This window comes from Vibrio sp. 10N.261.46.A3 (assembly GCF_041472995.1).
GTDB classification, from domain to species: domain Bacteria; phylum Pseudomonadota; class Gammaproteobacteria; order Enterobacterales; family Vibrionaceae; genus Vibrio; species Vibrio coralliirubri.
The window spans coordinates 1-109,899 of record NZ_JBFRRH010000031.1; the positions used below are offsets into that span (position 1 = coordinate 1).

General features: G+C 44.1%; 102 protein-coding genes and 3 pseudogenes. 55 read left to right on the plus strand and 50 right to left on the minus strand.

Annotated features, from left to right (window positions below; translation table 11 throughout):
* Positions 1-459 precede the first annotated feature (459 nt).
* From sbcB to purT, 5 genes are all read left to right on the plus strand, one after another.
* Positions 460-1,884, plus strand: a complete 1,425-nt coding sequence (gene sbcB, locus AB4484_RS08780; protein ID WP_048611480.1) for an exodeoxyribonuclease I — start codon at positions 460-462, stop codon at positions 1,882-1,884.
* Positions 1,885-1,909: 25 nt separating this feature from the next.
* Positions 1,910-2,281 carry a CidA/LrgA family protein gene (locus AB4484_RS08785; RefSeq protein ID WP_004734867.1) on the plus strand — a complete coding sequence of 124 codons (372 nt, stop codon included), beginning with the start codon at positions 1,910-1,912 and terminating at the stop codon, positions 2,279-2,281.
* A gap of 2 nt (positions 2,282-2,283) precedes the next feature.
* On the plus strand, positions 2,284-2,961 hold the full coding sequence (locus AB4484_RS08790) for an LrgB family protein (protein ID WP_017090893.1): 678 nt from the start codon (positions 2,284-2,286) through the stop codon (positions 2,959-2,961).
* Positions 2,962-3,247: 286 nt separating this feature from the next.
* Positions 3,248-4,135, plus strand: a complete 888-nt coding sequence (gene cdd, locus AB4484_RS08795; protein ID WP_048617318.1) for a cytidine deaminase — start codon at positions 3,248-3,250, stop codon at positions 4,133-4,135.
* Between the two features lie 167 nt (positions 4,136-4,302).
* A complete protein-coding gene (purT, locus tag AB4484_RS08800; RefSeq protein ID WP_372077579.1) occupies positions 4,303-5,478 on the plus strand; it encodes a formate-dependent phosphoribosylglycinamide formyltransferase in 1,176 nt (391 codons plus the stop codon).
* A gap of 114 nt (positions 5,479-5,592) precedes the next feature.
* Here purT and AB4484_RS08805 read toward each other — a convergent pair whose 3' ends face one another.
* Positions 5,593-6,246, minus strand: coding sequence for a thiopurine S-methyltransferase (locus tag AB4484_RS08805; protein ID WP_050621500.1), 654 nt, complete (start codon positions 6,244-6,246; stop codon positions 5,593-5,595).
* Between the two features lie 324 nt (positions 6,247-6,570).
* Between AB4484_RS08805 and AB4484_RS08810 the strand changes: the two genes are divergently transcribed.
* On the plus strand, positions 6,571-7,347 hold the full coding sequence (locus tag AB4484_RS08810; RefSeq protein WP_017059130.1) for a RelA/SpoT domain-containing protein: 777 nt from the start codon (positions 6,571-6,573) through the stop codon (positions 7,345-7,347).
* Positions 7,348-7,499: 152 nt separating this feature from the next.
* Here AB4484_RS08810 and AB4484_RS08815 read toward each other — a convergent pair whose 3' ends face one another.
* Genes AB4484_RS08815 through AB4484_RS08830 form a run of 4 tightly spaced genes read right to left on the minus strand, consistent with a single transcriptional unit; the run spans position 7,500 to position 10,037 of the window.
* Entirely contained in the window at positions 7,500-8,009 is a 510-nt protein-coding gene (locus tag AB4484_RS08815) for a cytochrome c (protein ID WP_050650075.1), read from the minus strand.
* Positions 8,006-8,509, minus strand: coding sequence for a hypothetical protein (locus AB4484_RS08820; protein ID WP_050650076.1), 504 nt, complete (start codon positions 8,507-8,509; stop codon positions 8,006-8,008). The genes AB4484_RS08815 and AB4484_RS08820 overlap by 4 nt, the downstream gene beginning before the upstream one ends.
* Positions 8,509-9,735, minus strand: a complete 1,227-nt coding sequence (locus AB4484_RS08825) for a molybdopterin-dependent oxidoreductase (protein ID WP_050650077.1) — start codon at positions 9,733-9,735, stop codon at positions 8,509-8,511. Before AB4484_RS08825 ends, AB4484_RS08820 begins: the two co-directional genes overlap by 1 nt.
* Positions 9,732-10,037 carry a c-type cytochrome gene (locus tag AB4484_RS08830; RefSeq protein WP_004734857.1) on the minus strand — a complete coding sequence of 102 codons (306 nt, stop codon included), beginning with the start codon at positions 10,035-10,037 and terminating at the stop codon, positions 9,732-9,734. Before AB4484_RS08830 ends, AB4484_RS08825 begins: the two co-directional genes overlap by 4 nt.
* 346 nt (positions 10,038-10,383) lie before the next feature.
* Here AB4484_RS08830 and AB4484_RS08835 point away from each other — a divergent pair, with 346 nt between their 5' ends.
* Positions 10,384-11,373: an ABC transporter substrate-binding protein gene (locus tag AB4484_RS08835; protein ID WP_372077582.1), complete on the plus strand. Its 990-nt coding sequence runs from the start codon at positions 10,384-10,386 to the stop codon at positions 11,371-11,373.
* 207 nt (positions 11,374-11,580) lie between these two features.
* Here AB4484_RS08835 and ihfA read toward each other — a convergent pair whose 3' ends face one another.
* Positions 11,581-11,877 (minus strand): integration host factor subunit alpha, encoded by a 297-nt coding sequence (gene ihfA / locus AB4484_RS08840; RefSeq protein WP_004734853.1) that lies wholly within the window; start codon positions 11,875-11,877, stop codon positions 11,581-11,583.
* Between the two features lie 651 nt (positions 11,878-12,528).
* Between ihfA and AB4484_RS08845 the strand changes: the two genes are divergently transcribed.
* The 3 genes from AB4484_RS08845 to AB4484_RS08855 are packed head-to-tail and all read left to right on the plus strand — an operon-like array spanning position 12,529 to position 14,594.
* Entirely contained in the window at positions 12,529-12,984 is a 456-nt protein-coding gene (locus AB4484_RS08845; RefSeq protein ID WP_048611807.1) for a Fur family transcriptional regulator, read from the plus strand.
* A 58-nt stretch (positions 12,985-13,042) separates the two neighbouring features.
* Complete coding sequence (locus tag AB4484_RS08850) at positions 13,043-13,603, plus strand: carbonate dehydratase (protein WP_048611500.1); 561 nt, start codon at positions 13,043-13,045, stop codon at positions 13,601-13,603.
* Positions 13,593-14,594, plus strand: a complete 1,002-nt coding sequence (locus AB4484_RS08855; RefSeq protein WP_372077585.1) for a GTP-binding protein — start codon at positions 13,593-13,595, stop codon at positions 14,592-14,594. The genes AB4484_RS08850 and AB4484_RS08855 overlap by 11 nt, the downstream gene beginning before the upstream one ends.
* Positions 14,595-14,689: 95 nt before the next feature.
* On the opposite strand, the gene AB4484_RS08860 is transcribed toward AB4484_RS08855, so the two are convergent.
* Complete coding sequence (locus AB4484_RS08860) at positions 14,690-15,586, minus strand: EamA family transporter (RefSeq protein ID WP_372077587.1); 897 nt, start codon at positions 15,584-15,586, stop codon at positions 14,690-14,692.
* Positions 15,587-15,689: 103 nt separating this feature from the next.
* Between AB4484_RS08860 and AB4484_RS08865 the strand changes: the two genes are divergently transcribed.
* Positions 15,690-17,072 carry a PLP-dependent aminotransferase family protein gene (locus AB4484_RS08865; protein WP_372077589.1) on the plus strand — a complete coding sequence of 461 codons (1,383 nt, stop codon included), beginning with the start codon at positions 15,690-15,692 and terminating at the stop codon, positions 17,070-17,072.
* A gap of 268 nt (positions 17,073-17,340) precedes the next feature.
* Complete coding sequence (gene cqsA / locus AB4484_RS08870; RefSeq protein ID WP_372077591.1) at positions 17,341-18,522, plus strand: alpha-hydroxyketone-type quorum-sensing autoinducer synthase; 1,182 nt, start codon at positions 17,341-17,343, stop codon at positions 18,520-18,522.
* Between the two features lie 149 nt (positions 18,523-18,671).
* On the opposite strand, the gene AB4484_RS08875 is transcribed toward cqsA, so the two are convergent.
* The 3 genes from AB4484_RS08875 to AB4484_RS08885 all read right to left on the minus strand — a co-directional run bounded on the left by AB4484_RS08875 (position 18,672) and on the right by AB4484_RS08885 (position 22,999).
* Positions 18,672-20,720, minus strand: a complete 2,049-nt coding sequence (locus tag AB4484_RS08875) for a response regulator (protein ID WP_372077592.1) — start codon at positions 20,718-20,720, stop codon at positions 18,672-18,674.
* A 254-nt stretch (positions 20,721-20,974) separates the two neighbouring features.
* On the minus strand, positions 20,975-21,790 hold the full coding sequence (locus AB4484_RS08880; protein ID WP_372077594.1) for a TauD/TfdA dioxygenase family protein: 816 nt from the start codon (positions 21,788-21,790) through the stop codon (positions 20,975-20,977).
* Between the two features lie 309 nt (positions 21,791-22,099).
* Positions 22,100-22,999: a Vmh family MBL fold metallo-hydrolase gene (locus tag AB4484_RS08885; RefSeq protein WP_372077596.1), complete on the minus strand. Its 900-nt coding sequence runs from the start codon at positions 22,997-22,999 to the stop codon at positions 22,100-22,102.
* A gap of 160 nt (positions 23,000-23,159) precedes the next feature.
* Here AB4484_RS08885 and AB4484_RS08890 point away from each other — a divergent pair, with 160 nt between their 5' ends.
* Positions 23,160-24,053, plus strand: a complete 894-nt coding sequence (locus AB4484_RS08890; protein WP_372077598.1) for a LysR family transcriptional regulator — start codon at positions 23,160-23,162, stop codon at positions 24,051-24,053.
* Positions 24,054-24,198: 145 nt separating this feature from the next.
* A complete protein-coding gene (locus AB4484_RS08895) occupies positions 24,199-24,600 on the plus strand; it encodes an ACT domain-containing protein (protein WP_372077600.1) in 402 nt (133 codons plus the stop codon).
* A 106-nt stretch (positions 24,601-24,706) separates the two neighbouring features.
* Here AB4484_RS08895 and AB4484_RS08900 read toward each other — a convergent pair whose 3' ends face one another.
* Both AB4484_RS08900 and AB4484_RS08905 read right to left on the minus strand, forming a co-directional pair.
* Positions 24,707-26,593 (minus strand): methyl-accepting chemotaxis protein, encoded by a 1,887-nt coding sequence (locus AB4484_RS08900; protein WP_372077602.1) that lies wholly within the window; start codon positions 26,591-26,593, stop codon positions 24,707-24,709.
* A 343-nt stretch (positions 26,594-26,936) separates the two neighbouring features.
* The gene (locus tag AB4484_RS08905) at positions 26,937-27,653 is read right to left on the minus strand and encodes a DUF1826 domain-containing protein (RefSeq protein WP_372077604.1); all 717 of its coding nucleotides are present in this window, start codon (positions 27,651-27,653) and stop codon (positions 26,937-26,939) included.
* A gap of 621 nt (positions 27,654-28,274) precedes the next feature.
* Between AB4484_RS08905 and AB4484_RS08910 the strand changes: the two genes are divergently transcribed.
* From AB4484_RS08910 to AB4484_RS08950, 9 genes are all read left to right on the plus strand, one after another.
* On the plus strand, positions 28,275-29,195 hold the full coding sequence (locus AB4484_RS08910) for a LysR family transcriptional regulator (RefSeq protein WP_372077606.1): 921 nt from the start codon (positions 28,275-28,277) through the stop codon (positions 29,193-29,195).
* Positions 29,196-29,358: 163 nt separating this feature from the next.
* The gene (locus AB4484_RS08915; RefSeq protein ID WP_372077608.1) at positions 29,359-31,131 is read left to right on the plus strand and encodes a hypothetical protein; all 1,773 of its coding nucleotides are present in this window, start codon (positions 29,359-29,361) and stop codon (positions 31,129-31,131) included.
* Positions 31,132-31,352: 221 nt separating this feature from the next.
* Positions 31,353-31,925 (plus strand): YceI family protein, encoded by a 573-nt coding sequence (locus tag AB4484_RS08920; protein ID WP_372077610.1) that lies wholly within the window; start codon positions 31,353-31,355, stop codon positions 31,923-31,925.
* Between the two features lie 384 nt (positions 31,926-32,309).
* Positions 32,310-33,488, plus strand: a complete 1,179-nt coding sequence (locus AB4484_RS08925; RefSeq protein ID WP_372077612.1) for a YbfB/YjiJ family MFS transporter — start codon at positions 32,310-32,312, stop codon at positions 33,486-33,488.
* Between the two features lie 62 nt (positions 33,489-33,550).
* Entirely contained in the window at positions 33,551-34,207 is a 657-nt protein-coding gene (locus AB4484_RS08930) for a glutathione S-transferase N-terminal domain-containing protein (protein ID WP_372077614.1), read from the plus strand.
* 172 nt (positions 34,208-34,379) lie between these two features.
* On the plus strand, positions 34,380-35,075 hold the full coding sequence (locus AB4484_RS08935; protein ID WP_372077616.1) for a VC0807 family protein: 696 nt from the start codon (positions 34,380-34,382) through the stop codon (positions 35,073-35,075).
* Between the two features lie 382 nt (positions 35,076-35,457).
* Positions 35,458-35,733 (plus strand): HU family DNA-binding protein, encoded by a 276-nt coding sequence (locus tag AB4484_RS08940; RefSeq protein ID WP_017059113.1) that lies wholly within the window; start codon positions 35,458-35,460, stop codon positions 35,731-35,733.
* 25 nt (positions 35,734-35,758) lie between these two features.
* A complete protein-coding gene (locus AB4484_RS08945) occupies positions 35,759-35,902 on the plus strand; it encodes a hypothetical protein (protein ID WP_017059112.1) in 144 nt (47 codons plus the stop codon).
* Positions 35,903-36,230: 328 nt separating this feature from the next.
* Complete coding sequence (locus tag AB4484_RS08950; RefSeq protein ID WP_372077619.1) at positions 36,231-37,115, plus strand: VirK/YbjX family protein; 885 nt, start codon at positions 36,231-36,233, stop codon at positions 37,113-37,115.
* A 157-nt stretch (positions 37,116-37,272) separates the two neighbouring features.
* Here the strand turns inward: AB4484_RS08950 and AB4484_RS08955 are convergent, their stop codons facing one another.
* From AB4484_RS08955 to pnuC, 3 genes are all read right to left on the minus strand, one after another.
* On the minus strand, positions 37,273-37,953 hold the full coding sequence (locus AB4484_RS08955; protein WP_372077621.1) for a Crp/Fnr family transcriptional regulator: 681 nt from the start codon (positions 37,951-37,953) through the stop codon (positions 37,273-37,275).
* Between the two features lie 128 nt (positions 37,954-38,081).
* Positions 38,082-38,810, minus strand: coding sequence for a nucleoside phosphorylase (locus tag AB4484_RS08960; protein ID WP_050650092.1), 729 nt, complete (start codon positions 38,808-38,810; stop codon positions 38,082-38,084).
* A gap of 8 nt (positions 38,811-38,818) precedes the next feature.
* Positions 38,819-39,553 (minus strand): nicotinamide riboside transporter PnuC, encoded by a 735-nt coding sequence (gene pnuC / locus AB4484_RS08965; RefSeq protein WP_372077623.1) that lies wholly within the window; start codon positions 39,551-39,553, stop codon positions 38,819-38,821.
* A gap of 364 nt (positions 39,554-39,917) precedes the next feature.
* Between pnuC and AB4484_RS08970 the strand changes: the two genes are divergently transcribed.
* Positions 39,918-40,121, plus strand: a complete 204-nt coding sequence (locus AB4484_RS08970; RefSeq protein WP_050645367.1) for a hypothetical protein — start codon at positions 39,918-39,920, stop codon at positions 40,119-40,121.
* Positions 40,122-40,163: 42 nt separating this feature from the next.
* Here the strand turns inward: AB4484_RS08970 and AB4484_RS08975 are convergent, their stop codons facing one another.
* Entirely contained in the window at positions 40,164-41,255 is a 1,092-nt protein-coding gene (locus AB4484_RS08975; protein ID WP_372077625.1) for a transporter substrate-binding domain-containing protein, read from the minus strand.
* 216 nt (positions 41,256-41,471) lie between these two features.
* Positions 41,472-41,909 carry a PaaI family thioesterase gene (locus tag AB4484_RS08980; RefSeq protein WP_372077627.1) on the minus strand — a complete coding sequence of 146 codons (438 nt, stop codon included), beginning with the start codon at positions 41,907-41,909 and terminating at the stop codon, positions 41,472-41,474.
* 35 nt (positions 41,910-41,944) lie between these two features.
* Between AB4484_RS08980 and AB4484_RS08985 the strand changes: the two genes are divergently transcribed.
* Positions 41,945-42,223: a DUF134 domain-containing protein gene (locus AB4484_RS08985; RefSeq protein WP_017057476.1), complete on the plus strand. Its 279-nt coding sequence runs from the start codon at positions 41,945-41,947 to the stop codon at positions 42,221-42,223.
* Here the strand turns inward: AB4484_RS08985 and nqrM are convergent, their stop codons facing one another.
* Together nqrM and AB4484_RS08995 are read right to left on the minus strand one after the other, a co-directional pair.
* Complete coding sequence (gene nqrM, locus AB4484_RS08990; protein ID WP_372077629.1) at positions 42,224-42,457, minus strand: (Na+)-NQR maturation NqrM; 234 nt, start codon at positions 42,455-42,457, stop codon at positions 42,224-42,226.
* Positions 42,454-42,900 (minus strand): NifB/NifX family molybdenum-iron cluster-binding protein, encoded by a 447-nt coding sequence (locus tag AB4484_RS08995; RefSeq protein WP_372077632.1) that lies wholly within the window; start codon positions 42,898-42,900, stop codon positions 42,454-42,456. The genes nqrM and AB4484_RS08995 overlap by 4 nt, the downstream gene beginning before the upstream one ends.
* A 272-nt stretch (positions 42,901-43,172) precedes the next feature.
* On the opposite strand from AB4484_RS08995, the gene AB4484_RS09000 reads away from it, so the two are divergent.
* Positions 43,173-43,610 carry a hypothetical protein gene (locus AB4484_RS09000; protein ID WP_248401392.1) on the plus strand — a complete coding sequence of 146 codons (438 nt, stop codon included), beginning with the start codon at positions 43,173-43,175 and terminating at the stop codon, positions 43,608-43,610.
* Positions 43,611-43,642: 32 nt separating this feature from the next.
* Complete coding sequence (locus tag AB4484_RS09005; RefSeq protein ID WP_048611762.1) at positions 43,643-43,822, plus strand: DUF1289 domain-containing protein; 180 nt, start codon at positions 43,643-43,645, stop codon at positions 43,820-43,822.
* Positions 43,823-43,831: 9 nt separating this feature from the next.
* Here the strand turns inward: AB4484_RS09005 and rcnR are convergent, their stop codons facing one another.
* The gene (gene rcnR / locus AB4484_RS09010; protein WP_017631168.1) at positions 43,832-44,107 is read right to left on the minus strand and encodes a Ni(II)/Co(II)-binding transcriptional repressor RcnR; all 276 of its coding nucleotides are present in this window, start codon (positions 44,105-44,107) and stop codon (positions 43,832-43,834) included.
* Between the two features lie 347 nt (positions 44,108-44,454).
* Here rcnR and AB4484_RS09015 point away from each other — a divergent pair, with 347 nt between their 5' ends.
* Positions 44,455-45,177: a DUF1007 family protein gene (locus tag AB4484_RS09015; RefSeq protein WP_372077635.1), complete on the plus strand. Its 723-nt coding sequence runs from the start codon at positions 44,455-44,457 to the stop codon at positions 45,175-45,177.
* 94 nt (positions 45,178-45,271) lie between these two features.
* A complete protein-coding gene (locus AB4484_RS09020; RefSeq protein WP_372077636.1) occupies positions 45,272-46,366 on the plus strand; it encodes a nickel/cobalt transporter in 1,095 nt (364 codons plus the stop codon).
* A gap of 114 nt (positions 46,367-46,480) precedes the next feature.
* Here AB4484_RS09020 and AB4484_RS09025 read toward each other — a convergent pair whose 3' ends face one another.
* Positions 46,481-46,813, minus strand: coding sequence for a PepSY domain-containing protein (locus AB4484_RS09025; protein ID WP_372077638.1), 333 nt, complete (start codon positions 46,811-46,813; stop codon positions 46,481-46,483).
* A 264-nt stretch (positions 46,814-47,077) separates the two neighbouring features.
* On the opposite strand from AB4484_RS09025, the gene AB4484_RS09030 reads away from it, so the two are divergent.
* The 8 genes from AB4484_RS09030 to AB4484_RS09065 all read left to right on the plus strand — a co-directional run bounded on the left by AB4484_RS09030 (position 47,078) and on the right by AB4484_RS09065 (position 51,799).
* Positions 47,078-47,437, plus strand: coding sequence for a carboxymuconolactone decarboxylase family protein (locus AB4484_RS09030; protein ID WP_048611557.1), 360 nt, complete (start codon positions 47,078-47,080; stop codon positions 47,435-47,437).
* Positions 47,437-47,967 (plus strand): VOC family protein, encoded by a 531-nt coding sequence (locus AB4484_RS09035; RefSeq protein ID WP_372077640.1) that lies wholly within the window; start codon positions 47,437-47,439, stop codon positions 47,965-47,967. Before AB4484_RS09030 ends, AB4484_RS09035 begins: the two co-directional genes overlap by 1 nt.
* Positions 47,964-48,407 carry a DMT family transporter gene (locus AB4484_RS09040; protein ID WP_333913329.1) on the plus strand — a complete coding sequence of 148 codons (444 nt, stop codon included), beginning with the start codon at positions 47,964-47,966 and terminating at the stop codon, positions 48,405-48,407. The genes AB4484_RS09035 and AB4484_RS09040 overlap by 4 nt, the downstream gene beginning before the upstream one ends.
* The gene (locus tag AB4484_RS09045) at positions 48,404-48,922 is read left to right on the plus strand and encodes a DMT family transporter (protein ID WP_052878226.1); all 519 of its coding nucleotides are present in this window, start codon (positions 48,404-48,406) and stop codon (positions 48,920-48,922) included. Before AB4484_RS09040 ends, AB4484_RS09045 begins: the two co-directional genes overlap by 4 nt.
* Positions 48,912-49,235, plus strand: a complete 324-nt coding sequence (locus AB4484_RS09050; protein ID WP_372077643.1) for a hypothetical protein — start codon at positions 48,912-48,914, stop codon at positions 49,233-49,235. Before AB4484_RS09045 ends, AB4484_RS09050 begins: the two co-directional genes overlap by 11 nt.
* 89 nt (positions 49,236-49,324) lie before the next feature.
* A complete protein-coding gene (locus tag AB4484_RS09055; protein WP_372077645.1) occupies positions 49,325-50,263 on the plus strand; it encodes a LysR family transcriptional regulator in 939 nt (312 codons plus the stop codon).
* Between the two features lie 236 nt (positions 50,264-50,499).
* The gene (locus AB4484_RS09060; RefSeq protein WP_299691936.1) at positions 50,500-50,994 is read left to right on the plus strand and encodes a YcxB family protein; all 495 of its coding nucleotides are present in this window, start codon (positions 50,500-50,502) and stop codon (positions 50,992-50,994) included.
* A 79-nt stretch (positions 50,995-51,073) separates the two neighbouring features.
* Positions 51,074-51,799 (plus strand): metallophosphoesterase, encoded by a 726-nt coding sequence (locus AB4484_RS09065; RefSeq protein ID WP_372077648.1) that lies wholly within the window; start codon positions 51,074-51,076, stop codon positions 51,797-51,799.
* A 60-nt stretch (positions 51,800-51,859) separates the two neighbouring features.
* On the opposite strand, the gene AB4484_RS09070 is transcribed toward AB4484_RS09065, so the two are convergent.
* A complete protein-coding gene (locus AB4484_RS09070; protein ID WP_048611740.1) occupies positions 51,860-53,059 on the minus strand; it encodes a hypothetical protein in 1,200 nt (399 codons plus the stop codon).
* A gap of 394 nt (positions 53,060-53,453) precedes the next feature.
* Between AB4484_RS09070 and AB4484_RS09075 the strand changes: the two genes are divergently transcribed.
* From AB4484_RS09075 to AB4484_RS09100, 6 genes are all read left to right on the plus strand, one after another.
* Positions 53,454-55,511 carry an FUSC family protein gene (locus AB4484_RS09075; protein WP_372077650.1) on the plus strand — a complete coding sequence of 686 codons (2,058 nt, stop codon included), beginning with the start codon at positions 53,454-53,456 and terminating at the stop codon, positions 55,509-55,511.
* A gap of 184 nt (positions 55,512-55,695) precedes the next feature.
* Positions 55,696-56,604: a LysR substrate-binding domain-containing protein gene (locus AB4484_RS09080; RefSeq protein WP_372077652.1), complete on the plus strand. Its 909-nt coding sequence runs from the start codon at positions 55,696-55,698 to the stop codon at positions 56,602-56,604.
* Positions 56,605-56,732: 128 nt separating this feature from the next.
* Positions 56,733-57,902, plus strand: coding sequence for an MFS transporter (locus AB4484_RS09085; protein WP_048617394.1), 1,170 nt, complete (start codon positions 56,733-56,735; stop codon positions 57,900-57,902).
* Positions 57,903-58,158: 256 nt separating this feature from the next.
* Positions 58,159-58,536, plus strand: a complete 378-nt coding sequence (locus AB4484_RS09090) for a hypothetical protein (protein ID WP_231625616.1) — start codon at positions 58,159-58,161, stop codon at positions 58,534-58,536.
* Between the two features lie 197 nt (positions 58,537-58,733).
* Complete coding sequence (locus AB4484_RS09095) at positions 58,734-59,876, plus strand: diguanylate cyclase (protein ID WP_372077655.1); 1,143 nt, start codon at positions 58,734-58,736, stop codon at positions 59,874-59,876.
* A gap of 96 nt (positions 59,877-59,972) precedes the next feature.
* Positions 59,973-61,394 carry a hypothetical protein gene (locus AB4484_RS09100; protein WP_372077657.1) on the plus strand — a complete coding sequence of 474 codons (1,422 nt, stop codon included), beginning with the start codon at positions 59,973-59,975 and terminating at the stop codon, positions 61,392-61,394.
* Between the two features lie 158 nt (positions 61,395-61,552).
* Here the strand turns inward: AB4484_RS09100 and AB4484_RS09105 are convergent, their stop codons facing one another.
* Positions 61,553-62,299, minus strand: coding sequence for a nuclear transport factor 2 family protein (locus AB4484_RS09105; RefSeq protein WP_248368117.1), 747 nt, complete (start codon positions 62,297-62,299; stop codon positions 61,553-61,555).
* Between the two features lie 201 nt (positions 62,300-62,500).
* Positions 62,501-63,001 carry a nuclear transport factor 2 family protein gene (locus tag AB4484_RS09110; RefSeq protein ID WP_372077659.1) on the minus strand — a complete coding sequence of 167 codons (501 nt, stop codon included), beginning with the start codon at positions 62,999-63,001 and terminating at the stop codon, positions 62,501-62,503.
* 164 nt (positions 63,002-63,165) lie between these two features.
* On the opposite strand from AB4484_RS09110, the gene AB4484_RS09115 reads away from it, so the two are divergent.
* Entirely contained in the window at positions 63,166-64,050 is an 885-nt protein-coding gene (locus AB4484_RS09115; protein ID WP_372077661.1) for a LysR family transcriptional regulator, read from the plus strand.
* Here the strand turns inward: AB4484_RS09115 and AB4484_RS09120 are convergent.
* A complete protein-coding gene (locus AB4484_RS09120) occupies positions 64,047-65,069 on the minus strand; it encodes a DUF2955 domain-containing protein (RefSeq protein WP_372077663.1) in 1,023 nt (340 codons plus the stop codon). The two genes, AB4484_RS09115 and AB4484_RS09120, sit on opposite strands and share 4 nt — an antisense overlap.
* 12 nt (positions 65,070-65,081) lie before the next feature.
* Positions 65,082-66,131: an HlyD family secretion protein gene (locus tag AB4484_RS09125; RefSeq protein WP_372077665.1), complete on the minus strand. Its 1,050-nt coding sequence runs from the start codon at positions 66,129-66,131 to the stop codon at positions 65,082-65,084.
* Between the two features lie 407 nt (positions 66,132-66,538).
* Here AB4484_RS09125 and AB4484_RS09130 point away from each other — a divergent pair, with 407 nt between their 5' ends.
* Positions 66,539-66,781, plus strand: a complete 243-nt coding sequence (locus AB4484_RS09130; protein WP_048611711.1) for a hypothetical protein — start codon at positions 66,539-66,541, stop codon at positions 66,779-66,781.
* A 152-nt stretch (positions 66,782-66,933) separates the two neighbouring features.
* Here the strand turns inward: AB4484_RS09130 and AB4484_RS09135 are convergent, their stop codons facing one another.
* Positions 66,934-67,554 carry an SGNH/GDSL hydrolase family protein gene (locus tag AB4484_RS09135; RefSeq protein ID WP_372077667.1) on the minus strand — a complete coding sequence of 207 codons (621 nt, stop codon included), beginning with the start codon at positions 67,552-67,554 and terminating at the stop codon, positions 66,934-66,936.
* A 317-nt stretch (positions 67,555-67,871) separates the two neighbouring features.
* Positions 67,872-69,683 carry a PLP-dependent transferase gene (locus tag AB4484_RS09140; protein WP_372077669.1) on the minus strand — a complete coding sequence of 604 codons (1,812 nt, stop codon included), beginning with the start codon at positions 69,681-69,683 and terminating at the stop codon, positions 67,872-67,874.
* Between the two features lie 142 nt (positions 69,684-69,825).
* On the opposite strand from AB4484_RS09140, the gene AB4484_RS09145 reads away from it, so the two are divergent.
* Positions 69,826-70,281: an Lrp/AsnC family transcriptional regulator gene (locus tag AB4484_RS09145; RefSeq protein ID WP_372077671.1), complete on the plus strand. Its 456-nt coding sequence runs from the start codon at positions 69,826-69,828 to the stop codon at positions 70,279-70,281.
* A gap of 11 nt (positions 70,282-70,292) precedes the next feature.
* Here AB4484_RS09145 and AB4484_RS09150 read toward each other — a convergent pair whose 3' ends face one another.
* Positions 70,293-70,919, minus strand: coding sequence for a type II secretion system protein (locus AB4484_RS09150; protein ID WP_372077673.1), 627 nt, complete (start codon positions 70,917-70,919; stop codon positions 70,293-70,295).
* 407 nt (positions 70,920-71,326) lie between these two features.
* On the opposite strand from AB4484_RS09150, the gene AB4484_RS09155 reads away from it, so the two are divergent.
* The 3 genes from AB4484_RS09155 to AB4484_RS09165 all read left to right on the plus strand — a co-directional run bounded on the left by AB4484_RS09155 (position 71,327) and on the right by AB4484_RS09165 (position 74,249).
* On the plus strand, positions 71,327-72,235 hold the full coding sequence (locus tag AB4484_RS09155) for a dienelactone hydrolase family protein (RefSeq protein ID WP_372077675.1): 909 nt from the start codon (positions 71,327-71,329) through the stop codon (positions 72,233-72,235).
* Between the two features lie 332 nt (positions 72,236-72,567).
* The gene (locus AB4484_RS09160; protein ID WP_372077677.1) at positions 72,568-73,371 is read left to right on the plus strand and encodes a MetQ/NlpA family ABC transporter substrate-binding protein; all 804 of its coding nucleotides are present in this window, start codon (positions 72,568-72,570) and stop codon (positions 73,369-73,371) included.
* A 197-nt stretch (positions 73,372-73,568) separates the two neighbouring features.
* Entirely contained in the window at positions 73,569-74,249 is a 681-nt protein-coding gene (locus AB4484_RS09165; RefSeq protein ID WP_372077680.1) for a haloacid dehalogenase type II, read from the plus strand.
* Between the two features lie 167 nt (positions 74,250-74,416).
* Here AB4484_RS09165 and AB4484_RS09170 read toward each other — a convergent pair whose 3' ends face one another.
* Both AB4484_RS09170 and AB4484_RS09175 read right to left on the minus strand, forming a co-directional pair.
* Positions 74,417-74,773: a hypothetical protein gene (locus AB4484_RS09170; protein WP_372077682.1), complete on the minus strand. Its 357-nt coding sequence runs from the start codon at positions 74,771-74,773 to the stop codon at positions 74,417-74,419.
* 27 nt (positions 74,774-74,800) lie between these two features.
* Positions 74,801-75,673: a patatin-like phospholipase family protein gene (locus AB4484_RS09175; RefSeq protein ID WP_372077684.1), complete on the minus strand. Its 873-nt coding sequence runs from the start codon at positions 75,671-75,673 to the stop codon at positions 74,801-74,803.
* Positions 75,674-76,208: 535 nt separating this feature from the next.
* Between AB4484_RS09175 and AB4484_RS09180 the strand changes: the two genes are divergently transcribed.
* Positions 76,209-77,717, plus strand: coding sequence for a DUF3360 domain-containing protein (locus AB4484_RS09180; protein ID WP_050622006.1), 1,509 nt, complete (start codon positions 76,209-76,211; stop codon positions 77,715-77,717).
* Positions 77,718-77,814: 97 nt separating this feature from the next.
* On the opposite strand, the gene AB4484_RS09185 is transcribed toward AB4484_RS09180, so the two are convergent.
* The 4 genes and pseudogenes from AB4484_RS09185 to AB4484_RS09200 all read right to left on the minus strand — a co-directional run bounded on the left by AB4484_RS09185 (position 77,815) and on the right by AB4484_RS09200 (position 82,207).
* Positions 77,815-78,153, minus strand: coding sequence for a hypothetical protein (locus tag AB4484_RS09185; RefSeq protein WP_048617429.1), 339 nt, complete (start codon positions 78,151-78,153; stop codon positions 77,815-77,817).
* Positions 78,154-78,420: 267 nt separating this feature from the next.
* Positions 78,421-79,560, minus strand: a complete 1,140-nt coding sequence (locus tag AB4484_RS09190) for an MFS transporter (RefSeq protein ID WP_372077687.1) — start codon at positions 79,558-79,560, stop codon at positions 78,421-78,423.
* Between the two features lie 551 nt (positions 79,561-80,111).
* Positions 80,112-81,037 (minus strand): annotated as a pseudogene (locus AB4484_RS09195) (hypothetical protein).
* Positions 81,038-81,334: 297 nt separating this feature from the next.
* Positions 81,335-82,207, minus strand: coding sequence for an alpha/beta fold hydrolase (locus AB4484_RS09200; protein ID WP_372077689.1), 873 nt, complete (start codon positions 82,205-82,207; stop codon positions 81,335-81,337).
* A 796-nt stretch (positions 82,208-83,003) separates the two neighbouring features.
* On the opposite strand from AB4484_RS09200, the gene AB4484_RS09205 reads away from it, so the two are divergent.
* Positions 83,004-83,858 carry a hypothetical protein gene (locus AB4484_RS09205; protein ID WP_372077691.1) on the plus strand — a complete coding sequence of 285 codons (855 nt, stop codon included), beginning with the start codon at positions 83,004-83,006 and terminating at the stop codon, positions 83,856-83,858.
* 118 nt (positions 83,859-83,976) lie between these two features.
* Positions 83,977-85,101 (plus strand): HNH endonuclease, encoded by a 1,125-nt coding sequence (locus tag AB4484_RS09210; RefSeq protein WP_372077693.1) that lies wholly within the window; start codon positions 83,977-83,979, stop codon positions 85,099-85,101.
* Between the two features lie 273 nt (positions 85,102-85,374).
* On the opposite strand, the pseudogene AB4484_RS09215 reads toward AB4484_RS09210, so the two are convergent.
* Positions 85,375-85,524: pseudogene (locus tag AB4484_RS09215) on the minus strand (hypothetical protein); the annotation flags it as partial.
* Positions 85,525-85,692: 168 nt separating this feature from the next.
* On the opposite strand from AB4484_RS09215, the gene AB4484_RS09220 reads away from it, so the two are divergent.
* Positions 85,693-86,958 (plus strand): hypothetical protein, encoded by a 1,266-nt coding sequence (locus tag AB4484_RS09220; RefSeq protein ID WP_372077695.1) that lies wholly within the window; start codon positions 85,693-85,695, stop codon positions 86,956-86,958.
* A gap of 91 nt (positions 86,959-87,049) precedes the next feature.
* On the opposite strand, the gene pheT is transcribed toward AB4484_RS09220, so the two are convergent.
* From pheT to AB4484_RS09255, 7 genes are all read right to left on the minus strand, one after another.
* A complete protein-coding gene (gene pheT / locus AB4484_RS09225) occupies positions 87,050-89,437 on the minus strand; it encodes a phenylalanine--tRNA ligase subunit beta (protein ID WP_372077697.1) in 2,388 nt (795 codons plus the stop codon).
* A gap of 18 nt (positions 89,438-89,455) precedes the next feature.
* The gene (pheS, locus tag AB4484_RS09230; RefSeq protein ID WP_004734764.1) at positions 89,456-90,439 is read right to left on the minus strand and encodes a phenylalanine--tRNA ligase subunit alpha; all 984 of its coding nucleotides are present in this window, start codon (positions 90,437-90,439) and stop codon (positions 89,456-89,458) included.
* Between the two features lie 309 nt (positions 90,440-90,748).
* Positions 90,749-91,900 (minus strand): GGDEF domain-containing protein, encoded by a 1,152-nt coding sequence (locus AB4484_RS09235; RefSeq protein WP_372077699.1) that lies wholly within the window; start codon positions 91,898-91,900, stop codon positions 90,749-90,751.
* Between the two features lie 160 nt (positions 91,901-92,060).
* Positions 92,061-93,293, minus strand: coding sequence for a hypothetical protein (locus AB4484_RS09240; RefSeq protein ID WP_372077701.1), 1,233 nt, complete (start codon positions 93,291-93,293; stop codon positions 92,061-92,063).
* Between the two features lie 9 nt (positions 93,294-93,302).
* The gene (locus AB4484_RS09245) at positions 93,303-94,109 is read right to left on the minus strand and encodes an outer membrane lipoprotein-sorting protein (RefSeq protein ID WP_372077704.1); all 807 of its coding nucleotides are present in this window, start codon (positions 94,107-94,109) and stop codon (positions 93,303-93,305) included.
* Positions 94,110-94,153: 44 nt separating this feature from the next.
* Positions 94,154-96,685, minus strand: a complete 2,532-nt coding sequence (locus AB4484_RS09250) for an RND family transporter (protein ID WP_372077706.1) — start codon at positions 96,683-96,685, stop codon at positions 94,154-94,156.
* A gap of 119 nt (positions 96,686-96,804) precedes the next feature.
* Positions 96,805-97,590, minus strand: coding sequence for a TetR/AcrR family transcriptional regulator (locus AB4484_RS09255; RefSeq protein ID WP_052878198.1), 786 nt, complete (start codon positions 97,588-97,590; stop codon positions 96,805-96,807).
* A 360-nt stretch (positions 97,591-97,950) separates the two neighbouring features.
* Between AB4484_RS09255 and AB4484_RS09260 the strand changes: the two genes are divergently transcribed.
* Entirely contained in the window at positions 97,951-98,760 is an 810-nt protein-coding gene (locus tag AB4484_RS09260; protein ID WP_372077709.1) for a hypothetical protein, read from the plus strand.
* Entirely contained in the window at positions 98,681-99,463 is a 783-nt protein-coding gene (locus AB4484_RS09265; protein WP_372077715.1) for a hypothetical protein, read from the plus strand. Before AB4484_RS09260 ends, AB4484_RS09265 begins: the two co-directional genes overlap by 80 nt.
* A gap of 154 nt (positions 99,464-99,617) precedes the next feature.
* On the opposite strand, the gene AB4484_RS09270 is transcribed toward AB4484_RS09265, so the two are convergent.
* The 7 genes and pseudogenes from AB4484_RS09270 to AB4484_RS09300 all read right to left on the minus strand — a co-directional run.
* Positions 99,618-100,112 carry an outer membrane beta-barrel protein gene (locus AB4484_RS09270; RefSeq protein ID WP_017107497.1) on the minus strand — a complete coding sequence of 165 codons (495 nt, stop codon included), beginning with the start codon at positions 100,110-100,112 and terminating at the stop codon, positions 99,618-99,620.
* A gap of 143 nt (positions 100,113-100,255) precedes the next feature.
* Positions 100,256-104,323: an ATP-dependent RNA helicase HrpA gene (hrpA, locus tag AB4484_RS09275; RefSeq protein ID WP_372077711.1), complete on the minus strand. Its 4,068-nt coding sequence runs from the start codon at positions 104,321-104,323 to the stop codon at positions 100,256-100,258.
* A 222-nt stretch (positions 104,324-104,545) separates the two neighbouring features.
* Positions 104,546-106,702: a glycoside hydrolase family 3 N-terminal domain-containing protein gene (locus AB4484_RS09280; RefSeq protein ID WP_372077712.1), complete on the minus strand. Its 2,157-nt coding sequence runs from the start codon at positions 106,700-106,702 to the stop codon at positions 104,546-104,548.
* Between the two features lie 3 nt (positions 106,703-106,705).
* Complete coding sequence (locus AB4484_RS09285) at positions 106,706-107,191, minus strand: hypothetical protein (protein WP_333010478.1); 486 nt, start codon at positions 107,189-107,191, stop codon at positions 106,706-106,708.
* Positions 107,191-108,012: a carbohydrate ABC transporter permease gene (locus AB4484_RS09290; protein WP_008222128.1), complete on the minus strand. Its 822-nt coding sequence runs from the start codon at positions 108,010-108,012 to the stop codon at positions 107,191-107,193. The genes AB4484_RS09285 and AB4484_RS09290 overlap by 1 nt, the downstream gene beginning before the upstream one ends.
* Positions 108,013-108,014: 2 nt before the next feature.
* Positions 108,015-108,890: a sugar ABC transporter permease gene (locus AB4484_RS09295; protein WP_333010474.1), complete on the minus strand. Its 876-nt coding sequence runs from the start codon at positions 108,888-108,890 to the stop codon at positions 108,015-108,017.
* A gap of 22 nt (positions 108,891-108,912) precedes the next feature.
* Positions 108,913-109,869, minus strand: a pseudogene (locus AB4484_RS09300) (extracellular solute-binding protein); the annotation flags it as partial.
* Between the last annotated feature and the right edge of the window lie 30 nt (positions 109,870-109,899).

Consider the following 109,899-nt stretch of genomic DNA (forward strand, 5'->3'; position numbering starts at 1 on the left):
TCAAGTTGATTCGGTATAGACAGGTAAATGAAGCGGTTTAAACATCTGTGCTACGGATTAGACATTTGCGCTGCGGTTTAGACACAAGCACAGCGGATTAGCTACAGGTACAGTAGATTAGCCATCAGTGAAAAAACAACGAGCGTGTTTCTAATCACACAGGTTTACAGTAAAAGACAAACAAACTCATTCGCGGTCAACCTTAAAACCCGACTCATCGCCATACAACGGCTAAGGTGAAAAGATAGGTAAAAAGAGGTAACTAGGCAGAATTACGACTATAGAAAAGCCACAATTGGTTTCAAAACCTTCCCTACTGACTCGATTGAATAGTAAAGCACCGTTTTCCGGCAATTTATTTGTGATCTGGGTTGCACGCGTACCGCATACTATCAGATACTGAACAAAACTAACCTTCAGCCACAGTAAACGTTCCGCGCTTGCTGTTCAGGAAATTCAATGAGTTCAGATAATCAGCCGACCTACTTCTTTTTCGATTACGAAACTTGGGGCGTTAGCCCAGCAAAAGACCGTCCGAGTCAGTTTGCGGGTGTTCGTACCGACCAAGATTTCAATGTTATTGGAGAGCCTCTGGTTATCTATTGCCAACCTCCTGCTGATTACCTCCCTGCACCTGAAGCTGCGTTGATCACCCGCATCACACCACAAAAAGCGGCTTCACAAGGTCTCCCTGAACCGGAGTTTATCGCTAAGATCCATGCTGAGTTAGCGAAACCAAACACCACAAGCCTTGGCTACAACAGTATTCGATTCGATGATGAAGTAACGCGTTACACCTGTTACCGAAACTTCATCGACCCATATGCGTGGAGCTGGCAGAACGGCAACTCTCGTTGGGATCTATTAGATGTAATGCGCGCTGTTCACGCACTGCGTCCTGAAGGCATTGTTTGGCCAGAGAACGAAGAAGGTTACCCAAGCTTCAAACTGGAACACCTATCTGTGGCAAACGGCATTGAACATGAGAACGCGCACGATGCGATGGCAGATGTTATTGCGACCATCGAGTTAGCGAAGAAGCTGAAAGCTGCACAACCTAAGATGTTCGATTACCTTTACAACATGCGTCATAAGCGTAAGCTGAATGACCTGGTTGATATTGTAAACATGACACCATTGATGCACGTTTCAGGCATGTTTGGCCGTGACTGCAACTACACCAGCTGGATTGTGCCTATGGCTTGGCACCCAACCAATCAAAATGCCGTTATCGTGGTTGATTTAGCCAAAGATCCAAGCCCACTGTTAGAACTGGATGCTGATGAACTCAGAGAAAGGCTCTATACCAAACGCAGTGAACTGAGTGAAGACGAACTACCCGTACCCATCAAATTGGTTCAACTGAACAAGTGCCCTATTCTTGCTCCAGCCAAAACGCTGACGGCTGAAAATGCCGAAACCATCGGTATCGATCGCCAACAATGCTTGAAGAACTTGGCACTGCTGCGCGAACATCCAGAGATCCGCGAAAAACTGATCGGCCTGTACTCACAAGAGCGCGAGTACGAAAAGAGTGATGATGTTGATACACACCTTTACGACGGTTTCTTTTCACCTGCTGATAAAACAGCGATGAACATCATTCGTGAAACTGACCCGAACAACTTGGCAGCTTTGGATATCACCTTCAGTGACGAACGTATTAAACCGTTACTGTTCCGTTACCGTGCGCGTAACTTCCCATGGACGCTCGACGAAGCTGAGCAATTGAAATGGGCGAACCATTGTCGTGAGTTTTATGAGTGCCGTTTAGAAGAGTACATGCTCAACCTTGAAAACCTCGCGCACGAACATGAAAGCGACGAGAAGAAAATGGCTATCTTGAAGGCGGTTTATCAATACGTAGAAAAGTTAGCTAGCTAATTCCATTATCAAGAGACGTAACACTTTGAAAGAAAGATTGATCCAACTGGTTTACTGCCTAATCTCCTTCACCTTAATCATAGGTGCACTTACAGCAGGTAACGCGTTACAGCACTTTTTGGATACCTCAATCCCAGGCAGTATTTTTGGCATGTTGATTCTGTTTGCCGCCATGGTGATTGGTATTGTTCCTTCGCACTGGGTACAACCCGGTGCAAGCTTGATTATCCGCCTAATGATCTTACTGTTTGTTCCAATCAGTGTTGGGTTGATGGATCACTTCGACATGCTAATCGCGAACGCATTGCCAATTATGGCGAGCGCCGTTGGTGGCACGTTGTTGGTGTTAGTGTCCTTGTCATGGTTCTTAGACCGCTTGCTTTCGAGAGGTAACTGATCATGTGGATTCTACTCACCATCGTGGTATTCCTATTTGCTCGCTGGGTAAGTCAAAAAGTAAACTCGCCGCTGTGTAACCCCCTGCTTATCAGCATTGGTATCATCATTCCGATTCTCACGTTCTTTAGAGTACCGTTTGAGACTTACTATGCTGACAACACTTGGATTACCTACATGCTGCAGCCTGCGGTTGTTGCACTTGCTTACCCACTTTATGAACAACTACCTCAAATCAGAGCCAACTGGCGCATCATTACCTTTGCTTGCACGCTAGGCAGTGTGATGTCGATGACAACAACGGCATTAATCGCAGTGGCTTTTAAAGCGGACTTAACTTTGATTGCGAGTTTATTAGGTAAATCAGTCACCACGCCAATTGCGATGGAAGTATCGAGCCATTTGGGTGGTGAAGCAGCGATTGCGGCAATACTGGTATTGATTGTTGGTCTGTTTGGGGCAATTTTTGCTTATCCAATCTACAATCTCATTGGTATTAAGAGCCCGATCGCCCGTGGTTTAACCATGGGTACCGTGTCTCACGCTTTAGGCACCGCGACTTGTGCGGAAAAGAATCAGGAAGATGCAGCATTCAGTTCTTTGGCTCTTGTGCTTTGTGGCGTCATTACCTCGATCATCGCACCGAGTATATTTTCGCTCGTGGTTTGGTTCTATTCTTAACCTAAACGATCACTACGCGATCCAGCCCAACCAGAATGCTGTTTATTACAGTGTCTGTTTGGGCTTTTTATTCGCATTTATTTAGCAATAGCAGTCAAGTCACGGTCTTTTACGAGCACTAAGTGCGATATCAGCTGTATAAATGGCTCTTGTAATCGATTTCAAGTGTGACCTCACTCTAATTATGCAAACCAATGTAACAACAACAATCCAATAGCGATCTTTATCACAGAAAATTCCTGAACAATGCATAAACTTAAAGCCTAAGGTCAATTAAGGATTCAACATGAACAGTCGTATTACCCTGGCGCTGGAAAGTGCTCCATCATCAATGAAAGCGCTTTTGAGTGACATCGTATTAGCAGACAACTTTGACGCGACATTGTCTCCAGAACAATTTGCTAGCCTACTGCAAGCAAGTGGTCTAGCGGATGACGAACTACGTATTGCGCTACTTCCTTTTGCCGCAGCGTATTCTTACGCTCCGTTATCTGACTTTTATGTTGGTGCAATCGTGCGTGGTTTGTCTGGTACTCTGTATTTTGGTGCAAACCTTGAAATCGCTGGTGCTCAACTTGGTCAAACCGTTCACGCTGAGCAATCTGCAATCAGCCACGCTTGGATGAAAGGCGAGCAAGGTATCTCAGATATCACCATCAACTTCAGCCCTTGTGGTCACTGTCGTCAATTCATGAACGAACTGACAACAGCAAAAGAACTTAAAGTTCAGCTGCCACAACGTGATGAAATGTCTCTGCAAGAGTACCTACCAGACTCGTTCGGCCCTGCTGATTTAGGTGTGACAACTGGCCTAATGACAAAGCTTGATCATAAGTACACGACCGAAGAAACAACGCCTATTGTTGTAGAAGCGCTAGCAGCACTAAACCGCAGCCATGCTCCTTACACCAAAAACCTAAGTGGTGTTTCACTACAACTGACATCGGGTGAGATTTTCACGGGTGCTTACGCAGAAAATGCAGCGTTCAACCCGAGCCTACCACCTCTGCAAGTCGCGTTAATTCAACTTAAACTGGCTGGCTTCGATTTCGAACAAATTGAAAGTGCTGCTTTGGTTGAAATCGCAGAAGGTAGCATCAGTCACCTAGCGGATACGCAATCTACATTAGAAGCGATTAATCCCGACATTCCAGTGACTTACTTAGCAATCTAAACACACCTTATTAACAAAAATTTAAATAAGCAGCCCTATTTAACAGGGCTGCTTTTTTTATGCCTGTAATTAACGCAACAACTTGCGCAAACGTTTGCTTTTGTCATTGAAATAAGTATGATCACCCCGTTTTCAATCAATCGTTCAAAAGATCGGAAGGAATTTCTATGTTTGGTACTGCTACTCGTGAAAATGCTACTCGTGTACTTCTATTAGGTTCAGGTGAACTCGGCAAAGAAGTTGCTATCGAGTGCCAACGTTTAGGTTTGGAAGTTATTGCTTGTGACCGTTATGCAGACGCACCAGCGATGCAAGTTGCGCATCGTAGCCATGTATTAGACATGTTAGACGGCGATGCACTTCAAGCGATCATTGAACTAGAAAAGCCAGATTATGTGGTTCCTGAAATTGAAGCTATTGCCACCAGCAAGTTGGTAGAGCTAGAAGCGCAAGGCTTAAATGTCGTTCCAACTGCGAATGCGACCAAGCTAACGATGAACCGCGAAGGTATCCGTCGTCTAGCGGCAGAAGAGTTGAAACTGAGCACTTCTCCTTACCGCTTTGCAGACACCTTTGAAGATTTCTCAACCGCTGTTGAATTCGTGGGCATGCCTTGCGTTGTTAAGCCAGTAATGAGCTCTTCAGGTAAAGGTCAAAGCGTTATCAAAACAGAAGAAGACATTCAGAAGTCTTGGGACTACGCACAAGAAGGCGGTCGTACTGGTGCGGGTCGTGTGATCGTTGAAGGCTTCATCGACTTTGATTACGAGATCACGCTTCTAACCGTTCGCGCAGTCGACGGTGTTCACTTCTGTGCACCTATCGGTCACCGCCAAGAAGACGGTGATTACCGTGAATCATGGCAGCCACAAGTGATGTCAGACAACGCACTTAAAGCCGCGCAATACACGGCTGAACAAGTGGTTAACGCACTAGGTGGTCACGGCATCTTTGGTGTCGAGCTGTTTGTTAAAGGCGATCACGTTATCTTCAATGAAGTATCCCCTCGCCCACACGATACTGGCTTAGTGACATTGATGTCTCAAGACTCATCTGAATTCGCACTGCACGTACGTGCCTTTACTGGTATGCCGATCAAATCCATCACGCAATACGGCCCTTGTGCATCAGCGGTTATCCTTGGCCAAGGCACTTCAAACAACATTCGTTTTGAAGGTCTTACAGAGGCGCTAGACGCACCACAAACACAAGTTCGCCTGTTTGGTAAGCCTGATATCGATGGCCGCCGTCGTCTAGGTGTGGCGCTTACTCGTCGTAACAGCACTGAGACAGCGATTGAAGATGCCATTGAGAGCGCGTCAAAAGTAAAAGTGATTTACTAACCTGCTATTCAATTCTGAACAATCACGAGTTCAAATCTGAACAATAAAAAAGACGGGCTATCGAGCCCGTCTTTTTGTTGGTGTTATCTGTTCGCTTAACTAAGCAGACTGAACTTAAGCGTCTGACTCAATCAAATACACTTCTTCACAGAAGCGAGACAAGCCTTTCTTCGCAATCTTCGGATGTTCATCGTCCGCTATATCTTGGTTCAACAATGTGATTTTGTATCCTGAGAACAACTGATCGATCTCTAGTTTAGGCACGCTAAACGGAGGCCCTGCCATCTCGCTTTGGTCGTAATCTAGAGTCACCAGAAGGATCTTACCGCCCGGTTTCAACAGTTGTTTCAAACGCTCTACATACTGCACTCGCATCTCTTCAGGCAATGCGACTAAAGACGCGCGATCATAAATGGTGTCGACAGGCTGGATTGGCGCTGAGAAGTAATCGCCTGTGTAGATGTTCAGTTCATCGAATTGGTAGAGCTCGTGCTGACCGCTAATTTGAGTCACAGTCGGGGTGTAAAGGTGCTCTGCAAAAAATGCGCGAACCGCAATCTGACTTAACTCGACACCTTGAACATCTTCATGCTTTGAAGCTAGCCAAATCAGATCTTCACTTTTGCCACAAAGTGGAACAAACACACTCTTCTCGTAGCTAGGCTCAGTCTTTTCCCAAAATTTAATCAGAAGTGGGTTTACATCTTCGAGGTGGAAACCAATTTGGTTGGCTGCCCATTTATTGTGCCAAAATTCAGGATTATTCATCTTTCGTTCATGTTAAACAGTCATAATGCAAGGGTACAGTATAGAGAGGTAAGAGCAACCTTAGCTTGGTTTAAAGTACCAAATTGCTTTCGATAAAATCAGAAACTGGCTTAGTTCAAAGTTCTGATAATTGCGGAACTAACGCTTGGATTATTTGTCTATATCTTCACATTTTAAAGCAATATTAAACGTTAGAGTTGGTTTCTGTCTTAGCTAGCCCCATTTAATATGTAGTGAGTTTAGTTAAGCTGTTTTTACTCTTGTGCGTTACTGGTTACCCCTTTTGACTACCCGTTTTTTGTAACCTTGTATTTTGGAGTTTGAATGAGTGTATTTCTCCGTACGACGGCCCTAATGCTTCTAGTATTGAGCCGAGCGCCTGCATTCGCAGCAGCACCTGTTTCAACAAGTTCAACTGATCAAACGCGCACTCCTGCGCAAAACCAAGTATCTTCAAACGTATTCCGCCATAGTTTGAGCGGCCTTTACGGCATCAAAGCCTTCGACTCACGCCCGACTCAGCCTTACACCGACTTCGATATTCTGTACAGCAAAGCGCATCAAGGCCAAGCTGAACTAGAAACTATCTGTAAAAGTACTGCCCTACTCACCAATTCTGAAGCACTATTTGCTGGCGTTAAATCTCAAGCTCGTGCAGAAGAAAAAATCGCCCTTGAGCTTGATGGTGATGTGACAAAAATTACCGACTTAGCCCGTGCAACTATCATCGCGAACGATGTCGAGAGCTTGGTTGAAGTTTACGAAGCGTTAAGCCGTGAAGCAGACGTTGTTAAGCTGAAAAACAAGTTTAAATCACCAGCTGACTCTGGCTACCGTGACCTTAACTTGTTGGTTCGTTTACCTAAAACCAACATCATTGCAGAGGTTCAACTCCACTTAAAAGCGATTGCTGATGTGAAAAGTGGCCCTGAGCACGAGCTGTACGAAATTATCCAAGGTATTGAGCGTCACGCAATTGCAGAACATCGCCCAATCAACGATATCGAAGCGGCACAAATTAATAGCCTAAGACGCCAATCTTTAGAGCTTTATCAACAAGCATGGCAACCATACATCACAACGCACATTAAAGCGGCTTAATCACTGACTAAGCAATTATCATAAACAAGAACGACAAAGGGCTGCATAATCGCAGCCCTTTCTTTTATCCATCGTTTTACTTATCGTTATCTACTGTTTTGCCCACCGAACCTCGTAGAGACCAACTTAGCCAGTACCCAGAGAAAGCGCACCTACTGGTGATAATACTCTTTAGTGCGATTGTATAAGTCCAATGGCTTCAACGTACCATAGAATGCGGCTACGTCTTGTAGGTCTTCATCTGAAAGGTGTTTGACCACCGACTGCATGTACAGATCTTGGCGCTCATCACTTTTAAAATCACGCAGCTGTTTAAGAATGTACCCAGCTTTCTGACCTTTGATATTCGGATAAGATTGTACGAAGGGAATAATTTTGTCGCCATGACACTGGCTACATAGATTTTGAACCAACTTCTCACCTGATACTAAGCTAGGTATGTAATCTTTGGTGATTACCTTGCTATCGACAAGCGTTTCAACCTCAGTTTTAGCTTCCGCTTCAAGCTTCGGCGCTGGTTCCGACTCTATTCCTAATGATTCGACTCGCGAGGCAACTTTATCTTCAGTGCTCGGCTGTTCATCAGTACACGCCGACAGCGACAAAACTATTGCTGCCACGGCTATCGCAATAGCTCCATTCACAAGAGAGGTTCTGATCATTGGCTATCTCCCGGCATAGGTGGCATCAAAGCGCTATCAATAGGCTTACGACGATACTTGTTCATATCGATGCCTTTGTCTTGATAATAGGTACTGAGGTAATCCAATACCGGGTCCCAAGTATCAGACAGATCCCACAGCCCTTGAGTGTCGACCATCCACTGAATGGTTTCACGCCATTGCTCTCTGTTGCCGCTATTCTGAGCGACGATTAAGCTGGTATGGCAGGCGTTACATTGCCCTTTCACGGTCTCCCAACCGGGTGCCATGATCAGACCCGACGCTTTATCTACGCCGTAGTACTCTTTTGGGTTCTCTGGAATGTCTTCAGCATTAACGAGCATCGACGTTAATAAGCTACACACCAATGCCGCTCTCATTATGCCTTTACGGTAACTGCGTTTGCTGGCAGGAGTTGAGTCTGCATGAAATGACTGGCCATCAACCAAATTGGTAAGCTTAGAACTGCCATCAATAGGCTTATTGGAAATAGACAGCATTACGACACTCTTACTGCGATACGGTGGCAACCATTAAACAGATAACCTTTAGGATTCCATTGCGGTTGCACGACTGGCTGGCTATCGCCTTCGCTATCGGTCGCCTTCGCCCAGATCTCATAATAGCCTGTCATTGGAAGGTCTAGATCGGCTTCCCATTGTTGCCACGCGCCCTTGTTTACCGGCTTATTCAGCTTTGCATCATGCCAAGTGGTGCCGTAGTCGTAACTCACTTGCAGCTTCTCAACAGTTCTTAACCCAGCCCAAGCATGACCACTGACTTTAACCTTCTTACCGAGGGCAAACTCTGTACCACTTTTTGGAAAAGTAATCAGCGACTTCACAATCATCTCTTCAATGATTCGGAAATCTTTGTTATCCACTTTCTCACCCGGAGCGATTGGGTTCTTAGGCACTTGATAAGCAGGAGCCGCCATCTTGTGCCCATCATGAATCTTGTTTCGAATACTGATGCCTGTTGTGCATTTCTGAGAAACAGAAGCCGGTCGACCGCCAAATACCGTTCGTAGCGGATAACCATGGAGATATGGGATCGGCTCGCCATTCATTTCCCATGCAATCAAGGCGTTATCGTTCATCGCCGCTGCAATAGGAACGCCACGTGAAATTGCCTCACCTTTACCACTCAAGTGCTTATCAAAGCCATGGTTACCGACGTAAACCGCATCATCTTTAATGCCACAGTCTTTAAGCACATCACTCAACAACACACCTGTCCACTGTGAACAATAGACACCAGCATTGTTCCATTGATTGCCTTTAGTGCTCGGATAAAAATTGTTACGGCTGTTACCGCCACACTCCAATACTAGGCTTTGCGTGTGATGTTTAAACTTAGATTTGAGCTCAGCTATCGTGTAGGTTTTACTCTGTTTTACCGATTCACCTTTCACTTCAAAGGTCCAAGTATCTGGGTCCATCTCCGTAAAATCTGGCATCAAACCATTCCAACGAACAAAGGGAACATCTGCAGGAGTCACAGCAGGCGCAAGCATACTTTCTGGCGGATACGCATTTAAAGGGTTGGTATTTAAAACGGTGTAGTAATCCGGTAGATCTTCTGCTTTTGCCCACGTTAATGCATTGATGTCCAGTGCTGCTAAGCCTTCAGGGCGATTCGCGGCAAATACCCACGACACCGGCAATGCAGATACTGCGGTTGCTGAAAGCGCGGCTTTAAGGAACTGTCTTCTATCTAAACTCATTGTGGTGACCCTGTGTTGTTCAGTTGGTAAAAGTAATTAGCTAACTTCTTGATGTCTTCTTCTGACAATAGTTGCGCGACTTTGGACATCGTTTTGTCCTCACGCTTACCACTTTTAAAGTCAGTCAGTTGCTCAGTAAGGTAGACTTGGTTTTGCCACTTAAGGTTGGGGATAGAGGGAAACGAGGTATCGTTGTTACTGCCATGACAAGCAATGCACATATTGGCGAGTTGCTGGTACTCAGCTGCCGAAGCGACAGTCGATAAAAAGAGTAACATCAAAGCTAAAGCGGACTTACGCAAAGCTTCTCCTTAGATTTAGATCAACAAAATAGATTAACTGGCTGTTTATTAAGCACATTACAGCAAATCACTCGGCCGATTTAAATTCAATTAGATTTAACCTCTGTTCAATTTCACTGAACAGATTTAAAAAACCAATAAGATACACTTAATTCATACTCTCTAGCTGTCCATTTTAAATGTATGGTTTATCTTTTATTCCAACTCCTCTCATCTAACTTAGAAACAGACCGATCGTAGTCAGTTCAAATAAGTCACAAATATCTGGGTGATTGCTCTTTATCCCTTTAAGTATTTTTGCTTAGATACAATTTCAACTATCTGACAATTAAAGGGATTTCGTCATATGAAAATCAAAACATCTGCGATTTTCGTGCTCTCCGCTCTAGCGCTACCTTCTAATGCCAATGAATGTGGTGAGTTCACGATAGCCGATATGAACTGGAACTCGGCAAGCCTAATAGCACACGTAGACCAATTTATTCTTAATGAAGGTTATGGCTGCGACGCACAACTTATCCCCGGAGATAGCGTTCCAACGGGTACCTCTATGATCGAAAAAGGTCAGCCAGATGTCGCACCCGAACTTTGGACAAACGGAATCAAAGAAGCACTCGACAAAGGCGTAGCGGATAAACGGTTACGTTATGCAGGTAAGTCGCTGGTTAATGGGGGTGAAGAAGGATTTTGGGTCCCGAACTACCTTGTTGAACAGTATCCGGAGCTCACGACTATCGAAGGTGTGATTAAAAACGCAAAGCTGTTTGAACACCCAGAAGATGATGAGAAATTCGCGTTTTACAGCTGTCCAGCGGGTTGGACTTGTCAGATTACCTCCGGTCACCTGTTCGATGCGCTTAAGTTAGAAGATCACAATTTTGAAATGGTTGATCCCGGCTCAGGCGCCGCTTTGGCAGGTACGATAGCGAAAGCTTACGAACGCAAAAAAGCATGGTTTGGATATTACTGGTCGCCTACGCCTGTGCTAGGTAAGTATGAGATGGTTAAAGTTGATTTTGGTAGCGGTATCGACGTCGAGGAATTTCGAAACTGCACGACTCAACCTGACTGTGAATCACCTAAAGTAACCATGTTCCCACCAGCGCCGGTTCACACGGTAACAACGGAGAGCTTCGCAACTAGCCAGCCTCTTGCCTACGAATACTTCCAGAAACGTGGTTTCACCAATCAAAAAATGAGCCAGATGTTAGCTTGGATGGAAGAAAATCAAGCGGATGCAGAAGAAGCTATGTACTACTTCTTAGAAAGCTCTCCAGAAGTTTGGAAGCCTTGGGTGTCTGAAGAGATCGCAAGTAAGGTTCAACAAGCCCTTTAGAGCGAAGATTCAAAGGCAGAAGCCTAGTCTCTGTTTTAGCATCTAAAGTAAGTTCGTTACGGGGAACAGAAAGAAGATGGAGTTTGAGAGTTTGAGAGTTTGAGAGTTTGAGAGTTTGAGAAAGATTACTCGAAGTTAGAGAAATGCGTTTCGCTTAAACTCTATGCAGATACAAAAAGACCACGCTAGGCGTGGTCTATTGCTTGGCTACTTCTCGATTTTAATATTTTCAACTCGGGCCTTTAGTTTTTGTCCCGGTCTGAAAGTAACAACACGTCGAGCAGAAATTGGAATGTCTTCACCAGTTTTCGGGTTACGACCAGGTCGCTCGTTTTTCTCGCGAAGATCAAAATTACCAAAACCAGACAGTTTTACCTGTTCGCCATTTTCGAGTGCTTTACGAACTTCTTCGAAAAACACCTCAACCGTTTCCTTGGCATCCCGCTTGCTGTATCCGAGTGTCTCAAACAGGTTCTCAGCCAAATCGGCCTTCGTGAGTGCCATAAAACTTTCCTCAAAGCTATGTTAAACATTGCTACTATCGTGAGTAGCGCCAAAGCATTTACCCTATTCAATCAATGAGATAAGGTCATTTACAAGGAAAGTGTATGCCAAGCTTCTGATTTTCGCCAACTTTTTTATCTTAACTATTTAATTATTCTTTCAAATCAGAAAGATAACTCGCTTCAAAATTCACATATATAGCTAAAAACCATCTACTCAACAGCCACCAAATGGAGTTATATTCTATATAAATAACACTTGGTAGAATTTAAAACTTTAGCGATCTAAATAATAATTTTTGAGACTTTTCTCCGATACCCAATAAAATCAGCCACTTGATTTGATATGGGACTCAACAGAGGTTACTAATTAAGCGTTATTAAATATGAGATTTGTATCATTTCAGAATTTAATTCGAATTCACTTATAACAACCCATGCTCTTTTGGGGTTTTAATCAGTAATCCAATCATTATAGGAAAGCTTCTTTGGCACAACATGCAAATGATGGGCAATAAACGGCTATTGTTCATCTACAAAGTAAGCCTCAAAAGAGAGAGCCCTCCTAGAGGTTCTTTAAGTGAAAGTTCGTTCCCTGTAATTAATTGTTATGTTATAACATATCCATACTGTTACTAATTTTGTGGATTGAATGAGAGACATCGAAGCGATCATCGAGCACGTAAAACAAGGCTGTAAAACGAACGGAAAACAGTTTACCGCTAAAAGACTGTTGATACTGCGTGCACTGGTTCATGCCGACAAAGCGCTGTCTGCGTATGAAATCGTTGAATATTGTAAGGAACACTTTGATCAACACGTTCAAGCGATGTCGGTTTATCGAGTGTTGGAGTTCCTTGAAGAGCAGCACTTAGCGCACAAACTGCAAGTCTCTAATAAGTACATACTTTGCGACCATATCCTTTGCGATCATGAGCACGGCATCCCGCAGTTTTTGATTTGCTCTAAGTGCGACAAAATCAGCGAGCAAACCATCGCCCCTTCCATCATTCGCGATCTTCAATCTCACGCAAAGCAAGAAGGCTTTACTGTAACAAGCCCCCAGTTAGAGATTAGCTGCGTATGTGATGAATGCGTCGATACATAAATATTTCGCTCCATCAATGGTGGTAGGCCCTGCGGACTAAAAAAATAAAGAGCTCAATATGTTAAGAAGAAACCCTAGCGGCCATATGCCGAACGTATCGGAAACCGCCTTCATTGACCCGACCGCTATCATCTGCGGGAAAGTCATCATTGAAGATAACGTGTTTATCGGCCCTTACGCCGTCATTCGTGCCGACGAGGTTAACGAACAAGGTGACATGGAAGCAATCGTGATTAAGCGCGATACCAATATTCAAGATGGTGTCGTCATACACTCAAAAGCAGGAGCAGCAGTTACCATAGGAGAACGCTCTTCTATCGCTCACCGCTCTATCATTCATGGGCCTTGTGAAGTTTGTGACGATGTCTTTATTGGCTTCAACTCGGTGGTATTCAATGCTGTGATTGGCAAAGGTTGCGTAATTCGACACAACTGTGTGGTAGATGGCCTCGATTTACCGGAAAACTTCCATGTTCCACCAATGACCAATATAGGCTCTGGGTTTGACTTAAATAGCATCTCCAAAGTACCGCCTGAATACTCTGCATTTTCAGAGTCTGTGGTATCAGCCAACCACACCCTAGTTCAAGGCTACAGGAGAATTGCTAATGAGCTCTGATAAGTCACCTATGTTAGGCATTCCAACTAACATTATTACTGGGTTCCTTGGGGTGGGAAAAACCTCTGCGATTCTCAACCTGATGAAGAACAAACCAGAAAATGAACGCTGGGCTGTGTTAGTGAATGAGTTTGGAGAAATCGGCGTTGATGGTAGCTTGATTCAAGGCAACCAGACCACACAACAAGTGTTCATTCGTGAAGTACCCGGTGGTTGCATGTGTTGTGCAGCAGGTTTACCGATGCAAATCGCGCTCAATCAACTGCTTACCGAAGCCAAACCAGATCGTTTGTTAATCGAACCAACAGGGCTTGGTCACCCTAAAGAAGTGCTGCAAGTTTTGTCCTCTGAACATTACCGTAAAGTACTATCACTGCAGAAAAACGTTACCTTAGTCGATGCACGGAAGCTCTCTGATTCTCGCTATGCAGATCACGATACCTTCAATCAGCAAATCACCATTGCCGATACCGTAGTTGGTAACAAAGTCGACCTATACCAAGATGGCGACGCAGAGAGGCTGGCCGAATACGTTACTGAAATTTGCGACCCGAATACCAAGCTAGTCTTCGCTTACCATGGAAAAATCCCTTTTGAAGAGTTCGAAGGAGATACAAACTTCTTTGGCCAACAAGCGCACCACCATCATCATCACCAGCAAAAAAAGCCGCTCGCTTCAGAAATACCGATGCCAGAAAGCGGCATGATCAAAGCGACTAACCAAGGTGAAGGTTTTGAAAGCGTTGGTTGGCGATTCTCTGCAGAGAAACTGTTTGACCACCAGCGTTTGAGACACTTTTTAGTTGGATTGAAAGCTGAGCGGATAAAAGCGGTATTCATTACTCAAAGTGGTATTTTTTGGTACAACTTAACAGAGGATGGCTTGACGGAATCAGAACTCGATGAGTGTATCGAAACCAGAATAGAAGTGATCGGTCTAGAAATAGACGGCGATCTTGAGAGCCAGTTACTTGAGTGCATGGTCGCTTAAGTCATAGAAAGAAATAAGCCCACTAACCTTGTATACCAAAGCTAGTGGGCTTATTTGTCATTCAAAGCTGCTCATGCAATATCAGTTTTCTTCAATCACTTTTGCTTGGCAAGTGTTTGTGTCGCTTTGGTATTCGTTGTATTCGCAGGTTTAACAATCAAACCAATCCCGATAAGAAACAGTATTGATGCAACAACCTGAGCGACCGACAGCACCTCGTCATACATAAAGTAACCACTGATCAATGCGAAGATAGGCACTAACAAGGTTAACGGCGCGGTCGTGCTTAACGGGTATTGGATTAGCAGCTTATTCCATACCCAATAACCAAATAGTGTGGTTGGGTAAGCTTGAAACAGCACTGCAATCGTCGTGTTCCAATCCCATTGTTCGATGCCCTGCCAGATTATTTGCTCACCGTGTAGCATCACGGCAAATAACACTAGTGGCACCGGAGCAAACAACATCCCCCAGACATTAAACGCAAAGGCTTGAGTGGTTTTCGATGCCTTAACGATCACGCCCATCAAGGTCCAACTGCACGCCGCAATCATAATAAAGATCACGCCATTAACGGTGACATTACCCGTAGCTGCAGATACCAATACCGCCAACGCACACATGGCTAGCATCGCACCCAATAACTTACGAACGGAAGCACTTTCCTTGAATACCCACACGCCAACCGCCATGCCGATTAATACGTTGGTTGAAAGCAAGACCGATGAAAGCCCAGACGACAAACCAGCGGTGATCGACCATGAAGCCATACCCCAGATACCCACACCGAACACAAAGCCATAACTGACTAAGTAGCGCCAAGCGACACTAGGTCTCGCTACAAAAAATATCACCGGAATCACCGCTAGCGAGAAACGCGCGGCGGTTGCTAACAACGGATGAACATTAGTCACACCCATTTTGATCATCGAGAAGTTGAATCCCCAAATCGCCATGACGAATACCGCTAACAACAAATCATTTCTTTTCATACTGACCCCTCCTTTGTTTCGAATTAGTATCCCTTGAACAATAAAACCAGTACAGATACAATTTTTATAATAAAAACAAGTACAGTTAATAACGGTCGTGACAATGAGTATCTACAGAAAGCTAGCCAATCAGTTTATCGATGAGATAGAAACAGGCAAAAGACCGGAAGGCGGACGCATGCCTTCGCTGCGTCAATTGGCCAAGCAACAAGCCATCAGCATGTCGACCGTGGTGAGCTGTTACCAAGAACTGGAATCACAAGGCTGGATACATTCTCGACCGCAAGCGGGGTATTTTGTCTCGCCTCACAAGCCGTCTCACTCAACGCCTGAGTGGGCACAGTTTGAGAGTAAGATATCGAGTGTTAAGCAAACCTCTTCTACCCACAACTCAATCAACGGACCTTTAGGGGTTTCGAGCACCACCAATGATGATCAGTCGATCGTTGAATTGGAACGAAGTTTTCGTCGCGCTATTAAACGGATGGGAAGTAGGCTCAACCATTACCCAGATACACAAGGTGAGCCGATGTTGCGACAGGCATTATCCACTCACTTTGCCAAGCTCGATGTGCACTTTTCACCTGAAGAGATGGTGATCACCGCTGGCTGTATGTCGGCGATTAAAGCTGCACTTGAATCGTGTACCAAAGAAGGCGACACCATTGCGATTAGCTCTCCTTGTTTCAATGGAATTCTAGAGTTGCTCGGAAAGATGTCACGCCAGATCATAGAAATCCCATCGCTCGATGATGGCGTCGACTTGCAACAACTGGAAGCGCATTTGAAGAACAAGCGAGTCGATGCCGCGATCTTTTGTACTTCTCATATGAACCCTCAGGGAATCAATATGTCGGCAAGTCAAAAACAGAAGCTTGCCGAATTGGCGAATCAATATCGAGTCCCGATCATTGAAGATGATGTGTATCTTGAACTGTCCTACTCCTCACACACACCACTTCCCGCGAAATACTATGACAAAGGCGGTTATGTCTTATGGTGTGGATCAGTATCGAAAAGCTTGTCACCGAGTTACCGTTTGGGATGGTGTTTGCCGGGGAGGTTTATCAACGAGTACAAGGCTCAGTTCTCAGTTGCGAGCTACGGCGTTGCCCTGCCTACTCAACTTGCCGTTGCTGACTTTATTGAATCTGGTCAATACGCTAAGCACGTCAGGAGAAGATGCTCTCAGATCTTGTCTTTGCGCCAGAAATACCTAAGTTATTTGTCTCAGCACCTTCCTCAAGATGTGAAGATAAGTAACCCACAAGGTGGCATGGTGCTTTGGCTGCAAATCCCAAGCTTGAACCAGTCAGCCTTTGCTCAGGGCATTACCGAGAAGAACATTGATATTAGGCTTGGACACCTGTTCAGCACTCTCGACCTTTACAGTAATTGCTTACGCATCAATATTGGGTATTCGTTAGAGGGTGAAGCCAAGCAGCAATTGGATGCCTTAATTGAGCTTATCCGCATTCACAGTTAACACCCCCTAACCTTTCAAATCAGCTTTTTTAAAAGCCTTTCGATCGTCGAATTTTAATAGCCTTTTGTCATAAAAAAGAAGGCTATTATTCCTATCTTGATTCGGTTAAAGCCCCGAACCGTAAGGAAACCCACTCGCCTCAAAACCCTTAAATGCTGAGTTTGCAAGCACCCACAAATTTATGCAACTTGGCTAATGACACATCACTTTTTATCGTCAATATACAGCCGTCAGCGCTGGCGTTTTCCTGTATTTGAAGAGAACTATTATGAGTGATAAAACAAAAAACAAACCACTACCTTCCTTTATCGAAGAGCGCTTGAACTTCTATATTCAAGACCTGATTACCCAGAACCAAAGCCAGAAGCATTTGGTATTGGGTAAACGCCCCCAGCGCAATTCCGTTGTGATGCAGAGCAATGATTACCTAGCGCTGTCACACAACAAACAGATTCAACAAGCCCATCAAGCGGCGATCTGTGAGAACGATGACAACGTGGTGATGTCTGCCATTTTCTTACAAGATGATCAGTCTAAACCTGCGTTCGAAACTGAGCTTGCGAACTATGTTGGAATGGAGAGCTGTTTGCTTTCTCAATCGGGCTGGGCGGCCAATATTGGGCTATTGCAAACCATCTGCCCACCGGGCACACCTGTTTATATTGATTTCCTTGCACACATGTCGCTATGGGAAGGGATTCGGGCCGCCGGCGCAGTTGCCCACCCGTTTATGCATAACAATATGAATCACCTACGCAAACAGGTAGAGCGTCACGGCTCAGGCATCATTGTTGTTGACTCTGTTTACAGCACAATCGGAACCATTGCCCCACTACGCGACATCTACGAAATGGCGCAAGAGTTTGATTGTGCGGTCGTCGTTGATGAATCCCATTCACTGGGTACACATGGAGAAAATGGTGCAGGCTTAGTGCAAGCGTTAGGACTCACCAACCAAGTCGACTTCATCACCGTTAGCTTGGCAAAAACCTTTGCTTACCGCGCTGGGGCAATCCTTGGTCCTAAACAACTGTCTAGAACCTTGCCGTTTGTGGCGTACCCTGCGATTTTTAGCTCGACAGTGTTACCACAAGAAGTGGTTCGTTTAGAGAAAACGTTGGAGGTGATCAAAGGTGCGGAAGACAAACGAGAAGCCTTATTCAATCGGGCAAAATCGCTGACTACGGGGCTAAAGCGAATTGGCTTTAATATCCGCAGTGAGTCTCAAATTGTAGCGCTAGAGTGCGGCAATGAAAGAAACACGGAGCGTGTACGTGACTTCCTAGAACAGCGTGATGTGTTCGGTGCGGTTTTCTGCCGCCCTGCGACTGGCAAGAACAAAAACATCATCCGTTTTTCAGTGAATGCCGACATGACGCCAAGAGACATTGACCATGTGCTCACGGTTTGTCACGAAGCGTACCATCACCCCGAGTTAGAGTTCGTGTAACCTTTTCGAACCATATTTATAACCAACACCAACGGCAGGACTGAATGGACGCTATCATGTCGCGATACAAAAAGAGCCCAGCAATTCGCTGAGCTCTTTCTTGTATTTATGTCTACCCAATTCCCGTGAACTTCAGACGATTACACCCGCTAAATCCAGTGAGCAATTTTATCGAACAGTCGGTTTTTATCGGCAGGTTTAACAATAAAGTCCGACATGCCTGACGATTCCATCTTTTCCAAGGTAACGGGAGAACTGTCACCCGTGTGAGCAATAATCGGCACCGAAGAGTATTCTTTGTCGGCACTTCGAATACGGCGAGAAGCTTCAACACCGTCCATAATTGGCATTTCAATATCCATTAAGATCAAGTCGATGTCGTCGGTATCAAGCGCATCTAAGGCTTGTTGGCCGTCTTCTTTCTGCACAACATCAAAGCCCTGTTTTTCCAATAACATTGCAGTAAATCGGCGTAGAGATTCATTGTCATCGACCACCATAATGGTACGTTTAGTGGTGGCCTCTAGCGGTTTTACAGCAACCGATGGCATCACATAGTTGGAGTCAAACAGTAAACGATCAATGGTCGCTTTGGTATTCAGTAGCCAAACTTGCGTTTCCACCCAAATAGGCTCGAAAGAGATGTTACGCACACGCTTGATAGGATGACGTTCATACAAGTAAATGATTCGCGCCTCAGTGAACGAAAGTAACGATTCAATCTTATCGAGGCAATTGGCTCTTAAATCCAAGCTCTCCATATCAACGAAAATCAAGTCGAACTCAAACTGATATTCCTTATTCTGAAGCGCTGACGCCACATCCAAAATCTCGAGGGCAAAACCCATAAAGCGAGATATTTCAGTCATTTTACTGGAAAGCACCGTCTGATCACTGATCATCAGCACCGTCTTGAGTTTAGTCAGTTCGCTCTTGATTTCCTCTACCGAATTGGAAGTCAAAGATGGGAAAATCATCGTGAACTGTGTCCATTGATCCACTTCAGATTGGCATTTAATCTCACCACCAAACGAGCGCATCACCTTCTGACAAAATGGTAAACCTAAACCGTAATTACCCGACTGGCCTGTGGTGTAAAAGTCTTGGAAAATAGAACGAATGATATCGCTCGAAATACCAGAGCCGTTGTCCGTCACCATAATTTGGTTCGTCACTTCATCACTGAACATGGTGACATGAATATGAAAATCTTCAGGGCTACGATGATGGAACGCATTCTTGAACAGGTTATACATGACGTATTTCAGCAAGGTGTCGCTGCCCAAGAACTCAAAGTTACTCTGCACATCCAAGGAGATTGCTGACTTATCAGCAGTGCGCTTGTAATTGAAGCTGTCTATCGCATCCTCAACCACGGCTTGCGCTGAATGCTTCTTAAACGTAGAGCGAGAGACTCGGTTTTCATCAATTGAAGTCAGTAACAGATCAATCGTTTCGTTACCGGAATGAATGATCTCCATCGCTTCATCGCCCACTTCACGCAACTGAATCACTTCTTCATTGCTTAACGCATATTGCCCTTTTTGATCACCACTTTTAGGGTTCGGCAATATAGACTGCATAACATCAATAGAGGTAAGTAATCCGCTTAGAGGGTTTCGCATCTCATGGGCAATACCCGCACCAAAAGACTTCGCCAATGACACCTTGTTTTCATGTTCCACCTGATTGCGGAAGTAGAACAAGTTGCCGAATAAGTAGATAAACAAAAAGATTGGCACATGCGTCCAATCCATTGTGAGTTCGAGGTAGAAGCCTTGTGCAATCCAAGCACACAAGGTAGCAATCCCAATACCGGCAAAGGTTTGTGCAAACATCACTCTCGTCACGTGCACCAATAAAATATGGAGGAAAATAGCCGACATGAATGACATAACCCAAACGTTGGACCAATTATTCATTAGCAGCATGTAGAAGAAGAAACCTGGCAAACAGATAGTTACGGCAACTTGATAATAAGCCGGAAGGTATTTTCGCCATTCAAATGGGACACGATTACGAAATATAATGCCAAAGAACAATACCGAGCAAAACAATCGAAGCGCTAAGTTTTCGTAGGGCTGCGGAAACAAAAACTCCCACACAATGTAGTAAATTGGAAAGCCGACAAAGCCCATCCAACCTACGAGAGTAAGGTTTGGTTCTGCGTACTGGTAAACTTTACGAATCGCGTTCATACGAAATACTTTGTTCTCTAAGCCCTGACGTTTATTAATTCTATGATTTGGTTTTTATACTTATATTTTTGCGCCGATTATATTACACATCACCTCCGAGCAGTGAGGTTTCAATCAAATAACCAACGGATTCATTTTTATTATTGAGCTTAGATGAATAAAGTCTCAGTTTTATACTTTAATTCAGACACTAAACCTGATCTCCTGAGACTTGTCCGCTAGCACTGACACCAACTCCCCCTCCTTACTTACTGCTATGTCACTGTTACTCTATGCATTTTTCTTGGAGTATCACCGTAATCTATCACTGCGTAATGTTGCGTTACCCTGTTATCCCAGATCGCCATTGAGCCGTTGTCCCATTTGAAACGAACTTGAAACTCAGGGCGTCGAGCAATTTCAAACAGATGACAAAGCAGCTCATCACTCTCTTGACGAGGCAGTTCGTTGATATAGCGAGTAAACTGCTCATTGATATACAGCGTTTCCTTACCCGTTTCAGGATGAACTTGAATAACAGAGTGAACCACTGGCGGATTCTCCTGTGCTGTTTTGATTAAGGATTTGTGCCAATCGAGCTCAATGTCTTCTGGCTCTATACCTTCAAAGGCCACCAGCGAATGAGTCGCAGACAACCCTCTCAACTTAGCTTTCATATCTTCATTTAGAGACTCAAAAACCGCCGTCATAGAACACCAGATCGTGTCACCACCGACGCTTGGAATATGTTGAGCATGCAACAGGGAAGCTTTTGATGGCAAGCTGCGCCACGTTAAGTCGGTATGCCAATAACTTTCCATTGGCGCATTGCCACGGGTTATTTCAATCACACTCACCTGAGGCGCACTTTCCACGCGAGGGAAGAAAGGATGTGCAGGTTCTAACGTTCCAAAGCGTTCTGCAATCATCAAGTGTTGTTCTGGAGACAAAGTCTGCCCATCGAGAAAGATCACTTGATGGGTAATAAGCGCTTGATACACCTTATCAAGTTCATCAGCACTGCATGTAGAAAGCTCTAATTCGTGGATACGAGCGCCGATGTGAGGAGTAATGGGTTCTATTTTCAACATACTTTCGCTTATTGGTGATATTGAGTTGCGGGGCGGATCTGGCTACTAGGCTAATCTAGCTACTAACAGTAAACCGGGCAAATGCAGATTTTCTTTCCCACTTGAAATAGAAATCGTCTCTCCGAAACAAAAAAAGAGCCCCTAAACTGGAGCTCTTTTCGTTTTTTGATACTTCCTGTATCCATAGACAAGTCCAATCTGTAGTACTTTCACTGAAAGCCAGATCATCGATATCTCCAGTTGTGTATCACTAATAAATCTAGCATACAATCTTCAGACTGTTCTGCGACACAACCGAGATAATCAACTCTAGTGCCAAACCATCTCGCCACTCAGCACTTTCGCGCCAAGTTCTAAATCGCCTTCCGTAGCCTCAAATTTCGGGTAGGCTTTCTTCATATAATCACTGATCTCAACCGATGTTGGATTACTCTTGCTCGCCAATGCTTTTTCAATATCAGCCACATAATCCTGCGTGAACTGAACTGCATTTATCCCTGTTGGCATTTCACCTAAATAGTGACCCGGAATTACAACCTCTGGCTCAAGTGCTTTCATACGCTCTAACGATTGTGACCACTGGCTACGAATCTCTTTCGATGCGGCATCTGCCATCCATACATGCACACCGCTATACACCGACACGCCACCAAATACAGTCTTTTCAGACGGAACCCAAAGGTAAGCTTGGTGTGTGTTTATCTCTTTCACTTCGATAGTTTCACCTTCGATGCTTAATGTTGAGCCTTTCATCACCGTTGGAACAATCACCTTAGAGGGCGCATTGCCTTCTAATATAGGTCCCCAGTATTCAAGCTTTGCATCTTTGGTGCGTTTGATATGCGCGACAACGGCTTCACTGGCAACGACCTTGACGTTAGGAAATGCCGAAACTATCGGTTCCAAACCAAAGTAGTAATCTGGGTCGCCGCTACTGATGTAAATCATCGATAATTTTTTGCCTGTGGCTTTGATTTGCTCCACTAGCTTTTGCCCATCAGCCACACTGAATTGTGCGTCAAATAAGATCACTTCTTTCTCACCCGAGACCAATACCGAGCTGGCTGGGAATATCGCGTTCTCGCCGGGGTTATAGTGGGTGATGTTCAGATCCGCAGCTAAAGCAACACTTGATGCCATTACGGTTCCTAGGCTTATGGTTCCTAAAAGCATGCTTTTTGATAACAGGTTTTTCGATAATGTATTCATGGCTTTATTCCGGTATTTGGAGTTGAACATCTGCCAACTCGCTGAATGTCCAAATATCTTATTTGATTGTTTTTAGATGAAATAGCTATCAAATTGACTTTAACTGTTGCAGTTTTCGGACATATACTGAGGTCGGTTTAATTCTCTAGGCAATAAAACAATGGATAAACTCGAGGCAATGAATGTCTTTGTCACCATCGTGGAACGTGGCAGTTTGAGCGCAGCGGCAGAGCACCTTGATCTCTCACGAACCAAGGTCACTCGCTATTTGGGTGAGTTAGAAACATGGATGGATACACGCTTGCTTCACAGAACAACACGAAGCTTGAGTTTAACCAATGCAGGCAAGGAAACACTTGAGGTCGCCAGAGAACTTTTGGCACTAGAAGCATCCCTAGCTGGCATCAGAAACCAAAACCGAGAGCATTTAAAAGGTCAGCTGCGTATCACTGCGAGCTACTCAATTGTCGATAGCTTCTTGATGGACGTGATCGGTCGCTTCATCGATAAATGGCCAGAGGTCTCGATTGACATCGTTTCTACCGATCAAACGGTCAATCTTGTTGAGTCACGCATCGATTTAGCCATTCGCATAACCAACGAACTGACGCCCAATATTGTCGCGAAGCAGATCGGTGAATGCCGCTCCGTGATTTGCGCGTCGCCTCAATATCTAAAAGAGAAAGGCACACCCACAGAAGCCCAAGATCTAGCTCACCACAACTGTTTGTCATTCAGTTACTTTGGCAAAACCGCATGGACGTTCAATGGCCCCAATGGGCTCGAATCGGTTCCGATTAAAGGGAATATCAGTGCAAACACCTCGGAAGTATTGCTTTCTGCCACACTCAAAGGCAACGGGATCTGCTTACTGCCCTTTCCTTCAGTGGAAGGCTTAATTCAAAACGGGTTGTTGGTTCCTCTGCTCTCCGAATGGAAACCGAAAACGCTGGGTGTACATGCGATTTATGGAACGCGTAAGCAAATAACTCCGCTGTTAAGAGCCTTTATCGATCACCTATCAAGTGAGATGGAACAGTCGACAAGCTGGTAGAAGTACGATGCCATCAATAAGGAGGAAAACTTGCCATTAGTAAAACTGATACAGAATTAAAATCATTAATTTTACTTAACTGTCAGTTGCTTCTATCGTGACTGCATACATCATCAATTAGCTTATTAACGCAGGGAAACTGACTATGACTGCCATTACCGACCTAGACCTTCTACTGAAATCCATGTCACCAGAATTAATCGACGGGAACTATGTTTTCTGTACTGTCGACGGAGCGCTAGCAGACTATGTTCAGCTCAATCCAATCTCGACTTTTCGTGAAAAAGAAGGTTTAACGCTGGTTCTGAAAGAAGACGTTGCGACCAAAGCTCAGCTAGACTTCGACGCTGTGTTTAGTCTTATCACTTTATCGGTACATTCAAGTCTAGAAGCGGTTGGATTAACGGCTGCGTTTGCGACAAAGCTTGGCTCATACGGCATTAGCGCTAACGTTGTTGCAGGCTACTATCACGACCACATATTTGTGCAAAAAGACAAAGCAGAAGCCGCAATGAGTGCGCTGAAAGAGTTTTCAGAAGTAGATTAGTAAAGAATTCGATTACTCACAAATACAAAAAAAGCGACGTAATCTACGTCGCTTTGGCTTATTGCTTACTGTTCATTCACTGATCAGGCATCAGAAAACGAGACCGTTAAGCAAGCTTAAAAGTGGCCACTTTGTCGCTTAAACCAGCGGCTTGGCTTTTAAGTTCGTTTGACTCAGTTAAGCTGTCCTGTGCGCCCACAACCAAGTGGTCAGTAACATCTTTAATGGTCGTAATGTTTTGGGTAATTTCACCCGTCACGTGTGTTTGCTCTTCAGCAGCCGTCGCGATTTGAGTCGCCATATCACTGATCAAAGCCACCGCCGAGTTGATCTCTTCAAGCGCATGCGAAGCTCTGTCGGCATCTTCTACTGAATGTATCGCCAGTTTAGAACTGCTTTCCATCAGCTCAACCGCCTGAGCTGTCGTGCGCTGTAGGATATCAATCGTTGATTTGATTTCTTCTGTTGAAGAGTGAGTGCGCTGCGAAAGCACACGTACTTCATCAGCAACCACAGCAAAGCCACGACCTTGTTCACCCGCACGTGCCGCTTCAATCGCAGCATTCAAAGCAAGCAAGTTGGTTTGCTCTGCAATGCCTTGAATCGTTGCGAGTACGGTCGAGATCTCTTGAGCATGCTTGTTGAGCTCGCTGATCACGTTACCCGCTTCGTTCACTTCATTGGCTAGGTTATTGATTGAACCTTTGGTATCCACAACCAGAGCGTGACCACTGTTAGTGCTTGTCGCTGAATCTTGCGCCGCTTTTGCTGTTTGCTCGGCATGCGATGCTATCTCTTGCGTGGCGCTCGCCATTTCAGTTACGGCCGTCGCGACCATAGTGATTTCTTGCTGCTGATGATTAAGCTCATCCACCGAACGGTTCGCACGCTGAGCACTTTGCTCTGACTGGCTGTTTAGCTGTTCTGACTGCCCACGGATATGGCCAATCAACTGCTGTAAGCTTCCAACAAAGGTATTGAAGTTATGAGCCAACTCGCCCACTTCATCTTGGTTTTCAACATGAATGCGTTGAGTTAAATCACCACTACCATTCGCGATTTGCGCCAGTGCTTGAGAAACGTGGTTCAACGGGCGGAATAGAATCGTACACAACAGGTTAAACAGTATGGTACATACGATCACCACAAGTAGCGTCACCAACACTTGACCAATCACTGCATCAAATAGTGGCGCAACCAGAGAGTCATGGTTAACAACGCTCACAGTAATCAGGCTCGTTCCATCAATCGCACGTGCGTACAGAACATAGTCGCTGCCGTTCAACTCGATAGAAGTGTCTTTACCGGTAGTCAGCGCCTTTTGTACGTCCGCAAAATCTAACCCAAGTGAGCTGATATTTTTGTTCAGTAACTTGGTGTCAGGGTGCGTATAAACCGTGCCTTTATTGGTCGCGATGAACATGTAACCTTCACCCGGAAGAATCACTTGCTCTAGGCTATTAAGAATGTCGGTAATTTCAACATCCGCGCCTAACACAACCTGTTGACCATGTAATTGCATGGCAGTACCCAGCGACACAACATTCGCCCCAGTTGCAGCTGCAACCGTTGGGTTATCCATGAACACCTTACTAGGGTTTGCTACCGCGTTGGTGTACCAACCCCACAAACGAGGATCATCATTGCCCGGCGGAAGGACAACTCCATTCGCGTTCTTTTGCGAACCGTCAGGAAACGCCAAGAAGACATTATCAAAAGACGCAGAATCACGAACCTGTTTTAAGTGAGTCACCAAGCTTTCTTGTTTGGATTCTTTCGAAAGAGAAGTAAGCGCACGCTCTTTGGATAAGATCCAATCCGATACATATTGATTGTAAGAAGCTGATGCGCCTTCTAAGCGCTGTTCAACTTCTGTATCCAACCTTTGCAGTGAAGCACGAAAAGACAATGCCTCGACCAAAATCCCCCCCAGGATAATGGCCATACTGGCTGAAATCGCCAGTTTATTTTTAAGCGAGAGTTTCTTGAACATAGGAAACCTATAATGTGGAAGTAAAAAACCGTGGCGAACAAATTGGTTGCCAAAGAGGTTTGCAAGCGGGATATATTTTACGCTTTAAAATAAATTAAGAAACCGATGAGGAACTGAAATATTGATATATGTGAGTAAGTGCACGCATCGTAACCCATTGATTTAGAGAATGGTAAACTCTAAATTTTGAATTAATGTGCTAAACAAGGTCAGCTGATGGGTGTCTTTGTTTGGGAATATTAACGGCATAGATCGCGCCATGCCGTTAGCTCATTAGGAAGGTATTTAAATGTGTTGAAGATTTGAAAAAAAATAGGTCGCGGGCTAAATAGTCAAAAGTTGATCAACCAAAGTCCAACGTTAACAGCAATCGTGTCTCGTCAGATGAAGTGACTGGTGAACGATGCACAAGGCCTGCATTTTCGTTGCCACTCCAGCGCTCCCCTTTTAGTAATGCCACATCACCACTCGAAAGTTGTTGGATATCTGACTCATGATTGTATAAGCCAGACTCTGAATCTGGCTGTCCGTTAGCCCCTCGCCCTAACTTAGAACGGTCGACTAAGTCGTTTGGCAACCATTGAGTCGCAACACCATGATAAGTTGTCACCAAGCGACAAGGCACTTGATCAAAATGGAAACGTGGGCACATCGCTTTATTCAGAACGGCTAAACGCAACCCGACTTCTTCAAGCTCAAACAAACAACAGAACATATCCACCAGCTCTGCCATATTTTCTAATAGCGCTTTAGAGGCGGTGCCATCGGTGGCAAATTCCAACTTATCGAAAGCATTATCAGGTGACAGGCTAACAGACTTACTAAAGTTTGGATTCAAGGCGATAAATTCACTGATTGCCGTCGTTAAGCCCTCATCAAACTTTCGCTGCCATACCGCCATATTAATGTCACTTTGGTAGATATCCGCTAATACCGTTGGCTGCTCAGAAGCACTAAAGCTTGGCTTGTGATTTACCTGATCCTGGATAGTCACAACTGAACTAATGTTGAGTGGCTGGTTGCTATTGGTTGCCAAAGGCTTGGTTAACACGGCATTCATTACATCGTCTCCTTGTCAGTGATATTATCTAATTATTTGTTTTTGTTAACTTTAAAATACATCAGCACATGACCTTTCTTAAACGCACTAACAAACTACTACAAAGAAAACAAACACAAGGTTATGTTATAACATAACACTTAGAGCGGCGAAACCTGTAAAATCCTCTGCGACATGAAGGAACATCAGTATTTTCAATTCATAATCGACACCTTAATTAGAGATCTTCCGATAACAGGTAAGAATATCTCGTCTTTTAATTAGCCTACTTATACTTTCTTTATATTAACTCGGAAAGATCAAGTTATAAAAATAACAAAACCAACCGATATCGCATTTTACTATTAGCACAAAAACTCACAGCATTAAGAAACAATTAGAATATAAACGACTCAACATAACTAGTAATTAATTTTCAAAAAATAATTATCACAAGTAGTCCTCTCCCTTTAAAATTAACTAAAACGAGTTAAAAAATGAACAAAAAAGGTGAGTATCGAACAAATTCCGTCCCAAAAAAACCATCAATAAAACATTGTTTTATTGATGGTTTTAAATAGCGTAGAATAATAGATAACTATAAAAATTGTGCCAATGGTACCCTAGTCTTAAAGTCATTTAATGAAAACCACCGACCTTAACCTCATTCCTGTATTTGTCGCGATATTTGAAGAAAGAAACTTATCAAGAGCTGCAAAGCGACTGGATATAACTCAACCTGCCGTAAGTAAAGCACTATCAAGATTAAGAGATGTGTATGAAGATACACTGTTCAATAGAACACGTTCAGGCGTTGAACCAACGAGCTATGCGTCGGCTCTGTATCCTGATATGTCTGCAATCATTAACAATTTCAATGCCACTTTATCGTCAGCACATAACTCTTTTGAACCAGCAACATCTATACGTTCGTTCTCTATTGGCTGTATACATGCGATTGACTTCTACATTCTGCCAGAACTATTTTCTAGAATTCAACAATCCTCCCCTGGTATAACTCTAATCGTTCACCCTATTACTTCTTCTGATTACGAAAACGATCTTAGCTTAGGTAAATACGATCTAATTATTGGCTTACGCCCCATTGGGAATACTCTATTAAAACATAAAGTCATTCTTACCGGAAAAATGAAAGTATGTTGCAGCGCTGATCACCCTAGAATTCAGGAAAACGCAGTTACTAACGAAGAATTCTATGCAGAAAACCATGTTGCGGTAACTCATGAGGTAAACAGAGAGCATGTATTATCTGATGCCGACATTAAAGCACTAAACAAACGAAATGTTGTCTATAACGCTTCTAGTTTTTTTGAAACATTTCCCTTAATAGAAAAAACTGACTGTATAGCCCTTTTACCTTCATTTATGGAAAGTATTTGTAGTGAGAAGTTCTCAATAAAAACTTTTGACCTACCTTTTGACTTCAACGATATAAGCATATCGATGTATTGGCACCCACGTAAAAACGTCGATACAGCACATCAATGGCTCAGAAATCAAGTATGTGCAACAACCACACGTACAAAAAACAAAACTGATTAATATTTAGTCTAAATTGATGTAATTTAATGAAAAAGCCCCTGCTAATTAATCGCTACTACGGTGAGGTAATAATTATTATTTAATATATAACCAATTTTCATATTTCAATTCGTCATAATCCTTGCGCTTTATTGGAGTAACCTCACAAAATCAAGGTATTATAATGAGAAAAATGAACATTGGCTCACTTAAGATGTGCGCTTTGTCAGCAGCAATTTTGGTTGGCATCACTGGGTGTAACGATGATGACGATAGTACAAGCTCTGCACCGATTGAATTCAACAACCCAGTTACGAATATACAAGGCACCTTCGTAGACGCTGCGGTTGATGGCCTTTATTACACAGATAGCAAAGTTAACTCTGGCTTCACTGAAAATGGCGGTCAATATACTGCTTTATCAAATAGTGCAGTAACCTTTTACCTTGGTGGTGAAAATGGACTTAAAGTCGGTGCGGCATCTAACCGTGATGTTTTAAGCCCATTCGAAGCAACAGGTACTTACGAAAGAGCAGTCAACCTCGCGATTCTTCTTCAATCTGTCAATGTTGGCGACGGTGATTCAAACATTGTACTACCCGAAACACTCTCGACGAACATCGATGAAGCAACAATCAGTGCACTACATAAAATCAACCTAGACGACCAAGAGACAGTTATTGACTTCCTAGATGATCATATGGGAATGGATGAGGCTGACATCGTAAGCGAGGATGATGCGATCGCTCACATGAACGATTCTTTAGGCAAGTATGAGCGAGGCGAAGATGCAGTTGTACCAATGTTTCAACGTGACCAAAACAACCTGATCCGTGAAGTTAGCATTAATCAATATCAACTACATGAGTTGAATGACCATGACCCTCTTACTAATCAAAAGCAGTTTTATGTACACGCAGACAAAACTGTTGATCAAGAAACGTTTGATCTAGTTCGTAATTCTGCTCGTTGGGATTACAAACTCTCTGACCTCGAAGTTGTTTTCCCCGCAGGAAACAACGACTCGGGTTTTGGCTCAGCTTGGGGTGCCCAATACTTAAGCTGTGTTACTGCGACTGGTGACTCTAGTAAATTCACTGTTATCAATGAAAATCAAACCAAATGTGACGGCCAAGACGCAACAACTGATGAACGATTCAGTCTTGAAAGCCAATTCTTATACAAGTTTAACAACCCAAATAAGAGTGACCCCGAAGAAAGCATGGGCTATGACGATGAGGAGTTAGAAATCTACATGCCTTATGTTCTCGCTACCTCACAGTCTCAATTGAATTCTATGATTGAGACTGAGTTATATGATGATTCAAATAATAAAGACGGAACAGCGTGGCAATACAACATTTACTCACAGTCTTATGATGCTACTACTGAGGTTTTAACCATTCTAGATAAGAAATTCAACCTCGGTTCGGTACAAGATAAATCAGCCCCATCAGATAGTTCTAAAGGTGGTGTTAGCGAATCTATTCGCTTCATTTACCAGATTGACGATCAAGAAACCGACCGCTACGTTGACTTTGTTGGTACATGGGAACACTTAGAAACTTGTAACAATGGGGAACAAGCACGTTCTGAGTATGTATTTGGTGAAAAGGACATCACCGTATCTGGCCAAGAGTGTTCAGGTTCCACGCCAGTAGAGTTGGATGATGAGGGGCCTTATTCTTATGCCGACTTTTCTAACCTAGACTACTGGTGGTTTAACCAAACGGACCGAGCTTCAAAAGCAACGCTTACCGAGTTAAATACAACTGTTCGCTTCTGTGACTCTAGCGGATACGAAATGGGCAATGAATGTCCGAACGGAAAAGAGTACTTTGTTAAATGGTCATACATGCCAGCAGGTAAAGACTGGGATCAAGGTGTTTTAACTCGTCGTAAAATGCTACCAACTGGCGAGTCAACGAGCGTATCTACATACCAAAAATTAAACTAACCTAATACTTGTGGGGCCATATAGGCCTCACAAGCACAACTCCTGAGTGTTACCTTGGTATCTCATTCAACTAACTGCTCCCTTTATCACATCAAATGCTTGCTTCTTGCGCTTACTTCCAACGATTGACTGCTTCCTAGTGGGTTACGGTAATTCTTTAGATACTGACCTAAGCTTCTAAATACCCTTACCAAAGATACTCATCAATCTGGTGACAACTTATGAAAAAACTAATCTCTACATTCGGCCTCCTATGCACCGTTATCTCCGCTCAATCTTTCGCGGAGTCGGGCTACACATTAGATCCGAAGTTATCGAACATCACATTCGCGACCATTAAAAAGCAGTTTGTGGTTGAGCCCGCATCCATCAAACCTATGTCTGGAGGGCTTACCGAAGAGGGTCAGTTTTCAATAGTATTGGACTTGAAAAGTGTGAGCACCGGTGTCGCTATCCGTGACCAGAGACTCAATGAACTCTATTTCGAATCGATGACCTTTCCTGAAGTGAAGATCTCTGGGAAGGTTGAACCGTCTATGCTATCCGGTGATCCAAAAAGAACAACAGTAGCAGCGGAAGTTACCTTACACGGAGTAACAAAAACGATCGATTTCCCAGTTGTGGTGGTGCCATCCTCAGGTTTTGTCATGGTTAGCTCAGCCTCGACAGTCATAGTCAACGGCGCTGATTTTGGGATATCGACAGAGAATCTAAACAAACTTTCAGCGACCGTGGGTGGATTAGCGATTTCCGACAAAATCCCTTTAAGCTTTAACCTACTTTTCGACCAATAATGGACTTATAACTCTTCCTGTCTATTCTCCCTCATTTCACATTCATCAATCGTTTGAGAGCGGTGAATGTGAGTGAGAGTAACTGGGCATCAATCTTTTCTAAATAACCTAATCATTTAGATCCAACTTTAGTCTAACCATTGATCACTCAATTCTACGATGATTAAAACAATCGCTTATTGCCTTCCCCTTGGCATAGCAACAGATCTCCCTAAGTGTTTAAACATACTGGCAATTTTCCTACCTCGAAACCACCTTTAGATATGCAACTTATATGACTAACAGCCTAGTGATATTGATGGTGAATGATGTCAGTATGCAAAACTAAACAAAGATCTTGTCCTATTGCCAGAGCACCTAATCAAACCGAAAAGAGACCCTTTTATGCTGAATACACACATCGTTAATCGAGACAGCTTGGCTGGAATGGGGGCGACTCTAATAGGCAACGGGATCGGTAGGTTTGCCTATATAGCATTAATGCCGGCTCTCATTCAAAGTGGCTGGTTTAGCGAAAGTGATGCATCTTACCTTGGTGTAGCAACCCTTCTTGGATACATATTGGGTGCACCAGCTGCCAATATACTATTGCGTTACTTTAGTGCTGGGCAGTTAATTCGATTCGCTATGTTGGTGAGCAGTTTTAGCTACTTGGGCTGTGCACTGCAGGATGCGCCCTTGGTATGGTTCTATGTTTGGCGAACTTTGGCTGGAGTTTCAGGTGCTTTGCTCATGGTTGTCGCCCCTCCGGTAATTGTTCGCAAATTTAACCCAGATGTGAAGGCTCGTGTCAGCGGTGTTGTATTTTCAGGCATTGGACTTGGCGCGATGTTATCAGGCACATTAATCCCAGTACTGATCTATTTTAGCGTGGTGTCGGCTTGGATTGGCATGGGAGTCATCGCATTAGTCACAACGATACTGACTTGGAATACATGGCAAACCCAACCTAATACGTCAAAAGCGCCCTATATAAAATCTTCCTTCTCTCAACTATCAAAACCTAAGTTAATCAGCGTAACGCTTATTCTTGTGGCTTATACCTTCGACGCTATCGGCTACCTCCCACACACCTTATTTTGGGTTGATTACATTGTGCGTGAACTGGGCATGTCGTTCACTAGCGGTGGGTTATTCTGGGCAACCTTTGGTATTGGTGCCGCCATTGGCCCATTAATAACAGGTATATTGGGAGACAAGCTAGGGCTAAAGAAATCACTCTGCATAGCATTTAGCTTCAAGGCTCTAGGCGTCGCATTACCCCTTTTTAGCACTCACCCCATAGCGTTACTCATTTCTTCATTACTGGTCGGCATTTTCACTCCGGGGACTGTCACTCTGGTGTCGACTTACACATTGGAGATTGTCGGTTATGAACTGCACACCAAAGCGTGGGCTGGGATGACACTTTCTTTTGCTATATCACAAGGAGTCGTCGGACTTGTGATGGCGTACTACTTAAATCATATGGCGTCATATGATTTGTTGTTCTGCATGAGTGCTGCTGCTTTGATTTTATCTGCGGTGTGCACCTTAATGACCGCGACTCGACCTAAGCGTTAACACTCAATCTAAATCTAAACGCGCTTTTTGGACTCAGTTATCGAATAAAATAAGGGATTAACATGCAACTCTACTTAAATGAAACCTCTCCGTTTTCACGCGTAGTCGCAGCAACAGCACTTCTGTCTCGTTGCTCGCCTTTGTCTTTTGTTTGGGTCGACCCTTGGAGTACGCCGACCAACCTGAAAAACGTCAATCCATTTTGCTTAATTCCGGCATTGGAACTGGAAGATGGAGCTTCACTAACAGAAAGCTTGTGTATCTGCCAATACCTAATTGAAACGTATCAACCTCAAACGCTGCGCCAAGTGACGTTAAGTGATGCCCAACAAATGAAGTATCTAGGAACAGCAAAGACATTAATGGAGATAGCTTTTCGAACCGCAGCACTAACACGCTATACCGACAGTGATAATGTGCTAATCAAGAGAGGACAAGACGGTATCGCTGCCGCGCTAAAGCAACTTGACCAAGAGATAAACACACAAGGGGTAGATTCCCTTCTTACTGATAACTTGGCCACGCTGTATCTCCATGTCGCTTTGGATTACGTCCAATTCCGACATACTGCGCTGTTTGATGAAGCGAACAGCCGAAACATCACCGACTTTTTACACCGTTCTCCATTCGCAGACGTACTGGCACACATAAGCATTGAGAGGTTGGCAAGCAAGCCTGACTATGAAGTGTTATTAAACTCGTTCGGTCATGGGGCTTAAAAATGGCAAGAAACAAAGGCGTGTAAAATCTAGAATTGAGCGTAATATAGGCTCAGAGATGTCGTTGATGTCACATGTCGTTACACAGCATGACGCCTTAAGGCTTTACATCTTGGGCGAGGTAAACAACAATCCCTGAGAATAAATCCATAACATAATGTATTTAGAAATTATGAGTAGTACAGAAAACAAAAAATCGAGTCCTCTTTTCGAAGTCGTGTTTAACGTCTTTCTTCCTTCATTCATCTTAATGAAGTTCAGTGGAGAGGAGCATCTTGGAACAGGTTTAGCACTGCTTGTCGCCCTAGCCTTCCCTATTGCTTACGGTGGCATGGAGTTAATCCGTAATAAGAAGTTCAACTTTATCGCGGCGCTTGGCTTTGTCAGCGTGCTATTAACGGGCGGTATTGGTTTCTTCGAACTAGACACGCGTTGGTTAGCTCTAAAAGAAGCCTTAATCCCTGGCTTAATTGGCCTAGCGGTACTTGGCTCTACCTTTACTCGCTACCCATTCATCCAAAAAGTGATTTTCACGCCTGCATTGCTGAACATTGCTCTAATTGAAGAGCGTTTAAAGCAATTCGGAAACCAAGCTAAGTTTGATCGTTGCCTAATGACATCGAACTACCTGTTTGCGAGCACCTTCGCTTTCTCTTCTGCGATGAACTACTTCCTTGCGACTTGGATTGTGACTAGCCCAGCAGGCACGGTAGCCTTCAATGAAGAACTAGGTAAGCTGACACTATACAGTTACCCTGCAATCGCCATCCCAAGCCTTCTAATGATGCTAGGTATCTTCTACTACATCTGGCGCCAAGTTCGCGACATGACTTCGCTAGAAACAGAACAAATCTTTATTACTAAGTAGTTCTCGTTACGTTAGCTTTAAATACAGAACAGCTTCAAATACTAGATTTTTTTAAACGCCATAAAGCCCAGCCCTGTCGCTGGGCTTTATAGTTTTTGCTGTCTAATTCATGAACTCAATCGGCGTTCCTTTGATTGATTCTCTCAATCAGCCAAGATATTCACAGCCACTTATCCCTCGATAACTCAACCAACTCGCTTTAAATCCATAATAATCAATGAATTCCATTGATTGAGCGGACAGATGCTTTTATAGTCAATTCTGTTGGTTACTTTACAAAGCTCTACCCAACCACTGACAATATTTCAGTTGCCGTTGATAAGATCGCATAAGCTAGGTGCTAAAGGTAGACGCCAGCCGTACTCAATAAGGAATATAGATTATGAACAAATCTCAATTAGTTGAACACATCGCGACTTCTGCAGACATCTCAAAAGACCAAGCAGGCACAGCGCTCAATGCGCTTGTGGAAGGTATCTCGACTTCGCTTGCTAACGGTGATGACGTATCGATCCTTGGATTTGGTAGCTTTAAAGTTAACTCTCGTGCCGCTCGAACTGGTCGCAACCCGCGTACCGGAGAAGAGATTCAGATTGCAGCGTCAAAGACGCCAGCATTTAAAGCAGGCAAAGCACTGAAAGAGACGTGCAACCTGTAATACAAAAAATACAAGGAAGGTTACGATGACGACTAAGGAAAAAGCGAAAACGAGCCGAAGCAAAAAAGCAGGTAAGTCGACTAAAGCACAAGCCGAAACGCCTAAGACTCGTCAACGCATTGAAGAGCTTCTCGAAGAGCGTGAATTGGCCAAACTGTTAGAACTATAGTTTATATAAGAACTAAAGTTTAGGTTTGAGCAAAGTGATAGTTTGTTATCGTTCTAATGCCACTGCAGATTTGTAGTGGCATTTTTGGTTTTAGAAACAGATTTCTAAAGTAAATACCAATCGCTACCTTCGTCTTCTCTCTACTAAGACACAAACACATCTGCCCAAAATCTGAGGACTAAGTAACTGATTAAGTTACATAGCTATACATTCCCATACTTACCCAAATCGCCTTTTTCACTATCATCATTTTCTTGTTATTGGTGAGATTATTGGAAGGGTTCATGACACGACTGTGTTCGAGCAATCCTTCTTTTTTGAGGTGATTATGAATGTCGTTCGCATGGGGATTGAAGCAAATACCCATAAAAATAAGGGTAAATACAAAGCAATAGTTAAGTTTGCTATTCGAGCCCTGTTTTATTATTCAGCCACTCGAAAAATGAGTGATAATTTCAACTCTGAAGAGAGAAAGTTGTTATTTATCAAGCAACCCAACTTCCTTTCTAAATTTGTCACTCCCTACTTATGTACTGGTTTTAGCAATAAAGAAAAAATCGATATCTTATCCAAACACTACGACTGGTGTGAAAACACCTTTGCAACAGAAGCTAGACACCAAATCTATAATGAAAGGCTCAACCTTTTAAAACTTGAGATAGATGACAACGTTTATCTGGTTAATCTCAGCTTCGAAAGGAACGCGAGAAAAGAAGGTGAACTGACAATTTCATTGACCAATTCTAAACTCGAAAAAATGTATTCCATCTCGTTCACGGTTTTCGACAACAGCGTCTACATCGGCGGTATTCAAGGCGGGGCCAATGACAATGGATTTAGCCGCACATTCACAAAAGCTTTCTACGGTTTAAGACCTAAATCCTTCATGGTAGAAACACTAAGACTGTTAGCCATTAACTTAGGTATCAACAATATCTATGCGGTAAAAGAGTCTGGTCATGTTTCGAACTCATTACGCTACGGCAAGAAAAACAAAGACATCAGCCTTAAGTACGATAGTTTGTGGGAGGAGCACGATGGACAGGTGCATAATGACTATTTTTATCGTCTACCAACCAACCCCAACAGGAAAGATCTTGAGGCTCTAAAACGCCAAAAGCGCAAGTTGTATCGGGAGCGTTATGCTTGGCTAGATCAGTATGAACAAGATCTAAAGAACGAAATACGCCACCACATCCACGGTTCCATTTAACTAACAACTGCCTTTAAATCTGTACAGGTTGGCTAATACTTTCTGCTGAGAAAAGCATGAAGCCTCGTAATACGGGGGTTTAGAATCGAGAAGCAGATCCGTAACCACCGTTCTGATCTCACTCAAACTCCCCTTTCAACTTACGCCACCCTTGTTCTTACTCATACGAATCAATAAAGGCTCGGAGTGCTTGCTGGTCGACAATTTCTAACCCTTGATCTCCTTTTCTGATGAAGCCCTTGTCTAATAGGTCTTTAACCGCTCTTCGATACACTCTGCTCGATGTACCAAATCGTTCTGCTTCTTGATTCACTTTATCGAAACCGCCTAACACAGTGTTAGTCTCGCTTTGAACCAATAAATCATACGCAATATTGTAGGTAATTGAGTGTAAAAGACGGTTAGTGTAAATACCCATAGAGTCTTGATAATCTTCCGCCAATGCAGAGGCAAAGAAGAACATCATCTCCGGATTTTCATGTAGTGCTTCTGCTAATCTCTGAATGCAAATAACATCAACTTGCATGTGTTCATCAGCCACTACGTTCCACTGACAAGGGGTCTGCGTGAAAAAATCCATCTCACCAAAGATATGGTAATCGCAATTCACCTCGCCCAATTGAAAACGTCGCCCATTAGCTGCAGAAATACTCATAGAGACTCTTCCAGCGGGCACTACATAAAGGTATTGAAGCTGTTCACCTTGGCGCAGAATTTCATCATTCTTATCAAAATAGCGCGAACTGACTTGGTGTTGGTAAATGAGAGCTTTGAATTCAGAGCTTTTTTGTTCTAGGTAGTTTTTAAAGCGTCCGCTTGAGTATGGTGCAATCTTCATACTAACTGTCTCTCATTACATGAACTGCTGTTGATGTTATTAGCGATTGTAGCGGCTTAAGCCAATGGAGAGAACAATAAAAAAAGCGACGGTCTCCCATCGCTTTTATCGTTCGTTTGTTCAAGCTTCTATTGAGCAATCAAGGCTTCTAACGCCGCTAATGATGCAAGCCGCTCTCCTTGCATCATTGCCTCTGCTTCATCGACATATTGCCCAACGCCCTCTTTTACATCTTGTTCATATAAGACAACATTGTTCAAGATAGAAGCTACATTAAGCCCTCTCAAGCGTCCAACGGTAAACAGCGCGGATGTTTCCATGTCTGCACCTAAAATGCCTTTGCCATTCCAGTACTGACAAAGCGCCTGTTCGTCATCGGTATAAAAGCTATCGTGTGAGCGCACCGTTCCTAAATAGTAAGGTGTTGATTGCTGCTGCAAGAACTTATCTAGCTCTTTGAGCAAGGAGAAGCTTGCATAGGCGGGATACGACGGCTTAACGTAAGCGGTAGATCCCCCCTCATCGCGAACCGCGCCCTCTGCAATAATTAACTCACCAAGCCCGATATGTGACTGCATCGCACCTGCAGACCCTACTCTGACGATATGAGTCACACCACAAAGCTTAAGCTCTTCTACCGCAATGATCATTGAAGGTGCGCCAATGCCCGTGCTACAAACTGATATCGCTTTCCCTTGATATTGACCGGTGAAGATTCGATATTCACGGTTCTCAGAAACCATCTCGGCATCTTCAAGCAAGCTCGCGATTCGATTCGCTCTATCAGGCTCACCACAAACAATAACTAACGGAACAATTTGCGTTTCATCAACGCCAATATGAGGTTGCTTTGCCATCTTAACTCCTAAGAAGCCGTTACTTGAGTGAGTGATTTATCACTATTTCGCTTTGCAGTTCGCGCCCACTCACGAGTACCATTTGCCGCAATAAACATTAAGATTGCGTATTGAACAGACATTGCGTAAACGCCCTGTGTTGCATAAATACCAACGCTGATAATGTTAATCACAATCCACAATATCCAGTTTTCAACGTACTTACGTGTCATAAGAACTTGAGCAACAATAGATAGAATGGTCATCGTTGCATCCCAGAATGGGAACGCATCAGGTTCAAGTACTGGCTCCGCTAAATCCGCACCAAATAGATTCAGGCTATCTACCGCGATGTTTGCTAGCGCAAAGAAGAATGGGTCGATGTACATAGTTAGCAAAGCAATAGAAATCGCACACGCTGCGGCCGTTGCTACTAGTTTATTTTGGTTCAACCAACGAACTTCTAACGTTTCACCTTGCTCATTAGGACGTGTCCATGCGTACCAACCGTAAATGTTGGCGCAAAAGAAAAAGAGTTGTAGAAGTAACAGTCCGTATAACTGAATTTGGAAAAAGATAACCGCGAATAAGGTGACATTCAGCAATCCGAACAGGTAGTTAATGGTTTTTTCTTGGCTTGCAAACCAAATACACAACAAACCAAACACGGTGCCGAATGCTTCAATCCAGCTCATTGCGTAGCCATCCCCTATTGGGATATTGACTAAAGTATTGTTGATATCAAGTAGGGCGAATAGGTCCATAGATGTGTCCTTTATTATTTGTTTTAGTGGCACCTATTTTATTGCTCCTCTCCAAATAAAAAGGAGGACATTTGTCCCCCTTAGATTGCATGCGATCATAAATCAGAATATTAAATCCGGAAAATCAATTTCACGGGAAGATGTCATAGCCCTCCCACAGTCTCGAACTCGAAACTCCAACAGCAGAACAAACCCCTTCCAAAAACGAAATTTTAGCTTACTGGCTTAATGCCGATATCGCGTTGACGATGCCATTTGAGAAGCGCATGATTTTATTTCGAGCAGAATCGTTGTCTGGCGTGTTAACCGTGTAATCGCCCCATAACTCGTTCTGTGCAACGTACTCGATTGAATGGCAGGTCACATGAATAAAGTAATTATGTTAGTAATGGGGCTGCTTTTTACCAGTCGATTGTTTGCCAGTATTGTGCCGCATGTTGGTCAGCTTGAGCATGATGCGCCTATTCTCCTTCGCTCGGCATTGATTGTGGGGGTTGCGGCTTACGCGGTTTGGAGTGCATTCAAATACTTCAAAAAGACCAAGGCCTCAGGTTCAGATCAACTGTAACGGCGACAGTCCAAAAGCTTTTGAATATGCCTCTAATTTCGATTACTGGTCCGCGAAATAATCGACCAAGATTTTACGCCATTTTCGTGACTCACGAATCTTCAACAGTGCGCGGTTAATCTCTTCTTCATACGCGTTATTTTCAGTGATGATAAAGCCATAATTCTGTTTTTCTAGCTGATACGGCAACACCTCTAGATCTTCAAACTGCCCGTTTATTCTGCCGTTACCGATCATATATTTGAGTACCACATCATCGGCAACAATCGCTTCGACTTCACCATCCTCTAAAGCCGCCAGAAGCCTTGGCATATCGACATAACTCTTGTGTCGAATACCGAAGCTTGTGAGCATCAAAGAAGACGTCGTTGCAACCTTTGCACCCACCTCAACATTCGCAAGATCATTCACGCCTTCAATATGGGAAGAGCCTTGGCTGAGAGTCAGTTTGCTGGCTAAAACCGCGGTAATACTGGCGATGAAAAGCATACTAAACACACCAATGAACACCGTCGCAATTCGTCCAGTTAAGCTCTTAAATTCAAAGTAATTGAATGGGCCTCGTGTGATAAAAAGCAAGCCCATGATAAAGCTTTCCAACAAACGTCCCGTTCGGCTTTTCATCGAGTAGAGCTTTTCGTTCTCGCCATGCTCCAATAAGTAGAAAAACGCACCAATTACGCCAGAGATAAAGACGACGGCACCAATGATCAACCACAGCGCGGGATTGAAGAAAATGGCATGTAAAGTTTGAAGGTAGCCTTGCTTTTTAACTGCAATGGCGAGATGAGTTTCGTAAAAAGAGTGAGAAAAGTCGGCAAATAACTCTCGCTCTGGGGTGATTGAAATACAAGATACACCGACATCAATTTGCTCGGTTTCAATCGAATTGAGTAAGTCATCTAAGCGGTGAGTCTCTAGCGTGTACTCAACGCTCATCTCTTTGGCGATCTGCTCCCAGAGCTCGACACTAAGTCCACTCCACTCGCCTTCCATAGAGCTGATGACAAAAGGAGGACATGGATAAACACCGACTTTAAGCGGGACGGAAGAAGCATAGCTACTGAAGAATGGAAAAAGTAAAACGATTGATAGAGCACAATATTGGAATGTCGATTTGAAGAATTTTGGCATCAGCAACCCTCCGAGAAAAGGCAGTGATGAATCGAGTGCGGGGAAACTCGCTCTAATGAACGGATTCAAGCGTGCTCAGGAGCTAAAAGGTGGATATTGAATTCAAGACTGCCCTGCTAGTTTTATTCGTTATTACATTAACTATAGAAAACCTCTATTTATTGTGCAAAACAGCGGAATCAACAAACTAGCACCACCTCGGCTACCGCTTGATAACTAGGGTGATGACATGAACTGGCTTTGCGCCGACGAACATAACTTTCCGCACTGAGTAATTTGGCTTTCTAGGAAGTAGATATTACGTCTGCTTTTTACCCATTGAGCGCAAACTTCCAATTCTTGACCAATCAAAATCGGATGATGAAAACGAGACGTTAAACTCACCGTCATCGCTTTGATACTGTTCTGAAATAGACAATGTAGCATCACGCTGTCATGTAATGTAGTGACTATGCCGCCCTGCATAATGCCATCGTAGCCCTCAGCTTTATCTGTTGGTACAATCTTGGTCCTGGTTTTATATTTAGCTACTGCCTCGTGCTTAATTAAAGTCTCATGCTCGCCAACAGCTTCAAAACAAATGGCGCTGTCGGTGAAAAAGCCTTGGCTGCACACTTGGCAACGCTGATGGTTGTGTGGAATGAAAACCTTCATACTTACCTTTTACCCTTAGATTGCTAGAGATTGATATGGCTCGACCAAAAAAACATCGCCAGTTGTGTACCCGTGCGGCTTACTCTTGTTTCAAGCCTAATGGTGTTCCTATGGACGAGCTTCATAAAGAAGAATTGCTATTGGAAGAACTCGAAGCCTTACGCTTGGCTGATCAAGAAGGCCTGAGCCAGCTTGAAGCCGCTGAACAAATGCAGGTGTCTCGCCAAACGTTCGGCAACATCATCAAGCGTGCACGAGCTAAAGTCGCCAAGTGCATCGTCAATGGTCACGCGTTGGTGATTCAAAGCAGTTAATTAACGTGTTAGCCAGAAGTTATTTAACTCAGCGAGAACTCTTGATGGCTCAGTAATCTGATACAGCTTTCTGCTTTGCCCTTCACACACATCTTTGCAATTGCACTCACGCTCAATATCTAACTGCGCCAATCCTCCACAACTGCCTTTGATTGGCTTGCGCGAAAAAATTACACCTATCACCATCAATGTAACGACTCCGATAAACCCCAATAGCGTCAACAAAAAAGTCATTTTCGGAACCCTCGAATAGCGCCTAACTGATTAGGCTGTGTCATTAGAATCGAAGCTTGTTTTTTGTGCCCTTTCTCGCAACACGTTTTATTGCTACACCCGCTATTTCTCGGCTCGCGACCATAATCGAGATCGGTCACTTCCCGTAGATTGTCGAAATCCAAAGTCCCGATTTCTGCCTTACCTGTCGATGCCAAGACTCGAATATCGTTATTGAACAAGTGCGCCAGCATCTTCTTACCTATATGACGAACCACCACAGGTTTCACATCGTAAGAACGGAGGACAGCGATCCATTGCTTCTTTTTATTGCAAGAGGTGTCGGACTCAATCAGAGGAACAATCTGTTTTATTTGTCGTTGTTCATCGACAATCGCGATCTGTGGGGAACGAGCAAAGTGGTTGCCAACATGAAGGTCGCGACAAGGTACTGCGTATAACATAGTAACTTCCTGTTATTGATGATCAGGGGTTCAGCATACGCCCCATTATTGGCATATGCCAATAATAATCGTATGAAAAATAAGATTTACTGAATCGAAAGGTAAGATCAAAAGCACCCAAACTTACCGTCATCTTCATCCTATCTCGGCTATCTTTCAAATAACCACATATACTAGGGGGTAGTATTTTATACTGGGGAGGGGTATAGTTTTTTGAACGCAATATTATGAGCTTCACCGACCCTATTACCAGATAAGAGAAGAGTTTCTGAATGAAAGACGTTAAGGGTGTATTCCGCAACCTAGAGAAAATGCTGCGCAAAGCGAACTGGTTTGAAGATGGTTGGGAAATTTATAACCGCGGCGAGTACCTTCAGCTATACAAAGAGAATTGGTTTAACCAGAATCAAGGTGGCGTCCACTTTGAAACCTTTATTGAGGGGCCTCAGGTTAAACAAAAAGCCTTTCCTATCTGCATGCACGCGGAAGAGGACTGCCCTGCCCAATCTGAATTTATACGTCAGTTCAAAGAGTTGGAACAAGGCCGAATTGAAAGCTGGAAAGGATACAAAACCCAAGATAACAGTTACGGTATTTGTCAGCGAACACTGCCTTTGAATTTCAAAAACCTTGAACAACGATTGTTTGAAGAATTCAACCGACTACGAGCGCTTGAAGCGAGTGTCGATAAAGTCCTAGACAGACTATAACTAAGACAGGCTTTAATAGGACAGATTCCAAAATGAAAAAGCAAAAAAGCCCGTGTATCGACATGTGTGACTTTTCAAACAGTAAGGGTTGGTGCTTGGGGTGTGGTCGAACTCGAGAAGAGTGTAAGGCTTGGAAAACGATGAAGCCTTACGCCGTTAATGCTTTAAAGAAAGAGCTAGTGAAAAGAAAATCACAAATGAAAGCTCAATAAATCAAACCTTTACTTGATGTAAGAGTCTAGAACTTTAAGTACCACTTCCATATCTTCTTCCCGCTGAACCTTGTCATCTTCTAGTACAACATGTTCTAGGAGATGGCCTTTAATCACTTCTCTCATCAAGCCGTTGACCGCACCACGAATGGCCGCTATCTGTTGTAATACGTCCTGACATTGCTGCTCTTCATCATCCAACATCTTCTTTAGGCCATTAACCTGACCTTGTATTTTGCTGACTCGAGCCTTTAGCTTTTTCTGATCTTTGGCTGTGTGCGACATAGCATTTTTACTCACGTGGCTGAATGAAAAGGGATAAAGCGTAATGTAGCACCTTATTTATACTGGGGGGTAGTTTTTAGCGCCGTTAACGCCTGTTATCACGGGCTAAGCTCAAGCCACCAACAAAAAGGCCTCGTACAACCGAGAGTTTAATCGACTATTCAACGTCACACACTAGTCTGAATAATGTCCAATTGAGCATCAATCAAAGATGTTTATAGGAAAAATCGGGGTAATTGAAAATCAAGAATGACAGTCCGCTTTAAAGTGAACAAGCGGACAATTTGAAGTGAACAATGCAGTAAATTGTTATAATATAACATCACGCTAAATAACCATCATTTCTCATGAAACAGCTATTTATTCTAATCGATGTCATCAATCGCCTCTCCTCACGCTTTGTAAGCCGTTTCGCGACATACTTTCGCTCTCTCAAGGGCTTGACTGTTGGCCTAACATTATTGCTTTTTGCGCCAAATCTATACGCCCACCCTCACTCTTGGATAGAGATGAAAACTCATATTGAGGGAGAGAATGGCATGATCACCGGTCTCTCTATGGAGTGGTCTTTTGATGCAATGACATCCATGTATATTTTGGATGGAGAAGATGTCTCTGCCGATACAGAAGCTGAAACATTCAAAAAACTCGCAGCGTCTGTAATCGAAAACATGATGTACGAGCACTACTTCACGTACTTTTATGATGGTGAAGAGCCCATCAAATATCAGGTGGTTGAGAACGCGAAATTTGAGCGTGATAAAGCCAAGATGGTTCTAACATTTGACCTGCCACTTTCTAAGCCCAAACCAGTGACAAGAGACTCGCTTCGCGTATTGATTTTTGACCCTAGTTACTTTGTCGACATGTCGTGGCTATCCAATAGGGACGTGACATTGTCACCTGAACTAGCGAGACAATGCCAGTTAGAATTAATCGAGCCTAACCCGACGCCAGAACAGATGAGTTATGCGATGTCTCTACCTGTCGATGCAGATCCAGATAACACGCTAGGCCAACTGTTTACACAATCGGTTGAGCTTCATTGCGCTGCGGTTCCCGCTTCTTAGTCTCAGTGGTGCATGTCAGCCATTAAGTAAGCGTCTAGCTGATTAAGCATGGCAACTAATTAACACAAAGATTCCAGATATAGGTTCTTGTTAGATGAAGAAAAATCAATCCAAATTCAATCACTACCTCATTGGTGCTGGGGCGTTAGTGCTTATTGCTATTGGGGCGTATCAACTGTGGTCTATGTGGCCATCGTTAGTTATCTCTAGCATCCAATGGCAAAGAGAAGTCAATTCAGAGCTTGCAGATTTACTCTATGAAGCTAAGTCCAACCCTTGGGGGGCAGGCAGTTACCTTATCGGGTTCAGCTTTATCTATGGCATGCTTCATTCTCTGGGGCCTGGGCACGGCAAAGTTATTGTGTCTACTTACTTAGCCACTCACCCAACCAAAGCAAAAGCGAGTTTAGTGCTCACGGTTGTTTCTGCATTTTTACAAGCATTGGTCGCAATCTTATTAGTAAGCGTGTTGCTATGGGGATTTAGTGCTTCAATGCGAGTGGTGAATGACAAAGCGAATATGTTTGTTTCATTAAGCTTTGCGTTAGTGGCCGTGGTAGGTGCGTTGATTTGCTGGAAAGCTCTGAAAAACATCTACTCAACGATGCGTAAACCGCAACCAACTCTGAGAGTGAAAGCCATCACTCCATTAGCAACAGGCGCAGTTTCGTCAGTGCAAGTTCATACGTCAATGGCGCTTCGTTCATCTGGTTCAATGGTTATGGACGCTACCCATTCATTACAAGCCGCTGACCACACTCATGCAGATCATTCTCATACCGACTGTGGGTGCGGCCACCAGCATGTAGCCGATGCAGACGCAATCAACAAAGCCTCAACGCTCCGAGAATATGCGGGAATCATAGTGACGATTGGCGTAAGACCGTGCACCGGAGCCATCATGGTTCTGCTTTTCGCGAACATGGTTGGCCTATATTGGATGGGCGTATTGAGCGCCTTTGCGATGGCCGTAGGCACAGCATTAACAACCTCATTAATTGCAATGATGACGCTAACAGGCAAGCATCTAGTGAAGCGCTATTTGGCAGCAGGCAATAAGAACAGCAACGCCTCATTGAAAGCCGCAGGTCACTACTTGCAACTCTTTGGCGGCATTTTGCTTGTGTTGATTGGCTTGTTGTTAATGAACGGCCAAGACAGCGGCATGTCCCCGGTATTCACTATGTAGCGCACAACCGGGTAGCAATTAAGCTCAGGGTCTTTTCACTCGTTCCGCATACATCAAGGCCTCGTAAACGCGAGGCCTTAGCTTTATCTTATGAATGTAAATGGTCGACTAGAATCACTTATCCACGTCACCAGTAACGCCTTCATGGGATAATTCTCCGGACAGTTCAGCTTGCACTTCAGCAAGGCTTTCTTCTTCAAGCGCCACAATTTTTGCAGTTAGTGCATCAACTTCGATCTCATAAGCTTTGCCATCACGGGTAACAAACACATCCCATTGATTGTCAGGCTCGTCATGACGAATCCCAAGAACCTCGACATCCAAAGATAATAGCGCTGCATTAATCGCTTGTTCTTTAGTGATTATCTCTGTGCCTTGAGCCGCATAGGTTGAAACACTAAATGTACTAACAGCGGCCAAAGCACCACATAAAATTAACTGTTTCATTGTTTTCTCCTTAGCTTTTATGGCTATTTTCACCATATTGATAATGTGGTGTAGCGCGTGAAAAAAATGTTAGCCATTGTGCAGGTGCCTTTCATTTTCGTTTTTCTCCACTTTCTCGCCTTACCCTCTTTCCATGTTCGCAACCCGTCTGTGCAGATTCCGCATAAGTCCTATTCCATTCCGCTAGTTTTTCAAATTTTATCGCTCTCTATAATCCCCTTCATCCGCTGCGGCGAACCAAATTGATAAGTGAGAAAGTTGAATATGACTAAGAAATATCAGAATGCAGTGCTGGATGATCAAGCACTGATTGAAGGCCTCAAATCAATCAACCCAGTATGGGGCGATATGACCGTACGCGTTGCGGGTGAAGCATGGGGCATGCCGTTAATTGACCAAAAAACCAAAGCGCTCATTAGCATTGCGATTGACCAAATGGCACTCAACGTAACGGGCGAAGGTAATCCATTTGGCGCCCACGTTGATATGGCACTTAAACAAGGGGCGACCTATGCAGAGCTTGAAGAGTTAATCGTATTTGCATCGGCATACACTGGCTTTAACAAAGGGGCGACGACGATGGGCGCACTCAACAAAATTCGTCATGAACGAGGAGATTTCTAATGGCTATTCCAGGGCTAAAAAAACCAGACCATATCGGTTTCACGGTACCGAATTTAGATGAAGCTATCGCTTTCTTCCGAGAGCATTTTGACTTTGAACTGGCGTATGAGTTTGGCCCATTCGCGTCCGATGATGACTGGATGAAAGATCACTTAAACGTTAATCCACGTGCAGAGATCACCAAGATTGCAGTGATGAACGCGAAAGGGATTAACTTAGAGATCTTTGAATACTCAGACGCAGTAAAAAGAAGCAAAACAGCACCAAATAACGCCGACATTGGTGGTCACCACCTTGCTTTCTACGTTGAAGATATGGACGCCGCGGTAGCGTATCTAAAAGACCAAGGCATCACAGTCCTTGGAGATGCAACCACCATGACTGAAGGCCCTACTGCTGGAGAGTCTTGGGTTTACTTCATGGCACCTTGGGGGATGCAATTAGAGCTTGTGTCTTATCCAAACGGCAAAGCTTATGCAAATAAAGCTGATGCAAATCGTGCTTCTGTTGCGTTGTTTGACCCACGATGAACATTATTTTTATCGTGATGACTGTGATCGCGGGTATGGGCTTGTCTTTCGAGGCAGGCTTACTTGGCCCTTTAGGTGAACAAGTCGGCCATTTATGGGCAACCTTGAGCATCTTTGGCGTTGGTACTGCGTTGCTTTGGATGATTCGTCACTTTACACCGAATGGACAATTCAAAGCTTGGAACACCATTCCAAAATGGCAGTTTATCGGTGGTTTACTGGGGCCTATCTACGTGGTCGTTCTTACATTAGCGACGCCAATTTTAGGGGTTGCAATGACGATGGTTTGCGTCCTGTTTGGTCAAATCACTAAGAGTTTTGCGATTGATTACTTCGGCTGGTTTGCAATGCCAAAGCAAGCGACTAACCCACTGCGTTTGCTTGGTTTGGGTTTCATATTCCTCGCTCTCTGTTTTGTCTATTTAGGAGGACAATCATGACGCTGATTATTTTACTTGCCATTGCATCAGGCATGGCATTGAGTGCTCAAGCGGCGATTAATGGTCAACTGGGAGCAAAAGTTGGTGTGATTGAAAGCTCCCTGCTGACCTTTAGCATGGGAACCGTTATCACGGGTTTACTGATTTTCTTCTTTGAACCAAGTTACGACGCAACTCTGTTATCGGTGCCTAAATGGCAACTCGCAGGCGCACTATTTGGCATCTTTTACATGATCGTCATGGTGGCGGCAGTGCCAAAGGTTGGTGTCGCGATTGCCACTGTTGCCACCATTCTTGGCCAGATGATCATGAGCCTGATAATCGATACTCAAGGTTGGCTTGGGAATACGTCCATTGAACTGAATTATTGGCGTATTGCTGCCATGGTCTGCATTGCGTGCGCCTTAGCCTGTATTTATATCGCCAATCGCCAAATACAAACCGAATCAGAAGCACCGTTAGCAAAAGACAATATTACGACTCAACTTACCAAGGAAACATTGCATGTCAGCTAAAACCATCATCGTGTTCTTTAACCTAAAATCAACCACGGATGAAACTCAATATCTTCAATGGGCCAAAGAATCAGATCTACCGACGGTAAACAAACTCAGTAGTGTTTCATCGTTCGAGGTCTTCAAAGGCATCAGCATGTTTGGTCAAGATAAGCCGTTACCCTGGGATTACTTTGAGATTATTCAGATCGATTCTGAAGAGGCATTTCTTAGCGATATTCAAACTCAAGAGATGCAGAAGATTGTCGATCAGTTCCAATCTTTCAGCGAGGATGCACACTTTATTGTTACTGAGAATATCCTCACCGCATAATAAATGAACCTTCAGGCAAGCTAACTATTAGCTTGCCTTTTTTTATGTTTAGACCGTAATCTTTGACTAATGAAAGTAGGAGAAAGCTTGTGAATTACGATGTCTCTTTATTGGAAATAAAACTGTTCTTGATGACCACCCAATTTGGCAACTTTTCTGAGGTGGCACGTCGCCAAGACATGACACCATCGTCGGTGTCTCGCAAAATGGCGCAGCTCGAGGAGAAAGTCGGAACCAAACTTTTACATCGTCATACACGCTCAATTTCTCTTACTGATGAAGGTGTGGCATTCAACAAGCATTGCACCGAAATCATCAATCAGTATGAATCGGTTGTCGAACGCATTGAACAGCGTGCAGACACGCCTCGTGGCACCGTCAGAATAAGTGCACCGGTTGCCTTTGGTCGACTCCACATCGCGCCATATCTCGCGGAACTGTTAGAAAGGTATCCACTTCTCAAGGTGGAAGTCCATCAGACGGATGCATTTGTAAACCCTGCCGCTGAATCTATCGACTTATTGATCCGCATTGGTGTGCCGCAAGATTCTTCATTAAGGATGAAACGTTTTGCTAAGCAGCGCTACGTCATGGCTGCAAGTCCAAACTACCTAAAATCTTATGGCACCTTAACTACGCCAGAAGAACTCAAACAACATAACTGTTTAGTGTTTAAGGGACCAAATGGTCTTCAACGCTGGTTTATTGGTGAAGATAGATTAGAGCCGTATGAAGTTTCAGGATCACTCTACAGCAACAATGCAGAAACGTTGGTCGCGAGCGCGGTCGGTGGCAGTGGAATTGTCGTCTTCCCTACTTGGTTAATTGGGGAAGAATTGAAGAGTGGTCAACTTGTCCCTTTACTAGACGGTTATCAAGTCTCGACCAGTTTAGAGCAACAATCGATCAGTGCCCTTTATCTTGATACTGATAATCTGGCGGCAAAAGTTAGGGTCGTAATTGATTTTCTAGCGGACAAATTCAGCAGCACAAGCGACAAGAACTCATGCTACTGGGATGCTATTTAATCGAGTTTTACCCAATCAATAGCCACCAGCTGCTTAGGTTTTGTCTGCCAATCCTAAAGCATCAAGATATTGTACTAACAAGAGCAAACCCTGACGGTATTATTGATTTACAAAAGAGAAATAAAACCGCTAAAGAAAAGTGCTGAGAAGCGATACAATGCTCGAGTTGCGAGATCGCAGCATGAAATACCAATTCAAAGAAAGCCCATTAACAAGAAGCATTAAAGTAGCCTCACATGTCTAAAGAACCCGGTTTCACTACAGAATACAAACTCGACAAGACGTTTTTCGCGGAGTGTTATGATCAAACTAGCCTTCCGACTCAATTTCCTAAAGCCTATTTAAAGGGAATACTGTTTCTTATTTTTGGTGTGGTTCTACTGGAGTTTGAACTATTACCTAACGGCTATGTTGGCTGGTTCTTTATTGTTTTGAGTGTGATTGAAGCATTCAGTGTGTACTGCAAAAGAACCTGGTGGTTATGGCGACAAAAAATCAGCTCAGGCGCAGGCAGCAAAATCGTCTTTCAAGGTGATGCTAACGGAGTGAGTTACAAAAACCACAAAGCGACCAACACCATCGCGTGGAGTGACATCGACCAGCTTGAGCAGACCGATCTCGGTTTTATCTTGCATATCGGTAAACAGCGCCAATATGTGAGTAAATCTTGTTTAAGCGATGAAGCCATTGCCTTCATGATTGAACACCATGCCGCATCAAAAGCGAAATAACACCAATAAATGCCTGCTGACTTAGCAGGCATTTTTCTATCTCCTTTAATTCTATATATCGAATGACCGGACAATAACAATGAATACCGTGTACCAAATCAGTGATTGTCACCTTTCCGATGAATCCAGCTATGAGAACCTGCGTAGAGATCTGAAATACGTCAGCAAAGACACAGCATGCAAGACAATTTTTCTAACTGGTGATATTTGTTGTAACCCAAAGTCTGGCGACTACGTTCGATTAGAGGCGTTCATTAGGCAACACATTAGCGACCAATCTATTTACGCGATTGCAGGGAATCATGATGACTCTCGCTTAATGCGCACAGAGCTAAAGGGCTCGACGATTTGTGTCACCGACAAAGCCACCATCTGTGAACGAGAGTTTGTGTTCCTAGACTCAAGCTTCAAGCCTCTCGATAAACAACACCCACTTGGTTCAGGGCGTATTGATAACCGCGGCATGGCTCAGCTAAAACAACAATTAAGAAAGGCCAATGATCCTATAGTGGTTGTTCACCACCCTGTCATTCCAGTCGGGGCTGATTGGATGAAAGCGATCCGTCTAGAGAACGATGCTGAAGTGATGAGCGTGCTTCAAAAATATCGCGTTCGTGATGTGATCTGCGGTCATGGCCACGATGGAATAACGGCGACACAGCAAGGCATCACCCAATATATGGCCCCGTCGACAGCCTATGGCTTTGAGCACTTGATCAATGAATACAATCGCAGCGAGAAGGTAGGATTAAGTCGAATCTCGTTGTCGACTGACTCCATCAACTACCAAGCTGTCTACCTTTAAGGATGCAAGCTTTAACCTTGCTGCGCTGCTAACTTAATACTCCGCGAACTTGGTGCTGCGCTACAAATACTCTTTGACTTCTTTGAGCTTGCCTTTCAACTTATCTTTTTTGCTTAGCGCTTTGTCGAACTCATCTTTTGATGTATTGAGGTAACTCACGCCATCTTTAATTTGAGCTAAGTAAGCCACGTAGATGGTGTCCATAGTGACGAATTCTATACCCGACTTAGTGATGTATTTGCGGGCAAACTTTCTGGTTTTTTCGTAAGACTTGTAAATCTTACCTGCAAGTTCACTACCTGGTGCGTAGGTCGCAAACTTATCGGGCTCCTTCTTAAACTTATATTTGAGCTTTCTCATGTGCTTTTTCATGAGTGAACGTTTCTTATAAGCTGGCAGATCCAACACGCCAATGAGCACCTCCTCTTTAGAGCTGACCAGAGGGTGTAGAATCCACATCATCGCAACAACGGGTATATCTTGGATGCTCTTGTTGAAAAACGTACAGCAAGCTAGGCCAGTAATAGTGCTCTTGTTCAGATACATTCTCAGGCATTCTTTTTGGAAAGCTTTGTATCGGGCGATAGTAATCTTTCTGTAAATGTAGTTAACGCACCACTGACAAATCGACTTCGCCGCTCTTGCTATGGCTGTCGCAGGTGAGGCAGTACCCAAAGAAACGATATTGACCACTAACGTTGCGGAATTAAAAGAAAACTCCAATAACCCGTCTTCTAAGGCAGTCGCTTTGATTTTTCTTCTCACCACTCTCAGCGTCATCTGCCCTTGGCTATCCGCTACTGATATCACTTTGGTCGCTTTCTTATAGAGTGAAACGCCCTTCACTCCTTTATATGCGCCTTGAACTATCCCTTTGGTGTCTTTAATGAAAGGAGCAAATTCTTCCCAAACATCGCTGACTAAGTCAAAGATCAAAGGTTTCATCTCGGTGAATACGTTTGAAGGTAATAACTCCAATCCAGGAACGCCTTGAACCGTCCTATTAACCTGAGCGAAGATCTCATTTGACGTGTCACCTACCGCTTGCCCATTATCACTATCATTCGACTTTGAGAGATCCTTCACCTCATTCGTTATTTTTCTGACTTTGTTCAGCACCTTTCTATTTTTTCTAATTTGCTCAGGTGTTTTCACTGTGTCATCGATACTTACTTCACTAAAAAACCTAAGGAAGAAAAGTTGTTTGTCGTCTATCGGGTCACCTGTTATTTCCAAAGAATTGTTCAAAATATCTGGCATGATTCACTGTCCTTGTTCATCCATTTAAGATCGTTTAGCAAGTTGAATATTTACACACAAAAGAGGCTGATATGAAGGATTGTAAAACGAGAAAAGAGCCTCGAAACGTATTGGCGGACTCTTTATCTTTACCTCTCGGGGTGATCAATAATCGCCCACCATATTGTTCGATATCCGTCTTTTCTGTGGCTAAAAAGTTTGAGCTATAAAATCAAATGTAGCTTCTGTTTGAGCATAGAGCCAACTGACTCAGGTAGGAAAAGCTAGGAAGGTGTGGTGAGTCGAATTTCACCTAAAGGTTTGTTGTTCTTTAATTTATCAATCTGTGATTGAAGACAGCGCGGACACAGATTTGGCGTTACACTCATTAAGATCAAACAAATAACGAGGGTCTATGACGTTTTCTCCTGCCATTTTGCGTAAAGTCTGGTACTCCCCTTCTATTAACCTTGGGCTTCGCGCCACCAGTGCCATTGTGCTGTTTCTAGGTTTAGGGGTGCTGTCGAATCAAACCACTATCGCCATGACCGCGCTGATGACCATGCCAGCCGCTCTGATTAGTGGCCTCGACGCAGCTGGGCCAAGGAGATGGACACGTTTTGCGATCACCGCAACTGCTTGGGGCATGACTCTGGCCGTCAGTTACGCTCTTCTGAAAAGCGGACTGCCTTTATGGGTGACTTATGGTGCTATGGGCGCTTTGCTTGCGAGTGCGGCAGTCAATGGCCCATTCTGGGCGAGGCTTGGTATGTCTAGCCTCCTGATTGCTGTCGTCAGTCTGTCGCTTCATAATTCCAACACAGCCTTAAGCTTGTACCCAATGTTGGTGCTTGGGCCCTTTACTTTTTCGCTGTTTAGCTGGCTTTGGTTTGCGCTATGGAAGCACTATGCATTGCGCGTGTGTCTGTCCGCGATTTACGAAACCTTGGCAGACTACATCCAATATCGACAAGCATTCTTGTTAGGTAGCGAAAGTGATGCACCGAAAAGACGCATCAAATACCAACTCATCGAGTTGTTCCAACAGGCTCTTCAATCTGAATCTTTTCGATCTAAACAAGAAGATGCTAACTCGCTTCGACAAGCCTTGTTCCTCGCTCTTGATACGTTTGAAGTGATAATCAGCAGCCACACAACGAATCCCGATCTATTAAGCCAATTTCAGTCCAGTAAGCACAAGCGAGACTTGCTATTGGTATGGAGTCAACATTGCCAGCAAAGGTTAAGACACAAAGCCAAACAGCTTCTGCTTAACACAAACGAAGAGATGAAGCATTTAAGTTCATTACAACAAGAAGCCGACGACTTAATTGAAGCGGTCAAGCTCGAAGACCAACCCCGCTTTCGTTATTGGGCATTCGCCGTGAAGCACATATCTCGCCGTATTGAGCTTAATGAACCCGCTTATGAACGTTCTTTTGAAGTGCAGCCGTTCGAGTTGTCTTTTCGCCTGCCAAGTCGAGGTAACCCCATTTGGCGTCATGTTACCCGTGTCGGTTTAATGTTCGCACTTGGCGCTGGAATTGCGGAATACTTTGAATTGATTCGCCCTGATTGGGTTCTGATTTCGATGCTGATGGTGATTCAACCAAGCTTCTTAGCGACACGCAGTAAAACGTGGCAACGCTGTTTAGGTACGGCGCTTGGTGTGCTGTTCGCGACCTCTTTGATTCACATTGGTGTACCGACGACCGCGATGTATACGCTTATTGTCATCCTCTTGCCTGTCGCGATGCTTAATATTATGCGCCATTACTCGCTAGCCATTGGCTGTATTACGGCGCTATTGATATTGGTGTATCAGACCATGGCGCACCAAGGGCTCGACTTTGCCGCGCCACGCGTTATCGACACCGTGGTCGGTGGTGCGACTGTTCTGCTCGGATATAGCTTGTTATGGCCGCAATGGCGAGGCAAAGAGATCCACACTCAAGCGTTAAAGGCACTTAATAGTTCAAAAAGCTTATTTGTGTATTGCTATGAACAGCTGCAAATTGGTACCGAACAACATGACCATACTGCGCTAACCAAGCAACGTGCCGCTATGCTAACCGCTGAAAGCGACCTTGAGCTGATTTACAACGAGATGCAGCAAGAGCCAAAACACACTCGCGCCGATCCTCACTATTATGAAGATATGCTGAGTCACTATCGATTGTTAAGCCATTACCTCTGCTTACTGATTCCACTGGTCAGAAAAGGCACGCAATACCAAGGCTCGCAACAAGTCGAGAGTTTGATTCATGATGCGATGGATGCATTGATCAATACCATTCGTGATAACCGCGTCCATGAGCTGCCGACACTGGTTAACAAAACAGATGCCGAACATCCAACTTCAACAGCCGGTCAGCAATCAGTAGAAGAGATCATCTGGTTAGCACTGATGACTGTAAAACAAATGCACGACTTAGTTCGGCGCAATCTCGAAAACGAAGAACTCGAAAACTAAAAGTTTGAAAACGAATAAGCTAGAAAGCTGAATACGTGGGATTATCGCCCCGCTCTCACAAGTAACCAAAGCCTTGCAAGCGTTATTATCCTAAGGTTTGCTAGCAAGGTCTTTGTGATTGATAATAAGAGCAATATAGGCGCAGGTTAGCGCTTTTTATCACCTAGGTTTATATTGAGGCTATATGGAAATCAAAGTACTAAAAAGCTTTGTGGCTGTCGCGACACATTGCAGTTTTTCAAAAGCTGCAAAAGAGTTGAATACCGTTCAACCTGCCATTAGCCGCCATATCACAAGCCTTGAACACGAACTTGGAGTGAGCCTATTTTTCCGTACATCTCGCGAAGTCGTCATTAGCGCCGCAGGGCAACACTTACTTAAAGATGCGATTAGACTCATCGAACAAACGGAACAAGCAAAACAGTCCGCGATTCGAGCTTCTTCTGGTTGTATTGGCACTTTAACTATTGGTTATCTTGGAGGCGCAACTCTGAGTTTTCTGCCTCGTTTAGTTCGACAGTATATTGCTGAAAACCCCAATATTGATGTTGATCTTGTTGAGATGACGGCTTCTGAACAGATCGAAGCTCTGGACAAACGAGAGATCGATATTAGCTTCTCTCGCCCACTGCCGAACCTGCTTGTTGATGATTACGCCTCGGTGACGATCTATACAGATAAGCTTGTTGCTGTTTTGCCCGTCACCCACGAGCTGGCTAAATACTCCACCATTCAAATGAAACAACTTCAGCAAGACCCTTTCATCTTATTTGAACGAGAACAAGCGGTAGGATTATTTGACTCCATCATTACTCAATGTGACCTATCTGGCTTCTCTCCAAATATAAAAAAACAACCCAACAACATGCAAACCGTGTTAACCCAAGTCTCTTCTGGCTTAGGTGTCTCTATCGCTCCGCATGCAATTCGTGATTTACGCAGTGAGGGCTGTGTATTTGTTAACCTTGAATCTGTGGATGTAGAGATGCCATTAGTGATGACACACCATTCACACACTCTATCCCCAACGGCCAGAGTATTTGTTGCTGTCGTACAGAGTGAAATTAAGGCGATTCAACAAAACATGGCTTAGAAAGTTATCTATACCAGATTCGTATAGAATTTAAATCAAATGGTTATTTTTGTTATTCAACCGCTAACCTTAGACTTAGCTCATCAAAATCATTCATTAAAACGATGAACCAAAGTTAAGGTGTCACCATGTCAAAATCGACTACAGAAGTGTTGAGCACAGGACGTTTATTACTGATGTCGAGCGCTGTCTCGGCAACTGCTGCGAACCTTTATTATAACCAACCTATCCTCCCTAAGATCGGCGCAGAGCTCGGGTTAACAAGCGAACAGCTAGGCGCAGTGCCAGCTGCCGGTCAGATTGGTTATGCCGTGGCACTGCTGTTCTTATCGCCCTTAGGAGACACGTTACCCCGCAGACGCCTAATAGCGATCTTGTCTGTCATGTTGGTGTTGTCATCTTTTGTCGCGTTTACTGCATCTAGCTTAGTGGCTTTGGTTGTTGCGTGTTTTGCGATTGGTTTGAGTGCCAACATCACGCAGCAGCTGATTCCATTTGCAGCGTCACTAAGTACTCCAGAAACGAAAGGAAAAGTCATTGGCACGTTAATGACTGGCCTAACTGTGGGCATCTTGCTTTCGCGTACACTCAGTGGATTCATCGGTGAGCAATTTGGATGGCGCGCGGTATTTATGATGTCAGCAAGTATTGCGATGGTCTTTGGTGTGTTGCTGTATGCTTTTTTACCGACGAACACACCGACAACTAAAATACCTTACCTTAAACTTGTTGCGAGCATGGCCACGTTAGTTAAGCAGCATGCGACACTGCGTACTTCCGCTTTAACTGGTGCGCTTTGGTTTGCTTCGTTCAATGCGCTGTGGGCGACGTTAGCTCTGCATGTCAGTGAATCTCCGTTTAATTACAATGCACAACAGGCAGGAATGTTTGGTGTTATTGCACTTGCTGGGGTAATTGGTGCCAAAGTTTCAGGGTCACTGGTAAGCAAGTTTGGATCTCGAAATATGATCAGTATGGCGTTAGTTATTATTACTGCTGGTTTTGTTATATCGGGGCTTTTCGCTGACACATTGGTTGGATTGATCGTCGGTATCATTCTCATTGACCTTGGGGTATTCAGCGCTCAAGTATCGAACCAAGTACGCGTATTCTCAATTGACCCACAAGCTCAAAGTCGTATCAACGGAATTTATATGCTTGGCTACTATCTCGGTGGTGCGTTTGGTTCATTTGTGGGAATTCAGGCATTTGAACGTGCGGGTTGGATGGGTGTTGTGGGCTTTAGTATTGCGGTCGTGATATTGAGTTTTATCGCTAACCGTTCAAATAAGCAATAAGTCTTCTCGCCTTGATCTTTAAATTTTAAGTTTTCCAATATACACAACGAATATTCACTCTGAGTTTGATAGCAAATTACCGACCAGTGATTTTCTATCGTTCTAGATCTGATAAGGCAGTAGTAACTCTACTCTCTCAAGTTTTGAATATCATGATTCTCAAACAAGCTTTCCTGCCTAGAAAGCGGTTATGCCTTTGCGAGATGATCTTGGTCTATTCTTATCATTTAGACGACTGAGTTCCGAGGCTTTGAGCATGAATAAACTGTTTTTAATCTTATTAGTTTTTATTTTGTCCGGATGCGGAACAAGTGATAGTGCTTTGATTGAGAGTGGTCACAACACCTCTTACATACAGGGCTTTCACGATGGTAGGCATAGCGGCATGCAAGAAAGCGGCAATAGCTTCGAAAACTACATAAAAGATGGGAAGCGCTTTGAATCAGACAGTGACTACAAACAAGGCTGGATCGCGGGTGAGTCTGAGGGGAAAAAGCTACAAGCGGAAGCAACAGCGATCGGTAAAGGTGCCGCTGCTGGTTATCCACAAAAATCGACAACGACAGATTTAGATGAAGTAGCAAAAGACACCTTAAAAGGCGTCGATACATCGGGCTTAGAGAATTTAAAATAAAAGTATAACAAAGCCAAGGTTGGAGTCTGGAATAACTCGTACCTTGCCCAACGCTTGCCCGACGCTTACAAATGCACCTAAGCAAAAATTGATCTGCATCAGCATATGGTTTAATAATGATTAACTACTAAGCATTCATAATACATATTGCGCAATACTGAATTGAGAGAGTTCATTTTTACGTTGTTGGTGATTTCATGGATGTTCACACCTTAGCTATATATACCTCTTTGTTAGCAGCCACGGTTGCGAGCGCTATGTTGTTAACGCATAAATATATACTCGCAGGCACCACGTTAGGGGTGAATTATATTGCTTATGCTGCTTTGCTGTTAGGAGCCAGTGTTACCCCACTTTCGTTCGGCGTTACTCAATCTTCAGTATCCATCGTTTTTCTTTCCAATGGTGCATACGCAACGGCTTTTGGTTTACTACTCGTCGGCATAACCGTGTTACGAGGAGCAAGTCGATCTTTTCTCGTAATATCAATCATCATTAGCTCCCTTGGCATTAGCTTCTTCCTTTATAGCGCTCTAATTGCGCCTTCTGTTACTTCTAGGATCGAGGCTCGAAGTATTCTCGTTGTGACGATATGTATCTTAGCCCTATGTGCAAACTATTCCGGGGAAAAGCACGATAACAGAGAAGCAAAGTGCCTGCTGAACCTAACCCTGTTTATCAACATTCTCTATATGGCAATTAGGGGCGTACTTGCTCATACCAAAGGAACGAACTCGAACTATTACCTGATATCAGATATTCATAAATTGTCTTTCGTTATCATGACAATCACAATTGTTAGCCTCGCATTTTCAGTGTTTTGGATCTTAACTGAGCGTTTGTTGAAGCAGACCTATCGTTCATCGATCACTGATGAACAAACCGGCCTTTATAACCGTAGAGGCCTAGCAGAACTGATACCCAAGCTTGTTCAACCAGGCCGAGAGAGTGACATTTCTGTGCTGATGGCCGACCTAGATCACTTCAAAAAAATTAATGATACCTATGGTCATGACAAGGGAGATGATGTGATTAAGCACTTTGGTCAAATTCTTGAAGATACATGCCGCACAAGCGATTTCTGTTTTCGCTATGGTGGAGAAGAGTTTGTTGTCATGTTACCTAGAGCGAATAAAGTTCAAGCAATGCAGATAGCTGAAAGAATAAGGAACCACGCAAAACACAACTCCAATCAAGAGCTCTCTTCTGGCACGTATACTGTCAGCATTGGAGTGACTCAGGCTCTCATAAACGATGACTGGATTTCATTAATTAAAAGAGCGGATAACGCCCTATACGACGCAAAATCTCAAGGGCGCGATTGCATTGTTGAGCGTTAAGCCGAGTTGTAAAACAGTGTAAATATTCTTCCATCACAAAACATGTTGGCTAAGATTCAAGAAGTTAAACACACACAACAAGTAAGGTTAGCAAGGATGCGCATTTTTCGGTTTGTTTTAGCGATAGCATTATTGGCGTCGTCGTCCGTAGTGATGGCAAAAGATAGCGACATGATTCGTGATATCACTCGGGAGCAAGTCGATGAAAAAGCGCTTACCGATGCAATCGCTTCAAGAACATTGTCTTGGCTAACGGGAAGCTCATCTAATAATGACTATATGTCTGTTGGTCGCATGGCTAACTACTTTGGTTTTGTTGGCTTGCGCGTGGCAAGTGGACATAGCCTTTCTCGAAGCCAAGTTGCCAAGCAAACTTTATCTGTCCTCAACTCTCAGCAACGAAACACTTTGCTAGCGTTGCTTGAACAACAAAAAACTCCTTTTGAGAAAGTTGCAAAAAGCCGATTTGCCATGAACAGAGCATTAGAAGGGTTATTAATCGGAGAGAGCATCTCTGAAGAAGAATTCCTCGAGCTTGGGCAGCGCTATGGTCAGCATGAAGCCCAGCTAGGCCAAATAATCGCTGAAGCCTTTGGCAAGATTATCCAGACTTTAACGGCAGAACAGAAACAGCAGCTCGACGCTATTCGACATGCTCACCTCAACGGAAAAGGTCAAGAGCTAGCAAAAGGTAACTCTAAGCCAAAGATTAAACTCAATAAAAATGACAAAAAAGAGCTAACCAACCTCGCCGCTCGCTTCTTAAGTTGGTCTACAGGTAGTGAAGCGTTTAATGACTTCGAGGTAGTGGGAAAACCTAGCCAGCACTTTGGTTTTGTAAGCTTAAGAATAGCTTCTAATCACGGAGTTAAAAGAGGCCAAGTATCTAAAGAGGTAATGTCATTACTCACTGCAGATCAACGAAAGGTACTGGAACAGGCTGCCCAAAGTAATATTGATGAGTTTAATCGTTTTATCGAGCAACGCGGAAAGCTAATGCGCAACTTAGAAGTCGCACAAAATGGTCAATCGATTGAGACCGAAAATGTACTCAGATATGGTCGTGAGGTCGGAAAGGTTGAAGCCAGCATGACCTGGAGCCAAGCGATGGCCATGCTCAAAGTACGAGCATCATTAACAGATGAACAGTCTCAATCTCTACTCAGTATTCGCAACAAATATACCGCAGTTGGCGATCAAAACTTACCGAAAAATAGTGTAGATCGAGGTCGCCAGCTTTACTCACAATGTAGCTTGTGTCATTCAGACAGCTCAACCACGGCTCCCAATTTGAATTCAATTGTTGGTCGTAAAGTGGCTTCAGATGACAGTTATAACAATTACTCTAAAGCCATCATCGATTTTTCTGGCAGCCATAAGGTTTGGACGGAATCACTGTTAAAGCAATTTATTGCATCACCTAAGGCTCTAATTCCAGGTACATATATGGGATTCTCAGGCTTGCGAAATACTCAGGACCAACAAGCGTTAGTCGACTATCTAAGTTCGTTAAATTAGCTGTTTGGGGCGAATTCAAAGAGCCAAACTCATTGAAGATCCGATAGCGAATACGCCAAAGTGTGCGGCGTATTCGCTTAACTATTTTGGCGGTAAGTGAAGGTCTTTCACACTCACCTCTCATAAGCCGATAACCGAGCCATCCCCTTAAAGCGACTCTAGAATTTCCCGCCATTTACCCATTCTGCTTTTGGTGGCACGGGTTCTTGGTTTACCCATATCTCTTTAATTTGACCGCCCTCAACTCGGAATAGATCAAAACGCGCAACCTCGAGGCCATGTTCAATAACTCGGCTGTAAGCTGCTACGAAGTTACCTTGACCGACAATCTTAAACACATGGTCATAGCCACCAATATAACTCTCCAAAGGGCTCACATCTGAGGCTTGATAAACGGCTAGCTCCTCGTGCTGGAGGTATTTTGATAGCTTGTCTTTCTGCCCTAGTACCATGACATCACATAAAAAATCACGGATAAGGTTTTTATTCTCTTCTGTTTTATCTAGGTCAGTATGATTGATTGGCCCTTGCAGCCGACCTTCCCCTTCCGTTGGTTGAGCTTCGAAGGCAGAAATTACATCCCAATGTTCAATAATTTTATCGTCATTATCGGTATCGAATAAATCCGTAGTCACCCACTTATATTCGCCATTATTAATATCTTGGAATGCTTGAACAAATACGAATTGGCCATCGACGATTGAGCGTATGATCTTTATGTCTCTAACAGGGCAACGTTTTAAGAAGGGTTCGAAGAACTCGACAAAACCATCAATACCGTTGCGTACCCCAGTGCTATGTTGAGTATAACGTTGACCAGTGTACTTCGTTACCGCCTCTAATGCATGACCATCGCGGATACCTTCCAAATACAGATTAGTCGCATTTGCTAGCTTATTGCTCATAATAGTTGCTCCAAACTTAATAGTGCCAAAGTACGTTATTTGGCTCGTTCGCTGAAAACCCTGATGAAGATAGTTTCAGGTATCCTTTTAACTGCCGGATTGTTGAATCGGCTCGACCATCGCGTCGCTATTCAAAACCAAGTTAAGCTCGATATACCTCTGTAGAATATCGAGCTTTTACAACCTAATTGGTCACTGTGGTTACTGTTTGGCGTGATAAGCTTTAGATACTGCGTAGCTATCCTCAAACCAGTTCCAACTCTTCACTTTGCCATCTTCAACCTGAACTCGAACCGCCCAGCTGAATTTACCCGTGTCTACACCAGATTCATTCGCAATGGCACTCATGCTGCCCATGAATACTGCTTGGTCGCCGTTTACAAAACTATAGTCTGTTGACCAGCTTGTGACTTTCAAACCTGCGCCAAATAGAGGAAAGAAAGTGTTGAGCACTTTTTCTTTTGACTCCCAGTTACCGATCCAAGGGATGTCGGCGTCACCTTCGTTGCGCCAGACAAAATCATCAGCCATCAATGCTTCTAGTTTTTCCATATCACCAGAGCCTGCCGCCCATAAGAATGCTTGAGCTGTTTCTAGTGTCTTTGCTGAATCGACGGCTTTTGTTTCATCTGCAAAGGCTGGAGTGAATTGAAAAAAAGCCAGAAGACTCGCTAGACCGATAAGTAGATTTTTCTTTAACATTTTCTTTCTCCTGATTGTCAATTTTGAAGCTCAATGCGTGGGAGATTAAAAGTGCCATCAGTGCATACTTTGAACTTCAGTTCTGTTTGTTGCCTTGTTGAGATAACTATAGCTGTGCTAAATTTTTGGTAAACTCACTAATTGAACACGTTGGATATGCGCAAATGCACAACATAAGATGGGATGACCTGCAATATGTTCTAACAGTGGCGAATGAAGGATCCCTGTCGGCCGCGGCAAGAGCACTTGGTGTAAACCACAGCACCGTTTTACGTCGTATTGACACCTTTGAGTATCGTCACAAATTACGAATTTTCCATAAACTTCCTACCGGATACAAACTAACGGTTGAAGGGCAAAAGCTTCTGGAGTCAGCTCTCGCTATCGAATCCACAGTAAGAGAATTGGAGCACAAGGTTTTTGGACAGGAATTGAAGCTAGAAGGTACGCTAAGAATAACGACGACCGATGCGTTATCTCGCCTCATTCTGGGTACTCATTTGGCTGCTTTTCATCGGCTTTATCCAAAAATTCAGTTAGAACTCAGCCTCACATCTCGTCAATTGGATATTTCACACCTAGATGCAGATATCGCGATTCGCCCGGCAAATGAGTTGCCAGCCCATTTAGTTGGGACCAAGTTAAGTAAAATTGCCTTTGGTGTTTACGGATCGCCAGAATATATAAATGGCCTTAAGAGTAAGCACCCCTTAAAGTCTGCATCTTGGTTAATGATGCATAGAGGCAGTGCTTCGCTACAGGTTTCTGAACTGATTTCGGAAGACAAAATTGTCATGAAAGCCGACTCTTTTGAGCCCCTGATCATCGCGGCTGAAAATCAGATGGGGTTAGCCTACTTACCCTGCTTTTTAGGTAACAGTAAGGGAACTCTGCACAGAGTAGATGTGGAAGTGATGCACCAAAATACAGACCTATGGATGATGACTCATAAAGATTTAGAAGATTCAGCCAGAGTAAAAGCATTTTTTAATTTTATGAAAGGCGCAATCAAATCAGACCATAATCGGTTGGCCGGATTTGATTATTAGCGAACGAGTGCCGGCTCTTCACCATTAGGCTTACGAACAAAATGACACAAAGCCCACAGCACAAACAAAGTTACAGTGAGCTCCCAAGCGCGTAGGAAGGTACTTTCCAACCCCAAATTGCTACTGGTCATGTACAACTGAATCGGCAGCATGGTCGCCAATAATGCATCGGCATGAACGTCTCTGGCTGAACCTTTCGCTTTGGCCATTGATGCGGTGATCATAAAGGCAAATAAACCCAACACTATGGTGTAGTAACCGAATGTAGATTGATGCCCTGCCATCAACAAGGTGAACACCACGGCTACTGCACAGCCGCCTACTTGAGTTTGAAAACGGCGGTCAACCACGTCAATAAAGCTTTTGTGTGTGGTTTGAGTTGCAGCAGCAATCACTGGAACCATGCAGAACGTTGCTGAGATGATGTCGACAATCATCAAGAATGCCAAACCAAGACCAATCAATGCGAGTGAAATGGCTCTGCTCTCAAATGTGACTGGCTGTTCTTTAAATACAGGAGGCTTGTTTCCTTGCTCAACAGGGAACAGAGCCACCATGGTTTTTGCTACTACCATGGTAATCAACATGGATACTAAAATTTCATGAATGCGCATCGGCATATCCATGGTGGAGTGCTGAGCAAACACCACAATCAAAATCCAGTTGAAGGTTGGCATCAACATTTTACCTTTCTTCGCTGGCGTATTGGCTCGACGACGCATAAAGTCGAAGAAGAACAGGCTAATGGTCCACACCACAAACGGATGCTGTGAAAATACCTCAGTCACCACCAGCGCTGTACTTGCTGCCAATAAAGTCGGTGACAAAGTACGGATCAGGCCAAGCCAAGAATAATCTTTGTTCTTGGTCATGATGATGGTTGGATACAACGCCAGATAAACGGGAGAGTCTAGGTTTAGTAGCTTTCCCAACACCATACAAATCGTCACAGTAAGTGCAACACGCAGCGCTTCATTACGTTGAGATTGACCCTGTGCAGTGTTTTCAAATGTCCACATCGTCATCTCCTACTAGTAGATGTAGCGAAATGTTGAAACCAAGTGAATCCAAGCCGAGCCAATAACGTGCATTATTGGATTGCCGCTTTCAACAATCACACTCGCGCGTGAACCTGAGATCATCGAAGGATCCAGTTCATTAACGCTAATGCGGGTACGTACTTTCTGTTGCTCACGGATCCAACGCGTATCATTGGTCACGCTAGACAACTTGCCATTGGCATTATTGGTGTCGTAAATCGCACGCTCTTGGCTACTCACTTCCCCCGTAAAGACTTGGCCCGGTAGCGCATCAAAAGAGACCAAAACTTCGCGGCCATTAGTTAGCTTATCAATGCCTTTCTCATTGAAGTCCGCACTGATCCACGCATGAGCTTCATCCACCAGCAGCAATGATGAAGTACCTTGAGTGATATAACTGCCCGATTGCAATTGTAAGTTGGTCACGACACCTTCCGTTTGCGCGACGACTTGTGTGTGGCCTAAATCCAGTTCCGCACTGGCAAGTTTTGCTTCTGCTAATTCAATGGCCGCTGTGCGGTCTTGGGTCGATAACTCAACCTCAATGCGTTTCACTTCCGCGTTCGCAGCTTCAACCGCACTACTCGCAACTTGTGTATTGGTGATTGCATCATCAAGATCTTGTTCCGTCGCGAGCCCTTTGTTACGCAGTTTTTGGTTACGTGCGAGTTTCTGTTTCGCATTGTGATATTCAAACTCTCGTTGGCTTTGTGTTTGTTTCGCTGCTGCTAATTGCTGCCATTTCGCTGAGTCAGAATCACGCGCTTGATGCAGTTCGGCTTGCGCTTGTGCCACTTTCAATTGGTAGCTACTGGCATCGATAGCAAATAATGGCTGCCCTTTTTCAACCAACTCGCCATTACTAACCATGACATCGGTAATCACACCGGACACTTCTGGCGCAATGGTCGCTACGTTACGATACAAAGTCGCTTGAGTGGTAAAAGGGGAAACATTATCTGAGGTGACTAAAAAAGCGGAGAACAATGCTGCCGCTGAAAAAACAGTGTAAATTGCGTATCTATAAAAATTTTCGTTCATGCTTGTGCCTAGTTTTCATTCGTTATAAAGCGCCGCGCTCACGGCTTATTCGATTCTCTTGTCTACGAAAACTAGGTTATAACCATTCACAAATGGAAAATAGAGCCAATAAAAGAAGTGAGGATTCCACATTTGGAAAGGTTTATGATTTGTACCGATTTCGCTCAGTGGTTGAGCGAAAAGGTCAGATAAGGGTGTATTGTAACGTTCGCATTCAGTTCCTCCCCTTTCCTTCGCTACGATCAATAGGAGATTGAAGAAGTAAGCCGCACCCAGTTACATTCCATTGGATTGCTTAATTTGAACTAGCTTCTTATGGTTAAAATGCCTATTGTACAAACCATAAAATTATAAAGACTCGCGGCCTTTGCCACAGAGACTCTCCATTTAAAGCGAAAAGACTTACTATGAATTTTGATATCAATGCACTGAAACACCACCAACTGGTCGAAGATGGTCAATTAGAAGGGTGTTACATTCATCAGCCTGTGCAAGGCAGTCAGCCAGATGACAAAGCCGTTTTAGAAGAGCGCCAAGCGCTGGAAAGCCAAGGATATAAGGTGGTTCAGGTTAAAGCGAAAGGCGGAACAACTACGTTTGCCGAGGCTATGCAAGAGCTCGCGAAAAAGACAGGCCACCAGCCTAAATAGTAATCGAACGCTTTATCCACCTCTGAATTACTATTTAGATTCACGAGAGAGTAAACGAACACTCCGTATAAGGATGAACCGTTCCTGTGTTTACTCTCACAACTGAATTAAAGCTAATTACTGAAAGTAGAGAATAACTTAAGCTGCAACCTTTACAATATGGTTGGGATACGTTCAGCTAATATCTCAGCGAATTTCTTATGTTGTTCAATTTGCCAATGTATACCCTCATCTGGGCAAGGTTTAATTTCACTTGCCGCATCGAAGAAGTGGCAGCCAAGCTCTTCAGAACGAAGCTTGAAGTAATAGGCAAGCTCCTTTGATTTAGGCTCCGCGTTCGCAAAACCCTCTTTCAACGGGTTTACTTCAAGAACATGCGTAGGCGACACTAACAAAACTTCGGGCGGCTTCGCCATGAAACTGTGCTGATAGTTTTTTATCAATTGAACAAGTCGAGCTGAACCTTTGGATATATCACTAGCAGTCAAATTAAATCGAGACTTCAAATCATTCGTCCCTAACATCAATACGACTAGGTCTGGATGATGACTTTCGATACACGGTAAAAGGTAATCTAGTCCGTTTTTTCCAGGTTCATAAGGGTCATTTAAAACTGTAGTTCGGCTATTTAGCCCTTCTTCAATTACTACATACCCTTCAGGTAGTTTTTTTTGAAGCAGCATCGTCCAGCGTTCTTCAGAATTATACCTACGTGGTAAATCAGGTGAGCAACCCCAAGTATTAGAGTCCCCAAAACATAGAATTGATTTCATACTCATTCCTGTAGTTTATTGAAATATTAATAGTATTATTATACAAATATTATTAGCGTTACTAGCACTGTGTCATATAACCTTTGCGGTTGGTGCGTGGCTTTGCTTTACCAAAAGTAAATCTACTTAGGCATAATAAGTAAATACCTGCTCATTTTCGTCAGTAAAAACTATCCTTGGATTTGTTCTGGATTGGTTTATGCCGCTACCTAGAACCCAAAAGGCCTCGCACGTGCGAGGCCTTACGTTTTTCATTTAACGTTTACAGCTACCCTACTTCGCTGACTTCTCTTGTTAACTTTCCTTACTGACCTAAGTTACTGACTCAACTGACTGAACTTCGGCAAGCTTTTCACAAACCTCTGGTGTACATCCATATAGGTTTGCATATAGATTTCATCGATATTGTCACCACTCGGGAAGCTGGATGAGAAATCGACGTGCTTACGGTCAATCGATAATTTAGCGGCCTCGACAATATGAGCAATGAACATTCTAGGATCTTCCAACCCGATAGAGATACGCATTGTCGTCGGTTTGATACCGGCTTCATTGAGCGCTTCATCACTGAGTTCTGAATGCGTGGTCAGGGCTGGGCACAAGGCCACGGTGTTGGTTTGCCCTAAGCTCACTTGCATGCCGATAGCGGGCTCAAGCATGTCGAAGAACTGTTTAAACCCATCTCGATTGATTGGCGCACGGTCGCCGTTACCTTCCATATCGATTGTGAAAAGCGCCGCTGGTAGCCCCAAGTACATGTTGTTCTGGCAGTGTTGATAGTTGTCACTGTCTGGCAAAGCAGGACACGAAACATTGATGTCTGGGTGAGCATCAAAGATCTTCGCGAGAGTCAGTGTATTAATGGTTTTCTGCACCACGCGCATCTCATAAGTTTTCATGCCGTTAAGCACTTCAAACGCTTTGTCTGCATCTAAGAATGCGCCTTTAATGTAGTACACATTCCAAAACAGGGTTTCGTTCCATGGGATTTTGGCCTCATCACCGTTGGGCTTGGTGAAAGTGACCTCCTCTCCTTTTGGCACAAACATAGTCTCATTGCGACCAATCACAACCCCGGCAGTTGTGGTGCCAGAACCCGCCAGTTCTTTGGTATAAGAGTGAATCACATAATCAGGTCTTTCCATCGCATCATCACGTTTCAGTACTGGATGTAATAAAGGCGTGCCCACTGTCGAGTCAACAATCACATCCCAACCACGAGAGTGACCAGCTTTACTTATACTCGCAACATCTAGCACGTACCCATGCGGGTTACACGGTGACTCAAGGTAAACATAGATCTTCTTACCCGCGGCGAGGCGGTCTGCGTATTTTTCAGCAACCTCATCAAGTCGAGACGCAAACTCATCTCCGGAGTAACCATCCACCCACTCTACCGCGACATTCAGATTCGAAGGTTTTCCAAACCAATCTTCCAACAGTTGGTAGGAACCGCCGTAAATATTGCGCGAGGCCAACACAATGTCTTCATGCCCAAGTAAATGGCTCAACAACCCATCAATGGCCGCCATCCCCGAGTTAAAGTTCCATGCGAGGTACTCGTTGGCTCTAGAACCAGCCTCAAGGTCAACCATGTGGTTAGCTAATGAAATCGATGTCGGATTAAGCAGGCGAGAATAAATATCGTGCAGCGGCTCTTTACCGTTAAACGCATCTTCAATCCATTCTGTACACGCAAACAAATAGGTCGCGGTACGTGTAATCACAGGGCTTGCAGAAAATATAGCAGCGACATTATCGAAGATAGGATACGCGCCTTTTGAGGCAAAATTACCATTATTGGTGGCAATAGATTGGTAAGTGGCACGCATTGGGTTTTGCAGATTGTCGAGGATCTTCGCGATCTGGAATGACAAAAACCGTTTGGCGTTAAACCAAGCGATTCGGTCACTCTTGTCGAGTTCTGAAAGTCCATCAACGGTCAATGCCCAAAGGTCGTGAGTCTTGGTATTGGCTTGGTACAGTGTCGTCGCCAGTTCAATCAGCGTGACGCCGTAATCACTGTTTGGGTCGATACCAAAATGCTTTGCTTGCTCAATGGCAAGGGCTTCTGCTTGTTCGTGTTTGGTGGTTTTTCGCAGCGGGCTAAGTTGAGTTGATGTATTCATAATTCCTAAGTCATTCCATGCTTGTTGTTCCTCCTTTAATTCTAGTTTTACGCAGATGTTAAAAATTGCTATTTGCGAAGTAAGACATACACTTTGAGCAATAATATTGCCAAATAGACTTGAATATTGATGGGATATACTAATGGACGAGATCGACAAGAAAATACTGGCTGAACTTCAAAACAACGCTCGGCTGTCTAATCAAGAGTTGGCCGATCGTGTGGCACTGTCACCCTCTCCTTGTTTGCGTCGAGTTCGAGCATTAGAGAAACAAGGGATTATTCGCGGCTATCACGCCAGTGTCGACCAAGAAGCATGTGGCCTGCCAGTCAATGTGTTTGTGTTGGTGAAACTTGAAAAGCCCACAGAAGAGAACATGCGCGACTTTGAGCATCACATTGAAGCGATTGATGAGGTGTTAGAGTGCTTTTTGATGACAGGCAATCACGACTACCTATTGCATGTCGTCAGTGAGTCGCTCAAAAGCTACGAGCAGTTCATCCGCAAACAACTAACTCGCCTGCCCAATATTGCCTCTATTGAATCCAGCTTCGCGTTTGGGCAGGTAAAAACGAAAACCAAGCTTCCAGTGAGATAATTAGACACGACTTAATTTTGCTGTGCTGATGGCATTGGATAATCATCTCCAATCATACAGATAAGTGCGCCGCCAAAAGCTTTGTCGTAACGTATTTTTCCTGTCGCATCAGAATTTTCTATGCTCGAACTGCCGTCCACAATCTTATTAATTTCTTGTGCGACTTTTGTTGGTACCAACCAGATACAAGCTGCAACAGAGCAAGTGGATGATGACGATTCGCAACCGGTCTCGGAGCTTCCTCTTACCCAAAGGCTATCCTTTTCCTTAAGCAGTAATTGCGTTGCTATGTAATCTGGATGGTCGATGTACTGATCGCCCCCTATCCATGTATCGTCATAAGGTAGATATGGCCCTTGCCATGTTGATAAGCCCGGATTTTCAATTAAGTGATTGATGTTTAAGTAGCCGAAGTTCGTGTCGGTATCGAAAGTGATTGGAGGCAAAGAGCCATTATCACGAGAATATTGCTCAGCGGCATCCAAAACAGTATTAAGTTGCCCGATTAGAAATTTTGCCTCGTCGACACGGGACATACGGTTCCCGAACTGGTTGTAGATAAAAAAAGCGGCAATGAGCATCAATAAGCCAAACGTTACAAGTTTCCATTTTTCTATCTGACGCAAAAGTTTCAACATCTATTTTTATCTCTCATCAAGAAGGTTCTGATAACGCTAAGGCAATCCCTATGGGAAAGAGTATACCAGAGTAAAATCAAGCGTTTTGCATTGAAACGTACTTGTCCATGTCTGTGGCAAATAAACCTAGTTCTGATGTGCCCAACTTAGCGCTAGAACCTCCCTAAAAACAGATAATCATCACACCCTACTTCACTGACTTAACCCTCAAATCACCTTGTATTGAATTCCTCCGAAAACAAACCAAAGCGATGGGAATCGATTCGAAGTGATCATTTTATCGGACTGTCATCTAATTTTTGTACTTTGATATAACAAATAGCTCAAAAGAAATTGAGCGATCGTTCAATTATATTAAATTTTCCACTATAGTTGATTGGTCAAACAACTCACAACAAGGAAAAGTTATGAATCAAAATACCGAATCTCAATCAGCCCCGACTCGATCTATCCCTCAAGAAGCATTTGATTGGTACGACGAATATGCACATGGTTTGATTGATCGCAGAGAGTTTATGGCTCGTCTATCTGGGCTAGCTGTACTTGGCTTAACCATGACGACGCTAACTTCTGCATTGATTCCTAATTATGCGCAGGCAGAGCAAGTCTCTTTCAATGATCCTTCCATCAAAGCAACTTACGAGAAGTTTCCTTCACCTAAAGGACACGGCGAAGGCTATGGCTACTTGGTGGTACCCAAAGAGTTAGAGGGCAATGCGCCTGTTGTATTGGTCATTCATGAAAATAGAGGCCTCAATCCATACATAAAGGATGTTGCAAGACGACTCGCAGCGGCAGGGTTTATTGCGTTTGCACCTGATGCACTCTATTCGCTTGGTGGGTATCCAGGTAATGATGACGAAGGTAGAGCGATGCAGAAGTCGCTATCAAAAGAGAAAATCGAAGAAGACTTTATCGCAGCGGCAAACTTCTTGAAGTCCCATGAAAAAAGTAACGGCAAGCTAGGCGCAGTCGGTTTCTGCTTCGGTGGCTATATCGTAAATATGTTGGCTGCGGTAATGCCAGAGCAACTCGATGCGGGCGTTCCATTCTATGGTACTCCTGCCGCACCAGATTTAAGAAAGAACGTAAAAGGCCCCTTGCTCATCCAATTCGCAGGAATCGATAAACGCGTAAACGCGACTTGGCCAGACTATGAAGCCGAACTCAAAGAGAACGAAGCAGACTACACCGCTTACATCTATGACGGCGTGAACCATGGCTTTCATAACGATTCAACTGGCCGCTATGCTGAAGAAGAAGCAGAGTTAGCTTGGAAACGTACACTTGAGTTCTTTAACCAAAAGCTTTCTTAATAGTTAGCTTTACTGAACCCGTTTTCTTTAGATTCCGAGTGACTGCCCTATTCCCTACAAAACCCAAAAGGCCTCGCACTCGCGAGGCCTTTGTTGGTCGGTAATCAGGTCCTCCCTTTTCCCATTACCAACAATAGGTTTGAGATGTAAACCAAGGGGGGTTAGAAGGGGGTTGTCGGTCGAGTCTCACGTACAGAAGCCTCGTTGATTCACTGACTTAACCGCTCATCAATGTAACTTCGCTTCAAACAAACCTATTGACCCGATCGCGCAAATAGATAATATAGACAGCTAGACGTCTACATGTCTTTTATTTATTAAATGGAGTTATCATGAACAGCTACAAAAAATTCACAGCATCCCTGTTGGCATTAGCTTTCGTATTCGGTGTAACAGGATGTGGAAAAAAAGACGAGGCTGTCATCAAGATTGGGGCGACAGTTGGCCCACATGCACAAGTTGTACAAGCTGTTGCCAAAGAAGCAGCAAAGCAAGGGGTTAACATTGAACTCGTTGAATTCTCAGACTATATCACCCCTAACGCAGCATTAGATGATGGAAGTATCCAACTGAACAGTTACCAGCATCAGCCATTCCTCGATAACTTTAATGCCAATCACGATAGCCAGTTAGTTTCTATCGGACGTTCAATTTTGATGCGTATGGGCGTTTACTCGAACAAGTACACTTCGCTTGATTCTATTCCCGAAAACGCTCGAATCGCGATTCCAAACGATCCAACCAATGGCGGGCGTGGACTATTACTGCTTGAAGATGCCGGGCTGATTTCATTAAAAGACAACGTTGGTTTCAACGCGTCTTTAAACGATATTGTTAGCAACCCGAAGAACATTCGATTTGTTGAAGCGGATGCCGCGCAGCTACCCCGCTCTCTTGACGATGTAGATGCTGCTGCAATCACCATGAACTATGTGATGTCGGCTGGACTCGATCCTAAGAAACAAGGCATTTACTTAGAGAAAAAAGACGCACCTTTAGCCGTGATGGTTGTAGCGACGCGAGAAGAAGACAAAAATAATGAAACGTATAAAAAGATTATCTCAATTTACCACTCACAAGAGATCAATGACTTTTTAGACAGCACTTTCAAAGGCACCATAGAAGCCGCAAATTAAGCTAAATCGTTTCAGATTTGGCGTTGCATGATACTCATAAAGCAACGCCAGATTTGAGTTGGCGGGTTGTCGTTGACGCATTCCAGCTTCTTTTCAAATTAAAGAGCAAAGCTTTAGTTACTTGAATCGAGGTTGAAAACCATATCGTCAGAGCAGATTATGTAAGCATAAAATTCAATTAAATCTGGGGGCTTTGCATGAAAAAAGAAGTGATACTGTTTGATATAAACGAAACGGTTTTAAATTTGGAGTCATTACAGCCTAAGTTTAAAGCAGTATTTGGCAGCGAGGATGCACTATCGCTTTGGTTTTCAAAGCTTTTACACTCTTCAACAGTTTGCATCGCAACAAACGTAAAATCTACTTTTTCTGAATTAGCGAATGCAGCGCTCAACGCTATTGCACAACGGTACAAGTGTGATTTAACGGCGGAAAATAAAGGTGCCTTGTTAGCTTCTTTTGCCAATCTACCACCGCACACAGATATCAAAGCGTCTTTGCTCAAATTGCGCGAGAACGGGTTTAAAACCGTCGCTTTTTCCAACTCATCCCTCGATCTCATCACTTCTCAAATCAAGAACTCGGGCTTAGAAGATTATTTCGACACCGTCATTTCCGTTGAAGAAACAGGCAGTTTCAAACCCAATTCAGATGTGTATAACTTTGCAGCAGACACTTTAAAAGAGCCTGTCGAAAACCTTCGTCTTGTCGCTACTCATGATTGGGACACTCATGGTGCGCTATCCGCTGGCTTACAAGCAGCCTATATAGACCGAACAGGAGTTGAGTATCATTCCTTGTATTTGAAACCGGAGATTAGCTCAAGGACGATGAATGGTGTGGTGGAACAAATAATTAAGCACAATTTAGACAAGTAAAACCTCAAGAGGCTTTTGCTACTCCTGATTCGATACAACTACCCTACTTCACTAACTTAACCGCTTTGATCAACCTTGTGTTGAACTGTTCTGGTTATAGAGACGCTGTCGGTTACCTAAAAACTGCAGTTACTTAGCGACAAATATAAGCTAGCAACAAATATAAGCTAGAAACTACTGTAAGAATGAGGAACGCGTTTGTCTTCATCCCAGCCTGATAGCTCAATATTGATCAATGATTTGCGCTTCTCATTACACAGTGAAGCGATATTGATGATAGGCAGCTGGCTACGAAACTGCGCGGTGAGTATCACCGTTTTACTTTCACTAAGGCTACTTCGACATTGCGCCAAAATCGCCTCAGTATCTAGCTGGTGTGCGTTCTCGATAATTTTGATATCAGCATTCTCTTGATAGCAATCTATCAGCCAAGATACAGCAGGCACTTCGATGCTGGTAAGCACGATGACATCTTTTGTTGTGACCAGTACTTTGAGTTCAGATAGTTTGAGTTCAGTTTCCATAGTTACCTTCATTCAGCTGCAAATACATTAAAGTCGATTGCCCAGTTTAGCCTGTGCCAAGTGGTAGCCTCTGTCTATCATCTCTTGTGAGCGATCAAACTCTAAAGTGCCACATGCATTGCGTGGGAGCTCAAGCGTAATATCGGCAGGGTAAGCGGCCAGTTTTTGGCGAGCAATGGTCGATTGCATCGCATCAAAGGCTTGGTTAGCAATATCGTAGGCCGCAAAATTGAAGCTCATTTTACTTTTTACGCTGCTACCGAGGTTATCGATAAAGTGAACGACCTTCTCGTGGAGGTTGCTCTCTTTCGTTGGCAGGGAAACCGGTATCACTTCCTGTTGAAGCATTTCAGGTTCACCACCTAAGTTCACAGCTAGTGTAAAGTCTGTGTTGTCACCAAAGGTAGGCGCAATCGGCACGGGATTAAGCACTCCGCCATCAATCAGCTCTTCGCCATTGATGACATGAGGCGTGAAGAACAATGGCAAAGAGATAGAGGCACGAATGGCATCAAACAGAGAGCCTGATTGCAGCCAAACCTCTTTTTCATCGGCGACGTTAGCGGCAACGGCGGTATAAGGGATCGGCAGATCTTCAATTGAAATCTCGCCGATCAGTCCACGCAGTGTGTCGATGATCTTGTCGCCTTTGAACATACCACTCGATTGCCATGAAAAGTCCAACATCATAGCCATATCCGATTGGTCGATACTGGTGACCCACTCTTCAAATTCATCCAACTTGCCCGCAGCGTAGACACCACCGATAAGTGCGCCAATTGAACAGCCAGAGATGGATTTGATCTGATAGCCATGCTCAATTAACCAGCGGATGATTCCTACGTGAACCAAGCCTCTTGCGCCACCACTACCAAGTACCAATGAGATCGTTTTTGCCATCGTATCAATCCTTTAATTCATTAGCTCTTCAAAGCTTTAGGCAAAAATTATATCACCTCGTATAACTGTACGCTGTGTAATGCTTTGAAAAGGCTTAAAGTCGTTGGTGAACATCTTCATTTTGGGATAGTAAAAATTATCTTCTAGCGTATACCTTGGTCTCAGACGACTGAACAACGTTGAAGGGTGTTTCACCATCCACCCTCCAAAACGTCAGAAAGCACTGATTGGTGGACGTTATCTGCCGCTTTAGCACCAAGCATTTCTTGTTGGATATTCGTTTATTACCAATAAAGCTCATCCCCTACCAATAAACTGCCCCACCTAACTTACAGTCTTTCATTCTAGCACCTTCACCCTACGACTAATGTCTAACCGACTGAGTCTATTTGTTTTTTTTGGTTTGGTATAAGGTACTAACAACTAAATGTTAATGAATTTTTAATTATAAGTTGACGCATTGTTTGCACTTCTGCGTGAGTCAACAACGTTTGTTGGAATAACACACCTTAGAGTGTGAACGAAAGGAATCAAAATGAGCACTACTTTAGAGTCCGCACATATACAAACAGAGAAGCCTCAAGCCAATGAGGATGAACTCACCTATGAACAACAACATAAACCAAGCTCAGAGTTTGAATCCCGAGAACAGTATCTAGAGCACGAATTGCAAATCATGTCGCCTAAGCGCTGGCGTCCAAATTTGCCGTTTAAAGATTATCGATTTGAGATAGAAGACACCATCCCAGCGATGGCCGCGACCATTGGCAAAGTGGTTATGGTGGGCGCGATTGCAGCCACCTTTGCGGGGGCTCTCGGGTTAAATGAAGATTTTGTTCTAGAAAACGTCCGTTATGAACTCCTCATCGCCTCTGTTTTCATCATCCTTTTCTCTGGTTTTCTATTGCCGACTGCAAACCTCGCAGGGACACACGGCCCACTTATCCCTTTGATTCCGATTGTGGTTGCAGCAGGTGGCCATCCTATGGCGTTTGGCCTGTTGATTGGCGCTTTTGGCTTACTCTTAGCCATCAGTAAAGGTGGCAGTATGTTAGCCAACCTCACCAGTAAAGGCGTTTGTGGCGGCTTGCTACTCTACCTTGGCTTTGTGGGAACCGCTTCTCAAGTGAAAAAGCTATTCGCTTGGGCTGAAGGAATCGGCATGAGCCACATCGCTTTTGTTGTGATCTTTTGCACCATTATTCTATACGCGCTATTGGAGCACTTCCGTAAGCGTTGGTTAGCGGTACCTCTTAGCTGCTTGCTGGGTGGTACAATTGCATTTGCCATGGGTGCCCCATTCGCTTTCCACACTGAGCCAGGCTTACCTAACATGAACCCTATGTATTGGTGGGGAGAAGATACAGGTTGGATGCTAGGTCTACCGACGATTGAGCACTTCATGGTAGTACTGCCGTTCGCGATTCTTGCGGTTGCGATGTGGTCACCAGACTTCTTAGGGCATCAAGTATTCCAAAAGATCAGCTACCCAGAACGCACCGAAAAAGTACACATGAACATTGATGACACCATGACCACTGCGTCTATTCGTCAAACGTTTGGTTCTCTGCTTGGTGGTACTAACTTTACGTCTTCATGGGGTACTTACATCGTACCAGCAGCGATTGCTAAACGCCCTATTCCTGCGGGCGCTTTGCTAACGGCACTGTTCTGTATCATCGCCGCAGTTTGGGGTTACCCGATGGATTTAGCTATCTGGCAACCTGTACTGTGTGTTGCGCTGATTGTTGGGGTATTTGTACCATTGCTAGAAGCAGGAATGGAAATGACGCGTGAAGGAAAAACCACACAGTCGGCAGCGATTGTTGTATTTTCTTCAGCGCTCGTTAACCCTGCATTTGGCTGGGCTCTCACCATGCTGTTGGACAACTTAGGCTTAGTTGGCTGTAAAGAACGTAGTAGCGAACTGAGCAAGATGAGCCGTTGGGTGCTGCCAGGCATTATGTTTATTGTGCTAACAAGTGTCATGGCGTTGGTTGGCCTTCTACCAGGGATTCCAGCGATTATCCCAAGCTTTCGTTAAGCTAGATTAATCGTTAACTTCGATAGAAATACAAAGGCCTCGTACATGCGAGGCCTTAGTTTTTCTATCAAGGGTTAATAGCCCTACTTCACTGGCTTTAATTCATTCGGGTAATGAAGGTTTGCTCGTCATCGACAAAAGCCACGTAGTCGCCGTGATAAATGAAAACACGCCCTCTGCCCTCAACGATACACGCCAGTTGTGGGTTCAAATCTTCTTCAAGATCCTTACTTTGGTACGTGCCAGTATCAGTGATGACGCCACGAAGTGTCGGCAAAAAACCACAGCTGCGCTTAGCTTGATCAATCAGGCTTAATTCACTGCTAATAGAGAAGTAAGACGGGATAGGACCAGCATCTTCGATAAACATCGGTTTCAGTTCTTCAAAAGCTGTAATCACCAGCCAGTCGATGCCGTTCACATGATGGATAAACATTGTTTATAAATACCTAGATTCTCGATAGTTCTGATGCGGGGATTCTATCACTATCAAGTGTAGAGCGTGGGAGAAATTGAGTTTTGCTCGGAACACAAGAAGGCCCCGCAATCGCGAGACCTCAGTGTTCTAACGAACCGTTACAGCTACCCTTTAACAACGACAGCACCCTACTTCACTGGCTTCAAAGCTTTCACCAGAGTAATGTTGAATTGCTGAGTTGTGCTAACAATGGGAAATGATCAGTGAGATAAATGAGTGTCGCTATTAGTTCTGTAGCCTATCGAATCCATTAATTCGCTGATGAAGCTGTGTGCCCATAGTCAACGACACAAACAGGCTAATCAAAGCAATCACTGCTCCTGTAACAAACACCCATTGATAACCAGACATCCAGATGATTCCCAACAAAAATGGTAAGAACACCGCTGCAATATGGTTGATAGTGAATGACAAACTCGCCGTTGAAGCCACTTCTTCTTCCCTAATTGTCTTTTTAAAGTAGGTGTTTAAAGCTATCGCAAAACTAAAAATGATACTGTCGATAACATACAGTCCTGCTGCCGCATAATGATCATCCACAAATGCGTAAGATAGGAACACCAACACTAACGCGGCATACTCAATGATCAAAGCTAGCCTCTCTCCTACTCGATCGATAAATCTCCCCACATAAGGTAGAGCAAGCATCGCAGCTAAGCTGGAGACCATAAACAGAGCGGCCATCATCGCGATCGTATACTGAAACTTGGTCACCATAAGTAAGCCAGCAAATGCCACAAAGATCTGTCTTCTTGCCCCACTCAAAAAGGTAAGAATGTAATAGGTCGTGTACTCTCGTCGGACAATGAATTTGGTGTGTTGCTTAACCTCTGTGTGAGTATCTTGGAACGTAACCAAATAGACCGCAAGCCAGAAACATATTGCTCCACAACTAAAGAAAATAGCCTTATCTGAAACATCAAACAGATAGCTCGCGACCATAATGCCTAGAAAAGTCACCATCGAGAAAAAAGAGGCGGCAGAGCGGATTTTCCCCATTGATTCACTAAAGTTCTCGGTCTCTAACAATTGTGTTGAGAGTGATTTGTTCACCGCTTCTAAATAATGGAAACCAATAGACATGATCGTCGTGCTGAAATAGAAGCCATAGATCGAAGGCAGATACCCCGTTACTGCAACACCTAGCCCTAATGTTGCAACCGACAATACCGCGACTCTTTGTTCTGACGCGATGAACAACAGAAACAAAACAGTAAATGAAAGCAAGCCTGGGATTTCCCTAACACTTTGCAATACCCCCACATCAGCACCGGTCATACCAACAGTATCGACAGCGAAGTTATTCATCACAACTCGCCATCCAGTATTCGCTATCACTGACGCGATAGCGATGATAACCAACATCGTGAATGAGCTCCGCGATGTTAAAAGCCTAAGCCAGAGAGTCATTTAAGCCGCCTATTCGAAAAGAAAGTCTTGAATATGATCGCGCATGAATGAAGCCGTTATTAGTTTTCCGTTCATATTCAGGTCCTCAAAAATAATGGTATGTTCTGAGCTTGGTAACGATATGCAACTAAGAAAAAGAACACAGAGACAATACAACTCGCTAATGAATTGTTACACGATCGTTTTCAGAATGTTATTTCTTGAGATTGGTAAGTATTCAGAGAGCTTTTACTTATTTGAGAGATTCATTGGAGATTATTATTTGTCGCTGAACATACAGCTACACTGGCAACGATCGGTATTCAGTTCCTCCCCTTTCTCGTTGCCAGCAAGAAGTTGGAGATGTAAACCAAGGGGAGGTTAGGAGGGGATTTTCAGCCGATTCTCAAGTGTATCTACCACTTTGATTCGCTCTACAGAACACAAAAGGCCTCGCGCGCGCGAGGCCTTGTTTTATCTAAGTTTCAACGAACGATCACCGAAGTAATTGGCGATGGTAAACCAAATCAACTCGAGAGCCATTCGTCCAATACTGTGATGAATTTAGGGTTAATGAGATAACCGATGGAAGCGTGCGGATTGCTTTTTCCGTTGGAATATTGAGGTTATAAATCGGGTGGATATCTTTCATTCCGCCGGGTATCAGATCCAGTTTGAGCATATCTTTAAAGTCATTTCTAATTTTGCTGTCATGAGAGATAAAGTCATCTTCTGCCGATATGTTTATCCATTGCTGAATGTTTAAAGGGTACTTCTTCTCATCTTTCAAGCGACTCCCTTTTAGCCTATCTTTTACGTTTTCATCGCCTAACGGTGACCCGAGCGTAAGCAATAAGTTGACCTTCTTGCCTGCACCATAGTCGTGTCTATACTCTCCGTAATGAGACAACTTCCATAACACGTCATAACTGATCATCGACCCGAGACTGTGCGACACAATCATCACATCATCCTGATTATCAAGCGCTTCCTTCAGTTCAACCATGAGCCTATGCCTGACATCGCTGCCAAAATAGGTATCTTCATCCCAATAATGCTCCATATCCGGCGCGACCTTGGTTATGAGTGTCTCAGCCACTCCCAGCTTTCCAAATAGTGACGAAAAAGTATCTGCTAACGCCTCTTTCAGAAAACCAATTTTAGATACCTTGTTATACGTTGTTTTATTGAACTGGCTTGTCTTGTACTTTTTGAGTTCAGACAACGCTTGCTGACGACTTGCAGGGTCTTCCGTTGGTTTGTCTAACAATGTGTTTGATAGTTCACCGTAATAGACAAACCGTTTATCGACATCTTTAAAAGCTTGTAACGAACTTGAGTCTCCACAATCTCGCTGTAAGCCATGTTCTATAGCCTCGTACCAGAGTGCTTGAAGGGAAGCTTTATCGGGCTTTTGAGCGCGACCATGAATGAATATTATTTTCTTAGCCATAGCAGGACGTCCTAAACACATAGTTAAAATTATTATCAGTAGAAAGCACCACTAGATTCGGTCAGCCCTTACTAATAACAGTGGTGCTAATTACGTATCTAAGGGTGGTTGATAGAGCATTTATATAACTATGAGGCCGTCGTTTAAGGACCATAAAAGAATGAACGATGCGAACATTACTCACAAATTGAAATGAATGTATCTAGCAAAGCCTCCAACTAACAAAAAGGCCTCGCAAACGCGAGGCCTTAGTTTTATCTATCACCGATTACATCCATATTTTAACAACTACGGCGCCTACTTCACTGACTTAACCGCATTCATCAACGTTTCGTTGAACTGCTGTGGTTGCTCAAGCATTGGGAAGTGGCCTGAGTCTTCAATGTAGTAAATGCTGTAATCCTTGATGTGTTTCTTGTTCGCTTCTGAATCTGTTGGCCATAGGCGAGCATTGACCAGTATCACTGGCACATTCACGTTCTCATACACGCGGTGTGCTTCGCCTGTCACGTATTGGCCTAGATAATGGCGGAACTGGTTTATTGCGATAGCTGGCGGTGCTGAGGCCATGTCTTGCGTTACCCAGTAAAGTAAATCCGCGTCTACGTCTTTTGGTAGCGAGTCTTTCACGAACATAGTAATGCCCGCTTGGAAGTCTGCTTCAAATGGTTTGGTCATTGCATCTAGGTCGCTTTCTGAAATCGCTAGTGCGACATTTTGCGATGTATCAACACCAATAATGCCCTTCACTCTTTTCGGCATCAGTTTGGCGGCTTCTGCAATAACACCACCTGCCATGGAATGCCCGACTAAGATGACTGAATCGAATTGCTCTTTCTCGATGACGGCTTTGATGTCTTCAGCAAACGCAACCATGGTGTACTCTTCGCGATTAAACGATGAGTTACCGTGCCCTGCTAAGTCCATAGTGATCACTTGGTACTGCTTTGAAAACTCACTCACTTGGTTTTGCCATAGCCTGCTGTCTAAGCTCCAGCCGTGAATGAAGATCAGCGTTGTATCCCCGCTCCCACTTTTGCCATACGCAATTTGCTCACCATCGTGAGATATAGCAATACCATACTTAACCGTTGAATCATGAGCCATGGCATTAAAGCCACCAAGCGTCATGAATACCAAGAGTGTGATGTTTAGAATTAAACGTTTCATAGTGTCTCTCTACTTACTTTAAAGGGAACACAGAAAGCGCCCCTCTCAATCAATATAGTCACTATAAAGTGTGAAGTTTTAGACAGGTCAAGGGTGATTTAGATAAAAAATCTTCTGTTGTTGTGACTCGAGCAACTCATTTTTGCCCCTTTCCTTGCTAACGCATTTGCTCAATAGTAGATTGTGCCGCTGGAAACGAAGTACTTTTCCTCTTGGCTGGCGGTTGAGTGTCAGTGCAAGAAAACCTCCAGTAACAGTGCGATAGTGAGTACTCGTACGCTAATAGATGTTCTTCTTTGACTCCATTAATTTAAATTTCTTAATATGCAATAATGTGTCTATCACATTTCTGGTAATTTACAGGGACTAACTATTGGATACTTCATTCGCTAGCAGCATAACTGCCGATTTGTCTAACGCTTTCTTTTACTGTCCTGAGGATGGAGTTCCATCCATTCAGATAGGTAAGCCCGTGGCTGGAGATATCATTTTCTAGCTTAAATATAATGATGAAGATGTAAACAAATGTGCTAGCAGACTGATTAAAGAGCTAGGCCGTGAATTAGGTGTCAGTAATATCCAGAGTGCAAATGAGATACTTCTAAAGTTCTGCTCATATGCATTTAATATTATTGATGCGGATTTTTTATCGTTAACTAGTCTGGATGAGCCAGTAAGCACCATATTCTCACAACAGCATTGTAATAATCTAAGTGCTTTGTTTGTAGACTACATCGACTCTCAAAAGGCTCTTAAACCGTACGTCTACACTATTCGGTATGCCAATACAGACGGGGTGCATAAGCTCAATAACAACTTATGTATTTATGGCTCAGGTCAAATAGAAAGCCTACTTGGCGATATGAAAGTGCGAACTGGAATAAACTTTCCTTTAGAAGCTCTGGATGATGAAGACTTGCGCCGTGAGCCTATCGGGAGGTACAAGCTACTGTCCGATAGTTCTGCTGTTTTGGTTTATGCACGCTCAATAAATGAAGCTGTCGAAGAGCTAGACAGGTTATTTGGTGCACTATGCGCGACTATCGATACTCCTTTGAGAATCAATCAAGAGACAGTTGATTGTAGAATAAATTCTTTTGATTCTAAGAGTATTACTACTCGCCAAATAAGATCTAACCTACCTTCTGTTTATGAGATAAACCTGAGCGATGAAGTTGCTGGTAATCTACAGAAGATATTTTCTTCTCCACCTAAGAGAATGAACTCTGCGCTATCTTTTATCGCTCATGGTTGGACTCATGATAAACGAGAGAGGTTCCTAAACCAATTTATTGCGTTAGATGCACTGTACGGTACAGACAGAAGTAACAAAGCATCTATAGTTGGTGGGGTGAGTAGAGACGCCAGTGATATCGTAGGTATCGAATCAAAAATAAAAACTATTTACGAATTGAGGAGTAAGTTTGTACATGGGGAGATATCAATATTCTCAAACCATGGTAAATACTCAAAATTTGTTGATGAACACGGTATCGACCCGATTGAATCATTGTTTGAGATCGTAAGAGTATGCGCTATCAACTATCGAGGGGTATACAAGGTAGAACAACCTGATACGGTTAACCTTCGAGTACCCAAAGAGCTAGTTAGAGAGTTTGAGAAGAAGATAAGCGAATATTGCAGAACGTAGAATATTCACAAACAGAACGCATTAATATGACTTGAGTAGCTTACAAGGATGAAGCAGCATAGACGGGAAGCAAAGATGGCAAGATTCCGTCTAGATTCGTCCGACCAATAGGTGGCATATGTTAGATTGTATATATTGTGAACATGAGAAATTTGAATTAGGGAAAGGTTCCAAAGAGCACGCTATTTTGTCTTCACTAGGTGGACGAAAGCTATCTCGAAATGTTTGCTGTGAAAGTTGTAATAATCGCCTAGGTAAAGCTATTGATGACGGGCTATCTTCGAGGCTTAGTATCATTTCTACTTTATTGAATATAAAAACTGGTCGTAACAAGAATGCACCAGTTCAACAGGGTGTAGTTAAACTGGGGGACGAATCTTATAACCTGTTACCCACAGGAGAGATGCTTAGAGGTAAAGTCGAGCAGCAATGGAAAACAGAGCAAGGGAAAACGAAATTTCATGTTGTGGCTAATACTGAAGAGCAAGCGCTAAAAATAATTGAAGGTCAATTAAAGTCTCGTGGTAAATCTCTTGATGACATAGAAATGGGGGTAGTAACCGAAGTTTCTCAATATGGCGCAGAAATTAGTGAAACATTTTCATTTTGTGAAAATGACCTAAGGTCTATAGCAAAAATGGCATTAACAATGCTGGCTACTAAGGTCTCACCTTCAAGGTTACGTGGCTCTGAGTTTATTGATGTCATTCAATATATTAATGGCAGTGACTTAAACGCAGAAGATATTGTATTTTCGGATACCAACACGCTTTTTCCATCTCAATATCAGGTTTCTGATATTAACCACCGTATATTTATATACTCTTCTCAAACTGAAGGTTTAGTTGTCTCTTTAGTCGAATTATATGGTGGATTTAGGTTTAGCGTACTGCTTTCTAGAAATTGGACCGGACCTAGTATTTCGTGTTGTTATGCCATAGACCCTGTGTCACAAGATAAAATCGATTCAGACATAGATGCTAATCTTGAATTACAAGCTATATTAGATAGTAGAGGCTGCGTTCAGTCGAAAGCGATTGAACAACTAAAACCTTTATTTGATTATATTAGTAAGTTAGATGTTCAGCGTGAGGAGCAGCGAATTATTGATACGGCGATGGAAAAGTATGGTGTAGAAGTTCTGGATGAAAATTGTGATGACGTGGTCTTCCAAACGATAGCAAAGAATCTAGCTGATATGTATTTAAGAAGGTCTATTAGGCAGAGTCGAAAATTAGTCTAAAAAATGTGTTGCACGAGCTCGAATCCACTTTATTTAGTAAATTATGTGCTCTCATTTGGTGGGCATATTACCGTGAGACGTTTCTCAAAGTGAACGATGCTGAACTATCTGTGGAACGAGTTTTGCAATACCTGAGGTAATTCATTACTTGCTACATTAGCAAAGTCACTGGCACGCTTCTGTCCAATAATGAGTTTCCCCCTCCTCCTTACCGTAAAAACAAAAAAGGCCTCGCAATGCGAGGCCTTTGATTTTTCTATCTATCAGAAAAGATTAGTCGCGAAGTGCTACGCCGAATTTCTCTGAGATTGAAGCTACGATAGCATTTACTGAACCAGCGATGTCTGCATCTTCTAGTGTGCGCTCTACAGGCTGTAAGCCAAGATCGATTGTTAAGCTCTTCTTAACTTCTTCAACGCCTTGCGAACGTAAATATAACGAACGCCTTACTTCAATTAATGACCACGCATTTGGATAACACTAGATATTATCGTAACGATTAATACTTTTAATTGAAATTGATAACTATATTGTTCATCATTCTCGCCCATTGTAGATTGTTCTTCTACAGATTAATGAGTAAAAAATAGAATGCGAAATATAATTGTAATTTGTTTAGTAATGATTATTACGGGATGCGCAACAAACTATAATATAGATTCTGACACTGAGATTGAAAAAATAAACACTAGAGGTATCAATCTAAATGCTGAGCTTTACAAAAATTCTAACACACATGACTACTATTTTAGAAATATAGAATTTGGCTATGGGTATGGAATTAATGATATCGATTTAAATAATGTATATTCTAGCCAAATTAAATTTGGTGACCGTACTTGTACTAAAGATATCTGGGGGAACAATGATGGTATACCTTGTCCAAAAAGCAATTATTTTCGAAGCAACTATCTAGACCCCATTAGGACTACGATACATATCCCCGTACAGCTATTATCCTCTTTAGGCTTTCGCATATTTGCTCCTCAATATGTGATTTTTTCTAGTTTTAATGATGACAATTTTGTCATGGCATATAATTCCGCCATGTTAGATTTAAAGAGTAAAGGGATTGAAAATAACCTTGAAGACTTGAAGGTTTATATAGAACATCAAGAGTCTGAAATAAGAAAAAAACTCGATCAGATTGACGACAAACCTAAGCTAGTAATTACAGATAAAAGTAAAATATTCTCTGACGAACCTTTAGCCAACAATAGTATCTCGATAGAAAAGAGTTTGGATTATTCAAAACTGCCAAAAGTCAACGATCTAAAATATTCTGATTCTTTAAAAATAATGAAACTTGATTATGATGTTCAGCTTGAAGAACAAAAGGGAGCATTTTTAAAAACTGAGGTTCGATGTAACTTCGATGAATTAAAGAAAAATTGGAACATCACCACAGAGGGATGTTATTCTCAAGACCCTAAATCTACGGTAAAACTTAACATTCTAAGTAAAAAATCAAAATACCACTTGCCAAGTGTTACTCTGTCTAATAAATCGTTAGATGTGGAGTTTCTAAATGGTGATATCAAAATAAACAACAAAACAAATAGTTACATTGATATTAATACCTTAACATTGTATTTTGGTGACGAAGTCGATACCAAAATAGTTGGTGAAATTGAGTTACCCCCAAATTCGATCTACACCGTTGATACTATTAAATCATTTGAGAACTTCTTAGGCAGTTATGAAGTTAATGAAACTCACAAAAATCAAAAACAGACTAAGACAGTAGAATTCGGATTTGCAGTTAAATATAGAAGTGCGGATACAGGGGAGTACACTAGTTTTTATCAATCCAAACCTGTCAAATATATCAAGAATGCGAAATTCAGCACAGAATAGCAATTGCTATCAATAAAACTTGATAGATTTAGTTTACAAACAAAAAGGCCTCGCAATGCGAGGCCTTTGGTTTTCTATCTATCAGAAGATATTAGTCGCGAAGTGCTGCGCCGAATTTCTCTGAGATTGAAGCTACGATAGCATCTACTGAACCAGCGATGTCTGCATCTTCTAGTGTGCGCTCTACAGACTGTAGGCTAAGTGCGATTGCTAGGCTCTTCTTACCTTCTTCAACGCCTTGACCAACGTATACGTCGAACAGTTTAGCGCCAGTTAGGAATTCGCCACCAGCTGCGATACACGCTTCTACGATGTCGCCAGAAGCTACTGCTTCGTCAACAACAACAGCGATATCACGACGGTTTGCAGGGAACTTAGATACGGCTACGGCTTCTGGAAGCACGCGAGTGTTGATAGCTGCCCATTCGATTTCGAATACGATAGTGCGGCCGTTAAGACCAAACTTACGCTCTAGTTCTGGGTGAACAGTACCAATGATACCCACTTCTTTGCCGTCTACTACGATAGCCGCAGTTTGACCTGGGTGAAGTGCTGGGTGCTTCGCTGCTTTGAAGCTGTATGCGATTTCGTTTGCAGAAAGCTCAAGAACGGCTTCTAGGTCACCTTTAAGATCGAAGAAATCTACAGTGTTAGTTGCAATGTCCCAGTGCTCTTCGCCACGAGTACCAGAGATAACGCCCGCAAGCATCATTTCTTGGCGCATGCCGTTTTCAGCCGTTGCTTCAGGGATGAAACGTAGGCCTGATTCGAATAGACGAACGCGAGACTGTTGACGCTTCTGGTTGTGAACAACTGTGTTTAGAAGACCTTGGATTAGGCCAAGACGCATTGCTGACATGCCCGCAGAAATTGGGAATGGCAGGATTAGCGGCTCAACACCAGGTACAACAAGCTTTTGCTGTTCTGGTTCTACGAAGCTGTATGTGATTGCTTCGTGGTAGCCACGGTCTACAAGAAGGTCACGAACGCGCTTAAGCGGTTGGTTAGCTTCTTTGTGGTCATTCATTTTAAGTGCCGCTTTAGGCGCTTGGTTTGGAATGTTATCGTAACCGTAGATACGACCTACTTCTTCAATTAGGTCTTGCTCGATTGCGATATCAAAACGCCAAGATGGAGACGTTGCCGTCCAGCCAGCTTCAGTCGTCTCAACTTCACAACCTAGGCGAGTAAGAATTTCCACTACGTCTGTAGATGGGATTTCGTGACCTAGTAGGCTGTCTAGCTTAGCGCGACGTAGAGCAACTACGTTTGCTTTAGGAAGATCAGCTTCAGATTCGCTGCCGTTTACTGGCGCAACTTCACCACCACAAATTTCAACTAGAAGCTGTGTTGCACGCTCCATTGCTGCTGCTTGTAGCGTTGAATCAACACCACGTTCGAAACGTAGAGAAGAATCTGTGTGAAGACCGTAAGCACGTGCGCGACCACGGATGTGATCCGGTGCGAAGAATGCTGCTTCAAGAAGTACGTCTGTCGTTTCAGTAGTAACACCTGAATCTTGACCGCCAAAGATACCAGCGATTGCTAGTGCTTTGTTGTGGTCAGCGATAACAAGTGTGTTGCTGTTTAGTTCAGCTTCGTTGCCATCTAGAAGTGTTAGCTTTTCGCCCTGCTCTGCTAGACGAACCACGATACCGCCTTCGATCTTAGCTAGATCAAATGCGTGCATTGGTTGGCCTTGCTCTAGCATCACGTAGTTTGTGATGTCTACAACTGGGTCGATTGAACGGATACCACAACGGCGCAGTTTTTCTTGCATCCAGATTGGAGATTCCGCTTTCACGTTTACGTTCTTAACCACACGGCCAAGGTAACGTGGACAAGCATCAGTTGCTTTGATTTCAACAGATACTGTGTCTTCAATGCTTGTTGCAACAGCTTCAACTGTTGGCTCTGTAACGTCTGCGCGGTTTAGTACGCCAACTTCACGAGCAAGGCCACGGATGCTGAAGCAGTCTGCGCGGTTTGCTGTTAGGTCTACGTCGATAGTTACGTCGTTAAGCTCAAGAAGCTCACGTACGTCCATACCTAGCGTTGTGCCTTCAGGCAGCTCAAGGATGCCGTCAGACTCTACGTCGATACCTAGCTCAGAGAAAGAACAAAGCATGCCGTGCGATGGAACGCCACGTAGTTTTGCTTTCTTGATTTTGAAGTCACCAGGAAGTACTGCGCCAACTGTTGCTACTGCTACAGTTAGGCCAAGACGACAGTTAGATGCACCACATACGATGTCTAAAAGTTCTTCTTCGCCAATGTCAATTTTTGTAACTTGTAGTTTGTCTGCGTCTGGGTGCTGACCGCACTCAACCACTTTACCTACTTTAACGCCGGTGAATTCACCAGCAACAGGTTCAACATCGTCAACTTCCAAACCAGCCATAGTGATTTGGTGAGCTAGCTCTTCGCTGTTAATTGCAGGTTTAACCCACTCGCGTAGCCAAGATTCACTGAATTTCATAGTTTTGACTGCCCCGGATTACTTGAATTGTTTAAGGAAACGAAGGTCGTTCTCGAAGAACGCACGAAGGTCATTTACGCCGTAACGAAGCATCGTTAGACGCTCTACACCCATACCGAATGCAAAACCAGAGTATTTCTCAGGGTCGATGCCAACAGAGCGAAGTACGTTAGGGTGAACCATGCCACAACCTAGAACTTCTAGCCATTTGCCATCTTTACGTTTCACGTCAACTTCAGCTGAAGGCTCTGTGAACGGGAAGAATGAAGGACGGAAACGCACTTCAACTTCTTCTTCAAAGAAGTTACAAAGGAAATCGTTAAGAATGCCTTTAAGTTGTGCGAAGTTTACGTTCTCATCAACTAACATACCTTCCACTTGGTGGAACATTGGCGTGTGAGTTTGATCGTAGTCGTTACGGTAAACACGACCCGGAGCAATGAAGCGGAATGGCGGTTTGCCGTTTTCCATCGTACGGATTTGAACACCAGAAGTGTGCGTACGTAGCATTAGATCAGGGTTGAAGAAGAAAGTATCGTGATCAGTACGAGCTGGGTGATCGTCTGCGATGTTTAGTGCATCAAAGTTGTGGAATGCATCTTCGATCTCAGGGCCAGACTCAGTGCTAAAGCCAAGCTCACCAAAGAACTGTTCGATACGCTCAACTGTGCGAGTAACTGGGTGAAGACCACCGTTCTCAATGCGACGACCTGGTAGGCTCACATCGATAGTTTCTTCAGCTAGTTTCGCTTCAAGCTCTGCACGTTGTAGTGCGTCTTTGCGAGCTGCGATCGCTTGTTGAACAGCACCTTTCGCTTTGTTGATCTCTTGACCAGCAGTGCGACGCTCTTCAGGTGGAAGTTTACCTAGGCTTTGTAGTTGAAGAGTTAGTTCACCCTTCTTACCTAAATACTGAACTCGCACTTCATCAAGTGCGACTAACGAATCTGCTGTATCAATAGCAGTCGTTGCATTAGCAATGATCTCTTCTAGATGTTGCATCATTTCCTCATCTACCAGTTGGTAGTGTCCGTATCGGATGATTAGTTTTTTTAGATAGCTACACATAGTAATCAAACACGCAACCAATGCCAAATTGAATCGTTAAAAGAGCAAGTTATTGACTAAAAACACGGCAAATTTAACAGGATATTAATGAGGAGTAAGAGGAAGTGGCACAAATACGAGTGCCACTCCTTTGTTTGGAAGTGAGCGGGGCTCTAGATTTGCAGAGAGCTGAGTTCTAAATCTCAAGTGAACCGAGATCTAAAACTAAAGCGAACTTAGATCTGAACTTGAAATAAACCAGTTTTAAATCTGAATCGAACAAACACTGTTTTTGCCTGCGTTTTTCGCTAAATAGACGGACTCATCGGCGGCTTTAATTAACTCGTTCATTGAGCCGAATTCTTGGGTTATTTCAGCCACACCGACACTAATACTGCCAATCCAAACTTGATGACTGGTTTCAACCTCTAATTCAGACACTTTCTGGCGAGCCGTTTCCGCGATGTGCATGCCACCTTTGAGGTCGGTGTTAGGGCAAATAACCAAGAACTCATCGCCACCTAACCGGCAAACAATATCATCATTACGGAACGTATTTTTCAGTTCACGCGAGAGGGTTTGTAGCACCAAGTCACCTGCATCATGACCACTTGTGTCATTAATGCGCTTGAAGTTGTCGGCATCAATCATAATGCACACTAAAGGCATACCCAGTTCTTTGGAGTCTTGCCAATGTAGCGCTAACTGTTTAAAGGCACTGCGGCGGTTAGGCAAATGAGTGAGTGAGTCTGTTAACGACAGTTCTTCAAGCTTCTTACTCGCTCGTTTCAATTCTGCCGTCCGTTCCTCGACTTTGTCTTCGAGTAACTGATTGAAGCGTAACAACTGTTTGTTTCGTTCAGAGACTTGTTCAAACAGGCCGTTAAGCGCAGCCAACAGCGGGACAGTCGCAGAGTCTTGTTGTTTTTCTTCCGCTTCAAAGGCTTGTAGAGGTGTTGCGCCCTCTTCTATGGCGGTCATTTGTCGCGCCATGTTTTGGTCGATGCCGAGGATGTGGTAAGCAAGCCAATGGATGAGGAAGTCCAATAACTGCCGTGCTGACACCTGATCTTCTTCCAAGATGAAAGCTTGCATACTGTAGATATCTTGCATAAACACACGATGCGCTTTGATGTGTTCTTCAATGTGTAACTCATGTACACCGCAATCTCTCATCAAAGATTCTTCTTCTTTAAAGTGAAATTCGGCATAGCGTGTGAGATCAAGTAAAGCGATGTTAATGTCGTCTATAGAGATTGTATTCTCTGACAAAAGATTTCCGTAGTGGCTGATAAAACCAACAAGGTATTGATGTTGTTCATCTACAACACCAATGCCTGTTTCAAAGTTTTGATCCCAATTAAATAAACTCATAGATCCCTTAGGGCCGATACCACCAGCACAATTCACATGCATATTCGGAGGTTATAGATACTCAAAAAGTATAACCATCTTACCTGTGGGACTATTCGATTATTTGCTCTATTTTATAAAAAGATGACGTTGAACATTATAAATATAGCGCGTCTTAAATCTGAGACGCTCCCTTTAACAAGAACGCCCCACCAAACTAACACTAGAAATAATATTCCAACGCTACCTCAACAAAATCATCCTTACGAGCGAAGAACAGCAAATCCTCTGGGGTTTCGTTCTCAAACAACCAAGCGTTCAATCGCCACTTGAGATTATTGTTGATGCGGCTTGATGCTTCTAGCTTCGCGCTGTAGACATCGCTGTTATCTAAGTCTTGAGTAATGCCTGTAAGCACTTCGGTGCCGTCTTCATCATTCAAGGCAAAACGTGCACCAAGGAACACATCGTTTTGACCGATGGTTTGGGCATTGTTACCTCTGCTGTCATACAAGTATTCAGCAATAAAACCGATGTCCCAATAGGATTCAAGCGCTCCAACCCAAGTGTATTCAAAGCCTGTTGCTACGCCTGTGTGGTTGTCGTAGCTGTCCCGATAAATACTTTCCAGCTTCCATAACCAGTCACCAATAATGCCTTGCACATCGAGTCCGAAGTGCTGCATTTGTGCGTAGTATGGCTTGAGTTGATTGCCTTCCACACGGTAGTAAGGGTCACGGTTCGTACCACCTAAATAACTTAAACCGACATCCCAATCGCCGTACATTTGGCTATAACGCAATGCTACATCGACGTGCTTTTCTTCTCTCGAAGATTCGTAAAGCGCATCGTCCGATACAGGCACAGTTGGCCTTAATCTGCCGTCTTCCCCAGCAAAGGTACGCTCACGAAAATACGGCAGCAACATGGCATCGATAGTTCCCCAGTCTTTGATTGATGTGAAGTGCACCATTGGCTGACCCAGTTTCGATTCACCATCGACCGACTCTATGGCATCGGTTTGGTTTACCACATCCACTAAGTGCGCCGATTCGGTCACGCCCCAAAACACCTTGCCGACACCTGCTCGCAGTTCGTAATCATCCCAATACGTGAGGTACAAAGCCTCACGAACGTCGCCATGGGTACGCTCATCGTCTTCGCTGTCTAACCGATAAAACGGAGTGAAGGTAAAACTGCCGTTGCCCTCTTGTTGTTCCCAATAAAACTCTGGCTGCAAAACCAGTGAGCTTTGCCCTTTATCTTGCCCTTGTAAGCCGTCGCTAAAAAACTGCCTGTGTTCAAGGTTAACCTGCCCTGCGAGCTGTGGGCTAATCTGTTCTACGAACTCAGAGCTAAATCCAGCCGCCACACATGGTAACGACACCTGCATGAGTCCAACTGTCGCTGCCAAGGTTAAAGATAACTGCGTTCCTGTTAACACAATCCTTTTCATATTCTTGCCTTACTTTGCACGTTTCAGTGTGTTTTTCTGGAAATCTTTGTCCTTAAGACCGGTCTGGAACGCTAAATCTGTCGTGGTTAAGACGGTACTTTTTCCTGTTTGATGGTTTTGCATCGACATGGTGTGCGCACGCCAGTATTGGTTTAGGTATTGTTTGTAGTCTTGGAACGACAGGGTTTTCAGCAATGCGCCTTTACGGTCGTAAAACTCCACTTGAACGGGACGGTAATATTGTTGGTCTAGCCATACTTTCTGCATGGTGTAGCCAGAGTTTTTGTCGGTCGGAACTTGCTCCAAAACAAAGGTATCGACGCCTTCGATTTTGGCGTCTTCAATGTAGTTGAAGGTGTACTTTTCTAGCTCAAACGAGCTTAAGTCTTCGTAAGCAAATTCACTGCCCATAAACGGGCCCGATTTGTTACGCGAAGAGATGCGTTTTACACGTTTCAGAGCAGGTAAATACAACCATTGGTCATCCGATTTAGAGATGTGTGAATGGTTTAAGAAAGCCGTGCCTTTTACGTCGCGAGGCTCATCAAAAATGGTTAAGCCTTTGTCGCCATCGTCATCGACTTCTAATGACTTCAATCGCATCAAGCGCGTACTGCTTTCGCCCTGTTTGTTGCGAAGTAGCATTTCCATGGTCGCAACAGAATCGCCCCACCCCATATCGACGGCTTTGCGTTGCTCGGCAATCTCTAAGCCTTTCGCTGGGTCTGCTAATGCTGGGAAAGCGGCGAATGTGCTGATGCTTAACGTGCTCACAGCAAATAATGTGGTAACGAATGATTGTTTAACGCTTTTCATAAATATCCCCTTGAGTCAGCCCACCGTAGCGGGCTGACGATTCCTTATTTGGTTGAAGCAGACAGTTCGCCAGCTGGGTTAGCTTGCGCTGATTTAGATGACTCTGTTTTAGACGGTTGCGATTCGTGCTGAGGTTTATCTGAGTAGTGCGTCTGCTTGTCGAAGATCATCAGCAAGCTTGGTAGCAAGATGAAGTCGACCACCAGTGCAATGAAAATCACAATCGCGCTGAGCAAGCCCATGTCGGAATTGAGTCTGAAGCTCGACATCGCCAATACAGAGAAACCCGCCACAAGCACGACTGTGGTGATCCACAATGCGCGGCCAACGGTGTGGAAAGCGTAACGAACCGCTTCTTCTGCTGATTTTCCTTCCACTCTGGCGCGCTGGTATTTGCTTAAGAAGTGCACCGCATCATCGACCACGATACCCAGTGTGAGCGTGACCACGACTGATAAACCGAGGTTGATCTCACCCGAGATAAGCGCCCATAAACCAAAGCCAATAATCGCAGGCGCAATGTTTGGTACTAGGCTGATCATGCCTAAGCGAACTGAGCGCAATGCAAAGATCATCAGGCCAGAGATAAGCACTAAGGTGATAGGCAGAGTTGATAACATGCTCGCCATGTTGGTTTCGCCAATGTGAGCAAACATCAGTGATGGGCTAGACGCGACCACTTCATACTGAGGTGCATTGGCTGCAAACCATGAGTAAATGCGCTCTTCGAGTTCGACGAGCTCAACGCTGCCGAGGTTATCGACGGTAAGGACCATTTTGATCGATGACTTGTCGACGTTGATCTGATTATTCAAGTCCAAGCCATACGGCAGAGACATCTCATAAAGCAGCAGATATTGCGCGGCAAGTTCACGGTTAAGCGGTAGCTTGTAGTAGCTGTCATCGTCGCCATGCATGTTCTTGTTCAAACGCATGTAAACATCAGAAAGCGTTGCCACGTGGTCAGTCTCTGGTTGAACGCGTAGCCATTCAGTAAAGTCACCAATCGCTTGCAAGAACACAGGATCAGCAATCGCTTGAGACTCGTTGGTTTTCACTGCGATGCTGAGGGTCGTCATGCCACTTACGGTCTCTTCCATGAAGTCGGCTGCTTGTCTGAATTCGCTTGAGGTATCGAAATACTTCACCGACTCATCGTTCACTTTGTTGAGTGGAATTAACGCGGCAGCACCGACAATCACAAGAGTTGAAACAGGCAGCAGTGCTTTGCGGTTAGCAACGACAAAATCACCGAGCTTATCCATGAAAGTGACTTTGCTTTGTGCCGTTTCATTGGCAGGCAAGGTCTTCACTGGCAAGAGTTTTAATAACGCAGGCAACATAGTTACAGATAGGAAGCACGCGATGAGTACGCCTAGTGCCGACAAGTTACCGAAATCACGCAGCACTGGAGAGTCCGACATGTTCATCATCAGGAAACCAATCGCAGTGGTCACCGAGGTAATCAGAATCGGCATCGCATTGAGCTTGATGCTGTATTGAATGGCTTGTGCTTTCTCCATACCGCGCTGCATCGCTTGTCTCATGGTCACAATCACGTGAACACAATCGGCCACCGCCAAAGTTAAAACCAAGGTAGGAACATTTACGGTTGCTGTGCTGAGGAACATCCCAGCCCAACCAGATAAACCCATGGTGGCAACGATTGAAGAGATGATCACAATAAGCGTCGCCACCACACTAAAGAACGAGCGCAACATAAAGGTCAGGAACACCAACACCACCAATAGCATTAATGGTACCAGCGTTGAGCTGTCTTCTTGAGCCGAGGTCATAAAGGCGTTATTCATGGCTATGATACCCGCTTTATGGAATTCGACATTTGGGTACTGAGCTTGGTACTTGCCGACCATGGCGTTGATGGCCGCAATCACCTCTTGCACTTCCGCGGTCTTATCCACTTCTGGCAATTGCACAGTGACGTTCACAATGGTCACATCGCCAGAGGCTGACACCAAGGCATTCTTAAGCAGTGGTTCATTTAGGGCGATCTGTTTAACTTTGGCGATCCGCTCTGGCGTGTGCTCGTATTCTTCGTACAGCAAGTCTTCCACTAAGAGGTCGTCTTCAACGGCTTCGGTATGCTGATAATTGGCAAGCGAATCCACACGGCTTGAGTACGGGATCTGCCACGCATCGACCGTGAGGTTTTGAATTAAGGTGAGGGTTTCAGGGGTGAAGACATTGCCGCCTTCAGGTGCGACAACAATCGCGAGGTTGTCGGTTTTCGCAAACGTAGTTTGGATCTCATCAAATGCCATCAACTGTTTGTTGGTGCCTTCGAAGAAGATGTTGTAGTCCCCTCTAAAGTAGAGGTTCTTTGCCCCTAATGCAGAGAGAATGATGATTGAAAAAACCACCAGCAGAACGATAAACGAACGCTTGGTCGGTATTGAGTGCCAACTGTTATTTAGATCCCCGTTTACGCTATCGACGTTACGGTTATCTCGATTTTGGTGATCGAAAGCTGGCTTCTGGCTGTCATGTTCCATCACAGTCTCCATTTGTGACGATTCGTCATTGTTGTGTCTTAAAAAGCCAGCCGAAGCTGACAAAAACACAATTCTTAGTCATATACTCAAGAAAACCAAAACCACACTAGGCTAAACTTAAGTTTATGACGAATCGTCACTAATGGTTATTAATAAACCCACATGAGTGGGCTTAATGGAAGCTATTGACCTACAGATTCTAAGTAGGCAATCTCTTCACTGAACAGTTCTTGTTCTACACGACGCCAAGTTTTGCGGTAGTCCCAATCAGTAGAAAGAGGCTGCCACTTGAGGCCGTCGAGTAGCATGTTCGCGTTGTATAATACTGAATACGGGTCTTGTAACCGCTTAATACAATGACTGTTCGAAGCATTCTGTGACAAGGCATTTGAACCAAATGCGATTGACCAGTTTGCAAACACGATGGCATCTGAACCCATACCAGAAGGGAACTTTAGGTCACCAGCATCAACTGCTTGGTTAACCATTAAATCGGCTTGTTCAATCACCAATTCTTCCAGTTCATTCATCTCGGCTACGCGTGCACTAGACGCTTTCTCTAGTACCCACGGGCTTTTTGCCATGATCGCACAGGTTGATAGTACCGGCTCCATGCGAACATAGATTCGGTAAGCAACGTGTAATGCAACGACCTTTTCGCGTGTGTTGCCTTCAAACTCTCCAGAACGAGCAAACATTAATGCTTCGGCCTTTAAAGAGTGAATACACAAGGCTAAAACTACGTCTTCTTTGCTGCAAAAGTGATTGTATATTGTACCTTTCGAATAAGAGCTCGCGGCCGTTAGCTTATCCATCGTGAGGTTTCCGAACCCTTGTTCTCGAACCAGATCTTTTGCTAACAACATCAATTCTACTTCTCGGTCTGCGATAGACTGCTGCTTTTTAGACAACACGCCTTTGCAACCAAAGATACCTTGTTTATCGCCTTTACAACCAAAGCCAAACATAATTTCTCAGTCCGTATTTTAGCTTAGCCATTATCTAAGCTTAGCCAGTATTTAAAACACTCCTATCCAATATATTAACACGAATAGTAAATTCATGTAGTTAACCATTTTGTGACGCTTCGTCATTTCTGACTTATCGTCATAATAGCGCAAATATTGATCATATCAAGGTGTTTTATAAATTAAATACAGTTTATGAATAGATTTCCGCAAGTGGCGTGCAGGCTTACTTTTTGGGGCAAACCTCTCCTTATGGTCAATATTTGGCTTACTAATGCCGTTTTCTGTTAAGTTGCTATAAATTCGGTAAGGGGTGACTTACAATAGTGACAACGACTTACCTTATTTGAGAACACGATATTGAGCGCCAAATATTCTTATTTAGCTTGGCAAGTGAATACTTCTAGCCCTGCAGAAAAGCTGGTTTTATTGATGCTTGCAGACGGTGCTGACGAATTCGGCTACACCAATGTGTGCCTACAAACAGCAGGTCAACTTTGTGCTCTCTCTACGTTTGGTTTAGCCGACTGTCTTAAGTGTTTAGTCGACCAAGGTTTTCTCGATAAGGTGAAAGTAGATTATCGAGACAAAAAAGAGATTCACGTTTTCAAGATGCTCATTGAGCAAGAGCAAGCTGCGGCGCACGTTGAGGTTCAACCGACCAATAGTATTCCGGTCTACTCTACTGAACCTGCACCTGCACCTGCACCTGCACCTGCACCTGCACCTGCACCTGCACCTGCACCTAAGTTTCAGCCTGCTCCGGCGCCAATGCAACACATGCAACAGGCCCCTCGCCCACAAAGCCGAGGCTCAATGAACAGCAACACCGTTTCAACGCATGATTTGGATGAAGAGATCATTCCAACATGGGCGGAACGTGCGTTTAAATTCTCCGGCCTTGCTGGTGACCATAGTTTAGTATGGAAAAAATTTGTCCTCTGGTATAAAGCCAAAGCCAATGAACTAATGCCAATATCTCGCATCGAATCTAAGTTGCAGTACTGGTTAGTTAACGAGAAGCAAAATGAAAGACAACAACAGCAGAAGACCTCTCAATATTCAGGAAATGCAGGACAAGCTCAAGGAAATGGGTATCGACAAAAGCTTAGCCCATCTGAACGCTTCAGGCAGCAGCTCATTCAAAAAGGCAAAAAGCCAACCTTCTGAGCCAACTCAACCTGTTGTACCTGACGCTACAGCTCCATTAGTACCTGAAGTAATTGAAGCGCAAAGTACCGAAGTGAAAGTAGCGGCTGCACAAGCGGCGGATTCTGGTGCGTCTCAACAAGTGCCTGTTGTTGATCAAGATCCTACAGAATTAGAATTAACGGATTGGTGTATTCACGTGTTTGGCTCTTTCTTGAGCGTGTACGAAACACAGTGGGAATATCAGTACGGTAGTGAGCCAAGCGGTAAGTTCATCGAGTTTGCTAACTCTGTTGATTCAGACGGCCTTAACCGCGTGCTAATGCACTGTCACGAGCGTATTCAGCTTGGCAACAGTTGGCCGCCGCAAATGGGTGAGCTTTGGATCCTAAAAGATTCTCTAACGGAAGAAGAGTTGCTGGATAGCCGTATCCGTGTGTTGTCGCGCACTGCGGTAAACAAGATTGAAAAGTGGTTAATCCAAAACAAACTGTACGACTTAAAGCGCACCGCGGAAAACAAGTTGGATAGTCTGTTTAAGAAGTACTATTTGGAAGCGAAGCGTTTAGATGAGAAAGGCATGCTAGAAACGGAGTTGCCACAATTCCTGCTTGCCGCTAACTCAGTGAAGAACCTAAACGATTTAAAACGTGAAGAGTACGAAAGCCAACACGGCAAAGCGATTAACCCAAGAATCCAGCGTATTCTGAACAGTAAAAAGTAACCGCCTGCCCTCTACCTGTTAGAAGAAAACAAAGTTGCGATTACCCGGTTAACAGATACAAAAATGCCAGCTATTAAGCTGGCATTTTTTATGAATTCTAACGAACTCTTTAACGACTATCCGACCGTTATTTACGATCAGTTTTACTGATTAATTACAGTAGGTGGATAGTTGCGTTTAGAGAGAAAACGCCCGCGTCGTCATCTTTCATTTTGAAGTTTTGGTAGCTAGCGCCTACAGATAGTGGACCGAAGATGAAGTATTCAGCGCCTACAGCGTACATGATATCAACGTCGTCTTGCTTGAAGTTATCGCCTTTCACTTCGTATGAGTGAAGACCACCCTTCGCGTATACGTGAAGAGGACCGAAGTCGATGCTTGGTTTGATCGCTAGGTAAGCTGTGCTTACGTCAACACCTTGTTTAGCACGGTTGCCGTAGCTAACGTTGTCGAAAGAACCTAGGTCCCAGTAACCCGCTTCAACACCAATTAGTGGAAGGATACCTGTACCTACGTGGATGCCCACCGCATTTTCATCTTCACCAGCGAATGAGTTTTGACCACCCATTACACCGCCGTACAACCAAGAATCAGCCATTGCTGTTGAAGATGCACCTAGTAGTGCTAGTGCCAATAACGTTTTTTTCATATTCGACCTTTTTCGTCCTAGTGGCAGGCCTTGAGTGGTAATAAATTGCCACCAAGTCGCCCTGTATGTAATAACTATTCAATTAGTAATGCAATAAGCAAGATTTATACCCAAACCTTGCCATTGCGTCTAGCTTTATTCCTTTAGCAAGCATCAATCGCGTTTTTAACACGCTTATCTGATACTGGGTAAGGCGTACCGAGCTGCTGTGCGAAGAAGCTTACACGAAGCTCTTCTATCATCCAACGCACCTCTTTTACATTTTCTGGAACCGCGATCCCTTTTGGAATTTTATTCAACAGTTCTTTGTAATCATTCATTACTGACTCAACTTTGATCATATGAAGACGATCTTTGTTCGGGTCAATTGGCAGTTTTTCCATGCGGCGTTCAATCGCTCTCATATAGCGTAGAATATCCGGCAGGCGTTTCCACCCACATTCTGTGGCAAAACCCTTAAAAATCAAACCTTCTACTTGAGCTTTTATGTCAGAAAGTGCGAATGCCATTGAAAGATCCACGCGTCCTTTCAGCTTTTTACTGATGCTGAATGCCGTGGTTAGGATGGTTTCAACCTGTTGAGCAATCTCAACTACGGTATCACCCAGCTCTGCACGTACGTGTTCTTTCAGTGCTTCAAACTGCTCTGGTTCCCAAACCAAACCGCCCTTATCTTCAATCAGCTTATCAATACCACAAGCGATACAGTCATCGATAAGATCGAGTACCTGTCCGTATGGGTTGAAGTACAAGCCAAGTTTCGATTTGTTCGGCAGGTTAGAGTGCAAGTATTTGATCGGTGATGGCACGTTCAACAGGATTAAACGACGCTGACCCGATTTCATTGCCGAGATCTGCTCTTGCTCGGTTTCGAACAGTTTGATCTCTACGCTGTCTTTGGTATCCACCAACGCAGGGAAGGCTTTAACATCGTAGCCGCCGCGTTTCTGTTGGTAGACTTTTGGTAGCTCACCAAAGCTCCACGTGTGCAGGTTCTGCTGCTCGATGTCATCGTCTGCCACTTTAGAAAGCGTTTCTTGAACCTTATCTTTCAGGCTCTCTTTCAGCTCATGCAGATCTTTCTGTTCTTTCAGCTTACGCTTGCGATGATCGACAGCGCGGAATGTTACCTTTAAGTGCTCTGGAATCTGGTCTAACTTCCAGTCATCACGTACCACTTCTACACCCGTCATGCGGCGCAGCTCTTTCTCAAGAGAATCCAATAACGGTGCTTCAAGCGGTGTCACGCGAGCCAAGAATGCATCAGCGTAGTTTGGCGCAGGTACAAAGTTACGGCGTAGCGTTTTAGGTAACGACTTAATTAAGCTAATCACTAACTCTTGGCGTAGACCCGGGATCTGCCAATCAAAACCGTTTTGGTCGATCTGGTTCAAGATAGGCAGCGGAATGTGTACCGTTACACCATCGTTATCGTCGCCCGGCTCAAATTGGTAACTCAGCTTGAGCTTGATACCGTTTTGGTGCCAGAAGTTCGGGTAATCCAGATCGGTAACGTGGCTAGCATCGCCTCGGAACAGCATCGACTTTTCAAAGTTCAGCAGCTCAGGTGTTTTCTGACTGGTCTTCTTCCACCATGTATCAAAGTGACGGCCAGAAACCGCCTCTTCACCCACACGCTGGTCATAGAAATCGAACAGTTCATCATCGTCGATCAAGATGTCACGACGACGCGATTTATGCTCTAGCTCTTCGACTTCTTGTAGAAGCTTACGGTTCTGCTTGAAGAAAGCGTGTTTGGTTTCCCACTCACCTTCTACTAATGCACTGCGTACAAACAACTCACGACTGACGGTGGCATCAATCGCGCCGTAGTTCACAAGGCGCTTAGGTACGATTGGGATTCCGTAAAGCATCACTTTTTCGTGTGCCATTACCGCTGCTTGTTTCTTCGACCAATGTGGTTCGCTGTAGCTACGTTTAATCAAGTGTTTCGCTAGTGGTTCAATCCATTCAGGTTGAATCTTCGCGATAACACGGCCCCAAAGTTTCGAGGTTTCCACCAGCTCAGCAGACATGATCCACTTCGGTTGTTTCTTAAATAAGCCAGACGCAGGGAAGATATGGAAGCGCGCATTACGTGCACCTTGATACTCATTCTTCTCTTGGTCTTTCATACCGATGTGCGAAAGCAGACCTGATAGCAGTGACATGTGAATGCCATCATAGCTGCCCGGTTCTGTATTCAACTTAGTATCCAGTTCACGCATTGCTTGGTGAATTTGGAAGTACACATCTTGCCATTCACGGATACGTAAATAGTTGAGGTAATCTTGCTTACACTGTTTGCGGAACTGGTTACTCGACAGCGCTTTTTGCTGCTGCTTGATGTAATCCCACAAGTTCACAAACGTGATGAAGTCAGACTCTTTATCGAAGAAGCGCTTGTGCTTGTCATCAGACGATTGTTGCTTATCTGATGGACGCTCACGCGGATCTTGAATCGACAACGCAGACGCGATCACCATCACTTCGTGTAGGCATCGGTTACGTGGTGCTTCGATAACCATACGCGCTAAACGTGGATCGATAGGCAGCTTCGCCAGCTTACGACCAATTGCGGTTAGCTTCTTCTTGTCGTCGCCGTGGTTCTTGTTTTTGTTTGCAGCTGGTTCAGCTGTTGCGATCGCACCCAACTCTTCAAGCAGTCTTACACCATCTTGAATGTTGCGCTTATCGGGCGCTTCAACAAATGGGAACGCTTGAATGTCGCCTAGGCCTAGCGCTGTCATCTGAAGGATAACCGACGCTAGGTTAGTACGAAGAATTTCTGGGTCAGTAAACTCTGGACGTGACTCGAAATCTTCCTCAGAGTACAGACGAATACAGATACCTTCCGCAACACGACCACAACGACCCTTACGCTGGTTAGCACTCGCTTGAGATACTGGCTCAATCGGTAGGCGTTGTACTTTAGTACGGTAACTGTAGCGGCTGATACGCGCCGTACCCGGGTCGATAACATACTTGATGCCCGGAACGGTTAACGAGGTTTCTGCCACGTTGGTTGCCAGAACGATGCGTCGACCAGTATGAGACTGGAAGATTCGGTTCTGTTCACCCGCCGATAGACGAGCGTAAAGCGGGACAATTTCAGTATCGCGAAGGTTACGTTTACTTAATGCATCTGCGGTATCACGAATTTCTCGCTCACCGTTCATGAAGATCAATATATCGCCAAGGCCTTCATCACACAGCTCATCAACCGCTTCAAAGATGCCTTCGATTTGGTCGCGGTCTGAATCACTTTCATCACCACCTAATGGGCGGTAACGCGTATCTACTGGGTAAGTACGGCCAGACACTTCAATGATTGGTGCATTGTTAAAGTGCTTCGAGAAACGCTCAGGGTCGATGGTTGCCGACGTGATGATCACTTTCAGATCAGGACGCTTTGGCAGCAACTCTTTCAGGTAACCCATGATGAAATCGATGTTCAGGCTACGTTCGTGCGCTTCATCGATGATGATGGTGTCGTACTGATTTAAGAATCGGTCGTGCTGAATTTCCGCCAGTAGAATACCGTCGGTCATCAATTTGATTTGTGTGTTGTCAGAAATTTGGTCGTTGAATCGAACCTTATAACCAACAAACTCACCCAGCTGCGTTTCCATCTCTTCAGCAATACGGTTCGCAACCGAACGCGCCGCAAGACGACGAGGTTGAGTGTGACCAATTAAGCCAAAGCGGCCGCGGCCAAGCTCAGAACAGATTTTTGGTAACTGAGTGGTTTTACCCGAACCCGTTTCACCCGCCACGATAACCACTTGGTTTTCAGCGATGGCTTTCGCGATGTCTTCGCGTTTTTGGCTAACAGGGAGAATTTCTGGATATTCAATCGTTGGTTTCTGTGCCGCACGCTGAGTTGCCGTCATCATCGACTTAGCAATGTCTAACGCAATCTCATCAAAGACAGCGTGCTTAGCTTGTTCGTTCTTAATTTTGCTCGCACCAGCAATTCGCTTACTCAAACGGAAGCGATCGCGCATCATACATTCGTTGAGCGCTTTACGAAGAGAGGCAGGGCTATTCTGAGATGATTTGTTGTTTGTCGCTGATTGATCAGCTTTTTTGGTATTTGATTGTTCAGCAGACTTTTTCGATGCAGCTTGGTTTGGCTTGGCTTTGCTCTGTGAAGAACTTGGCTGTGCTGCATTCTTGTTGTTATCTGCTTTTTCCGGAGACGAAGTCAAAGCGTGTCCTATTCTTGTACTTATTAAACTCGCGCGATTATATCACAAGTGAGCTAGGCTATAGAACGGAAAGCCACCCTAGCCTGTTGTTTTAATTATTCAGGCACAGTGTTTAAACATGTACAACATTAGTCAGATACACCGCAACGTATAAACAAAAAGAGATTGGTTCTACCCAACCTCTCTTACTTACCTTCGAACAATTTACTTTAAGTGGAATGTTTACCCAAGATGAACAGTTACCGACTCGGTCGCTAAACTGCTTCCACCAACATACACATCCACTTCGCCCTTTTCATACATAAAACACGCTTGGCTGCCGTAGAATTTTAGGTCATCAGCATCAACTTCTAGCCTCACAGTTTTGCGCTCATGTCCTTCTAAATAGCACTTAGCAAAGGCTTTTAGTTCTCTCTGTGGACGAGTCGTCGAAGAGACTTTACGAGAGATATAGCACTGAACGACTTCTTGCCCAGCAATCGCAGAGGTGTTCTCTACTTCAACCTCGACAATTAGGCTCTCGTTCTCTGTAATTTCAGGCGTCACCACCGTCAACTTGCCATATTCAAACTGCGAGTAACTCAAACCGAAACCGAATGGATAAAGCGGTGTATCTTGCTCATTCTTATATGGCATGTACTCTTGATACGCTCGCATTTTACCAATTGGCTTGCGACCGTAATACATCGGAATTTGTCCTGTGCTTCTTGGTACTGTCATCGTGAGCTTGCCACTAGGATTACGATGACCAAACAGTAAGTTACCGACCGCATTTCCTGTCTCTGTGCCGCTTTGCCATGCATAAACCAATGATTGGGCGTATTGCTCAACCTTAGGTGATGGCACGGGTCTGCCAGTACACTGCACCACAATCAAAAGTTTGCCCGTTTTTCCAATGGCTTCAATTAGCTCTTCTTGACCCGGTGGCAACACAAGCTCGGCAATATTGCGCGCTTCTCCAGTGCGACGATGGCTTTCACCAACGCACAGCACGACTACATCACTTCGATGCGCACACTCCATCATGTCATCACTAAATGCGCTTGAATCAGTAATTATGGTGTTCTCTGGCGCTGCTGCTTGGATGCCATCTGCAATCGTTGCAACGTCGTCCGCATTGCCATCTAAACACCAAGAACCAAGGTGCTGTCTCTGTGAATGAGCATGAGGTCCAATCACAGAAATGATTAAGCCTTGCGAGTTCAGCGGGAGCAAGTCACCATCATTTTTAAGCAGCACCATGCTCTCTTCTGCGAGAGCTAGCGCTTTGCCCTTATGTTCTTCTAGGCCCAGCATGCTCTTATGCAGTTCAGGGTCGATATATGGTCGTTCAAACAGACCAGCGCGGAATTTGGTAAGCAGTACGCGGTAAACGGCTTCATCTAGATTTTCTTGTAAAATTGGATTGTTCTTCACCAGCTCTTCAAGGGTGTCTTCATATGCCTCATGAGTCATCGCCATATCAACACCTGCATCCAACGCCTTTAACGCAGCTGTAGATGGGTCTTTCGCAACTTGGAAGTATTCCAGATCGGAAATAGAGCCCCAATCACTGACGACCATGCCATCAAACTTATGCTCGCCTTTGAGCCAGTCTCGAATTAATGGGCGAGATCCGGTTACCGGTGTACCACCAAGATCATTAAATCCAGACATCATGGTTGCAACGCCAGCTTTCACTGCCGCAGCAAAGGGCAGCAAGTGCACATTGTGTAAGGTGTTATCGCTCAATTCCGTGGTATCGTAGTCGCGACCGCCCTCTGACGCTCCGTAACCAACAAAGTGTTTGGCACACGCCACCAGCTTATTTGGTTGTGAAGGGTCATCACCTTGGAAGCCTTTCACGACTGATTTTGCAAACTGACTGGTTAGGTACGGGTCTTCACCCGAACTCTCAATCACTCGGCCCCAACGAGGGTCTCGAACAATGTCGAGCATCGGCGCAAAAGTCCAGTTAATGCCTAGCGATGCCGCTTCTGCCGCGATGCACTCATAAGCTTCTTCAACCAACTTGGGGTTCCAAGAACATGCCTGAGCCAGAGGAATTGGTAGCACCGTCTTTTGGCCGTAAATCACGTCACGCGCGAATATCACTGGAATCCCAAGGCGGCTTTTTTCCATCGCCACTTTTTGGATCTCATTGAGCTGGTTCGGGTCAACCGATTCACCCGGCGCATTACCCGCCCACGCCGTGTCAGCAAGGATGCGCGAGCCATAGGCACCCTGCTCCACTTTCATCAAATACTCTTGCTTATTGTCGTCGTAGTCCAGCATTGGAGATTGGCAAAGCTGACCCACTTTTTCGGCAAGTGTCATATGAGACAATAAGTTTTCCGCTCTGCCTTCGTAAGTTGCGGAGCTGTCTTTGTACAAGGCCATCAATTAAATCTCTTTCATTTTGTAACGTGGGAAAGCTTCGGTTAGAAACTCGGTCATCTCTTGGTATAACGCGTCATTACCAGACTGTTTCGCTAAGCTTCGCAGTTGATCGGCCGCCGTTGGCACATATCGAGAATCAAGCTGAACGTAGATCTCGATGAACTCCATTAACTGCTGTTCGTTAAGTTGCTCAATAATCAATGTGGGCTTTTCTAACGACTGATAGTAAGCGTCTGGCTTAGGCCCAAGCGTTGCGCTTCGCCAAGTTTCAATCACCTGCTGGTAACCACCTAAATACTCATCTTCAATTCTGAGTTCGAGTTTGTTCATCCCTTTTAACGCTGTTACCAGCTCACCTTTTTTGTATTGCTGCTCTGCGTATGCAAAGTAGTTTTCCGATAGTGAGTAAGCTCTCAGCCAAGCGGAGCCATATGCGATAAAGATAACCGAGGCCAACGCTAACAATTTATATCCTGTCGATACTTTCATTACTTAACCCCTACGCCAGTAAATGCCTTGATGAAGTTCTTCTGTAGGCAGAAAAAGACAATCACAACAGGAACCGCAATCATGGTGGTCATCGCCCACAGTTGCTCCAGGTTGGTTCCCGGTACTTCAGTTTTAAAGTTGTACAGCGCAAGCTGCAGCGTCATCAGAGAATCGTCTCGTACGTAAAGTAGTGGCCCCATAAAGTCGTTCCATGCACCCATGAAGGTCAGAATACCGACCGTTGCCAGAGCTGGTCGCATCATAGGCAGAATGATTTTGAAGAAGATACGCATCTCACTCGCACCATCAATACGAGCCGCTTCCAAGTAAGCATTGTCTATCTGCTTCATGAACTGCACCATCAAGAAGATGTTGTATGCACTGATGGCACCCGGAATGATCAGCACGCGGTAGGTGTTAATCCAATTCCACTCATACATCATCATGTAAGTTGGGATGGTAAACAGAATCGCCGGAATCATCATCGAACCCAGAATCACTTTCAGCCAAAACTCGCGGCCAGGTAAGTTGGTTTTAACAATCGAGTACGCAACCATCGATGAAAACAGTGTATTCAGCACCGTGACAGTGACCGAGATGAAGATGGTGTTGAAGAACACTCTTCCCAAGTTCACTGAATCAAATACCTTGATGTAGCCAGCAAACGACCACTCTTTTGGCAAGCTGTTCGGGCTGTGCATAATCTCAGGGCCGGTCTTAAATGAGTTGATCACCATGTAGAAGAACGGATACAACACAATAAGGGTGGCAACCAAAAGTGTGCCGTAAATCAGTAGGTTTTTTTTCTTATCAGCATTCATGATTAGTCTTCCTTACTGGTGATTTTTAACTGCATCATCGTCAGCAGGTAAATTACGCAAGCGAGCATTAAGCCAATGGTTGAAGCTTCACCCATCTTCATCTGCTCAAAACCGGTTTGGTAGAGGTAAAGCACAGGGGTGAGTGCCGATTGATAAGGACCGCCATTTAGGTCGAAGTTCATGAACACTTCGATAAACATCTGCAAGCCATTGATAATGTTCATTGTCATCACAAACACGATCTGCGGCATGATCATCGGCAGAGTAATTTTCTTAGTCTTACGCCACCACGATGCGCCATCAATATCAGCCGCTTCAAACAGAGATTTGTCGATACTGGCGATACCACCAAGGAAGATGATCATCTGAACACCGAACCACTTCCATGCACTGAACACTGCAATCACAGGCATTGGTAACCACTCTTCGAATTTCCAAAACACCGGTTCCGAAAGGACGTTCGCGCCCACCATAGTATTTTGAATTGGACCAGAAGGACCTGATATGAAGTCAAAAATGATCATAGCTACGGTAATCGAGGTCACCACTGGAATGAACATGATGGTGCGGAACATGCTCGATAAGAACTTAATCTCGTTGAGTAGTAAGGCTAAGCCCAGTCCAATCACAAAGCTCAATGAGACAAAGATGACTTGGTTAAACACCACGTTGAACAACGACTTCCAGAACAAGAAGTCCGTCACCACCGTAATCCAATTGGTTAAACCGATGAACTTGGTGTTCTCTGGCATCAAGATGTTTACGCTGAGAAAGCTGCTCTCAAACGACAAGAAGAACGGGTAAATCAAAAAGACCGCGAAGTACACAATCCATGGAGCAAGGAACAGGTAGCCGGTTATGAGGTTATCTTTTTTCATAGTTTCACTTAGACCTATCACACTATTGGTTAATGAGTTTTTCAGCTTGCTTCGCCGCTGCTTCTACCGCTTCCTCAGCAGAAACATCTTGCTTAACCACAGCTTTGGAATACTGCTCAAGAATGACGCCAGCCATGTCTGATGACAGTGCAAAAGGTTCATTCAATTTTGCATTTGGTAGTTGCTCAACAAATGGTTTGGCTTCTGATGTGTTGTAGTAAGGTCGGTCTTTTAGCGAGATCAGTGTTGGCAGTTGTCCCAGCGCTACATTCGCTTTGTGGTTAAACTCGTCTTCCATCATCAGCTCTAAGAACGCCCACGACAGTTGCTCTTTCTCGACGCTGTTTTTGAAGATCATCAGAGCGCGGCCATCCAGTGTGGAGTATGAGGTATCACCTTTGTTGAGTGTCGGAATCGGTGCTAGTCCAACATCTTCACCGACCACCATCGGTTTACCTGCCGCTTCGGTTAGGTTTGCTTTCCAGCCGAAACCAAACTGTGGCCACATACCAATAGTGCGTGAGAAAAAGTTCTTCTCCATGGTCAGTGGAGCATACTGCTGCGCCTTAGCCATAGTTTCGAAGAACAGCGCTAGATTCGCTTCTTCTCTATCGAAGATAGGGTTGGTGCCGAAACGATTAAGCAAGCCATATTGACCATCGTTGAAGTTGTAGTACATCTGAGCCAGCATGCTCCAGTACCAACTACCCCACGATAACGCTTCGTTCCAGAACACGGTGCCGTACACAGGGCTGCCGTCCGCTCTTGGAGGCAGTTGGCTGATCTTTTCTGCCGCGTGTAAAAATTCATCCCATGTTTGAGGTGGATTGTTTGGGTCTAAGCCCGCTTCAATGAACAGCTCTTTGTTGTAGAGCATCAGCGTCGTTGTTGCATTCCAAGGGATGTAGTAGTTTCGACCATAGTTTTTCTGCATGAAAACAGGATCGATCCTGTCCTCCATCGCATTAAAGCCTTCGAACTGCTCTAAGTCTGACTCTTATACACAAAT

Bases quoted from the DNA above. Each gene is read 5' to 3' on its own strand.
- AB4484_RS09120 (WP_372077663.1), bottom strand. From the start codon at position 65,069: ATGTGGACATTTGAAAACACTGCACAGGGTCAATCTCAACGTAATGAA.
- AB4484_RS08860 (WP_372077587.1), bottom strand. From the start codon at position 15,586: ATGAAAAGAAATGATTTGTTGTTAGCGGTATTCGTCATGGCGATTTGG.
- AB4484_RS09025 (WP_372077638.1), bottom strand. From the start codon at position 46,813: ATGAAACAGTTAATTTTATGTGGTGCTTTGGCCGCTGTTAGTACATTT.
- AB4484_RS09245 (WP_372077704.1), bottom strand. From the start codon at position 94,109: ATGAAAAGCGTTAAACAATCATTCGTTACCACATTATTTGCTGTGAGC.
- AB4484_RS09145 (WP_372077671.1), top strand. From the start codon at position 69,826: ATGGACGAGATCGACAAGAAAATACTGGCTGAACTTCAAAACAACGCT.
- AB4484_RS08935 (WP_372077616.1), top strand. From the start codon at position 34,380: ATGAGTAGTACAGAAAACAAAAAATCGAGTCCTCTTTTCGAAGTCGTG.
- AB4484_RS09295 (WP_333010474.1), bottom strand. From the start codon at position 108,890: ATGAAAAAAGATAACCTCATAACCGGCTACCTGTTCCTTGCTCCATGG.
- sbcB (WP_048611480.1), top strand. From the start codon at position 460: ATGAGTTCAGATAATCAGCCGACCTACTTCTTTTTCGATTACGAAACT.
- pheS (WP_004734764.1), bottom strand. From the start codon at position 90,439: ATGCAACATCTAGAAGAGATCATTGCTAATGCAACGACTGCTATTGAT.
- AB4484_RS09090 (WP_231625616.1), top strand. From the start codon at position 58,159: ATGAATAAACTGTTTTTAATCTTATTAGTTTTTATTTTGTCCGGATGC.
- AB4484_RS09280 (WP_372077712.1), bottom strand. From the start codon at position 106,702: ATGGCCTTGTACAAAGACAGCTCCGCAACTTACGAAGGCAGAGCGGAA.
- AB4484_RS08890 (WP_372077598.1), top strand. From the start codon at position 23,160: ATGGATAAACTCGAGGCAATGAATGTCTTTGTCACCATCGTGGAACGT.
- AB4484_RS08985 (WP_017057476.1), top strand. From the start codon at position 41,945: ATGGCTCGACCAAAAAAACATCGCCAGTTGTGTACCCGTGCGGCTTAC.
- AB4484_RS08835 (WP_372077582.1), top strand. From the start codon at position 10,384: ATGAAAATCAAAACATCTGCGATTTTCGTGCTCTCCGCTCTAGCGCTA.
- AB4484_RS09085 (WP_048617394.1), top strand. From the start codon at position 56,733: ATGTCAAAATCGACTACAGAAGTGTTGAGCACAGGACGTTTATTACTG.
- AB4484_RS09175 (WP_372077684.1), bottom strand. From the start codon at position 75,673: ATGGCAAAAACGATCTCATTGGTACTTGGTAGTGGTGGCGCAAGAGGC.
- AB4484_RS08950 (WP_372077619.1), top strand. From the start codon at position 36,231: ATGAATGTCGTTCGCATGGGGATTGAAGCAAATACCCATAAAAATAAG.
- ihfA (WP_004734853.1), bottom strand. From the start codon at position 11,877: ATGGCACTCACGAAGGCCGATTTGGCTGAGAACCTGTTTGAGACACTC.
- AB4484_RS08885 (WP_372077596.1), bottom strand. From the start codon at position 22,999: ATGAATACATTATCGAAAAACCTGTTATCAAAAAGCATGCTTTTAGGA.
- AB4484_RS09060 (WP_299691936.1), top strand. From the start codon at position 50,500: ATGTCTAAAGAACCCGGTTTCACTACAGAATACAAACTCGACAAGACG.
- AB4484_RS08930 (WP_372077614.1), top strand. From the start codon at position 33,551: ATGCAACTCTACTTAAATGAAACCTCTCCGTTTTCACGCGTAGTCGCA.
- AB4484_RS08895 (WP_372077600.1), top strand. From the start codon at position 24,199: ATGACTGCCATTACCGACCTAGACCTTCTACTGAAATCCATGTCACCA.
- AB4484_RS08925 (WP_372077612.1), top strand. From the start codon at position 32,310: ATGCTGAATACACACATCGTTAATCGAGACAGCTTGGCTGGAATGGGG.
- AB4484_RS09105 (WP_248368117.1), bottom strand. From the start codon at position 62,299: ATGAGCAATAAGCTAGCAAATGCGACTAATCTGTATTTGGAAGGTATC.
- AB4484_RS08845 (WP_048611807.1), top strand. From the start codon at position 12,529: ATGAGAGACATCGAAGCGATCATCGAGCACGTAAAACAAGGCTGTAAA.
- AB4484_RS08910 (WP_372077606.1), top strand. From the start codon at position 28,275: ATGAAAACCACCGACCTTAACCTCATTCCTGTATTTGTCGCGATATTT.
- nqrM (WP_372077629.1), bottom strand. From the start codon at position 42,457: ATGACTTTTTTGTTGACGCTATTGGGGTTTATCGGAGTCGTTACATTG.
- AB4484_RS09125 (WP_372077665.1), bottom strand. From the start codon at position 66,131: ATGAACGAAAATTTTTATAGATACGCAATTTACACTGTTTTTTCAGCG.
- AB4484_RS08940 (WP_017059113.1), top strand. From the start codon at position 35,458: ATGAACAAATCTCAATTAGTTGAACACATCGCGACTTCTGCAGACATC.
- AB4484_RS08955 (WP_372077621.1), bottom strand. From the start codon at position 37,953: ATGAAGATTGCACCATACTCAAGCGGACGCTTTAAAAACTACCTAGAA.
- AB4484_RS09160 (WP_372077677.1), top strand. From the start codon at position 72,568: ATGAACAGCTACAAAAAATTCACAGCATCCCTGTTGGCATTAGCTTTC.
- AB4484_RS09150 (WP_372077673.1), bottom strand. From the start codon at position 70,919: ATGTTGAAACTTTTGCGTCAGATAGAAAAATGGAAACTTGTAACGTTT.
- AB4484_RS09070 (WP_048611740.1), bottom strand. From the start codon at position 53,059: ATGCCAGATATTTTGAACAATTCTTTGGAAATAACAGGTGACCCGATA.
- AB4484_RS09115 (WP_372077661.1), top strand. From the start codon at position 63,166: ATGCACAACATAAGATGGGATGACCTGCAATATGTTCTAACAGTGGCG.
- AB4484_RS09170 (WP_372077682.1), bottom strand. From the start codon at position 74,773: ATGGAAACTGAACTCAAACTATCTGAACTCAAAGTACTGGTCACAACA.
- AB4484_RS09075 (WP_372077650.1), top strand. From the start codon at position 53,454: ATGACGTTTTCTCCTGCCATTTTGCGTAAAGTCTGGTACTCCCCTTCT.
- AB4484_RS09270 (WP_017107497.1), bottom strand. From the start codon at position 100,112: ATGAAAAAAACGTTATTGGCACTAGCACTACTAGGTGCATCTTCAACA.
- AB4484_RS09050 (WP_372077643.1), top strand. From the start codon at position 48,912: ATGTCAGCTAAAACCATCATCGTGTTCTTTAACCTAAAATCAACCACG.
- AB4484_RS09255 (WP_052878198.1), bottom strand. From the start codon at position 97,590: ATGTTTGGCTTTGGTTGTAAAGGCGATAAACAAGGTATCTTTGGTTGC.
- AB4484_RS08805 (WP_050621500.1), bottom strand. From the start codon at position 6,246: ATGAATAATCCTGAATTTTGGCACAATAAATGGGCAGCCAACCAAATT.
- AB4484_RS09030 (WP_048611557.1), top strand. From the start codon at position 47,078: ATGACTAAGAAATATCAGAATGCAGTGCTGGATGATCAAGCACTGATT.
- pheT (WP_372077697.1), bottom strand. From the start codon at position 89,437: ATGAAATTCAGTGAATCTTGGCTACGCGAGTGGGTTAAACCTGCAATT.
- AB4484_RS09235 (WP_372077699.1), bottom strand. From the start codon at position 91,900: ATGCATGTGAATTGTGCTGGTGGTATCGGCCCTAAGGGATCTATGAGT.
- AB4484_RS09285 (WP_333010478.1), bottom strand. From the start codon at position 107,191: ATGAAAGTATCGACAGGATATAAATTGTTAGCGTTGGCCTCGGTTATC.
- AB4484_RS09210 (WP_372077693.1), top strand. From the start codon at position 83,977: ATGTTAGATTGTATATATTGTGAACATGAGAAATTTGAATTAGGGAAA.
- AB4484_RS09045 (WP_052878226.1), top strand. From the start codon at position 48,404: ATGACGCTGATTATTTTACTTGCCATTGCATCAGGCATGGCATTGAGT.
- AB4484_RS08850 (WP_048611500.1), top strand. From the start codon at position 13,043: ATGTTAAGAAGAAACCCTAGCGGCCATATGCCGAACGTATCGGAAACC.
- AB4484_RS09180 (WP_050622006.1), top strand. From the start codon at position 76,209: ATGAGCACTACTTTAGAGTCCGCACATATACAAACAGAGAAGCCTCAA.
- AB4484_RS08915 (WP_372077608.1), top strand. From the start codon at position 29,359: ATGAGAAAAATGAACATTGGCTCACTTAAGATGTGCGCTTTGTCAGCA.
- AB4484_RS08825 (WP_050650077.1), bottom strand. From the start codon at position 9,735: ATGAGTTTAGATAGAAGACAGTTCCTTAAAGCCGCGCTTTCAGCAACC.
- AB4484_RS09135 (WP_372077667.1), bottom strand. From the start codon at position 67,554: ATGAAATCAATTCTATGTTTTGGGGACTCTAATACTTGGGGTTGCTCA.
- AB4484_RS09155 (WP_372077675.1), top strand. From the start codon at position 71,327: ATGAATCAAAATACCGAATCTCAATCAGCCCCGACTCGATCTATCCCT.
- AB4484_RS09015 (WP_372077635.1), top strand. From the start codon at position 44,455: ATGAAACAGCTATTTATTCTAATCGATGTCATCAATCGCCTCTCCTCA.
- AB4484_RS09185 (WP_048617429.1), bottom strand. From the start codon at position 78,153: ATGTTTATCCATCATGTGAACGGCATCGACTGGCTGGTGATTACAGCT.
- AB4484_RS08815 (WP_050650075.1), bottom strand. From the start codon at position 8,009: ATGATCAGAACCTCTCTTGTGAATGGAGCTATTGCGATAGCCGTGGCA.
- AB4484_RS08790 (WP_017090893.1), top strand. From the start codon at position 2,284: ATGTGGATTCTACTCACCATCGTGGTATTCCTATTTGCTCGCTGGGTA.
- cqsA (WP_372077591.1), top strand. From the start codon at position 17,341: ATGAGTGATAAAACAAAAAACAAACCACTACCTTCCTTTATCGAAGAG.
- AB4484_RS08855 (WP_372077585.1), top strand. From the start codon at position 13,593: ATGAGCTCTGATAAGTCACCTATGTTAGGCATTCCAACTAACATTATT.
- AB4484_RS09100 (WP_372077657.1), top strand. From the start codon at position 59,973: ATGCGCATTTTTCGGTTTGTTTTAGCGATAGCATTATTGGCGTCGTCG.
- AB4484_RS09040 (WP_333913329.1), top strand. From the start codon at position 47,964: ATGAACATTATTTTTATCGTGATGACTGTGATCGCGGGTATGGGCTTG.
- AB4484_RS08920 (WP_372077610.1), top strand. From the start codon at position 31,353: ATGAAAAAACTAATCTCTACATTCGGCCTCCTATGCACCGTTATCTCC.
- AB4484_RS08905 (WP_372077604.1), bottom strand. From the start codon at position 27,653: ATGAATGCCGTGTTAACCAAGCCTTTGGCAACCAATAGCAACCAGCCA.
- AB4484_RS08880 (WP_372077594.1), bottom strand. From the start codon at position 21,790: ATGTTGAAAATAGAACCCATTACTCCTCACATCGGCGCTCGTATCCAC.
- AB4484_RS09220 (WP_372077695.1), top strand. From the start codon at position 85,693: ATGCGAAATATAATTGTAATTTGTTTAGTAATGATTATTACGGGATGC.
- AB4484_RS09200 (WP_372077689.1), bottom strand. From the start codon at position 82,207: ATGAAACGTTTAATTCTAAACATCACACTCTTGGTATTCATGACGCTT.
- AB4484_RS09165 (WP_372077680.1), top strand. From the start codon at position 73,569: ATGAAAAAAGAAGTGATACTGTTTGATATAAACGAAACGGTTTTAAAT.
- AB4484_RS09290 (WP_008222128.1), bottom strand. From the start codon at position 108,012: ATGAATGCTGATAAGAAAAAAAACCTACTGATTTACGGCACACTTTTG.
- AB4484_RS08820 (WP_050650076.1), bottom strand. From the start codon at position 8,509: ATGCTGTCTATTTCCAATAAGCCTATTGATGGCAGTTCTAAGCTTACC.
- AB4484_RS08945 (WP_017059112.1), top strand. From the start codon at position 35,759: ATGACGACTAAGGAAAAAGCGAAAACGAGCCGAAGCAAAAAAGCAGGT.
- AB4484_RS09130 (WP_048611711.1), top strand. From the start codon at position 66,539: ATGAATTTTGATATCAATGCACTGAAACACCACCAACTGGTCGAAGAT.
- AB4484_RS08960 (WP_050650092.1), bottom strand. From the start codon at position 38,810: ATGGCAAAGCAACCTCATATTGGCGTTGATGAAACGCAAATTGTTCCG.
- AB4484_RS09020 (WP_372077636.1), top strand. From the start codon at position 45,272: ATGAAGAAAAATCAATCCAAATTCAATCACTACCTCATTGGTGCTGGG.
- AB4484_RS08975 (WP_372077625.1), bottom strand. From the start codon at position 41,255: ATGCCAAAATTCTTCAAATCGACATTCCAATATTGTGCTCTATCAATC.
- AB4484_RS09265 (WP_372077715.1), top strand. From the start codon at position 98,681: ATGGGTATCGACAAAAGCTTAGCCCATCTGAACGCTTCAGGCAGCAGC.
- AB4484_RS09005 (WP_048611762.1), top strand. From the start codon at position 43,643: ATGAAAAAGCAAAAAAGCCCGTGTATCGACATGTGTGACTTTTCAAAC.
- AB4484_RS08865 (WP_372077589.1), top strand. From the start codon at position 15,690: ATGAGTATCTACAGAAAGCTAGCCAATCAGTTTATCGATGAGATAGAA.
- AB4484_RS09190 (WP_372077687.1), bottom strand. From the start codon at position 79,560: ATGTTGGTTATCATCGCTATCGCGTCAGTGATAGCGAATACTGGATGG.
- cdd (WP_048617318.1), top strand. From the start codon at position 3,248: ATGAACAGTCGTATTACCCTGGCGCTGGAAAGTGCTCCATCATCAATG.
- AB4484_RS09095 (WP_372077655.1), top strand. From the start codon at position 58,734: ATGGATGTTCACACCTTAGCTATATATACCTCTTTGTTAGCAGCCACG.
- AB4484_RS08970 (WP_050645367.1), top strand. From the start codon at position 39,918: ATGAATAAAGTAATTATGTTAGTAATGGGGCTGCTTTTTACCAGTCGA.
- pnuC (WP_372077623.1), bottom strand. From the start codon at position 39,553: ATGGACCTATTCGCCCTACTTGATATCAACAATACTTTAGTCAATATC.
- AB4484_RS08980 (WP_372077627.1), bottom strand. From the start codon at position 41,909: ATGAAGGTTTTCATTCCACACAACCATCAGCGTTGCCAAGTGTGCAGC.
- rcnR (WP_017631168.1), bottom strand. From the start codon at position 44,107: ATGTCGCACACAGCCAAAGATCAGAAAAAGCTAAAGGCTCGAGTCAGC.
- AB4484_RS09000 (WP_248401392.1), top strand. From the start codon at position 43,173: ATGAAAGACGTTAAGGGTGTATTCCGCAACCTAGAGAAAATGCTGCGC.
- AB4484_RS09140 (WP_372077669.1), bottom strand. From the start codon at position 69,683: ATGAATACATCAACTCAACTTAGCCCGCTGCGAAAAACCACCAAACAC.
- AB4484_RS09065 (WP_372077648.1), top strand. From the start codon at position 51,074: ATGAATACCGTGTACCAAATCAGTGATTGTCACCTTTCCGATGAATCC.
- AB4484_RS08810 (WP_017059130.1), top strand. From the start codon at position 6,571: ATGAGTGTATTTCTCCGTACGACGGCCCTAATGCTTCTAGTATTGAGC.
- AB4484_RS09240 (WP_372077701.1), bottom strand. From the start codon at position 93,293: ATGAAAAGGATTGTGTTAACAGGAACGCAGTTATCTTTAACCTTGGCA.
- AB4484_RS09035 (WP_372077640.1), top strand. From the start codon at position 47,437: ATGGCTATTCCAGGGCTAAAAAAACCAGACCATATCGGTTTCACGGTA.
- AB4484_RS08995 (WP_372077632.1), bottom strand. From the start codon at position 42,900: ATGTTATACGCAGTACCTTGTCGCGACCTTCATGTTGGCAACCACTTT.
- AB4484_RS08875 (WP_372077592.1), bottom strand. From the start codon at position 20,720: ATGAACGCGATTCGTAAAGTTTACCAGTACGCAGAACCAAACCTTACT.
- AB4484_RS09080 (WP_372077652.1), top strand. From the start codon at position 55,696: ATGGAAATCAAAGTACTAAAAAGCTTTGTGGCTGTCGCGACACATTGC.
- AB4484_RS09110 (WP_372077659.1), bottom strand. From the start codon at position 63,001: ATGTTAAAGAAAAATCTACTTATCGGTCTAGCGAGTCTTCTGGCTTTT.
- purT (WP_372077579.1), top strand. From the start codon at position 4,303: ATGTTTGGTACTGCTACTCGTGAAAATGCTACTCGTGTACTTCTATTA.
- AB4484_RS08900 (WP_372077602.1), bottom strand. From the start codon at position 26,593: ATGTTCAAGAAACTCTCGCTTAAAAATAAACTGGCGATTTCAGCCAGT.